The 115343-nt window shown below is 48.6% G+C and carries 104 protein-coding genes (2 of these 104 only partly in view); 38 read left to right on the plus strand and 66 right to left on the minus strand.

All coding sequences use genetic code 11. From position 1 onward, the window contains the following. A protein-coding gene (locus tag WBJ47_RS05050) for an aminoglycoside phosphotransferase family protein (RefSeq protein WP_422245936.1) crosses the window boundary here: on the minus strand, positions 1 to 660 show its 5' portion. It extends 237 nt beyond the left edge of the window; 660 of the gene's 897 nt are visible here — the first part of the coding sequence; it begins with the start codon at positions 658 to 660; its stop codon lies off the left edge, out of view. Beyond that, positions 650 to 1603 carry a sulfotransferase family protein gene (locus WBJ47_RS05055; RefSeq protein ID WP_422245934.1) on the minus strand — a complete coding sequence of 318 codons (954 nt, stop codon included), beginning with the start codon at positions 1601 to 1603 and terminating at the stop codon, positions 650 to 652. Before WBJ47_RS05055 ends, WBJ47_RS05050 begins: the two co-directional genes overlap by 11 nt. Before the next feature lie 289 nt (positions 1604 to 1892). Here WBJ47_RS05055 and WBJ47_RS05060 point away from each other — a divergent pair, with 289 nt between their 5' ends. The 11 genes from WBJ47_RS05060 (at position 1893) to WBJ47_RS05110 (ending at position 11782) form a co-directional block, all read left to right on the plus strand. Continuing rightward, positions 1893 to 2588: a WbqC family protein gene (locus tag WBJ47_RS05060; protein ID WP_422245932.1), complete on the plus strand. Its 696-nt coding sequence runs from the start codon at positions 1893 to 1895 to the stop codon at positions 2586 to 2588. Continuing rightward, positions 2585 to 3520, plus strand: coding sequence for a glycosyltransferase family 2 protein (locus tag WBJ47_RS05065; protein WP_422245930.1), 936 nt, complete (start codon positions 2585 to 2587; stop codon positions 3518 to 3520). The genes WBJ47_RS05060 and WBJ47_RS05065 overlap by 4 nt, the downstream gene beginning before the upstream one ends. A 14-nt stretch (positions 3521 to 3534) precedes the next feature. Then, positions 3535 to 4347, plus strand: coding sequence for a phytanoyl-CoA dioxygenase family protein (locus WBJ47_RS05070; protein ID WP_422245928.1), 813 nt, complete (start codon positions 3535 to 3537; stop codon positions 4345 to 4347). A gap of 60 nt (positions 4348 to 4407) precedes the next feature. Continuing rightward, entirely contained in the window at positions 4408 to 5424 is a 1017-nt protein-coding gene (locus WBJ47_RS05075) for a class I SAM-dependent methyltransferase (RefSeq protein WP_422245927.1), read from the plus strand. A 40-nt stretch (positions 5425 to 5464) separates the two neighbouring features. Beyond that, positions 5465 to 6100: a class I SAM-dependent methyltransferase gene (locus WBJ47_RS05080; RefSeq protein ID WP_424585249.1), complete on the plus strand. Its 636-nt coding sequence runs from the start codon at positions 5465 to 5467 to the stop codon at positions 6098 to 6100. After that, entirely contained in the window at positions 6097 to 6762 is a 666-nt protein-coding gene (locus WBJ47_RS05085) for an acetyltransferase (protein WP_422245924.1), read from the plus strand. The genes WBJ47_RS05080 and WBJ47_RS05085 overlap by 4 nt, the downstream gene beginning before the upstream one ends. Next, the gene (locus WBJ47_RS05090; RefSeq protein ID WP_422245922.1) at positions 6759 to 7679 is read left to right on the plus strand and encodes a hypothetical protein; all 921 of its coding nucleotides are present in this window, start codon (positions 6759 to 6761) and stop codon (positions 7677 to 7679) included. Before WBJ47_RS05085 ends, WBJ47_RS05090 begins: the two co-directional genes overlap by 4 nt. Beyond that, positions 7676 to 8107 (plus strand): GtrA family protein, encoded by a 432-nt coding sequence (locus WBJ47_RS05095; protein WP_422245920.1) that lies wholly within the window; start codon positions 7676 to 7678, stop codon positions 8105 to 8107. The genes WBJ47_RS05090 and WBJ47_RS05095 overlap by 4 nt, the downstream gene beginning before the upstream one ends. Then, positions 8104 to 8976 carry a class I SAM-dependent methyltransferase gene (locus WBJ47_RS05100; RefSeq protein WP_422245918.1) on the plus strand — a complete coding sequence of 291 codons (873 nt, stop codon included), beginning with the start codon at positions 8104 to 8106 and terminating at the stop codon, positions 8974 to 8976. Before WBJ47_RS05095 ends, WBJ47_RS05100 begins: the two co-directional genes overlap by 4 nt. Positions 8977 to 8991: 15 nt before the next feature. Next, positions 8992 to 10137, plus strand: a complete 1146-nt coding sequence (gene rffA / locus WBJ47_RS05105) for a dTDP-4-amino-4,6-dideoxygalactose transaminase (RefSeq protein ID WP_422245916.1) — start codon at positions 8992 to 8994, stop codon at positions 10135 to 10137. Between the two features lie 61 nt (positions 10138 to 10198). Beyond that, the gene (locus WBJ47_RS05110; RefSeq protein ID WP_422245914.1) at positions 10199 to 11782 is read left to right on the plus strand and encodes a hypothetical protein; all 1584 of its coding nucleotides are present in this window, start codon (positions 10199 to 10201) and stop codon (positions 11780 to 11782) included. 37 nt (positions 11783 to 11819) lie between these two features. Here the strand turns inward: WBJ47_RS05110 and WBJ47_RS05115 are convergent, their stop codons facing one another. Beyond that, complete coding sequence (locus WBJ47_RS05115) at positions 11820 to 13619, minus strand: ABC transporter ATP-binding protein (protein WP_422245912.1); 1800 nt, start codon at positions 13617 to 13619, stop codon at positions 11820 to 11822. A gap of 101 nt (positions 13620 to 13720) precedes the next feature. Between WBJ47_RS05115 and WBJ47_RS05120 the strand changes: the two genes are divergently transcribed. The 6 genes from WBJ47_RS05120 (at position 13721) to WBJ47_RS05145 (ending at position 19415) form a co-directional block, all read left to right on the plus strand. Further along, positions 13721 to 14647 carry a hypothetical protein gene (locus WBJ47_RS05120; RefSeq protein WP_422245910.1) on the plus strand — a complete coding sequence of 309 codons (927 nt, stop codon included), beginning with the start codon at positions 13721 to 13723 and terminating at the stop codon, positions 14645 to 14647. A 4-nt stretch (positions 14648 to 14651) separates the two neighbouring features. After that, positions 14652 to 15638 (plus strand): FkbM family methyltransferase, encoded by a 987-nt coding sequence (locus tag WBJ47_RS05125; protein ID WP_422245909.1) that lies wholly within the window; start codon positions 14652 to 14654, stop codon positions 15636 to 15638. 2 nt (positions 15639 to 15640) lie between these two features. After that, complete coding sequence (locus WBJ47_RS05130; RefSeq protein ID WP_422245908.1) at positions 15641 to 16678, plus strand: hypothetical protein; 1038 nt, start codon at positions 15641 to 15643, stop codon at positions 16676 to 16678. Between the two features lie 82 nt (positions 16679 to 16760). After that, positions 16761 to 17510 carry a class I SAM-dependent methyltransferase gene (locus tag WBJ47_RS05135; RefSeq protein WP_422245906.1) on the plus strand — a complete coding sequence of 250 codons (750 nt, stop codon included), beginning with the start codon at positions 16761 to 16763 and terminating at the stop codon, positions 17508 to 17510. Further along, entirely contained in the window at positions 17507 to 18391 is an 885-nt protein-coding gene (locus WBJ47_RS05140; RefSeq protein ID WP_422245904.1) for an alpha-1,2-fucosyltransferase, read from the plus strand. Before WBJ47_RS05135 ends, WBJ47_RS05140 begins: the two co-directional genes overlap by 4 nt. Before the next feature lie 25 nt (positions 18392 to 18416). Next, positions 18417 to 19415: a glycosyltransferase family 2 protein gene (locus tag WBJ47_RS05145; protein ID WP_422245902.1), complete on the plus strand. Its 999-nt coding sequence runs from the start codon at positions 18417 to 18419 to the stop codon at positions 19413 to 19415. Between the two features lie 150 nt (positions 19416 to 19565). Here the strand turns inward: WBJ47_RS05145 and WBJ47_RS05150 are convergent, their stop codons facing one another. The 24 genes from WBJ47_RS05150 to WBJ47_RS05265 form a co-directional block, all read right to left on the minus strand. Then, a complete protein-coding gene (locus WBJ47_RS05150) occupies positions 19566 to 21518 on the minus strand; it encodes a polysaccharide biosynthesis protein (RefSeq protein WP_422245901.1) in 1953 nt (650 codons plus the stop codon). 12 nt (positions 21519 to 21530) lie between these two features. Then, complete coding sequence (locus tag WBJ47_RS05155; protein WP_290241852.1) at positions 21531 to 22091, minus strand: sugar transferase; 561 nt, start codon at positions 22089 to 22091, stop codon at positions 21531 to 21533. Further along, positions 22091 to 23059: a UDP-glucose 4-epimerase family protein gene (locus tag WBJ47_RS05160; RefSeq protein ID WP_290241853.1), complete on the minus strand. Its 969-nt coding sequence runs from the start codon at positions 23057 to 23059 to the stop codon at positions 22091 to 22093. The genes WBJ47_RS05155 and WBJ47_RS05160 overlap by 1 nt, the downstream gene beginning before the upstream one ends. After that, entirely contained in the window at positions 23060 to 24196 is a 1137-nt protein-coding gene (gene wecB, locus WBJ47_RS05165; protein ID WP_290241854.1) for a non-hydrolyzing UDP-N-acetylglucosamine 2-epimerase, read from the minus strand. Next, positions 24189 to 25199, minus strand: a complete 1011-nt coding sequence (locus WBJ47_RS05170; RefSeq protein WP_422245898.1) for a polysaccharide biosynthesis protein — start codon at positions 25197 to 25199, stop codon at positions 24189 to 24191. The genes wecB and WBJ47_RS05170 overlap by 8 nt, the downstream gene beginning before the upstream one ends. A 6-nt stretch (positions 25200 to 25205) precedes the next feature. Continuing rightward, positions 25206 to 26114: a dTDP-4-dehydrorhamnose reductase family protein gene (locus tag WBJ47_RS05175; RefSeq protein WP_290241856.1), complete on the minus strand. Its 909-nt coding sequence runs from the start codon at positions 26112 to 26114 to the stop codon at positions 25206 to 25208. A 21-nt stretch (positions 26115 to 26135) separates the two neighbouring features. Then, positions 26136 to 27356 carry a glycosyltransferase family 4 protein gene (locus tag WBJ47_RS05180; RefSeq protein ID WP_424585250.1) on the minus strand — a complete coding sequence of 407 codons (1221 nt, stop codon included), beginning with the start codon at positions 27354 to 27356 and terminating at the stop codon, positions 26136 to 26138. A gap of 189 nt (positions 27357 to 27545) precedes the next feature. Next, positions 27546 to 29261, minus strand: coding sequence for an O-antigen ligase family protein (locus WBJ47_RS05185; RefSeq protein WP_424585251.1), 1716 nt, complete (start codon positions 29259 to 29261; stop codon positions 27546 to 27548). After that, positions 29261 to 30418: a glycosyltransferase family 4 protein gene (locus WBJ47_RS05190; RefSeq protein WP_290241859.1), complete on the minus strand. Its 1158-nt coding sequence runs from the start codon at positions 30416 to 30418 to the stop codon at positions 29261 to 29263. The genes WBJ47_RS05185 and WBJ47_RS05190 overlap by 1 nt, the downstream gene beginning before the upstream one ends. 15 nt (positions 30419 to 30433) lie before the next feature. Beyond that, positions 30434 to 31672 carry a glycosyltransferase family 9 protein gene (locus WBJ47_RS05195; protein ID WP_424585252.1) on the minus strand — a complete coding sequence of 413 codons (1239 nt, stop codon included), beginning with the start codon at positions 31670 to 31672 and terminating at the stop codon, positions 30434 to 30436. A gap of 6 nt (positions 31673 to 31678) precedes the next feature. Next, positions 31679 to 32440, minus strand: a complete 762-nt coding sequence (locus tag WBJ47_RS05200; protein ID WP_424585253.1) for a glycosyltransferase family 2 protein — start codon at positions 32438 to 32440, stop codon at positions 31679 to 31681. 185 nt (positions 32441 to 32625) lie between these two features. After that, the gene (locus WBJ47_RS05205) at positions 32626 to 33717 is read right to left on the minus strand and encodes a glycosyltransferase (RefSeq protein ID WP_424585254.1); all 1092 of its coding nucleotides are present in this window, start codon (positions 33715 to 33717) and stop codon (positions 32626 to 32628) included. A gap of 3 nt (positions 33718 to 33720) precedes the next feature. Beyond that, positions 33721 to 34857, minus strand: coding sequence for a glycosyltransferase family 4 protein (locus tag WBJ47_RS05210; RefSeq protein ID WP_424585255.1), 1137 nt, complete (start codon positions 34855 to 34857; stop codon positions 33721 to 33723). Then, on the minus strand, positions 34854 to 35780 hold the full coding sequence (locus WBJ47_RS05215) for a glycosyltransferase family 2 protein (protein ID WP_424585256.1): 927 nt from the start codon (positions 35778 to 35780) through the stop codon (positions 34854 to 34856). Before WBJ47_RS05215 ends, WBJ47_RS05210 begins: the two co-directional genes overlap by 4 nt. Positions 35781 to 35794: 14 nt before the next feature. After that, the gene (locus WBJ47_RS05220) at positions 35795 to 37009 is read right to left on the minus strand and encodes a hypothetical protein (RefSeq protein WP_424585257.1); all 1215 of its coding nucleotides are present in this window, start codon (positions 37007 to 37009) and stop codon (positions 35795 to 35797) included. A 17-nt stretch (positions 37010 to 37026) separates the two neighbouring features. Beyond that, the gene (locus tag WBJ47_RS05225; protein ID WP_424585258.1) at positions 37027 to 38301 is read right to left on the minus strand and encodes a glycosyltransferase; all 1275 of its coding nucleotides are present in this window, start codon (positions 38299 to 38301) and stop codon (positions 37027 to 37029) included. Further along, positions 38298 to 39539, minus strand: a complete 1242-nt coding sequence (locus WBJ47_RS05230; RefSeq protein ID WP_422243123.1) for a glycosyltransferase — start codon at positions 39537 to 39539, stop codon at positions 38298 to 38300. Before WBJ47_RS05230 ends, WBJ47_RS05225 begins: the two co-directional genes overlap by 4 nt. A gap of 11 nt (positions 39540 to 39550) precedes the next feature. Then, positions 39551 to 41533 carry an asparagine synthase (glutamine-hydrolyzing) gene (asnB, locus tag WBJ47_RS05235; protein WP_422243124.1) on the minus strand — a complete coding sequence of 661 codons (1983 nt, stop codon included), beginning with the start codon at positions 41531 to 41533 and terminating at the stop codon, positions 39551 to 39553. A 1-nt stretch (position 41534) separates the two neighbouring features. After that, the gene (locus tag WBJ47_RS05240) at positions 41535 to 42500 is read right to left on the minus strand and encodes a glycosyltransferase family 2 protein (protein WP_422243125.1); all 966 of its coding nucleotides are present in this window, start codon (positions 42498 to 42500) and stop codon (positions 41535 to 41537) included. Positions 42501 to 42505: 5 nt separating this feature from the next. After that, entirely contained in the window at positions 42506 to 44350 is a 1845-nt protein-coding gene (locus WBJ47_RS05245) for an ABC transporter ATP-binding protein (RefSeq protein ID WP_422243126.1), read from the minus strand. Between the two features lie 41 nt (positions 44351 to 44391). Further along, the gene (gene fcl, locus WBJ47_RS05250) at positions 44392 to 45360 is read right to left on the minus strand and encodes a GDP-L-fucose synthase (protein WP_422243127.1); all 969 of its coding nucleotides are present in this window, start codon (positions 45358 to 45360) and stop codon (positions 44392 to 44394) included. An 88-nt stretch (positions 45361 to 45448) separates the two neighbouring features. Continuing rightward, complete coding sequence (locus WBJ47_RS05255; protein WP_422243128.1) at positions 45449 to 46423, minus strand: MraY family glycosyltransferase; 975 nt, start codon at positions 46421 to 46423, stop codon at positions 45449 to 45451. Positions 46424 to 46664: 241 nt separating this feature from the next. Beyond that, a complete protein-coding gene (locus tag WBJ47_RS05260) occupies positions 46665 to 47498 on the minus strand; it encodes a DUF5672 family protein (RefSeq protein ID WP_422243129.1) in 834 nt (277 codons plus the stop codon). A 25-nt stretch (positions 47499 to 47523) separates the two neighbouring features. After that, complete coding sequence (locus WBJ47_RS05265) at positions 47524 to 48462, minus strand: glycosyltransferase family 2 protein (protein WP_290241882.1); 939 nt, start codon at positions 48460 to 48462, stop codon at positions 47524 to 47526. A 157-nt stretch (positions 48463 to 48619) separates the two neighbouring features. Between WBJ47_RS05265 and rfbA the strand changes: the two genes are divergently transcribed. From rfbA to WBJ47_RS05280, 3 genes are read left to right on the plus strand one after another with little or no spacing between them, the layout of a single operon-like run. Continuing rightward, positions 48620 to 49504: a glucose-1-phosphate thymidylyltransferase RfbA gene (gene rfbA / locus WBJ47_RS05270; protein WP_422243130.1), complete on the plus strand. Its 885-nt coding sequence runs from the start codon at positions 48620 to 48622 to the stop codon at positions 49502 to 49504. A 26-nt stretch (positions 49505 to 49530) separates the two neighbouring features. Further along, a complete protein-coding gene (gene rfbC, locus WBJ47_RS05275; RefSeq protein WP_422243131.1) occupies positions 49531 to 50082 on the plus strand; it encodes a dTDP-4-dehydrorhamnose 3,5-epimerase in 552 nt (183 codons plus the stop codon). Beyond that, the gene (locus WBJ47_RS05280) at positions 50045 to 52159 is read left to right on the plus strand and encodes an O-antigen ligase family protein (protein ID WP_422243132.1); all 2115 of its coding nucleotides are present in this window, start codon (positions 50045 to 50047) and stop codon (positions 52157 to 52159) included. Before rfbC ends, WBJ47_RS05280 begins: the two co-directional genes overlap by 38 nt. A 37-nt stretch (positions 52160 to 52196) precedes the next feature. On the opposite strand, the gene WBJ47_RS05285 is transcribed toward WBJ47_RS05280, so the two are convergent. The 11 genes from WBJ47_RS05285 to WBJ47_RS05335 all read right to left on the minus strand — a co-directional run bounded on the left by WBJ47_RS05285 (position 52197) and on the right by WBJ47_RS05335 (position 65816). Further along, complete coding sequence (locus WBJ47_RS05285) at positions 52197 to 52793, minus strand: hypothetical protein (protein ID WP_422243133.1); 597 nt, start codon at positions 52791 to 52793, stop codon at positions 52197 to 52199. Then, on the minus strand, positions 52790 to 53206 hold the full coding sequence (locus WBJ47_RS05290; RefSeq protein WP_422243134.1) for a GtrA family protein: 417 nt from the start codon (positions 53204 to 53206) through the stop codon (positions 52790 to 52792). The genes WBJ47_RS05285 and WBJ47_RS05290 overlap by 4 nt, the downstream gene beginning before the upstream one ends. Next, positions 53196 to 54155 (minus strand): glycosyltransferase, encoded by a 960-nt coding sequence (locus WBJ47_RS05295; RefSeq protein ID WP_422243135.1) that lies wholly within the window; start codon positions 54153 to 54155, stop codon positions 53196 to 53198. Before WBJ47_RS05295 ends, WBJ47_RS05290 begins: the two co-directional genes overlap by 11 nt. Then, positions 54152 to 55093, minus strand: a complete 942-nt coding sequence (locus WBJ47_RS05300; protein ID WP_422243136.1) for a UDP-glucuronic acid decarboxylase family protein — start codon at positions 55091 to 55093, stop codon at positions 54152 to 54154. The genes WBJ47_RS05295 and WBJ47_RS05300 overlap by 4 nt, the downstream gene beginning before the upstream one ends. 2 nt (positions 55094 to 55095) lie before the next feature. Then, on the minus strand, positions 55096 to 56448 hold the full coding sequence (locus WBJ47_RS05305; protein ID WP_422243137.1) for a UDP-glucose dehydrogenase family protein: 1353 nt from the start codon (positions 56446 to 56448) through the stop codon (positions 55096 to 55098). Between the two features lie 105 nt (positions 56449 to 56553). Beyond that, complete coding sequence (locus tag WBJ47_RS05310) at positions 56554 to 58293, minus strand: hypothetical protein (RefSeq protein ID WP_422243138.1); 1740 nt, start codon at positions 58291 to 58293, stop codon at positions 56554 to 56556. Positions 58294 to 58610: 317 nt separating this feature from the next. Then, on the minus strand, positions 58611 to 61148 hold the full coding sequence (locus WBJ47_RS05315; RefSeq protein WP_422243139.1) for a glycosyltransferase family 4 protein: 2538 nt from the start codon (positions 61146 to 61148) through the stop codon (positions 58611 to 58613). Beyond that, positions 61148 to 62362, minus strand: coding sequence for a class I SAM-dependent methyltransferase (locus tag WBJ47_RS05320; protein ID WP_422243140.1), 1215 nt, complete (start codon positions 62360 to 62362; stop codon positions 61148 to 61150). Before WBJ47_RS05320 ends, WBJ47_RS05315 begins: the two co-directional genes overlap by 1 nt. A gap of 9 nt (positions 62363 to 62371) precedes the next feature. Beyond that, positions 62372 to 63592 carry an ABC transporter ATP-binding protein gene (locus WBJ47_RS05325; protein ID WP_422243141.1) on the minus strand — a complete coding sequence of 407 codons (1221 nt, stop codon included), beginning with the start codon at positions 63590 to 63592 and terminating at the stop codon, positions 62372 to 62374. Further along, complete coding sequence (locus WBJ47_RS05330) at positions 63592 to 64395, minus strand: ABC transporter permease (protein WP_422243142.1); 804 nt, start codon at positions 64393 to 64395, stop codon at positions 63592 to 63594. Before WBJ47_RS05330 ends, WBJ47_RS05325 begins: the two co-directional genes overlap by 1 nt. A gap of 5 nt (positions 64396 to 64400) precedes the next feature. After that, positions 64401 to 65816: a mannose-1-phosphate guanylyltransferase/mannose-6-phosphate isomerase gene (locus tag WBJ47_RS05335; RefSeq protein WP_422243143.1), complete on the minus strand. Its 1416-nt coding sequence runs from the start codon at positions 65814 to 65816 to the stop codon at positions 64401 to 64403. 259 nt (positions 65817 to 66075) lie between these two features. Between WBJ47_RS05335 and gmd the strand changes: the two genes are divergently transcribed. Genes gmd through WBJ47_RS05350 form a run of 3 tightly spaced genes read left to right on the plus strand, consistent with a single transcriptional unit; the run spans position 66076 to position 69197 of the window. Beyond that, a complete protein-coding gene (gene gmd / locus WBJ47_RS05340) occupies positions 66076 to 67131 on the plus strand; it encodes a GDP-mannose 4,6-dehydratase (protein ID WP_422243144.1) in 1056 nt (351 codons plus the stop codon). Beyond that, the gene (locus tag WBJ47_RS05345) at positions 67132 to 68073 is read left to right on the plus strand and encodes an NAD-dependent epimerase/dehydratase family protein (RefSeq protein ID WP_422243145.1); all 942 of its coding nucleotides are present in this window, start codon (positions 67132 to 67134) and stop codon (positions 68071 to 68073) included. Then, positions 68073 to 69197, plus strand: coding sequence for a glycosyltransferase family 4 protein (locus WBJ47_RS05350; protein WP_422243146.1), 1125 nt, complete (start codon positions 68073 to 68075; stop codon positions 69195 to 69197). The genes WBJ47_RS05345 and WBJ47_RS05350 overlap by 1 nt, the downstream gene beginning before the upstream one ends. Positions 69198 to 69204: 7 nt before the next feature. Here WBJ47_RS05350 and WBJ47_RS05355 read toward each other — a convergent pair whose 3' ends face one another. Beyond that, positions 69205 to 70314, minus strand: coding sequence for a glycosyltransferase (locus WBJ47_RS05355; RefSeq protein WP_422243147.1), 1110 nt, complete (start codon positions 70312 to 70314; stop codon positions 69205 to 69207). A 2-nt stretch (positions 70315 to 70316) separates the two neighbouring features. After that, positions 70317 to 71420 carry an MraY family glycosyltransferase gene (locus WBJ47_RS05360; RefSeq protein WP_422243148.1) on the minus strand — a complete coding sequence of 368 codons (1104 nt, stop codon included), beginning with the start codon at positions 71418 to 71420 and terminating at the stop codon, positions 70317 to 70319. 243 nt (positions 71421 to 71663) lie between these two features. On the opposite strand from WBJ47_RS05360, the gene galE reads away from it, so the two are divergent. From galE to clsB, 6 genes are all read left to right on the plus strand, one after another. Next, positions 71664 to 72683: a UDP-glucose 4-epimerase GalE gene (galE, locus tag WBJ47_RS05365; protein WP_422243149.1), complete on the plus strand. Its 1020-nt coding sequence runs from the start codon at positions 71664 to 71666 to the stop codon at positions 72681 to 72683. Further along, positions 72650 to 74011 (plus strand): O-antigen ligase family protein, encoded by a 1362-nt coding sequence (locus WBJ47_RS05370; RefSeq protein WP_422243150.1) that lies wholly within the window; start codon positions 72650 to 72652, stop codon positions 74009 to 74011. Before galE ends, WBJ47_RS05370 begins: the two co-directional genes overlap by 34 nt. A gap of 81 nt (positions 74012 to 74092) precedes the next feature. Continuing rightward, positions 74093 to 75433, plus strand: coding sequence for an MFS transporter (locus WBJ47_RS05375; RefSeq protein WP_422243186.1), 1341 nt, complete (start codon positions 74093 to 74095; stop codon positions 75431 to 75433). 22 nt (positions 75434 to 75455) lie between these two features. Next, positions 75456 to 76331, plus strand: coding sequence for a DMT family transporter (locus tag WBJ47_RS05380; protein WP_422243151.1), 876 nt, complete (start codon positions 75456 to 75458; stop codon positions 76329 to 76331). 140 nt (positions 76332 to 76471) lie between these two features. Beyond that, positions 76472 to 76669, plus strand: a complete 198-nt coding sequence (locus WBJ47_RS05385; RefSeq protein ID WP_422243152.1) for a hypothetical protein — start codon at positions 76472 to 76474, stop codon at positions 76667 to 76669. A gap of 6 nt (positions 76670 to 76675) precedes the next feature. After that, entirely contained in the window at positions 76676 to 78082 is a 1407-nt protein-coding gene (gene clsB / locus WBJ47_RS05390) for a cardiolipin synthase ClsB (RefSeq protein ID WP_422243153.1), read from the plus strand. Positions 78083 to 78104: 22 nt separating this feature from the next. On the opposite strand, the gene WBJ47_RS05395 is transcribed toward clsB, so the two are convergent. The 7 genes from WBJ47_RS05395 to WBJ47_RS05425 form a co-directional block, all read right to left on the minus strand. Then, positions 78105 to 78980: an endonuclease/exonuclease/phosphatase family protein gene (locus tag WBJ47_RS05395; RefSeq protein WP_422243154.1), complete on the minus strand. Its 876-nt coding sequence runs from the start codon at positions 78978 to 78980 to the stop codon at positions 78105 to 78107. 40 nt (positions 78981 to 79020) lie between these two features. Beyond that, a complete protein-coding gene (gene aspS / locus WBJ47_RS05400; RefSeq protein ID WP_422243155.1) occupies positions 79021 to 80817 on the minus strand; it encodes an aspartate--tRNA ligase in 1797 nt (598 codons plus the stop codon). A 75-nt stretch (positions 80818 to 80892) separates the two neighbouring features. Further along, on the minus strand, positions 80893 to 81513 hold the full coding sequence (locus tag WBJ47_RS05405; protein ID WP_422243156.1) for a DUF502 domain-containing protein: 621 nt from the start codon (positions 81511 to 81513) through the stop codon (positions 80893 to 80895). 48 nt (positions 81514 to 81561) lie between these two features. Continuing rightward, complete coding sequence (locus WBJ47_RS05410; RefSeq protein ID WP_422243157.1) at positions 81562 to 82032, minus strand: FmdB family zinc ribbon protein; 471 nt, start codon at positions 82030 to 82032, stop codon at positions 81562 to 81564. Positions 82033 to 82186: 154 nt separating this feature from the next. Further along, positions 82187 to 83602, minus strand: a complete 1416-nt coding sequence (locus WBJ47_RS05415; protein ID WP_422243158.1) for an amidase — start codon at positions 83600 to 83602, stop codon at positions 82187 to 82189. Positions 83603 to 83687: 85 nt separating this feature from the next. Beyond that, a complete protein-coding gene (locus tag WBJ47_RS05420) occupies positions 83688 to 85337 on the minus strand; it encodes a GMC family oxidoreductase (RefSeq protein WP_422243159.1) in 1650 nt (549 codons plus the stop codon). Beyond that, positions 85334 to 85828, minus strand: coding sequence for a GAF domain-containing protein (locus tag WBJ47_RS05425; protein WP_422243160.1), 495 nt, complete (start codon positions 85826 to 85828; stop codon positions 85334 to 85336). Before WBJ47_RS05425 ends, WBJ47_RS05420 begins: the two co-directional genes overlap by 4 nt. A 125-nt stretch (positions 85829 to 85953) precedes the next feature. Between WBJ47_RS05425 and WBJ47_RS05430 the strand changes: the two genes are divergently transcribed. Then, the gene (locus tag WBJ47_RS05430) at positions 85954 to 86751 is read left to right on the plus strand and encodes an IclR family transcriptional regulator (RefSeq protein ID WP_422243161.1); all 798 of its coding nucleotides are present in this window, start codon (positions 85954 to 85956) and stop codon (positions 86749 to 86751) included. 10 nt (positions 86752 to 86761) lie between these two features. Here the strand turns inward: WBJ47_RS05430 and WBJ47_RS05435 are convergent, their stop codons facing one another. Together WBJ47_RS05435 and WBJ47_RS05440 are read right to left on the minus strand one after the other, a co-directional pair. Further along, the gene (locus WBJ47_RS05435) at positions 86762 to 87997 is read right to left on the minus strand and encodes a TIGR03862 family flavoprotein (protein WP_422243162.1); all 1236 of its coding nucleotides are present in this window, start codon (positions 87995 to 87997) and stop codon (positions 86762 to 86764) included. Positions 87998 to 88024: 27 nt separating this feature from the next. Continuing rightward, entirely contained in the window at positions 88025 to 88378 is a 354-nt protein-coding gene (locus WBJ47_RS05440; RefSeq protein ID WP_422243163.1) for a RidA family protein, read from the minus strand. 97 nt (positions 88379 to 88475) lie between these two features. Between WBJ47_RS05440 and WBJ47_RS05445 the strand changes: the two genes are divergently transcribed. After that, the gene (locus WBJ47_RS05445) at positions 88476 to 90581 is read left to right on the plus strand and encodes an acetate--CoA ligase family protein (protein WP_422243164.1); all 2106 of its coding nucleotides are present in this window, start codon (positions 88476 to 88478) and stop codon (positions 90579 to 90581) included. Positions 90582 to 90636: 55 nt separating this feature from the next. Here WBJ47_RS05445 and WBJ47_RS05450 read toward each other — a convergent pair whose 3' ends face one another. The 7 genes from WBJ47_RS05450 to WBJ47_RS05480 all read right to left on the minus strand — a co-directional run bounded on the left by WBJ47_RS05450 (position 90637) and on the right by WBJ47_RS05480 (position 96188). Further along, positions 90637 to 91092: a hypothetical protein gene (locus WBJ47_RS05450; protein WP_422243165.1), complete on the minus strand. Its 456-nt coding sequence runs from the start codon at positions 91090 to 91092 to the stop codon at positions 90637 to 90639. Beyond that, entirely contained in the window at positions 91089 to 91370 is a 282-nt protein-coding gene (locus tag WBJ47_RS05455) for a nucleotidyltransferase domain-containing protein (protein ID WP_422243166.1), read from the minus strand. Before WBJ47_RS05455 ends, WBJ47_RS05450 begins: the two co-directional genes overlap by 4 nt. Before the next feature lie 57 nt (positions 91371 to 91427). Continuing rightward, positions 91428 to 93194, minus strand: coding sequence for an IlvD/Edd family dehydratase (locus WBJ47_RS05460; protein WP_422243167.1), 1767 nt, complete (start codon positions 93192 to 93194; stop codon positions 91428 to 91430). A gap of 79 nt (positions 93195 to 93273) precedes the next feature. Continuing rightward, positions 93274 to 94053: an SDR family oxidoreductase gene (locus tag WBJ47_RS05465; RefSeq protein WP_422243168.1), complete on the minus strand. Its 780-nt coding sequence runs from the start codon at positions 94051 to 94053 to the stop codon at positions 93274 to 93276. 48 nt (positions 94054 to 94101) lie between these two features. After that, positions 94102 to 94443 carry a hypothetical protein gene (locus tag WBJ47_RS05470; protein ID WP_422243169.1) on the minus strand — a complete coding sequence of 114 codons (342 nt, stop codon included), beginning with the start codon at positions 94441 to 94443 and terminating at the stop codon, positions 94102 to 94104. Between the two features lie 200 nt (positions 94444 to 94643). Continuing rightward, on the minus strand, positions 94644 to 95132 hold the full coding sequence (gene ssb, locus WBJ47_RS05475; RefSeq protein ID WP_422243170.1) for a single-stranded DNA-binding protein: 489 nt from the start codon (positions 95130 to 95132) through the stop codon (positions 94644 to 94646). A 120-nt stretch (positions 95133 to 95252) separates the two neighbouring features. Further along, positions 95253 to 96188 (minus strand): LysR substrate-binding domain-containing protein, encoded by a 936-nt coding sequence (locus WBJ47_RS05480; RefSeq protein WP_422243171.1) that lies wholly within the window; start codon positions 96186 to 96188, stop codon positions 95253 to 95255. 126 nt (positions 96189 to 96314) lie between these two features. Between WBJ47_RS05480 and WBJ47_RS05485 the strand changes: the two genes are divergently transcribed. The 3 genes from WBJ47_RS05485 to WBJ47_RS05495 are packed head-to-tail and all read left to right on the plus strand — an operon-like array spanning position 96315 to position 99392. Continuing rightward, the gene (locus WBJ47_RS05485; RefSeq protein ID WP_422243172.1) at positions 96315 to 97190 is read left to right on the plus strand and encodes a TauD/TfdA dioxygenase family protein; all 876 of its coding nucleotides are present in this window, start codon (positions 96315 to 96317) and stop codon (positions 97188 to 97190) included. Between the two features lie 57 nt (positions 97191 to 97247). Continuing rightward, a complete protein-coding gene (locus WBJ47_RS05490; protein WP_422243173.1) occupies positions 97248 to 98225 on the plus strand; it encodes a Bug family tripartite tricarboxylate transporter substrate binding protein in 978 nt (325 codons plus the stop codon). A gap of 3 nt (positions 98226 to 98228) precedes the next feature. Continuing rightward, positions 98229 to 99392, plus strand: a complete 1164-nt coding sequence (locus WBJ47_RS05495) for an alpha-hydroxy acid oxidase (protein ID WP_422243174.1) — start codon at positions 98229 to 98231, stop codon at positions 99390 to 99392. A gap of 26 nt (positions 99393 to 99418) precedes the next feature. Here WBJ47_RS05495 and WBJ47_RS05500 read toward each other — a convergent pair whose 3' ends face one another. Together WBJ47_RS05500 and WBJ47_RS05505 are read right to left on the minus strand one after the other, a co-directional pair. Continuing rightward, positions 99419 to 100105 carry a response regulator transcription factor gene (locus WBJ47_RS05500; RefSeq protein WP_422243175.1) on the minus strand — a complete coding sequence of 229 codons (687 nt, stop codon included), beginning with the start codon at positions 100103 to 100105 and terminating at the stop codon, positions 99419 to 99421. 32 nt (positions 100106 to 100137) lie between these two features. After that, the gene (locus tag WBJ47_RS05505; protein ID WP_422243176.1) at positions 100138 to 101328 is read right to left on the minus strand and encodes an MFS transporter; all 1191 of its coding nucleotides are present in this window, start codon (positions 101326 to 101328) and stop codon (positions 100138 to 100140) included. Between the two features lie 85 nt (positions 101329 to 101413). Between WBJ47_RS05505 and uvrA the strand changes: the two genes are divergently transcribed. Continuing rightward, the gene (uvrA, locus tag WBJ47_RS05510) at positions 101414 to 104311 is read left to right on the plus strand and encodes an excinuclease ABC subunit UvrA (protein ID WP_422243177.1); all 2898 of its coding nucleotides are present in this window, start codon (positions 101414 to 101416) and stop codon (positions 104309 to 104311) included. Here uvrA and WBJ47_RS05515 read toward each other — a convergent pair. Genes WBJ47_RS05515 through WBJ47_RS05530 form a run of 4 tightly spaced genes read right to left on the minus strand, consistent with a single transcriptional unit; the run spans position 104308 to position 108110 of the window. After that, positions 104308 to 105153, minus strand: coding sequence for a hypothetical protein (locus WBJ47_RS05515; protein WP_422243178.1), 846 nt, complete (start codon positions 105151 to 105153; stop codon positions 104308 to 104310). The two genes, uvrA and WBJ47_RS05515, sit on opposite strands and share 4 nt — an antisense overlap. Positions 105154 to 105169: 16 nt before the next feature. Next, positions 105170 to 106309, minus strand: coding sequence for a deoxyguanosinetriphosphate triphosphohydrolase (locus WBJ47_RS05520; RefSeq protein ID WP_422243179.1), 1140 nt, complete (start codon positions 106307 to 106309; stop codon positions 105170 to 105172). A gap of 5 nt (positions 106310 to 106314) precedes the next feature. Further along, positions 106315 to 107403 (minus strand): 3-dehydroquinate synthase, encoded by a 1089-nt coding sequence (aroB, locus tag WBJ47_RS05525; protein WP_422243180.1) that lies wholly within the window; start codon positions 107401 to 107403, stop codon positions 106315 to 106317. Next, positions 107391 to 108110, minus strand: a complete 720-nt coding sequence (locus WBJ47_RS05530; protein ID WP_422243181.1) for a shikimate kinase — start codon at positions 108108 to 108110, stop codon at positions 107391 to 107393. The genes aroB and WBJ47_RS05530 overlap by 13 nt, the downstream gene beginning before the upstream one ends. A 79-nt stretch (positions 108111 to 108189) precedes the next feature. On the opposite strand from WBJ47_RS05530, the gene WBJ47_RS05535 reads away from it, so the two are divergent. Then, positions 108190 to 110631 (plus strand): penicillin-binding protein 1A, encoded by a 2442-nt coding sequence (locus WBJ47_RS05535; RefSeq protein ID WP_422243182.1) that lies wholly within the window; start codon positions 108190 to 108192, stop codon positions 110629 to 110631. Positions 110632 to 110659: 28 nt separating this feature from the next. On the opposite strand, the gene cyaY is transcribed toward WBJ47_RS05535, so the two are convergent. After that, on the minus strand, positions 110660 to 110989 hold the full coding sequence (gene cyaY / locus WBJ47_RS05540) for an iron donor protein CyaY (RefSeq protein WP_422243183.1): 330 nt from the start codon (positions 110987 to 110989) through the stop codon (positions 110660 to 110662). Between the two features lie 33 nt (positions 110990 to 111022). On the opposite strand from cyaY, the gene lptM reads away from it, so the two are divergent. Both lptM and lysA read left to right on the plus strand, forming a co-directional pair. Further along, the gene (gene lptM / locus WBJ47_RS05545; protein ID WP_422243184.1) at positions 111023 to 111256 is read left to right on the plus strand and encodes an LPS translocon maturation chaperone LptM; all 234 of its coding nucleotides are present in this window, start codon (positions 111023 to 111025) and stop codon (positions 111254 to 111256) included. An 87-nt stretch (positions 111257 to 111343) separates the two neighbouring features. After that, positions 111344 to 112657, plus strand: a complete 1314-nt coding sequence (gene lysA / locus WBJ47_RS05550) for a diaminopimelate decarboxylase (RefSeq protein ID WP_424585260.1) — start codon at positions 111344 to 111346, stop codon at positions 112655 to 112657. A 9-nt stretch (positions 112658 to 112666) separates the two neighbouring features. On the opposite strand, the gene WBJ47_RS05555 is transcribed toward lysA, so the two are convergent. The 3 genes in view from WBJ47_RS05555 to WBJ47_RS05565 are tightly spaced (at most 14 nt apart) and all read right to left on the minus strand, a layout consistent with a single transcriptional unit that may run on beyond the window. Next, a complete protein-coding gene (locus WBJ47_RS05555) occupies positions 112667 to 113689 on the minus strand; it encodes a histone deacetylase family protein (protein WP_422243484.1) in 1023 nt (340 codons plus the stop codon). A 14-nt stretch (positions 113690 to 113703) separates the two neighbouring features. Further along, positions 113704 to 114642: a DMT family transporter gene (locus WBJ47_RS05560; protein ID WP_422243485.1), complete on the minus strand. Its 939-nt coding sequence runs from the start codon at positions 114640 to 114642 to the stop codon at positions 113704 to 113706. Positions 114643 to 114650: 8 nt separating this feature from the next. After that, positions 114651 to 115343, minus strand: the 3' portion of a protein-coding gene (locus tag WBJ47_RS05565) for an MFS transporter (protein WP_422243486.1). Its footprint extends 513 nt past the window's final position; the window shows 693 of its 1206 coding nt (coding positions 514–1206); its start codon lies off the right edge, out of view; its stop codon occupies positions 114651 to 114653.

A 115343-nucleotide genomic window follows, 5' to 3' on the forward strand; every position in this document is an offset into this window, starting at 1 on the left:
TTCCCAGTCGATCACTACGGGCTTTGAATCAGTTTGGCACATAATATTTTCAGGGCCGAGGTCACCATGGCAAAGCGCAACGGGCAAGCCATCAATATGCTCTGAAAGAATCGAAAAATTTTTTTCAACAGCTGCGTGTATCGCCGGACTGATTGCCTGATTCGCGTAGAGTCGAGCGAGTGAAGCAACGCCTTCGGCAAAGAGCGTTGACATGGTGTCTTTAGTCGCAATAACGTCCGGCGTGGCATTACATTTGAATTGCGCCGTATATTGTGCCGTTAAGCTTATGATTTGACTCGGCTCCAACTCATGTTGAGGATATTTAAATTCATCCATCAATAACGCCACCCTAACCAGCTGATCGCTTGTCAACTCTAGCCTACTCATTTCACTTTCGCCTACGTACAGAACGCGCAGTAGTCTTATTTCTTTTTCAATATTTTGGCGGCCCACTGCGCTAAAGTGCGTTTTTAATACCTTGGGTCGCCCATCTATTTGTAGGGAATAGCTCAACCCTAACGTGCCCCCGTTTATTCGCCTAATGCTCGAAGCAAATATGTTGTGCTCTTGCAATAGCAAACTGAGTTGACTCTCGTCTAAATGAGTATCTAACCGCTGCTCTCGCCGATCGTAAGCAAAGTGTCTAAGCTTACTCAGCACGATAGTATTGTTTTAAATAGTCAACTTGATCATATTTAAAGTGTCTTGCTAAAGCGGTCGTACCCGCAACGATTTGGGATTTTTCATTATCACTCAGTTCATTGATAACGCTTTCGTTGTAGGCCTTAGTACTTTTAAGAACGGTGCCCCAGGGCGCAATGCTATCTTTTATTTCAACGCCATTCCAACTTGGATACAGCATAGTGGGCGCATACTGCACGCCGATAAAATTCGCCACATTTTTCATGAACTGTTCTTTGTCTTCTACCAGATCCTCGTATCTAAAAATACGCACGTTATCCGGAAATTGCTTGGCATACATCTCGACTGTTGAATGATAGATATTCCAGGTGATGAGATATTTGCTTAAGGGCTGGGGAAACGGGCGTCGCTTTGTATCGCGATACGCAGAGAACGGGTTACGAACAATATGCATGATTTTTGCATTCGGAAAATCACGAATGATGCGATCTGCGTCAATACCAATAGCCGGCGAATACCCCACATAAGACATCCCGTCTTGAGGGGTCATATAGTAATTTCGCCACGCAGCAAAGGTTGCACGAAAAAACGCTTCGATCACTGCTCTGCGTAAATATGGCCCAGAGCCCAACAAACGCTTGAATTCGCTCAGCCTGTCGGCTTCGTCAAATTGCAGATCTGCATCCTTAAATTTCGAGCCCGTTTTTTTTCTCAGAAAAGTTTTCATCTCTTCATCGATCATTTGCTCGTATAGCTCTTCGGCAGTCAATCCCTCGGGGAACTCTGGGTAGCGATACTGAACGCGCTCGACAGAAGCCAGAAAATCGTTGAAATTACGATTTCCTAACTGTGATTCAAACGGGTATACCAACAATTGTGGGTGGCCATCAAGATGCCGGTGCGTCACGTTGCCACCATGTTCAAAGCCGGCAGAAACCATCACAAAGTTAAAGTTTGACATATACGCAAATTCCGAAGGACAATTTAGGGTCGGTTGGGAGTGTATTGTAGGGGGGTTTACACCTTTTCAAGTACTTTGGAATGTTTTTTCGAATCCCATTTGATTGCGCTGAGTCACGAACGTAATATGAACTTTCGTCAAACACACGTTTTCTTTACTAGAAAAATTCAAGTTCAAGCGGCTGCAACTGACGTAAACCAGCGCTGTTGTCCGCACTCTATAAACTCAAAGCATCGCTTAATTTTGGCTGAAAAATGACAGAGAACTCATACTGCCTTAGATAAAAAAAATGAAAAAAATTGCCATTTCTCAGTCTAATTATATCCCTTGGAAAGGTTACTTCGACCTGATTGCGGCCGTGGATGAGTTCATTCTGTTCGACGACATGCAATACACGCGCCGTGACTGGCGCAATCGAAACCAAATCAAAACACCTCAAGGCGTGCAGTGGCTTACGGTTCCTGTGCAAGTCAAAGGTAAATATGACCAGAAGATCAAAGATACATTGATCGATGGGACTGCCTGGGCCACAGCGCATTGGAAAGCCTTGGTGCAGAATTATCGCCGTGCGCCTCATTTTGATGAAGTGGCGATATGGTTGGAACCGCTCTACGTTGCGGATTCTTACACTCATATCTCACAATTGAATCGCCGCCTCATTGAGGTGGTCTGTCATTACCTGTGTATCAAGACAGTCATTTCTAATTCATGGGACTACACGCTGCTTGCCGGTAAGACCGAGCGTTTAGCCGATCTTTGTAAGCAGGCTGGCGGTGCGGAATACATCTCAGGCCCTGCAGCCAAGGACTACATTGAAGAGCGTACATTCACAGAGTACGGTATCAAGCTGACCTGGTTTGATTACACGGGCTACCCTGAATACCCCCAGCCCTGGGGCGATTTCACCCACGGAGTGACCATTCTCGATTTGTTGTTCAACTGCGGTAAAGATGCGCACCGCTATATGAGGAATGTCAGGCCATGAAGCTATCCATCGTTGCAACGCTTTACCAGTCGGCGACTTATGTGGCCCAATTTCACGAACGCGCTAGCATTGCAGCCCAGCAGTTGGTCGGAGATGATTACGAAATTATCTTAGTCAACGACGGCTCACCCGATAATAGCCTTGATATTGCGGTGCAGTTGACCGAGCACGACCCCCATGTCGCGGTGGTTGACTTGTCGCGGAACTTTGGCCATCACAAAGCCATGATGACCGGCTTGGCTCACGCCACTGGAGAGCGAGTATTTCTAATCGACAGCGATTTGGAAGAAGAGCCCGAGTGGTTGAATGTTTTTTCAGCAAAAATGGTCAGCGAGAATTGCGACGTGGTGTTTGGCGTTCAGATGCAGCGCAAGGGCGGTTTTTTTGAGCAATTGACAGGCAGATTTTTTTACCGCATGTTTCGTATGATGACGGGCATTGCACAGCCCAACAATATTGTTACCGCTAGGTTGATGTCCAAGAGCTATGTCGATTCCCTACTCCAGCACCAAGAGCGCGAGTTGAATATTGGCGGCTTGTGGATCATTACCGGCTATAAGCAATGCCAACAAATAGTGCTAAAGCATGCCACTAGCCCGACCACTTACTCGTTATCACGCAAATTCAGTCACCTTGTGAATGCGGTCACGTCGTTCAGTAGTTCGCCGTTGGTATTTACGTTTTACTCTGGGTTGGCTATCTCGCTCTCCGCCTTAAGTTACATCATGCATCTGACCTTTAGGTATTTGTTTATAGCATCACCTCCAGATGGGTATACATCCATCATTGCATCAATCTGGCTCTTTTCTGGGTTGATCATTTTCTTCGTCGGTATACAAGGCATTTATATTGCCAAGATTTTCTCTGAGGTCAAGCAGCGCCCATACACCATCGTTCGCCACGTATATAAACGTGTGCCAAAACCAACTTAAATAAAGCGACCATCGTGACTACCATTCCAACAGCGTCCTACGGTATTCTCCAGCAGCACCGGTGCGACTTCGCGCTTGATGAAGCCGCTGAGCAGGTCAAAAATCTGGGTTATGCCGTTCTCGACGCAGGCTACACGGCAGATGAACTTCGAGGCATTTCAGAGGAGTTCAACCGCACTCGGGCCAGTTATGTTGAAACACATGGCGAATCCAGACTCAAGAGTCTTAATGAGTTTCACACCATTCGCTCACCGCTGACACATGGCGGCGCAGCATTTTTAAATCTTGCGCTGAATGAAAATTTGCTGTCGATACTGAAAAAGTTGATTGCTGGAAGATTTATTTTGAATCAACAAAACGGCATTATTAACCCACCGCAGGAAGACTATAACCAAGGTGTCTGGCACCGCGACCTGCCATACCAGCATTTTGTATCTTCGCAACCGCTAGCCATCAATGCCTTGTTTTGCGTAGACGATTTCACGTTTGAAAACGGGGCCACCTTTGTGCTGCCCGCATCTCATAAGGCGGAGGCTTTTCCATCGGCCAACTATGTCCAAAGAAGTGCGGTTCAGGTTGCCGCAAAAGCGGGCTCGTTTATCCTGCTTGACTGTATGGTCTTTCATACAGGCGGGTTTAACGCCACGACTAAAGCACGCCGCGCAATCAATCATCTTTACAACATTCCATTTTTTAAGCAACAGATTAATATTCCAATGAATATAAACATCACAAAACTCTCGGATGAGGCAAAGAATATTCTTGGCTTCAACTATATCGAGCATAATTCCGTTGCACAATACTTATCAACACGCTTGGGCAAGTAAGATTCAAATGAAATAGTAAGTCCATATCATTTTTACACCACCCTTGAAGAGTAACTGCAAATGTTGAAAACTCCATATTGTTGCCCTCTAACAAAAGAAAAATTATTTATTGAAGGCACTGAATTAATAAATTCACAAGGCGCACATTATTCCTTTCTTAATGCGCAAACTGCCAACCCAATTCCGGTTTTTATTGATGGAAAATTATTATCTGGTGGCGATCAAATTTCTCAAATAATGTATAAAAAAGATGATGCCGAGTCTTTTTATGAAAATTTTTTAATTTGGCTTTTTGCTACATTTCAAGAAGATGAAACTACCTTCAGAAATTCATTGATAAAAAAATTAAATTTAAAGCAAGGTGATCGTGTACTCGTAACAGGGTGTGGTTTAGGGGATGATCTAAAATGTATTATTCCAATAATTGGGCGAACAGGCGAGATATTTGCGCAGGATATCTCTGACTTAATGATTGCAGCAACGGCTCGAAGACTAGCTAGCAAGGAGGTCGATTCGTTCAATACTGAAAATCTATATCTTTGCGTTTCAAATGCCTCTATGCTCCCATACTCGGATGCGTATTTTGATGCCGTATATCATTTTGGAGGAATAAATTTATTTTCTGATATGAAGTCTGCAATACATGAAATGACTCGGGTTGTTAAGGTAGGTGGAAAAGTATTGTTCGGCGATGAAGGCGTCGCTCCGTGGCTTAAAGAAAGTGAATATGGAAAGGCAGCTATTTGCAACAACAAGCTTTGGGCGTTGGAAGCGCCCCTTGCATTACTGCCTGAAAATGCATCGAACGTGAATTTGACTTGGGTGCTTGGAAATTGTTTTTATGTTGTGGATTTTGAAGTATCTTCGTCAAGTCCACGTATGGATATGGACATACCGCATAAAGGAGCTCGTGGTGGCACGATGCGTAAGCGCTATTTTGGTCAGTTAGAAGGCATAGACCCTAGGCTGAAAAGTGAAGTGGCGCTCGCAGCATCAAAGTCAGGAGAGAGTGTCAGCGCATGGATAGAGAAGGTTGTTTCGAAAGCACTATTAAATAGTAAGATTTATAAAGAATAATTTTTATTCGACAGAATATGAATCGATGGCAGCAAAATATATGCAAAATAATAAGATAGAACTATTAACTGAGGTTGCCGAATATTACACCGCAAAGTTGGCTGAGCATGGCGAAACGGCGCGTGGCGTGGATTGGAATGGCGAAGAAAGCCAAACAACGCGTTTTGCGCAGCTTTGCAAAATCATTGAAGCACCCGATCATTTTTCCATCAACGACCTGGGTTGCGGCTACGGCGCGCTGTATGACTATTTAGCCAAAGACCATGCGCATTTTTCGTATACTGGTGTGGATGTGTCGAACGGCATGGTGCAAGCCGCTACCCAGCGCTACCAAGACAACCCGCGGGCGCGGTTTATTCTGGCTAGCGAGCCGGACCAAGTGGCTGACTATGGTGTAGCCAGTGGCATTTTGAATGTGCGCATGGATCGTTCAGACGCGGAGTGGTGGGGCTATTTGAAAGACACCCTGGACATCCTAGATCGCACCAGTCGCCTTGGGTTTGCGTTTAACTGCCTGACTTCTTATTCCGATGCGGACAAGATGCGCGACTACTTGTATTACGCAGACCCCTGTCTTCTTTTTGACTTCTGTAAACGCCGCTACTCAAGCAATGTGACGCTGTTGCATGACTATAAGCTTTATGAGTTTACAATTCTAGTGAGGAAGTCCATATGAAAAAGCGCTTGGTTATATTCGGTTCGGGTTCCATCGCCCAACTTGCGCACTACTATTTCAGTACCGACTCAGCGTACGAGGTTGTCGCATTCACGGTGGATGCTGCCTATTTGAAAGAAACCAGTTTTTGCGGGCTGCCTGTGGTTGCTTTTGAAGAAGTGACCACGCATTACCCGATTGACCAAGTCAACTTTTTTGTTGCAATCAGCTACGCCAAGCTCAACGCGGTGCGCAAAGACAAGTATTTGGCAGGCAAAGCTTTGGGTTACCGCGTCGCCAGCTACGTCAGTTCTCACGCCACGGTGCTGAATGAGGGTCGAATCGGTGAGAACTGTTTCATTCTTGAAGACAACACCGTCCAGCCCTTTGTCACGATAGGCAACAACGTGACCTTGTGGAGCGGCAACCATATCGGCCATCATTCGACGATCGGGGATCATGTGTTTATTGCCTCGCACGTGGTTGTTTCAGGCAACGTGGACATTGGCGAACAGTGTTTTATTGGCGTCAACGCGACGCTGCGCGACCACATCAATATTGGCGCGAAATGCGTGATTGGCGCGGGTGCTTTGCTATTGGCAGATGTCCTGCCCGAAGGGGCTTACATCGGCAATGCGACTGAACGCTCCAGAGTGCCCAGCACCCGGTTGCGAGGAATATGAGCTCGACATGGCAAAAGCAGGGCCTGCTCTATTGTCCCGCTGACACTGGCCGGCACCCCAAGCTTTTGTCACATGCGGCCAACCCCTTGCCAATTTTGCTGGCAGACGACGTTTACCGCGTCTTCTACAGTGGCAGGGATGCCAATAATCGTTCGTCAGTAGGCGCAGTTGATATTGATATTGTGACCCGCCAGATAGTTCGCGAGCACAGTCAGCCTTTTTTCGAACACGGGCCTGAGGGCAGTTTTTATGCGGATGGGGTAAGCATTGGCAACTGCTACGAATCCAATGGCATACGCCACATGCTCTTCATGGGCTGGCAAAGCCCCAAAGACAAACAGTGGCGAGGTGACATTGGGCGGCTGGTTGTGAAGCCTGACATGACGCTGGAGCTCGCCAGTGAGGCGCCATTCATGGGGTCTGATAGCACCGACCCCTTGAGCTTGTCTTATCCGTGGGTGTTGAAAAATGAAACTGGTTGCTATAGCATGTGGTACACCTCTGTAACGCATTGGGATGCGGGTAATGGCGAAATGTTAGCACCAATCAAATTCGCCTCATCAGTTGATGGAGAGAACTGGGTACGTAAGGGTTTGGCTATTTCTTTTGAGCTTGGCAGAGCGCAAGCTTTTTCAAGACCTACTGTTGTTGGTAATGCGCACAACGGTTACGAGATGTGGTTTTCATACCGCGGCGGTGGTGGTGAAAAGTACAAAATTGGGTACGCGGTGAGTAAAGATGGGCTGGCATGGACCTTGGCACTAGAAGATACGGGTATTGCGGTGTCAGTGGACGGTTGGGATGCCGACATGATTGAGTACCCCTTCGTTTTTGACCATAAAGGCCAGCGCTTCATGCTGTACAACGGCAACGGTTATGGTAAGACGGGTTTCGGTCTGGCGGTTCTTGGCACATGAGTAATTTACCTGTGTCAGAGAAATCCAAAGGCTCAATTGAACAGTTACTCCGTTATGCATTAGTAGGTATTGTGAGCAACTCGGCTTGGTATCAGATTTATTTGCTGGTCACCCATGTTGGGGCGACGCCTAAAATAACCATAACCCTTCTGTACGGTATGGGCGCCACAAGTGGGTATGTTGGGAACCGAAACTTTACTTTTTCGCACACAGGAAGCTTGCTTGGTTCATGCATTCGTTATTTTATAGCTCACTTTTTTGGATATTTTATTAACATCCTTATTCTAGTTGTTTTCGTTGATCACTTTATGTATCCGCACCAATGGGTTCAGGCTGTAGCAATCTTTTTTGTGGCTGGCGTTCCCATCATTGCATTTAAGTTTTTCGTTTTTTCGAATCTGAATGCATTAAACGTAGAAAGATTATGAAACGTTGTCTTTCTTGCGATGCGCGCTATTCATCTTCAATCCAAAACTGTGCGAGCTGTGGTTTCGCCCCCATCCTTGTTGATGGTTTTGATTCCTATGCCCCTAACTTGGCTCTAGAAGGTGGTGGATTCAAGTCAACTTATTTTTCGGAACTTGCTCGGTTGGAGGAGGCTAATTTTTGGTTCCGATCCAGAAATAAGTTGCTCATGTGGGCACTTGAAAAATATTGCCCCAATTTTCAATCCTTGCTTGAAATTGGCTGCGGTACCGGTTATGTTTTGTCCGGCATATCAAATAAATTTCCACTTTCAAGCTTATTTGGCAGCGAAATATTCATAGCCGGCCTAGGTTTTGCTGCCGCACGCTTGCCCTCCGTCAAGTTGATGCAAATGGATGCCAGATGCATTCCTTTTGAAAACGAATTTGACGTGATTGGCGCATTCGACGTTTTAGAGCACATTAAGGAAGATGAAGAAGTCCTCGCCCAGATGCGTAGGGCTCTAAAACTAGAGGGATTGATGTTGCTTACTGTTCCCCAACATGCATGGCTGTGGAGCCGCGCAGATGAGTATGCGTGCCATGAGCGACGCTATGCCGCGCAGGATCTCCACCAAAAAATAGAAGCAGCAGGATTTCGCGTGATCAGAAGCACGTCTTTTGTAACAACACTTCTTCCTGCCATGATGATTTCTAGATTTCTTCAGAAGAAAGTATCTAATGAAAAGTTTGATGCCACAGCAGAACTAAAAATATCACCGTGGCTAAACTCATTATTTTCCCAAATGCTTGGTGCCGAACTGGCACTTATTAAGCGAGGGTTTAATCTTCCATTAGGAGGATCGAGACTTGTTATTGCTAGGAAGATTTGAAAAGGTAATAAGAATATGAAAGAACAACGTATCCCATTTAACTGGCCACATATGACGGGCAAGGAGCTGTACTACATCGCCGAGGCCCACTCTAATGGTCACTTGTCTGGCGATGGTCCGTTTACCAAGCGCTGCCACGAATGGCTCGAAGCGCACTCTGGGTGCGCCAGAGCACTTCTCACTCACTCGTGTACTGCTGCTCTTGAGATGACAGCCCTTCTTCTGGATATCAAGCAGGGTGATGAGGTAATCATGCCCTCTTATACTTTTGTGTCAACAGCAAACGCATTCGTTCTGCGCGGAGCAGTACCGGTATTTGTTGACATACGAGAAGACACGCTAAATCTTGATGAAGAAAAAATTGAAGATGCGATAACACCAAGAACCAAGGCAATTGTCGCCGTTCATTACGCGGGTGTTGCCTGCAATATGGATCGGTTAATGAGTATTGCCCGTAAGCACGGCCTTAAGGTTGTTGAGGACGCAGCCCAGGGGATGATGGCGAGCTATCGAGGCAAACCCCTTGGCTCCATTGGGGACCTCGGCACACTAAGCTTTCACGAAACAAAAAACGTAATCTCTGGTGAGGGTGGTGCACTTATTGTTAACGACAAAAACTTAGCACAGCGGGCTGAGATTATTCGAGAAAAAGGTACCGACCGGGCCCGATTTTTCCGGAGTGAGGTTGATAAGTACACTTGGCAGGACATCGGATCGTCGTTTCTACCGGGTGAGTTGATTGCGGCCTTTTTATGGGCACAACTCGAAGATGCCCAACGAATCACAGACCAAAGGATAGCAAGCTGGCAGCGGTATCATCAACTGCTCGAGCCCCTCGAAGCGGCGGGCCTTTTGCGTCGACCCATTGTGCCTAGTGACTGCATTCACAACGGCCACCTTTACTATGTGCTCTTGCCTTCTGCGCACCAAAGAGAAGCCTTACTAAAGGACTTTAAAATGCAATCTATCAGTGCTGTTTTCCATTACGTCCCGTTACATTCGTCCCCAGCTGGAGTTCGCTACGGAAGAACGCACGGAAGTCTCGACATAACAGACTTACAGTCCGAGCGACTCGTGAGGCTACCTCTCTTTGTCGGCCTAACTGAAGATCAGCAAAGCCACGTTGTTAGCCGCTTAGCAATGAGTGCTAAAACGGCTTAGGCGACCCCACGAACTACCTTTGCGCATCTGAGATAAATTATGCCCCGAGGCGGAGAAAGCTTTGAACCATAAACCCTATCGGCGTTATAGCTTCGCGGCGATTTTAGTTATTTTTTTCTCCGGCATTTTTTCACTTTGGCAGGGGATTTACTCTGTTGACCCTCACCACTGGGGGCTCATGCTAAGCAACACTAAAGACCTGCTTGATGGTCTTGCCCCCTATCGCGATGTTGCAATCGGCTACGGGATTCTCACTCCACTCATTCAGGGCGCACTATTTGAATTAACGTCACAAAGCCTGATTTCGATACAAGTCGTTACGGTCGCTTGTTATGGGTTAGGTTTATGGATTTTATTTCGTTTGGCGGTCAGCCTAACGCAAGACCCAAGACTTTCTTTTTATGTTTTGTGTAGCTGTGTGTTGATACATCCCGTTGTTATTTATCCATGGCCAAACTACATTGCGTTTCCATTTTTGATTGGCGGAGTTTTCTATTTAGTTAAAGATAATCCAACAAAACTCGAAAGTTTCACTAGCGGTTTACTTTTTTCGTTAGCGATGTTGACTCGATCAGAATATGTCGCGGTAGCAATTTTTATTTTATTTGTAGCACCTGGAATTAATCTCTATGCAAACCACGCCACTTGGCGCACCAGCCTTTCACAATTCTTCTTTTCGATGGGTGGTTTGTTTCTTCCTTTGAGTATCTTTGGTATTTATTTGACCGCCAATGATTTAGCTGAATATTGGTTCGGATTATCTTGGACACTACCGTTTGTGGCAACGCCGAAGCTATTTGCGCACATGAATGGGATAAGTATATTTGATAGCTTCATTAGAATAGCTATCTGGGGATTTTCTCAACTAAATTTAAGACTAATCGTTATTTATTTGATGATACTAGTCAACGTAATCTACTGCTTGGTACTTCTCTTTCGACGTTCTAGCCTCTCCAAGCAAGCGGGTTTAGTAAAGACCTCGATCCTTTCACTGGTGTGTGTGGGCCAGATATTACATTTACCCGAAATATTCAGAGTCGCCACAGGCTCTATTATCGGCCTGATCATTGTTTATGTCTTACTTAAAAAAATAAAATTAGATCACGTCTTTTTTATTTTAACGAGTATCATTTTTATATTTGTCTTACCTCCAACAACAGTTGAATCTGGCAATTACTTCGTGCCCTCTAAAGAAACAATATCAAATGCGAAAATGGTGCGTGAGCCTGCTATCTTTAAATACCAACTTTGGCCCGAGCCTGTAACCGAGTACTACACCCAGTTATCAAACGACATGGCGTCGATCAAAAATCTAAATTGTGGTGTGAAATATCACTTCAATTACTCAATCGACGTGTTTCTTCACGTCATCAGTCCATTTAAAAAGTATCAAGTTTTGCCTTTTGACAATCCGCTCATGCACCCAGCGTATGAAATGATTCGCCCCGATATTCTTCCCATTGAAGAAAAGCAAAAAGACCTCGATGTCATGATTTTGCGCTTGTTCCCAAATGAAGAGGTCGAATCATTTGTTGCCCCGGCAGGTTACTTTATTTACAAGAAATATCTAACGCCTTCTATGACATTTATCCCCGTTGACCATACACTGATGTTGATGGTGCCAGAGACGTGTCTTGTTAAGTAGCTCAGGGGGCCATTACTATTGCAACGCACAAATCGACTCAAGTTTTTAAGTGCGACTCAGTGGTTTTGACAATATCGGCATATTTAGTAATCCGTTGCACTCTCCCATTATCGATTTCGATAATTTGAGAACAGTTTTGCAAAGTGGTGATCCGATGTGCAACGCTAATTATTGTTAAGTCCGTTGATAATGCTTCGAGAGCGGACATTACGCTCGCCTCGGTTTCATTATCAAGCGCGCTTGTTGCCTCATCAAAGATGATCACGTCAGCTTTTTTGTAAAGAGCACGGGCAATGCCAATTCTTTGCCGTTGCCCGCCAGAAAGCCTTACACCTCGTTCGCCAACCATCGTGTTGTAACCATCGGGCCACGATTCTATCGAAGTTGCTAATTGTGCCTGCTGGGCACTTAGTCTTACCCGTTCGATATCTATTTGATCTAAAGGAACACCAAACGCGATGTTAGCCGCTACCGAGGTATCCGCCAGAAAAATAACTTGAGGGACATGGGCGATATGGGCTTGCCAAGAACGATAATTTGAGTCCGTAATCGCTTGGTTATCAATACGCAGCTCTCCCTCCGTTGGAATCAGGAGACCCATTAATACATCCAATATGGTGCTCTTTCCGCTTCCTGTCGAACCGATGATACCTACCCTTGCTCCCTTGGGTATAGCGAAACTAATACCTTCTAATACATTTTTATTTTGAGTGGGATAACGAAAAGATACTGTATTGAGCACGATTTGTTTATAAAACTGTAGCGGCTTAGGGGTAATCTCATCCGCATGAGCAGGTAGCGGCTGCTCCAACAGGGTTATCGCATCCTCAAGCAAGGCTTGACCGCCTTTCATGCCAGACCAACTTGAATAAGACTGCTGCAAGATAGGAAGTAGACGCTGCGCACCCAAGGCTAAGGCACCGAGCAAAGGAACTGCACCCGCTACACCCTCAGCCCGACTCGCGAGTGCATAAGCAAGAAAAGCGATCAACACAATGCCAAGTGCTTCAATTGCAAAGCGTGGGCTATTGCTAATAATACTGATATTCGCTTGGGAGGCACGAAAAGACAAATCTGCTTTTTTATAGATATCACAATAAACATTTTGTGTGCCATCAAGTAAGACGTCTCGGATCCCACCCAAACCTTCTTGTAAAGCTTTAATAACCTGGGCAGAAGATTCGTTCAGTCGGTCGCCCTCGCGTTTAAGCCTTTTCTTAACAAAGAAAATGACGCATCCGTAAATAGCACCAAAACCCACAAATGCGGCCAATGCTACAGTGGGTTGTAAAGCGATCAAAGTTGAAATGATCGCAACGAGCATTAAAAACGAGCTTGCTAACACCAAAACAGGCACAATGGCACAATGCACGACATTACTCGCCTTGCCTGAAATGCCTGCAATTAACTCGCTACTATTACGAGAGATTTGTACCATGTAGGGCTGATAGAGGCTGCGGCGGTAAATGCTTATGCTGAGGTCGGCACCCACGCTATGACTAATCCGCGTCTGCGCCCAAAGTAATAACAACCTTAAGCCACCTGAGGTCACTGCAGCGGCAGAAAATAGTATTGTCAAGGGCAACAAAAGACTTTGGGGGTCTGTAATATTTGCATATTGCGCAACTGCGCGAACAAAACCAACTTCAAATAACCTCTCAGGCGCGGTTAGAACAGCCAAAAAGGGCAGTATTGCCCCGATACTGATCATTTCCGCTAACGAGCAAACGATCATTAGTAAAAACAGTACTGAAAACTGCTTTCGCCTTTTGTCAGTAATATGCGGCCACAAGCGCTTTAAAAGGTTTAATAATGACGTGTTGGTAGGATTTAGCATTACATAGTGCCCTAGGTTTAGCGCAGACTCAAGCAAAAAACAATCATTGCTTGATGGGTTTAGTTTAACAGGCGAGTCCCGCCAACGTTATTGGCATCACAATGCAAATAAATTTTTTTACCGTTTCTTTGCCGGAAAACATACCGACGCTAAAAGTATCTCTTGAGCAGATCAATAATTTTTATCAGTCGCCACCCTTTACTATTATCTGCCCTGACGTTTCAGTGCATCAATTTACTGAAAGCCTTGCTAGATTTGATAATGTTCAAATTTTGTGTGAATCTTCGATATTAGACTTAGCGGATTTTAAGATGCTTGTTAGTCAATATCTCACATCGCTTAATTCCCCCATTGAGATAAATAATCGACTCAGTTGGTATTATCAGCAAGCATTAAAACTAGCTTTTGTAATGAGCCAACCACTCGGATGTTTTCCCCTTGTCATGTGGGATGCCGATTCAATCCCAGTAGAAAAGATTAGGTTTTTTAATAATAATCATTCAATCTTGTACGGATCGGCACTTGAGTTTCATCTCCCATACTTTCAAACGATGCAGAAAATATACGGAGCGCTTCCCCAAAGATTTTCGGCTTTCACTATTCAATTTTTCACCTGTACCGATCAAGAATTGCTATGTCTTCGTGAGCGTCTCCAGCAATTCCTGCCCCAACCAGAAAACGCTTCGGTTGCTGAATGGGTGTCCCAAATTATCATTCAAAGTGTTTACAATACTCATCAGACTTTTGAAGGATCTCTTTTCAGCGAGCAAGAACTTGTAGGTCTGTCTCACATGTTAGCGAACGGTGAACGACAGCGCACCCTGACTTACCTTCGTTGGGGATTTAGTGGTCTCGTCAGTTCTAGGCAAATGCGTTTAATAAAACTATTAGGTTTTAAACATATTACCTTTGAAAAGGTAGAAAATATCTTATATAAAAAACAAGGCTGGATCTCTTTATTGATTTTTATTGCCAAACAGATTTATCGACAAAGGTTGCGACCCCTTATCGCGCCAATATCCAGGTAACTACATGCCTCAGACCCGTAATATGTTGTTGACGCGAATTAAGAGTTTCTTAAAAAAAATCCCGTTTCTGATTGCTATTAAACGGCACCTCTGGCTAGGCACGTACAAGTTGGCGAAAATAGTATTTGCCGTCCTCAGGTCAGCGATTTGGGCGCCGCTTTTTCGTACTCACACACTACGTGAATTGGTGTTCGACACAACACCGACTTCGGAGTTGTTGTTGGCGAATACTGGCAAAGAGGTCTTTGTGATTTCAGCACAAGACAGATCCATCAGTAGAATGATCTATTCGCGAGGAGTCAAAGACTTTGAGAGCGTAGAGCGTGTCGTTAAACTACTGGCACCAACACATCAAAAAAAGCTGCTTATTGATATTGGTGCCAATATTGGTACGATTTGCATACCCGCCGTGAAGCGCGATTTTTTTAAATATGCAATCGCAGTCGAGCCAGAGCCGTTCAATTTCTCTTTGCTACAAACCAATATCCACCTCAATGAATTGGCTAAAGAAATTACCACTCACAATATTGCGCTTGGAGAAAGTGCAGATCAAGAAATACTTTTTGAATTGTCAGAGACCAATTTCGGTGATCATCGGATACGAACTTCAGATAAAGCAGGACTCCATGGCGAAAGCACAAGAAAAACAGTTTCAGTAAAGTCTGAACGCTTTGACGATTTATTTCCTGACCTAGACCCAAATGAGACCTTGATTTGGATAGATACCCAAGGGTACGAGGGTTATATCTTAGCGGGGGCAAGTTTGAATTTAGTAAAGAATATTCCCCTTGTTGTCGAGTTTTGGCCTTATGGAATGAATCGAAGCGGCTCGTTTCCAGCATTGAAAGCTTCTTTACTCGGCAAGGGATACACTTCTTTTTATGATCTTGAGACCCAAGACGGTCCGTTGCCTTTGACAGAAGAAAACCTTCAGAATTTGTATACCAAAATTGGTATCACGAGTGGCTTTACTGACCTGTTGATTATTTAATCATGCCACTAACTGACGCTTGCGCGATCGTTAAAGACGCCTCCGCTTTCAGCTTACCTAGCGATAAGACACCACCATTAGTTTTTGTTTGGCTGGGGGATAAGTTTCCTGGCTGGCTTTCTGCTGCCTTAGCCATGAACAGTAAGCTTTGCGGAATCTCGTGCATTTTGATTTCGAGTAAATTGGCAGGACGTCTGCCGTCAGTTGAGCAGCAAATATTTATTGAAGATTTTTATACGCCACCGCGTGAATTGAATGTACAAATGGGAAACGTGAGCCCAAAGTTTCGGGGAGGCTTTTGGATTAAGACAACCGAGCGTTTTTTTGTCCTTGAACAATTTATGGACAAATTCTCTTGCCCAGCCTTGTTTCACGCAGAACTCGACAATCTTATCTTTGATGTGTCGTCGCTGGCACCAAAATTAGACTCTTTCGGGAAAGGGGTCTTTTGTCCTCGCGACGCGTTGGATCGTGGCATTGCTTCACTTGTTTACATCAACGAAGTAGATGCCTTGAGAGATATGCTCTTGCAGCTATCGCAGAACTCTACACTCTTTGCGAACGACATGGAGCTCTTGGGTCACATGCTCCAATATTCAACTAAGTTTTTTTCGCTACCAACTGAGAATGCATTTAATAAAGGAACATGCCCAGGCTGGTCTTCACTAAGCGTTGATAAGCTCGGGGGGATCTTTGATGCTGCTGCATTAGGTCAGTATCTTTTTGGAATTGATCCAAAAAATAGTGGCGTGTTTTTATTTAACTTTTTTGAAAACGAAAATAAGGGTTGCAACTTAAGTCAGCTTAAATTCACCCCAAAGTTTGCAGATCGTGCGTTTTCAATTACGAACCGAGAGCACGATCTTACTTTTAATGTCTACAATCTACACATTCATAGCAAGCAGTTTTTGCAGTTACAAGACTCGGGACGCTTTAATGACGTATTAAAAAAGGCAAACATGGGCGAAAAAAGCCTGATAGCCATTAATATTTTGCAAAATAGACTGTTTAGATCAATCCAATCCAGACTAATGCGATAGGCAACTGGTCGTTTTCACGGTTATTGAGTCAACACTATTTCTTACTTTGAGATTTATTATATTTAAAGGTTTAACTTATTTAATGAACTCAGTTGCCATAAAAATCCTCAGACGTCTCGGTGTTCTTGATATCACAGCGTCACTGTTGCGTGGCAGAGTTTCTATCTCAGGCAGGCTCAAGGCTGACACTTATCCAAACATCAATGCCTTAATCGACGAGCATTTTACAAAGTATTCGACTCCCGATCATCCTTGTAAAGCGACGCTGACCTTGGCACTAGAGCTGTTAAATGAACAACCTGCTTTGATTGCCGAAACGGGCTCATCTGCCTGGGGCACCAACAGCACATTGCTGCTTGATTCTTATTGCAACAGTTTTGGTGGCTCCTGCTACAGCGTCGACATTAGACTTGAACCAATGCTTCAGTTGCAATACATCACATCGAACCGAACACGTATGTACTGTGATGACTCGGTCACATTTTTAAAAAACCTAGCACTGCCCAGCGATAGTGCAAAGATTGATCTTCTTTACCTCGATTCTTGGGACGTAAATTGGGCTGATCCGATGCCCAGTGCCATTCATGGTCTTAATGAGTTTTTAGCCGCAATGCCCAAGCTGAAGCCAGGCTCACTCGTTCTGATTGATGACACGCCCAGGGATCTAGCGAATGCGACAAAAGCCCATCCAGGTGTCGCCAGAGATTTTCAAGCATTTTTCGATAGATTCGGATTCGCACCGGGCAAAGGCGCTCTCGTGAAGCAAATGATCCAATCAACGGGTCGCGGCGAGGTACTAGCCCACGAATATCAACTTTTACTTCGACTATGAAGGTAATTCCTCGTATTCTTGGTGGGCTAGGTAACCAGCTGTTCTCTTATTGCGCAGCGCGGCGCTTAGCTCTCGCAAATAACGCTGAGCTCGTGCTGGATAACGTAAGTGGATTTCGCTACGATCTCGAATATCAGCAGAAGTACCAGCTAGATCACTTTCATATACAGGCCCGTTGTGCCACTGCTTCCGAGCGACTTGAACCGTTCTCACGCATTCGCCGCTATATCAAGAGAAGAGTCAGTCGCAAATCTTCGTTTGAAGAGCGTCATTATATTCAACAAGAAAGTAACAACTTTGAACCTAGACTATTGCAAGTGAAGTTGTCGAATACTGTTTACCTTGAGGGATACTGGCAAAGTGAGGGCTACTTCAAGGATATTGAGCCAATCATTCGATCAGACCTGAAAATTATTTCGCCTAATGACTCTGTCAATTTGTGCATGGCAGCTAAAATACAAAACTGCGTTGCAGTAGCTGTTCACGTCAGATTTTTCGATGCCCCGACCAGTTTGAGCGACAACAACGCACCTCATGAATACTACAACAAAGCAATCTCCATGATTGAGGCGTTTGCACCGAATGCGCATTACTTTTTATTCTCTGACAATCCAACCGCGGCGCGAGCGTTGATCGCGTTGCCCGATACTAAAATCACGCTCGTCGTACATAATCGCGGTGACGCTAACGCATATGCTGACCTATGGTTGATGTCGCTTTGCAAGAATTTCATTATCGCCAACAGCACTTTTAGTTGGTGGGGTGCCTGGCTGGCTGAGCACCAGAATAAAAAGATCTTTGCGCCGAGTTTACAGATTCGTGAGGGTAAAACTGCATGGGGGTTTGATGGACTGTTGCCAGACAGTTGGATAAAAGTCTAGGCCCTCTATCGAGTTACATATCACTATGCCCAGAATCTCGATCATCATGGCGTGTCACAATGCTGAACAATTTGTTGGCGAAGCAATAGAGAGCGTTCTTTCTCAAACCTTTGCCGATTTTGAATTGATATTTATCGATGACTATTCGATAGATCAAAGTTTGGCGATTGCGCGCTCGGTTGCCAAAGGAGACGTTCGGGTAAAAATTCACGCGAACATACAAAACATTGGTGCAAGTGCTACGCGGAACCTGGCGTTAGGTTTAGCTACAGGTGAGTGGTTGGCAGTTTTGGACGCTGACGACGTGTTTATGCCAACAAAGTTAGAAAAACAAATCGCTGCCATCGATAATGGCGATCCCCGACTGGTGTTGCTAGGCACAGGTTGCCACATCATTGATCGAGACAACAAAATCCAATCAAGCCATCTATATCCAACAAGTTCGGCAGTTCTAAAAAATCGCCTGATTGGGCACGTACCTTTTCCACCGCACTCCTCTCTCATGTACCGAGCTTCGACCGTCAAAGCGCTTCATGGATTTAATGTACGGTTCTCACATGCAGAGGACTTAGATCTTTGGCTTCGTTTACGCAATCACGGGACATTTGCATGCCTCAAAGAGCCTCTTATTAAATATCGTATCCATGAAAATAATGCATCAAGCTTTGCTGAAAGGAAAGGTTATATTCATTTAGACTACGCGACGGCGGCTAGCGTATGCGAATTACTCAGAAATCAAGGCCTACCTGATCCGTCTAATTCTAACGATGAAATTATTTGGAATAATTTTTTAGCCTACATCAGCGAGCAGGTTAAGCGTTCAAAAATGATTGAATACAGAGATTGGAAAAAATCATGGCGCTCTGCCGAGTTTGTGTGCAAACCAAAGTCGGTTCAATACCTTAGTGTGCTGAAACAAGCCTTGATTCATCCATCTAAGATGTGGAGACTTCTGCGGGAGCACATCGATGGCAATCAGGTCGCCTCGATCAGTTTCAAAAACTGGGTACGCAAATCCCTGTAATGAGGGTCTTGCTCTTTAGTGAATATTTTGAGCTAACGAGCCTAGAGGTGACCGGCTTTATTTAAAGTATGGCCGAGCTGAGAGTTACTCATCTCCTTAAGATAATTCTACGCCTGGGTCAAATTCGCCTGCAAGAGGATTACCTTTCACTTAATGCCACCTTGGGTCAGTTTGCTCAAGTGTGATCCAGTCAACTATCTTGCCATCAGGAGCATAGCCTGACACCAACTCGACCAATATGGCTCTTAGCGCCACGATATCGTTTTTATCCAAGTCAGATTTCAATAACTCGAGTTTTGTTTCTAACTCTTGCCATGGAAGGTACTCTTCATGAGCCTTCATAATCCTTGGATGTGTCGTTATTTTTGGATTCTCGCCAATCAGAAGCTCTTCATATAGCTTTTCTCCAGGGCGTAAACCTGTGACTTGAATATCAATATCCCCATCGGGGTTGTCAGCACTTCTTAACGTTAGGCCGGAAAGCTCAATCATTCTCTTTGCAAGATCGATAATTTTTACGGGCTCACCCATATCTAAAACAAATAAATCACCACTCTGAGCCATAGCGCCAGCCTGAATAACTAGCTGTGCAGCCTCGGAAATCGTCATGAAGTAACGGGTGATTTCAGGATGGGTAAGAGTAATAGGCCCTCCATCACGGATTTGTTGACGAAATTTTGGGACAACTGAACCAGAGGATCCAAGGACATTGCCAAAACGGACCATCGAAAAAGTAGTGCTTTGAGCAAAAGTATCTAGGCTATTGCAGTTAGACATTTGGGCCATTGCTTGCAATATCATTTCGGCAAGACGTTTACTGGCTCCCATGATGTTCGTGGGGCGGACAGCTTTATCTGTACTAATCAAAACAAAATTAGATACGCCATGAGCTACAGCAGCCTTGGCAACGGTTAATGTGCCTATGACATTATTTTTTATGCCCTCGACAGGATTATGTTCAACGAGCGGAACATGCTTGTATGCGGCAGTGTGATAAACAGTATCCGGCTTCCACGTATGCATGATTTCACTCATACGTACGGTATTTTGAACGGATGAAAGTAAAGGAATTATTTCGACATTTGAATGTGTAGCTGCAGAAACGAGTTCCTGATGAATTGTATAAAGAGAATATTCGTTTTGTTCGATCAATAATAAAACCGAGGGATGGAGTTTAAAAATTTGTCGACAGATTTCACCTCCGATGGATCCACCCGCTCCAGTGACGAGAACAACCTTAGCACTTACGTGAAGATTTAATAAGGCGTCATCAGGTGCGACCATTTCACGACCAAGAAGATCATCAATATCCAACTCAATTAAATCAGATGTACTTACTCTACCTTGCGCTAACTGCGTGACGCTTGGAAGCGTGCGAACAGAAACACGCGCTTTGAGCATCTCGTTGAGGATTTCATTTCGCCTTTTTCGATTAATTGAAGGTAACGCCAGTAAGACATCACTAATGCGTAATGAAACAATTATTCTATTCAAATCGGCTGGGTTATGAATGGGCAGTCCGTTAATGACATGCCCATGAAGTCGCAAATTGTCATCTAAAAAGCCAACGACACGCATTTCTTGACTGTTTGCCATTGCAGCAGCAAGCTGTTGACCAGAAGTGCCGGCACCGTAAATTAAGACTCTCGGCAAGGAAGATCTTTTGAGTAAGTTCTGATACGCACCACCAAGAAAATAACTTGCAATGGCGCGCGATGCACCAATAGCCAAGAGGAGCAGGATAGGCTGTATTAATCCAACTGTTCTAGGAATACCGTCGAAACTAATAGCAGTAAAAATAGTTGCATACACCAACCCATATAATGCAGTGGCTTTTGTGACAGCCTTGAGAGCTGGCCATCCGGAATATCGAAAAATGGCGCGATACAAACCCCAGAACATGAATATTGGCAGCGCCAAAGCGATAGAAAAAATGGCTGCTTTGATTGGAGGTCCGGAAAGAGAAACAAATTCTCCTAAACGTAAATAAAAAGCGAACCAGACTGTTAATACGCAAAGACAAGCATCCACGGCGACAACTACCAGGCGTTTCGCAGCGCGAGGTAATTCAAGAATGGAGGATGTTGCACTTGTGCTGAGCATAAAAATTGCCAATTAGTGAGAGATGCCGTCACGGCGCAAAACTTTTTGCGCCGTTAACGATAGTATTAAGATATCAAAACGCACTGATTTACGTCTAGCATACTCTGCGTCAAGTGCAACTTTTTCAACGATAGGAAGTTCGTCCCGCCCGTTAACTTGTGCCCATCCTGTCAAACCGGGCACTAATTTATGGATGCCATGCTTTGTGCGTAACTCAATCAAATCAGTTTGGTTGAAAAGTGCCGGTCGTGGACCAACAAAGGACATGTCACCAATCAGAATACTCCATAACTGAGGGAGTTCATCAAGACTACTTTTCCTGATAAAAGAACCAACTGGAGTTAAAAAATCTGTTGGATTCTGGAGTAAGTGAGTGGCAACTACCGGTGTATCGATACGCATGCTTCTAAATTTTGGCATGCGAAATAATTTATTACCTTGACCCACGCGCTCGCTAAGATAAATGATAGGCCCTTTAGATGTTAGTTTTACTAGTAAGGCAACTATAAGCATCGGTAACAATAAAACTATCATGCTTAGTAGAGATAGAAATATGTCAAAAAAACGTTTCATTAACTTGCCTTCATAAAAAGGAGCTCCAAACCTTCGCGGGTATTCATGCAAGGTCTCCAATTTAGGCGTTGTGTCGTTTTTGAAATATCCACTTGCAAATTTCCAAGTAGTCTGTCGGTGAGGGATTTTTTTCCAAGGAGACGTGCGAAAAATCTCAACAATATAGGGGGTATGGGTAGTAGCCTTGGTCTCTTACCCATTGCGTTGCTTAATGCAATAAGAAGGGTTGTGGTGGAGATATCTTCTCCGTCACTCACCATAAATATTTCATTTGCGGCAGCAGGATGATCAACACAGCATATAAGAAGATCTACCAAATTATCGAGGGAAACGAAGCTACGGCGATTATGCAAAACAGCGCCTAGTGGTAATGGAATCCCCTTAGATATCAAGCGTATCAAACTTAAAAAATTTGCTTTAACACCGGGTCCATACACAAGTGGTGGTCGAATAATAACCAACTCCATACCCGTTTCATTCGCGATGACTTGTAATCCGTATTCAGCTTCCATTTTTGAAATGCCATAAGCATCTTTTGGATCAGGCGTGTCATCGGGGGAAAAAAAATGATTTGCTGTGGTTAATTCCCCGTTTACTTTTACAGAACTTAAATAAATGAACCGCCTGACACCCTTGGCTGCAGCTTGGCGTGCAAGATTTAGTGTGCCTTCAACATTGATGGCGCGAAACATGCCAAGAGAATCTGCTGATGTTTCATTCATGACATGGACTCTGGCAGCGCAATGAATAATGACTTTTACATCATCTAACGCGGCATCCCATTGGGTCGTTGAAGCGAGTGCAAGATTAAAGTGCCTGCACGGCAGATCATGCATGAAATTTTGATGTGTCGTAACGACAATGTTGGAAGGATCGACAAATGTTAGTAGGCGTGAGGTGAGCGCCTTGCCAATAAAGCCAGAAGCGCCAGTTACTAGGATTCTTGAATTGTGCATAACTGCAGTCATTTAATGTTGCACTTTATGCCAAACCCTGCGGTTAACAAAGTCTGTATAACTTTGTATGATTCTGACGATTTTGTCAGAAACATTGTCGGGCGAATAGTCAGCGACAAGCCTTAACGATCTGTCATCTCCGCGAGACTGTTGTTCGAGAACAGCGAGGCCCTGCATGACACGATCGATATCTAGGCCTACAAACATGACCGCGGCTTCTTCAAAGCCCTCGGGACGCTCATGTACCTCGCGAAGGTTGAGTGCAGGTAGATTTAAAATCGAGGACTCTTCAGTGATTGTCCCACTATCAGACAAAACTGCTCGCGCACCTTGTTGTAGATGAATATAATCCAGAAAACCAAAAGGTTTTTGAAACTTTACAAGCGGTGCGGCAACCAGACCGGCTTCCTCAATGCGTTTACGCGTTCTTGGATGCGTTGAAACAATCACAGGTAAATTGTATTTTTCAACGAGCTTGTCTAACAATAAAAATAATTTACGCAGATTTTCAAGAGAATCAACGTTTTCTTCTCGATGAGCGCTGACTAAAAAATACTGTTGCTCTTGTAAGTTTAACGTCGACAGGACCTGTGATGCGTTGATTTCGGAGCGATAGTATTCAATCACCTCACGTAATGGACTGCCTGTTTTAATAATTTGATCTGCTGGAAGACCTTCGCGAAGGAGGTAGTTTCGCGCAATTTCACTATAGGTAAGATTGATATCCGCGATATGGTCTACGATGCGACGATTAATTTCTTCGGGGACACGAAAATCAAAACAACGGTTACCTGCTTCCATATGAAAAATTGGGACCTTGCGGCGCTTTGCAGAAATAGCTGACAAACTGCTATTGGTGTCGCCCAAAATCAAAATAGCGTCCGGTGAGTATTTTTCAATGAGATTGTCGGTAGCAATAATAATTTGACCTATTGTTTCGGCCGCGGTCTCTCCAGCTGCCTCCATAAAAACATCAGGTTTTCGGATGGCAAGCTCAGAGAAAAAAACTTCATTCAACTCATAATCATAATTTTGACCTGTATGGACAAGAAGATGATCAAAAAACTGATCAAGTTTTGGAATGATTCTTGATAGACGAATGATTTCTGGCCGCGTTCCAACTACTGTCATTACTTTGAGTTTATTCACCGATTGCCTCCTGAATCATCGGCAAGCTTAGTAAAACATCTTTCACTTGTTGAACATTCAGTCGCTGTGTATTGTGCGAGGTGTAATCATCAAAATTAGCAATTTGTGTTTCACCTTCTACAAAATATTTGTCATAGTTCAAATCTCGTGCATCTGCAGGGATTCGATAGTAATTATCAAGATTTTCAGCTCTTGCCATCTCTTCCCGTGATACGAGTGATTCATACAGTTTTTCACCATGTCTTGTACCGATCACTTTAATTTCACTTTTGTTAGGAAATAATGATGTCATGGCATGAGCAAGATCTCCTACCGTTGAAGCAGGCGCCTTTTGAACAAAAATATCGCCTGGACGCGCATGCTCAAAAGCATATAAAACCAGATCGACCGACTCTTCAAGCGACATTAGAAATCGCGTCATATTCGGGTCTGTCACGGTGATTGGCTTTCCTTGTCGTAGTTGATCAAGAAAAAGAGGAATGACTGAACCGCGCGAAGCCATGACATTGCCGTAACGTGTCGCAGACAACACGGTTGTGGCGGGATCACACAACCGAGATTTTGCCACCATGACTTTTTCCATGAGCGCTTTGGATATGCCCATTGCATTAATTGGGTACACAGCTTTATCAGTGCTAAGTAAGACGCAACGGCTCACACCCTGGTCAATTGCAGCTCGCATCACATTTTCAGCGCCCTGAACATTGGTGCGCATGGCCTCCATCGGATAAAACTCACAAGAAGGAACTTGCTTGAGCGCAGCCGCATGGAACACAAAATCTACGCCTCGCAATGCGTCGTAAATACTGTCGTACTCCCGAACATCTCCAATATAAAATTTTAATTTGTCATTTTTCTGATGGAGACGCATATCCTCTTGTTTTTTTTCGTCACGACTAAAAACGCGAATTTCGGCGAGGTCAGAATTGAGAAGTCGACTAAGTACGGCATTTCCAAATGATCCGGTACCGCCAGTGATTAAAAGAATTTTGTCTTTAAACATTTGTTTCTAGCCCGTAGGATCATTTAAATGGAATGCATGCTGGCGACGAATTAACTCTGCCCAGGAAGGTGGTTTGTAACCGGTCAGATTTCGGAACCTACTTGAATCAAGAGAGCGATCAATGACAAGATTTTCATCGGGCTCTATCACGATAGATTTTTGATAGATTTCAGCAATTAGACTGAGAAGATCAAATTTATTGATTGGGGATGCAGAAACGTGAAAGACGCCATGCAATTCAGGACGTGGAATAACATAGTCTCTGATGACTGTTGCTAATTCAACTGTGGGTAGTCCCGAGAATAAGGCGCGTTTGTAACCTTTTACAGAACCTGATTGTGATAAAAACCATCCGACCAAACCATGAGCACTTTGCATTTCGTGACCAATAATTGAGGTTCGGAGGGTGATAGCGTTTGAATAATCTACTTCACCAAGTAATTTGCTACGGCCATATAAATCTTGTGCATCAGGATTATCATTTTCTGAGTACATGCCACGCGAACCGTCAAAAACGCAGTCGGTACTGATATGAATGAGTTTTGCATCGACGAGTTTGCAAAGTCTCGCAAGCCTATGGGGAAACAAAGCATTAATTGAAATGCTACTAAAGGGATCATTTGCTTCCTTTAGTTGTTTGACTAACCCAATACAGTTAATCACAATGTCAGGTGTTGTTCTCGCGAGTAGTTGAGTAAGAGCATCAATGTTTTCTACATCGATCCCCCAAACTATATTTTGTTGCAACTCCTTAGGCAGGTAGCTTTTGACGCGATCAGATCTAGCCATTCCTGAGAGAGTAAATTTTTGCGTGTCTTGAGAAAAGACACGAAAGATTGCACTACCAAGCATCCCCGATACACCTAAAACAAGGATTTTCGTTTTTAAGTTTGTCCCGACGGATTTGGAATGCATAATCAATATGAGGCTATTTAGTTATTTATTAGTTAAAACTAATTCAAAATGTTTTTTTAGGTTTTCAGCTAGCGTGTTGGGCTCAAAGTGAGACTCGTAAAATTTGAGACCTGCATTGCCCATTTCCTTTAGTGTTTCTTTTGGTAATTGGTATAAAGTCAGGATACGTTGAGCAAGTTCAGGGGCATTTTCGGCCTCGCATGCTAAACCTGCGCCTGCTTGCTCAATGATTCTTGCACCTTCGCCATCTAGGCAGGCGATGATAGGCTTACCGGTTGCGAGATATACCTGAATTTTACTAGGTACTGTTTGACTCATGATCGGATTTTTTGACAAGCTCACCAGAAGTGCGGAGGCCTGATTCAATATGCCAGGCATTGCTTCAACGGGAAATCTTCCGGGCATAACAACGTTACTAATGTTTCTTCGCTGAATTTCTGATGCGAGCCATGCGCTCAAACTTCCGCTACCAACTAAAATAATTTTAATTTCAGGATAGGACAATAGAATTTGAGCGGCGCTGATGACTGTATCGAGCGCCTGCACTGTTCCGAGATTTCCTGCAAAGACGACGTTGAAGCCATCGTCTAGATGCAAGGCAACAGTCTGAGAGTTGTCAAAGCTAGCAAAAGCAATTTCACCTGGGTTTGGATGATAGCGGACTGGCGTTGTTCCGGCCATTTTTTGTACCGAAGGACTAAATGCCTGCGACTGGACAAGTAACAAATCACTTTTACGGTAAATCCACCTCACAACACTAGAAACGGATGCTAAAAGAAATTTATTTTTAACAAAGCCAGTTGCTTCAAGACTTTGAGGCCAAAGATCCTGAATCCAAACAACTACTTTAGCCTTTTTAATTTTGCCTATTAATAGGGCACCAATTGCTTGGATGATGGGAGACGGCGCATAAACAAAAATAATGTCAAATTGCTGGCCTTTCAGTAGCATTGGGCCAATGAGCGATGTGCTGAAAACAAATGACAGATAGTTAGCAATTAATCCAAATGCTCCGGCCTTACCGCGAGCAGCAAGGGGCACACGCACAATCTTGTAGCCAGTTTTGTGCAACTCTGATCCAAAACCAAAGGCTCGATATCCTTTGAAAACCTTGCCTTGTGGATAGTTCGGTTGTCCAGTCAATACAGTGACTTGGCATCCAACGGCAATTAATGACTCCACAACTTCGTTTATACGAAATGATTCGGGCCAAAAATATTGAGTTAAAACTAAAACCTTCATGTTTGACACTGTTTTGCGTATGTATTCGGTGAATTAAGATGTTTAATATCAAGATCGATATTAAGGATGTGCATAAGAATATTTTTATGACTACGTCTCAAGACAGACTGATGCCACTTGATTTCCATCGTTACACTCCCTGGTAAGACGCAACATACTGTGAAGGTTAAAAAATTTCCTAACTAATTTTTATTTATACGATCCATAAATAAAAGGAAGTTTTCCAAAGGAGTGTATAACCTCGTTAACAACACCTAATAGGGTTAATATGAAAGCAATACCAAAAAAAATTATTATTAAATGTTGTCTTTCTATCGTCTGGGAGTAAAAAAACATACTTCTTTTTTGCTTCCATGCATAAGAATAAAGTAATCCCACAAATACACTTAGCAGTATTAGATTTTCTCGAAGCAAAAACGAGTGTGAATAGAGATTCCCAAGAAATAAAGAAAATATCCCATAAGTGACGGGAATAAGAACGACTCTTTTTTTAACATTGAAAAATGGCCATAGGAAAACAATCATAAAGCTCAATATTCCTACAATCCCAACTTCTGCTAGGGTTTGCAAAAAATAGTTATGTGCATTCTCACCTCCCGCTCGCACCATGGCGAGGGAGTTACTAAACTCAAGCACAGACGAAAGCCTAAAAAACTCACCGTTCCCCACACCAAACCAAGGGTACTGACTGGACATGCGTATTGCCGCCGAGTGAAACTCTAATCTCCATCTAGAAAGCTCATTAAACGCTTCAAAACCATTTAAATCGGGATTAGTGATCGCACTATACAGTTCCTTTATCCATAAATAATGACCTGAATAAAAAATAATGATCAGTACAGAAGCGATTAATACTAAAAAATAAATTCCATTCTTGTATAAATTTTCTCGCTTTTCTTTTAACCTATATATAAATATAATAAATATTGTTATACAGGCTAAGAAAAGTGAAGCCCTTGATTTACTTAAAACAATGGCGATCCAACTCAATACAATTGCACTAATCGTGATGTACCGCCAATATTTGTGATCGGCCCGAACAAGAAATCCAATGAGTCCTACCGCACCAAGTAACATATGCGCAGCAAATGAGTGAATATCTGACTGAAAACCAACCGCGCCATAGCCAATGCTTTCGGGACGATATGCAATTGTTGCGGCAGGCAATCCTATCTTTGAAAATGCTTGAAATATCCCATAACTGGCAGAGACTATTACTGCGACTACTACCGGTTTAAAAACAATTGCATCTCTATCCCTATTATTACGTAGTGCCTCTGAAATAATAATGACGACCAAACCTGCAAAACTGTAGACAATCATATCTGCTACGGGTGCAAAGTCATTGCTTTTGCTAAGCAGCTTAAAATGCAAAAGACTTAAAATTAATTCTTGCCAATTAAAGGATGATGCAGATTGCCAAAAATTTCTAGAAATAGCGACTGCAGTTGAACACACGAGTATGATCAATAACAGCCCCAGCGGCCAAGGTGGCGCTATTTTGGAAATTGAAAATTTCCTATATTGAAATATTTCTCTTAAAAAACCACCCACAGTGAAGCCAGCGATAATATCTATACTGGGATAAGCAACAAAGTATGGAACAGCTGGTTTGTAAAAATGTTGAATTTGTTCATGGAAGGCCGTTGCAAGTGGTAATGAAAAAATCACAAAAAAAATTGACCACTTCCTTGATACAACAGCAATCAGTAAAGCTAAATTAAAGTAAGTGAGCGTCGGCCATCTCACAGGCTGAAAGAGTGAAAACACATAACTACTTAGCACTACAGCGAGTGATAAACCCGTTATGAGCAAGGCACTCCAAGATAAATAGATGCCTATTTGTTGGCAAATACGCACTGGATAAGTTAAACGATTGGCAGAATGGCCTGCGGTATTAAACATTATTTAACTTGTCCATTAACTGTTTTTTTATAAACTTCAACGATGTACTGCCACGTTTGTTTTGCACAGATTGGCCAGGTATATGCCTCTGAGAGCGCTCTCGCTTTAACTGATAAATTTTTTCTTAACTCTGAATTAGAAATTAACGTTCCAACAGCTTCTGCTATTGACGTGTCCTCTGTAGGATCAAAATAAACACCCCCATCTTGCAATACTTCGGGCAAACTGCTCCGATCTGAGCATGCAATCGGCAATCCGGACGCCATCGCTTCTAATAAGGTGATGCCAAAAGTTTCACAACTAGAAGCAAAAATAAAAAGATCAGCTTGAGCAAAAAAATCTGGGATTCTGTCGGGGGGCAAGAACTCCAGGACTTCAACAAACTCATTATCTGGATCTGAAATTGATATTTGTTTTTCGAGTATTTTTTTAGCGCGTTGTCCCCCACCGCCTACAAGAGTCAGTTGTAAGTTATGACCCTGATCCCGCAATCGCTTGATAGCGCTAACAACAACCCATTGATGTTTATATTCAAACACGGGTGAGATATACAAACATCGAATCGGATGATCGGAGCTCTTTGGCCAGATTCTTGGCACGACATCCCTTCTGAAAACGTCGCTCACCCCATGCGGGATAACCCTTGTCTCAGAAAGTTTTCCCGTCACATCTTGTACACAGCTCGCAGCATAGCGTGTAAGAAAAATATTTCCATCCGCATAGCGAAATGCTCTTTTCTGTACTAAACGAATAAATTCCTGGCGAAATCTATTCATACTCAAACCAAATAAACGTAAAGTACCTTTTTCAAATGGTAATAAGTTCTGACTTAGGACAACCATTGGTTTGAATTGGCATACAGTACTTGCCTCCGCTGTAAATAATACTTGGCAATCTTGAGCCTTGATTTCTAAACTTAACTTCTTAGATTGCCAATACAGTTGATGAGCAATGGACATCTCTGTTTCAGGAGGATGATGTTTGATGAGCCACGGCTTATTTGGCACAGAATCTAATAGCTTTTGATATGCCCACAAGTGTATGAATTTAATTCCATAAATATCGATTCTCTCTAAATCAAGTATTCCAACTAAATGGGCAATGCCGCCGCCCGAGCGAACGCGCGAAGCATCAACAGCAACATTTATTGCCCGCATGAATGACTCCTGTTTTCATGACTGATTGATGTGGATTTCATGTCGCTGAGCCATACCACATGCATCGATAACTTGTTTTGTACCGACATGAGCGATGCACGGCACCGCACCCAGCTCGTCCAGCGGGTAATGACAGCGCCATCTACAACCAAAACATTCCATTGAACTGAACACGGATATTGGCTTGGGTCGGTTAATGTCCTCCGCCTCAGGATTGTATGGAAGAAATCTACCAAAATGCCCGCCTCCCAATATACAAACTGACGGAACTGCTACAGCCGCCGCAATATGAATGGCAGACGACTCATTTGCAATAACCAATTGTGCGTGACGAATAACTTCTATCATCTGAAGTAATGTTGTTTTACCCGCAATATTCATCACCTTGATCTCGGCTTGAGCCGCGATTTGTTTACAAAGCGCTTGCTCTGAGTCTGTTCCGCACAATACCGTAGTGAGTCCTTGTTTCTGTAAATACAGAATAATTTCGACGAAATTTTCAATGGGCCACATTCTTGGTGCCCAAGACGCACCTGGCACAATGACACTATAGCGTTCGGGTAAATCTAATGCATGGGGAAATTCATCAAACGCCGGAATCACAGGAATGTGACTTCGGAAGTTAATATTGCCTAGCTTCCTAATCAGTTCAGCATTTGTATTTAGCTCGATTGGAGGAGAAGTGCCACATGGCACCAGTGTTGTGTACCAAGTATCAGTAATCATTTTGTGACTAGCTGAAATGTTGTTTAAATCCCCTAGGTGTCCAATTCGATTCGAAGCGCCAGATGCGCGAACAATGAGATCAACAACATATTCTCTCGAATAGGTTGGATGTATGACTGTCGTGAAGCCCAGCCTTCGCGTGGCACATAATAATTTGAGTCGATATGACTCGTCTGTTCTTAACCGCGGTACATCCACTGCGACAACTTCATCCCAGTATGGCACGCGTGTTGCAAGTACTGACCAAGTTTTATTTGCATATAAAACAAGTCGCTTATTTGGATACAAATTCTTAAGTTCTTTCGCTGCATCAAGCCAAATAACAAAATCACCAATCAAGTCAAGTCTAACAAGCAGAACAGTTTCACAAACGGCTTTCTTTTTTGGCAAATAATCAATTAACCAGTATTGCTCAGTCAATATCAAAGCAATACGATGATAAAACGATACAAAAAACATACGTTGTATTTTATGAAGTCGTGACGGTACTTTTTTTAATTTGATCAATACATTGGCTACGATCCGCATAGATTTTTAAGAGACCTGTATGAATCGTTTCAAAATTTGACGTTTCGTTCTGAGATAAATTGTGAGTATTTTGTCAAAGTAACTTCGCTTCCTGCCAAGAGCTCCTAAGAAAATTTCATCAAGTTCCTGAAAATATCGCTTTTTCAATCGGCCAGATCCTGATATCGAATCTGCATAAAGCCTAAAAACAGCAAGTTCATTTTTATCAATAAAATGCTCTGATCCATGCTGTAGAAAATTTAAAAATAATTCATAGTCCCAGCATGTACGATTTAGAGTGTTGATACCTCCAACCTTCTCATACAACGACGCAGGGAAAAATGTGGATTGTTGAAACACGATAGCCGAACGATGTAGCATTTCTCGGGCAGATAAGACACTTGGAGCAATCGGTGTTCTTATGCCAAACGCATCTTCTGAATAGCCTTGTCCTGTCATGAAACAATTTGTGTTGCGACAATCGAAGAATTCTTTAACTTTGCTTAGTGCATTTGGCAAGTAATAGTCATCAGAATTGATAAATCCATATATATCGCCTGTTGCGTGACTAAAACCTTTGTGTAATCCATCGGCAGGTCCACTGTCCGAGTCAAAAACTTTCACTATCCGATCACCGTAAGATTCGATCAACTCCCTACTTCCATCCGTGCTCCCAGGATCGACCACAATATACTCAACCTCACACTCCTTTTGTTCGAGGACTGAGTCAATACATTCCCTAAGATATTTCTTCTGATTAAAAGAAATAGTGACAATTGAGATTTTCATCTTGAGTGAGTGATTGCGACTTTATTTATATGACCGTGAAAAGCTAATTTATTTTTTGAGAATGATTAGATAAAAAACTTTATACGCGAATTAAAATGAACGCGTTTGCCTCTGCAAGATCAACCGATGTTGTATACCAATGTTATCGTTATCTTTCTTCGCAAAAGCTATGCGTATTTATATCGTTAATACCTCATTTCTCTAGTTTTTACTGACATCAAACTAGCCGTCGTGATTTCAGGTGTGATTTGGCTTGCTAAATGCGCACTCATATGACCCATCTGTATGAGCTTTGTGACATTATGGCTCGACATCAAATGCATTTGGTAAGCAAGGTCTTGGGGTGAGTCATTATAAAAGGTATAACCATTTAAATGATCAATCAAAAACTGGGGCCTCGCACCCACTCTCTCTGAAAATATAAGAGGTAATCCAGCCGTTGAAAACTCGTGGGCGACAACACCCCACGGCTCATAGCGACTAGGCAATATAAAAGCGCCTGCATTTTTCGCACGCGTGACGAGGTCTGATTGAGACAAAAATGACTCTACAGTAATACCGTCATGCCGTTTGGCAGCACTTATTAAATCGTCATGCAGTGGACCATTTCCGATACAGTTTAGTTTCCAAGTCCCTTTGTATTTTTCTTTATACAGATCAAAGGCCTGAATCAAGATATCGATACCTTTTGCCTTCGCAAAGCGACCGACATACAGAAAAGTCTCAGGATAATTGTTCAGTTTTTCCTGATCTAGTGCTGCAGCTGCCAGGCTAAACAAATCGGAATTTCCGCTCAGCAAATTACAAATGATTTCTGTTTTTTTAAAGCCAATACGTCTTGCATACTCGTACTGTAAAGGGCCAGGTACCCACACATAGTTATAAAAGAGTTTTTTATAAACCCAGCGAATTAATAAAGCGCCTATTTGTTGCCGCACAGATCCCGTCCACTGACTATCCAAACCCGCAACGATCGTCACTCCCTTTGACTTTAACTTGCGCAAGGCTGGGAAATAGCCACGATCCATCCAACCCGTCACGTAAACCAGATCAGGTGAAAGCTCAGTGACGAAATCAACGATTGCTTTGGGAGTGAAAGCAGATCGATCATGAAATGTAATTTTTGTACTGTCTGTATTCGCGCTTGGTACAAATGGAGTTAGCTTATTTTGACTCCAGTGAATAACGTCAACCGTCGCGCCGTAGTCATTCACTAGTTTTTCAAAAATCGGCAGGTTATAGCCGAGCAGTTCTGTATACAAGTAGAGAACTTTCATGATCTATTGAACCACGGGTGCTAATGCACGATAAACGCCGAGAGTTTCTTGTGCACATCGCTCCCAAGTGAAATGTTTTTTTCTAGCTAATCCTATATTTATAAGTTCTTGCGTTCGTGATGAGGACAACACAACGGCTTCAATCGCAGCAGTCATATTCTCAGTTGAACGAGGGTCAAAATATTCCCCCGCTTGAGCGATAACTTCAGGCATAGCACTAGTGTTACTGCTAATGACTGGGCACTGGTGCGACATTGCCTCTAGTGGCGGCAAACCAAAGCCTTCGTAAATGGACGGGTATACAAGTGCTGCAGCTTTTTTGTACAAGTTATTTAATACCTCATCTTCACCACCGAGTTGCTTAACTTGGCCTACGCTGAAGCCTAACTCTTTAATTAAATTCTGTTCCTCGGCATTAAAATTCCCGCCGCCAAAGGCAACTAAATCAAACTCTTTCATTATTTTCTGTGATGACGATATTGCACGCAATAATCCAGTAAAGTTTTTATAGCCCTCGCGCAACCCAACGTATAAGAGATAGGGACGTTGATTTGATTCTTTAGAGATGCAAGCCTCTTCATTCTCTGGAGGATCACAAGCCAGATAGACAACAGAAGCTTTTTCAGAAGAAATCTCAAATATATCCATAAGATCTTTCTTAGTACTGTGTGAAATACAAATCACATGGTCTGCACGCATCACAGACTTATATTTTTCAGTAGTTTTCAATTCGGAATTTGAATAGCCTTTAGCAAGCAAATCTAACTCACTAATCATATCGAAAACTGTCAACACTACTGGGCAGGCAGGCGGAGCGATTATCTTTGATGAATAATATGTCTCATGAACAATATCAGGCTGCCAGTTTTTAATTGATTTTCTTGCGAGCAAACGATTAGCTGTCACACAAACCGTAGCTGTTTTAAGTGGGTAATCAGTAATCGCATAGCCATGAACGATCGACTGCGGGAGTTTTCGTAGATATTGATTTCTATATAGCGGAGCAAAAATACCAACATCTACATTACAAACACCTGAGTCATTTGAGTCACTTAAGTGATCTGCCAGCCGACAAAAATACCGTGAAATTCCACCCGTTTTTTGTAAGGTAAACGCTTGATGATCAAAAGCAATTTTCATTTAATTAACCGTGAAAATTGTTTATTAATTTTGCGAAGCTGTCTTTTTATAAATGATGGAGCAATCTGATCCTCAGAGATAAAGCGATCACCTTCAGGGTCTTGCAACACGAAATTTGGATGAACAAGTGGAAAGGCGATCGGCTGCGTCGGCATATTTGCATGAATACCGACCTCATGAGTATGAGTAGCCTCTGGCCCAAAACCAATATTCGAAATTAAATTTACGTTAGGCACAATTTGGAGCATGCCTTTTAGTAAAGCAGTGAACGTCCAAGAGCAATCCCACGTATCAAGTGATCCGTTGTAGACCATTTCGAATGAATTGCGCCAGTATTCTTGCTCACCCTTGTTGGGGAACAGTGATTCTATCCAGCCCTCGTCTCGGAATTGAGGCCACTGCTTAATGTCTCTATCGTAGTGCTGCCATGCCCTCCGCCAGGATGCCCATCCCCATATGTGGGTGTAGCGAGAAAAATAATAGCTACCCAATCCGCGCTGTCGGCCGAACTGAAGATTTCCACCAGAAATCATACTGACACGATCATTATTTCTGTACCGCTCAAGCATTTCTTCGCAAAATTGAAAAAAACTGGGCTCTGGCAAACAGTCATCCTCAAGAATAATGGCTTCTTCAACCTGTTCAAAAATCCAGTCAATCCCACTTGCGACTCGTAATTTACAGCCCATATTGTTTTCAGAAAAATTTGTGATGACCTCGCAGTCCCAATCAACTTTCTGAATAATTGCGCGTGTTTGCTGACATTTCTCGTATTCTCCCGCTCTATTCGCACGCGGTCCGTCAGCGACAACCAATAGCTTGGGTGGCTTAGCCTTTGCAATCTCTCTGAATACACGCTCGGTTGTATCAGGACGATTAAAGATTAATAAAGCGACAGGTGTCGTGAGCTGAAAATCAGCCATAGTGCCTTATGTGTTTAACTTTTTAAACTTGCGTGAATAAACTCAGAGAGCTTGTTTTGGACTGCAAGCGCATTGAAATCGACCCGATAATGATGAAAGTTATCCTTAATTCCATCAAGATTCAAGAGAGATTTTAAACCTCTATACATACTGGTGGAATCGTTTGGATCGACCTCTAGTCCGATCTTGTAGCGTCGAACACGTTGCCCCATCAAGCAGTTTTCAGCAACTAGTATGGGCTTTTCAAAATACGCCGCCTTTGAAAGCATATTGCTACTGCGTGCAAAATCACGGTACACAGCAAAAATCACATCCGAAATTGAGATGATTTCATTGAAAACCCGTTCGTCTTTCACATACTCTGGATAAGTAAACAGATTCTCTAGTGGATTGTCCTGTATTTTTTTTAGTGCGGATTCATCCTCAAGTGTCAGATTGTTTGTATTAATCCGACCCATTTGAACAAAAAACCACTGACTTTGATCACAATGACCGATCAAATCATACCAACGGGCCAAGTTCTTTTGTTTGCCAATCGATCCGCCCATAAAAACGATTTTTCTACCTGCAGCGAATGAAAGAATTTCGTTTGCCAATGCACTTCGTTGTTTAGGAAGGGCAATTTCAGTGATATCTGGTAAAAATTCAAAAATGCGCCCTGGCATTTCCTGCTGATAGGTCTTACAAATAGCCTCATCAAGCAAGCACGTTCCCTTGTATGTTTGCAGGGCATAGTACCCTTCAGAAGGGTGGGCACCTGGAGTAATACAAAGCCCTACCCACGGCAAACTATTTAAAAAACTCAGGTTTTTCCAATACTGAGGATCTGAAGGATAGGCATCAACATACATATTAAAAACAAGACGGATTTGTCCCGTATACCTATCGATCAGCTGATTAACGCGATCAAAGAATAAAACGGGATCGAGAGATGTTTTACGTTGGCGAAACATCAACCTGCCATACAAAGCATTACCCCTATGCCAAAACTTTTTAAGTAATGAATGAGGGCCTGTCGTTCGATCCGTTGCATCTAAAACGACCAGATGATCTGACTCATAGATGCCCTTGTGCTTGAGCTTTAAGCGCAAGCCCTCAGGATCATTGCAAACAGCAATCACTCCAAAACCGGATTTCGATACTAACTCAATAAACAGTACATGCCAGGAGTCAAGATGGCCTTCATTTGAAATCGGGTTATAGAGCAGGATGTATCCGTTTTTATTCATACGTTTTAAGATCCCGCTTAATTTTCCCTATGTGACGATCTGACCAGTGCGTGCTCGTAAGTACGCAAATACTGTTCGACAACGACAGTAGGTGTGAAACGGGCCTCGGCTATTTTTCGAGCCGTATGGGAAAGGTGTTTCCATCTCACGGGATCACTTAGTACCCAAAGCATCCCTTTTGCAAGGCTATCGATGTCAAAGGCAGGCGCTAACCAACCGCTCTGCTCGTGATCAACGATATCGGGCAGACCACCGATATTGAAAGCAACAACAGGAACACCACAGGCGTGGGCCTCAATTCCAGTATTGGGTAAATTATCGACTCTCGATGGGACCGTCATCACATCTGCTGCAGAGTAAATCAATGTCATGACATGGTCATCGCGAACAGGACCAAGCCAATGTACTTTGCAAGGCCAATCATGATGAGTGACAGGTTGATACTGACCGAAAATCAACAACTCAATGTTGTCAGGTTCACTTGCAACCACCTTGACCATCGCTTGCTTGAGGAGATCCTCGCCTTTGAGGTGAGGCATTCCTCCCGCAGAGCCTGACAAAACATATTTCTTGCTTTGATCCAATCCCAACACACGCCGTGCAAAGTCTTTTGGGATCGGTCGCCAAAGATGCTCCATCTCGATTGGATTAGGAATGACTGTGATCGAAGCATCTCGAAACAGCACGCTGTCTTTTGCACAACCCGCCATCCAGTGCCCAGGCGTCACGATATTAAATGCCTGATCTACCCAGCATTTTTTCTTGGACTCCCAGGTCTGACGATTGAGGTCCGGGCCGGACTCACCTGCAGGCCTGTTATCGGGCAGGTACCCAACCCTAAACCTGGAGACATTGTCATCATCCGCGACGTGCTCTCCACCACAAAAAGCCCACATATCATGTAGGGTCCAAACAATAGGCTTACGAATGTTCCCAATATCCTCGATCGAAAGCAGATTAACGATCCAGTGCAGATTCACCACATCCGCATCGCAACGATTAATCTCCTCAACAATCCCTGCGCTCTCCAGACCAAACGAGTGCATGATCAAGTTATCTGTTTTCCAGTTACGCTCGGTGAAGGCTCGTAGTTTTTTCTGAATACGACCTTTTACTTTTTCAATAAAAGTGCGTGGACCTCGGCCTGCGATAACCTTGTCATTCGCCGTCTGATGCGACAGTACGCGCATGGTGCTATCGATACCATGTTGCAACAGCGCAGTATGTAAACGATATGCGGCTCTCGAGGCTCCACCACTAAAGTCGTCCGTTGAAAGGTGAAGGATCTTCATACGTTTGACATGCACTTTTTAAGAAAGCCGATCAGATGCTGGCCCAATGCCTGAAGACTAAAATCACGCCGATAATGTTCAAACTGATTTCCCATAGATCCTGCTGTTTGAACGAGGGTAGTCATGGCAGTCAACATCGCGTCAACGTCATGCTCAGGGACTGTCAAGCCAATGCCATACTGTGAAACGCGCTCGCCCATTAAATATCCTTCAGCGACAAGGATGGGCTTACTAAAAGCGGCCGCTTTACCAGGCATATTGCTACTGATTTTAAAGTTTCGATAGACAGCAAAAATGATATCGCTTGTCTGGATGACCTCGTTAAACATTGCCTCATCAGGCAAGTACTCAAGTTTGATGTAGAGATTTTCTGGGCATTGTCTTTTGATTTTTGCCAACTCACGCACATCTTCACTTGTTAAGGTGTCCTCAAACATTTCTCCAATCTGTACAAAATAAAACTCTCGTGCATCTGCCTGATGAATCAGCTGATACCAGCATGCAAGATTTTTATTGCCTCCGATCGTGCCGCCCATAAATACGATTTTGCGGCCTCGTGCTTTATCCTTGATCTCACGAACCAGGGCACTTTCAGTTGAGGGCAACGCGTTTTCAGTGATATCAGGCAAGTAACCAAAGACTTTGCGAGGCATTGCGAGCTGAGCCTGCTCGCAAACGCTCTCGTCTAGGAAACACATCCCCTTGAGAGCAGATTGACTGTAATAAATTTCCGAGTGCTCAGGTGTCGGTACAAATCGAATACCCGCCCATGGCAGTTTATTTAACCTTTCAAACTGCAACCATCTCGCCCCGTCACTTGGATACATATCCATGTACATGTTGAACACAAACGTAGGTGGCCATTTACATTTTTTGATCGAAGCGTTGATACGACGTCCGAATTCCACAGGATCCAGAAATCTGGGATCTAAATCTTTTGTATCGTGTTGATCGCGAGATTGGAGACCGATCATTCTCTGTAAACGGCCTAATACGCGTTGAGCAAAACTTGGGCGTAACACATTCCAGTCCAACACACACAGTCTTTCTAAGAATACTTGGTTTTTAGACTTGAGCCGCCGTGTTAAATCCTGTGCGTCTGGTGTCATCGCATTGACGCGCCATCCTGCATCCAGCAAGATCGAGACAAACATCGCATTCCACGAGTCCAGATGGCCATGACCTGAGATGGGGTTGTAAAGGAGAATGCTTGGCAACCCTGATATTGGCTGGTTCATGGATAGAGGATTCATCTAGCCACCACCCTTTGGTACCACATCTCCAACAGCAACAGCTTGTAGGTAAAGAACAACCCAGTCCAATTGCGTTTGGCGATGTTTTCAAGCAAATGTGCGACTTTATCTGCAGCCAGCACACCTGATTGAACGAGTTGCCCGTTGCTCAGCATCTCTCCATAACGGCCAACCACTCCGGAAAGCCACTCATGTAAAGGAGGCTGAAAACCTGCTTTGGATCGACTGAGCACCTCATCAGGCAAAACGCCCTTTAATGCAGCACGCAGCCAGGCTTTTTGACCGAGTGCATGATCAGGATTGTTTGCCCTGAGTTGCATCACGAGCTCAATTAACTTTGCATCTAAAAACGGCATCCGAGTTTCAACCCCAACCGCCATCCCAACGCGATCACCTAGCGACAAACAGTTTGAAGTCAACCAGGTATCAAACAGCATGCGGATGACTGCAGCGGGGATTTTTTCTCTCGAGCGCAAACCAATGGCGGTCGGCTTGAAAAGCGAATCCGGGCCAAGCGAGTGCATCGCAGACCCATACACCTCCGCTTTAAGCGCAAAAGGACCATCAAAATCCGGATGGAGCATGTAATACATCAACTGCTCAGAGGGGTTGTGTGTATCACCTACTTTTTGCAGGATAGCTGCCCATTTCTTGATCGTTGGATGGGCATGCGGATAGTGTGCGACTTTATTCAAAAACAGCTGTGCGCTGCTCGAACCCAGCCACTGCGCTGCAAACTTGATCGAAGGGTGATCCAGCAACTGCTGATTTAACTCAACAGACTGTGTCACATAGGGATAGCCCCAAAAAACCTCATCACCACCAATCCCTGACAATAAAACCTTGATACCCTGATCAGCTGCAGCGCGCGGGACAGAATAATGGCCAAAGGCAGCAGGATCCGCAATTGGTTCATCCATCACCGTGACGAGCTCTGGAAAAAAATCAACAAAGCTATCTACCGGCAACTCGACCTCATGAACAATCATGCCCAAAGACTCTGCTAACGTGCGAGCCTGCGCACGCTCATCATAGGCAGGTCGGCCGGGATAGCCAACACAAAATGCGTGCATGGGCTCTGGGTAGTTTTTTTGTGCCAGCGCAGCGATCATGCCTGAGTCAATACCACCAGATAGAGCAACCCCTACCGGGACATCAGACCGCAAGGTCATTTTGACCGCATCCTCCAGAGCATCTCGAATGGCCGGGAGAATCAATTTGGAATCTGTTGAACTTGGGATGTGATCGATCACGTTCTCTACAGACCAATATGCTTGGGGATCGAACGTCCACTGCTTCACATGGAGGGAAACTGAATGACCTGCAGCGAGTTTATGCACACCCTGCAATAAGGTGTAGGGTTCAGGAACATATTGATAATGTAGATACATATCTACAACGGATGAATCTAGCTCCGGTCGTTTATCCAGCAATGGAATCAGCGCTTTGAGCTCAGAAGCAAAAATCAAAGACTGTTGATCGAAATGATAGAACAGCGGCTTTTCACCGCAACGATCTCTTGCTAAATAAACAAGCTTTTCTTGCCTATCCCAAATGGCAAAAGCAAACATGCCACGAAAGCGCTTCACGCAATTGTTGCCCCAGACTTTATAGGCAACCAATAAAACTTCTGTATCTGAATGGCTGATAAACGTTTCACCCAGCGACTCTAGCTCTGAGCGAAGCTCTAGGTGGTTGTAGATCTCACCGTTATACGTCACTACATATCTGCCATCCTGGCTCAGCATCGGCTGGTGACCAGCGTCACTTAGGTCAATGATCGATAGCCTTGCATGACCAAATTGAATATGCTCATCTGAATACTGCCCTATCCCATCAGGTCCACGATGTGACAGTCTGAGAATATCTTTCTCAGGTAATGCTGGCCAATGTGACGTGTGCGATGTATGGACGTCATCTGATGCATTGCTTGATGCATCAAATGATCTTTTATGAATGCGTCCAATGATTCCGCACATGCTAAGCCTGCCGATTGAAAACTTGACGGAATTTTTTCACTATCCATTGTGGAGAGCGCAGGAACTGGTCTCGTCTCTTTTTGAGACGATTCATGAATCGATCTGGATGATTCAGCCCACCAAAATTATGGTTAAACACATGACGGTCTGCCGATACGTTTTGTTTAACCTTTTGGGGATGTATCAGTTCGCCCAAAGGATAGATTGGCAAACCTTCTTCATCCCCTGATGTCACCGTATGTGTGGCATCAGGTCCAAAGCCAATATTGGTGACAAGATTAACGTTGGGCGTAGCGGTCAGCCCTCCGTGATACCAGACGCAAGCTGTCCACTGGTAGTCCCAAGTATCAATTTCACCGCGCTTGACTCTATCCAGCAATCCTGACCAGACTGTCCGCTCGACGGGGTCAGGGAGTTTTCTACGCCAGTCTGCTGTCGATCCCCACTCTGGCCAAAAGGGAATATCTACGCGGTAATGTTTCCATGCCCTTCGCCAGGTCGCCCAACCCCAGCAATGATTGAATTTTGAAAAATAGTACGACGCATCGCCTTGTTTTTTTCCATGCTGAAAATTGTTTCCGGTGATGACCCATACACGAGAATCATTTTCATAGCGGTCTAATAAGGCATCGCAGTACGAGAAAAAATCTTCGTGTGGAATGCAATCATCTTCAAGGATGATTGCACGCTCAACTTGGCTAAATACCCAATCCAGACCAGAGCTGACACGTAATTTACAGCCCATATTATCATCAGAATAATGACGTAAAACTTCGCAGGGCCAATCAATGTTTGCCACAACTTCTCTAGTCTCACGGCAGCGATCAAAGTCTGTTGGATGCCCCGGCCTTGGACCGTCAGCAATAATGAGAAGCTTAGAGGGGCGCTGGGCGCGTATCGCCTCAAAGCTTTGCCTCGTATGACGAGGGCGGTTGAATATGATGAAGGCAATCGGTGCATTCAGCATCACATTTACTCTTGAGCGTGAAGCGTCGTGGAGGGTTGTTCCGCAGCCTGACCGGCCAATTGCTTAAACGCAGCAGAGGAACGCATCAATTCATCATAAGTACCATCTGCAACAACTCGACCTGCCTCTAGCATCACAATTCGATGACATGCCTGCACAGTCCTTAAGCGGTGAGCAATCAGAATCATTGTCCGCTCTGCACTCAAGCTCTGTACTGCCTGCATCACGGCATCTTCGGTCATGCCATCCAGTGCGCTCGTCGCCTCGTCAAAGACGAGAACATCGGGATTGTGATAAAGCGCACGAGCGATACCGAGTCGCTGACGCTGGCCCCCCGATAACTTCACGCCGCGTTCGCCCACCATGGTGTCATAACCATTAGGAAGCTGTGAAATGAATTCCTCTGCCTGCGCCATTTGCGCCGCAAGTTTGACCGCAGCGTGATCAATTTGGCCCTCTGCTATACCAAGTGCAATATTGCGTGCAACAGAAGCATTGGTGAGAAATACGTTCTGCGGAACGTATCCGACCCGTTTGCGCCAGGCACGTTCATTGGACTCCACCAGACTCACCCCATCCACTGAGATGGTTCCACTGGCAGGGGGATAAAGACCTAGTATCACATCCGCGAGCGTTGTTTTTCCCGACCCCGTTCTACCCACTAACCCGATACTTTGATTTTGCGGGATCGTCAGCGAGACTTGATTTAATGCAGGTCTATTCGCAGAGGGATACTGGAACGTCAGATTTTCAAGCATGATCTCCTTTTTAAACACAAGGGTCTGGTCTTGTTCAATGAAGTTTCGACTTGTGCTGTTTCGAACAACCGCCAGATCCGCCTCCAGCGATTCGACTGCCCGCGTGTGATACTTGATCGTAATGGCCGATGCAAAAAACTGCTGGAATATGGGAACCAATCTATTTCCGGCTAATGCATAGAGTGCTAGTGAAGGAATCGCTGCAGTCCCCTCGCCCTTTAAAACAAAAGCAAGTGTGACCGCCACGATACCTGCATACGCAAACACTTCGATGACATATCTTGGCAAGGCAGAGGCCAACTGATTCGATGCTTGTGTCTCTGTGAGCGCTGAAAATGACTGCTTGAATTCTGCAGTTGAGGCAGACTCTCGCCCCAATACGCGCAGTTCTTTAACACCGTGCAAACCTTCTAATGTCGTGCGCCCAACGGTCAAGCTCGCTTCGATCATTTTTGCGCCAAGCCGCACCTGCCTGGCGCGAATCAATCGATAAACAAACATATAACCACAACCAAGTACCAAAACCGTTCCAAGAGCGACAGTCGGATCAACAAAAATAATGAGGCTGATCAGGACAAGACCGCTGAGTCCTTTTGAAACGACAGCCAATAGAGAGGCTAAAAAGCCGCCCAAAGCGGATTCCACATCGCCACCGATGACTCTGCTCAAGGACGTAGTGTCTCTTTGCACATGAAATGAATACGGGAGATATAGATAACCTGTGAATAACTCTGAAGAGAGTTCTTTGCGTGCAAGCGCCAAATAATGAGTCTGCACCCAAAGGTTCGCAGCGGTCACCATGTTACCGATTGCAAGCACTGTCACTGTCAAAACACCTGCGCCAATGACTGCGCCTTGTTGCGTCTGTATATTTAAGAGCTTCAGTGATTGGTCTAGCCACTGATACTTTGACAAAATGCTAGGATCCATCACGATCGCCATAAATGGCAAGATTGATGCAACACTCGCGGTCTCAAAGATGGCAGCAATCAAACTAACAAAAACGACAAATGGCAAACCTCTCTTGCTGGACTGAGGCAAGATTTTGTAGAGTTGCTTAAATGGTAGAACGACGCCTGAAACAATATTCACTATTGACCTAAATGATTGCCTGCGTAATTAGCTCCAGCCAATTACTCAAGCACTTTTTTTAAATAGTCTTGGTAAGCAATGCTCAACCCTTCTTCGATATCTATACTCGGATTCCAGCCTAAGGTTTTTAGCAAGGTGCTATTCATCAGTTTTCGTGGTGCGCCATCTGGCTTGGTTGAGTCAAAGTCTATTTGCCCCGTATATCCGATGACCTTCCCTACCGTCTGCGCAAGTTGCGCAATGGTGATGTCTGACCCATAACCCACATTAATATGGCTTTGCATTGGCTTTGTATGCTCTTCGTACTGAGCTTTAGGCAAGTTCATCACATATACACTTGCGGAGGCCATATCATCCACAAACAAAAACTCACGGTAGGGCTTGCCAGATCCCCAGATCGTGACAGTGGGTGTTTTATTCACTTTTGCCTCGTGAAATCGGCGAATGAGCGCAGGAATGACGTGCGAGTTTTCAGGATGATAGTTATCGCCAGGGCCGTACAGGTTTGTAGGCATCACCGAGCGATAGTCCACACCGTGTTCGGTGCCGTACTGACGGTTGTAGCTTTCGCAAATCTTGATGCCGGCGATCTTGGCAACGGCATAAGGCTCGTTTGTTGGCTCTAAAAAACCTGTCAACAGTGCATTTTCCGACATTGGCTGTGGTGCCAACTTTGGATAAATACAGCTACTACCTAAAAATAATAATTTTTTGACGCCATTTCTAAAGGCTGCATCGATGACGTTTGCCTGCACCATCAAATTGTCGTAGATGAATTCAGCAGGGTAGGTATTGTTGGCATGTATACCGCCGACTCTCGCAGCAGCCAAATAAACCTGATCTGGCTTTTCAATCGCGAAAAATTGTCTGACTGCGGCTTGATCAGTCAGATCTAGCTCTGCATGCGTGCGTCCAATGATCCGACTCGGGTCATGTCCTTTTGCAATCAAATTACGTACGATGGCCGAGCCAACCATTCCACGGTGTCCCGCAACATATATCTTTGGCATTGCTTGTTGTATCGCCATGATCGTAGGTATTTTTAATTTGGTTCGTAATAATTAATAGTTAATGCTCGAAGTACATAAATAATTTGCATTAACCCGAAACTTTTCTTAGTTCAAGCGAGGGCATCGTCCAGCGAAAGTGCACTAACCGAGCATAGATGAGCGCATAAATAAATACGCACACAAAAAAACTAATAATTAGCATCGTCGCACTTTTGCGAAACACAATCGACATGGCGGCAGGAATCAGTGCATACAGCAACATAATGGGTAAAACCGCTGCATTTTGAACAATGGGAGAACGCCCAGCAAGCCACTTGCGAGTGACGCGCGCCCAGATCAAGCTATGGAGATGCAACCTATCCGGATGGCCTAATTTTAACGCGCGCGCCCTACGTCGCGCCATAGAAAACAACACCTCAATGATCGGATACCCGCAGGCCAACAAAGGTGCCCAAGGGGATACCGAGGGGTTTCTCATTGCGACCATCACCGCAACCCAACCCAATAAGAACCCTAGCAAGTAAGCTCCGCCATCCCCCATAAAAATCTTGCCATAAGGATAGTTAATCAGCAGGAAACCAAACGTTGCACCACCCAATATAAAACATATCTTAGCCATTTCGGCGTCGCCTGCCAAAAAGGCGATCAGACCGAGCGTAGACATACACAGCAAAACAATCCCGCTCGCCAAACCATTTAACCCGTCAATAATATTGATGGCATTGGCCACTCCGCCTACTGCAAAAGCAGTAAACAAAACAGATACGGGTGTAATCGCCAATAACCAATCCACACCGCCTATGCCAATGCGTGTCAGGCTATCGCCTGTTAACCACCAAGCTAAGACGCCACTCGCAAAGGTTGCAAGCAATCGTTCTGTGACACGACCGCGCTTGAAAACATCCTCTATCACACCGGCCAGAAAGGCTGGTAATGAAGCAAGCAAAATTGGACCTAAAACAACGGCCACCTCGGGCGGAGCAAAAAAAAAGCCGACCACTAAACCGATCAAGATCGCTAATCCACCGATCCGAGGGGTAGGTTCCTCATGTATTTTTTGCACGCCCGACTCAGAGTCCAGAGTGTGTGCACCATGCAAGTGCTTTGTCCAGATAATGGCCAAGCATATTGCGAAGGAGGTCAAGCCCGCTGTAGTGAGCGCAAGATGAGGTATGGCAAAAAGCACTATTTTTGAGCCTTTAAGGGATCAATGTGCACTCAAAAACGTGCATTAGATTAGCCTTGAATCATAACACGACAACTATTCTTTATAACGATGAAAAATCGTCGCTAGGCTATTGATTTTATTGAGATTTCATTAAATCTTGTATGAGCCCATTTTTCTCAAACATACGTTGCCAAAATTCAGGATTATAACGCTGCCAGGCGTGGCATCCAAAGGGAAGCTGGTGCTGATTCAGTTCAAACAAATACTCGGGGTGTGCTTCAAAGGCAAATGCGATGGCCTCGACTGCTTTAGGGACAGTAAAAAACGCGCATCGCGGCGCGACAAAGAGACTCCAAAACAAGTCCTCATTGACATCAATATTGATCTGGAAGTTTTTATACACAAAAGAATGGTAATCCTTGAGGTAGCGATAAGTATTTGAGATCCAACTACCGGGCCAGGACTCCATGAGTGTGTTTTTAAATAGCCTAGGGCGCTCGAGAACCCTAAGGAAATCCGGGATGCTCCTCAATGAAAATCCACCATTTCCAACGCAATCTAACTGCAAGGGTTTGGTCGGCTGCGTGTATCCCACAAACCAGGGGGCACCAATATAAGAGAAGCCCTTAGCTGCCCAAGCATCGAGTTCGTCCCTAAATACTAAAGAATCTGTCTGTGCAATCAAAACGTACTGATAATCGATAAAAATCCGATAAAACATGCTGGACATCATCAGGCGGTTGTAGCCATCAATGCCAGCAAAGTAATGATCTGGAAAAGTTTTATAGCCAATCGATCTACCAAACTGGGCTGAAAGGCCTGCTAGAAATACTTCAAGTTTTTCAGGACCGACAAAATATAAATCGTGTTTAGCTAAAACACGCGCAGCATTACTGATAGAAAACATTTCCTCAGGACTTAAGGACGTCTGATAAATCGGAATGACGACCGCATTTTTTTTGAGTGGCATATTGACCGATCGCATTGTCATCCGGCTAAGGCTGACCTTTCCACATTCTGATGAGTTTATTTTTCACGCGAATTGGAAATTTCAATAAGGTACGAGGAAATTTCATGTACAAGCCACCCAACAGATGATCAAACACATACTGATCCGCTTTTAGATGTTGCGTGACCTCAGGTGGATGCGTGATTGGACCCAGCGGCTTAACAGGCACACCTGGTTGATCCTCATCCGCCAATGTGTGCGTGCTATCAGGACCCACACCGATATTGGTCACAAGATTGACACGCGGTGTAGCGGTCAGCCCCCCGTGATACCAGAGGCAAGTCATCCAGGGGTACGCCCAAGAATCAATTTTTTTAAGATAAATACGATCAAATATATCAATCCAATACGCTTGCTCATAAGGGTCAGGGACCTTGTTACGCCAATCCTGAGAAAGTTTCCACTCAGGCCAAAACGTGATGTCACCGTCATATTGTGCCCACGCTCGTCGCCAGGTCGCCCAGCCCCAGCAATGACCATATTTTGAAAAATAATAGGCGTCATTGCTTCTTTTTTTACCATTCTGGTTGTTATTACCGGTAATGGTCCAGACGCGATCATCGTCTTTATAACGCTCAAGCAAGTCTTGGCAGAAAGGGAAAAAATCGGGATGTGGCAGACAATCATCCTCCAGAATGATTGCGCTCTCAACCTGACTAAATACCCAGTCTAGTCCGCTAGATACGCGTTTTTTTAATCCTAAATTTTGATCCGCATAATTTCGCTGTACCTCACAGGGCCAGTCGATCTGAGAAACGACTTCACGCACAGCCAGACACCGCTCCTCATCCGTGGGATGCCCTGGACGAGGACCATCAGCGATAATAAATAAACGCGCCGGACGGGCGGCACGAATAGCCTGAAAGGTTTCTCTCGTGTGGCGGGGACGATTAAAAACGATATAAGCGATTGAAATATCTGTCATGACTAGATTGTATCTGTTCGATTGTCAGGGACCTTGAGTTTGACGGGATCAGTAAAAACATTAAACGCCCTGCCTTTAAAGATCGATTTACCCCTTGTCATGTGAATACAATAGCGAAACTCGACTTCATTCGCATCGTCTAACAATTTAGAAAAATATGCACACATCACGTAAAGGTCTAATTTTAGCCGGTGGCTCGGGTACTCGACTCTATCCAGCAACGCAATCTATATCAAAACAGTTATTACCGGTTTACGACAAACCGATGATTTATTACCCGCTTTCAACCTTGATGTTGACGGGAATAAAAGAGGTATTGATTATTTCAACACCTAAGGATACGCCACGATTTGCTGAGCTACTCGGCGATGGGTCGCAATGGGGAATGCAAATCGAGTATGCCGTTCAGCCGAGTCCTGACGGGCTTGCACAGGCATTCATTATCGGCCGACACTTTATTAATCATCATCCTAGCACTCTTGTTCTAGGAGACAACATATTTTATGGACATGACTTAGTTCGTAAACTAAAACATGCAGATCAAACAGCAGATCAAGCTACAGTATTTGCTTATCACGTCCCAGATCCTCAGCGTTACGGTGTCGTGGACTTTGATGCAGCTCAAAAAGCACTCAGCATTGAAGAGAAACCCGCACAGCCTAAAAGTAACTACGCCGTCACAGGGCTTTACTTTTACGACAATCAAGTCTGCGACATTGCTGCAACTGTGAAACCCAGTGCACGTGGCGAACTAGAGATCACCGATGTCAATCAACGCTATCTTGAGTTGGAGATGCTCAATGTTGAGATCATGGGAAGAGGATTTGCCTGGTTGGACACAGGCACCCACGATAGTTTGTTGGAGGCGTCGAGCTTCATCGCAACCTTACAAAAAAGACAAGGCTTACAAGTCGCATGTCCTGAAGAAATCGCATTTGCACAAAAGTGGATTGATGAAGAACAATTAGAAAATTTGGCGCAGCCATTTATAAAGACAAACTATGGTCAATATTTGATGCGGCTCCTTAAATCACGAGCCTAAATTCCTTCACGTTTTCGGAGTCCAGATTGCCTTATCACGTCACACCTACTTCTTTATCTGGTGTTCTCATCCTTGAACCCAAAGTGATCAAGGATGACAGAGGATTCTTTTATGAAAGCTTTAACCAGCAAGATTTTGTGACTGCTACAGGATTAAATCCGACATTCGTTCAGGACAATCACAGCCAGAGTAAAAAAGGGGTGCTTCGGGGGTTGCATTATCAAATACAACACGCCCAAGGAAAGTTAGTGCGCGTCGTGAAGGGTGAGGTCTATGACGTGACCGTTAATCTGCAGCGCCACCATCCAGAGTTTGGAAAATGGACGGGGGTGCACCTAAGTGATCAAAATCATCGTCAGCTCTGGATACCACCGGGATTTGCGCACGGTTTTTTGGTGCTGAGTGATGAAGCAGATTTTTTGTATAAAACGACGGACTATTATTCACACCCAGATGAGCGCTGCCTGCTATGGAATGATCCGGCAATATCCATTCAGTGGCCCGAGGAGAACGAGCCCATTCTGACGGACAAAGATCGTCGTGGCTCTCGATTGGCGGATGCAGATGTCTATGAGTAAGGGATACATACTTAAAAAGTCTTGCGCAAACCTAGGCTTTGCAATCTCGTTACTCGTCTCTTTCATTATTGTTTTCAATCAGTTTGAGTCATTAAAGGGCTTAGATCCCTTTTACCGCATCACGATACCAGCTCTGTGTTTGGCCTTTTCGTTCATCGTGTCGACGATCAATCTTCGATGGGGAATCATTGCTTGCGTCTTCGCGCTTCCGCTACTCCCGAATCTTGCATGGCAAATTCAGCAGCATTTTGGTTACGGTCGAATTCTCTCTTTGCATAATAGTGGCTTAGATTTAGTGGCTGGCCTTTTTCTAGGTGGGCTTGTCAATCAGTGGTTAACAAATAAAAAAATAAGCGTTAAATCCTCTTTCCCATGGCAGTTAGGTCTTTTGATGCTCGTTTTAACGGCATCCGTTTTCTTAGCAATCGCGCGCAATCTTCACCAAACTGCCTCACCGTTTCAGCTCTCTAGTTTGCTCTATAACGTACTGCATTTAAGGTCCATCGGCTGGCATGATGATTACAGACCTTTAGTGGATTGGGTGGTGTTTGGCTGCGCAGCCTCACTCATTTATATTGTCATCACTGCGCTGACATCATTACATAACCGTAATGAATACATTTTCAAGCCCCTGATCATAAGTTTGCTGATCGCTGCATATGTAGGCTTTAAACAGTCGAAATACGGGATGGGCTTATCACTCGATCAGATCAACTTTCGCGTTGATCGCTTTGGGTATATGGCATTAGGCTTTCAACACGACATTCATGCATTTGCCGGCCAAATGCTGATTGGAGCGATCGGACTGTGGGGGTATTTGTATTACGCCAAAAGCATCCAATCCAAGTTATTTATTTTGTCCTGCATTCCCGTATTTTGGATTGCTTTATTTTTGAGTAAATCGAAATCAAATTTTACGGTCGCTGTTATTTCTCTAGTTTTTATTTTTTCTATCTGGATGTTTAGACGTTCACGTTTACTGTTGCCCGTTCTCAAACCCGCAGTTTTCTTCTTTGTAGTAGTGATTTTAAGTGTAGTTTTTTTCCACGATGCATGGGTTTCTAGCCTAGCGAAACTCACTCGTTATTTTGAACTACCGGATCTTGATGCTATTAATTTTAAATTGTCATATCGTCCAGAAGTGTATCTGGCCGCACTTAAGTTTTTTGCACTTTATCCAATCCTAGGTCTCGGTCAAAGTGAGTTTTATCGCCAGTCCGCCGATCATGCTTTGACAAATTCTTATTATTTAAGCATCAACCAAAATGGTGAAAATGCACATAATTATTTTCTGCAAACACTCGCGGAAACAGGCCTTGTTGGTATAGCGGTCTATGCTCTTCTGATTTTTTATCCTCTCTTTCGCATTGAAAATAGACGGCTGCTCATCCCGGCAGGCGTAGCACTTGGGGCACTTTTTTTAGGTAATATTTTTGCGCACTCCATGCTTGTACGTGACAACCTTTTTATAGCCGCTTGCTTTATCGGTCTGATGTACGCATGCCTAAAAGGCGAACAAACTTCAGCAAGGTCAGCCGACTTTTACTCTAATAACAAAGAGCCGAAGTTCTCGGCAAGCTCAGCTAAAGTAAAACTCCTCAAGCATCCCTATCTGATTGCTATATTCACTATTTTTGTAATGATTTCGGCTTTTCGAGAAATTTATACTTCATTCCGATCCGTACCTTTCCTGAAAGACGTGCAATGTTTCAAAGAACGCAAGCTAGACGCCGACGGCTGGACCTCTGGTGTATTCAACGTTGCAATTCCTCAAGGTGCGAGAGGCATCACACTCAACATCAAAGGGACACAGCCCTACGTAACAAAACGACCCTTAGCAGCTGACCTAAATATCATGCATGGTCAATCGCGACGCATTCAGTCATCCCAAATACTATTTAATAAGGATGGCCCTTATCAAATATCAATTAATTTTGATCGAGGTGCTGTTGCTGACGATGAGGAATATCGGGCTGAACTCCGCCTGGAGAGATGCTTTATCCCCAGAAATTTAAATATCAATGCGGACGGCCGAAGACTTGGCATCCAAATTGAGTCCGCTACAGTAAACCATTAATTTTTTAACGACATATTTGACGCGTTGAATAACCAAGCTACTGACAGATATAGTCGACTTTGGCAGGACTGTTTCTAAAGGGATCCGTCAAATCATCAGAGTAAGTACCCATCAACAAACGCTGTTTGGGTAAAAAGTGATTTCTAAAAAAACGACTACTCGTCGCCAGTGTTTGCCCCCAATCAGTCAATTTCACGCAGCCGTCTTTAATGATAATAGTTCCTGACTGTTGTTGCTCTGTCAGACGAACGTCCACTAATCGGTGCTCTTTAACGTATTCCTGCGTAAAGACCTGATCAAAATCCGCAAGCTTGATCCCGCCCCCGCGCTGCTGCATCTTTTCTAAAATATAAAAAGACAAAGATCGATCAATGACCGTTGGAACGGAAATAGCAAAAGAATATCCCAACAAAAGCCAGATCAACAGAAGTTGTAATTTTTCAAATGATGTAAAACCTCTAAACCACTTCAAGCTATTAACAATAATTAAAGCCAGAATAGATGCAATCACCGCATCAAATAGCGCGCTATAAAAAACAACGCCCACCTTAAAAAATCTAACATGGATGTAATAAGTGACTAACAGCAATAAGCCAAAACAAAATGTACTGCAAAGAAGTTTGATGTATTTCATACTTTAAACACCAGCACTTTATTTCCAATATAGCTGCATGCTACTTGCATTGCCGTTGCAATCACGAAACCAATCATGTAGTTTTGCAAGTAAAGATCCACCCACACATACATAAGTAGCCCATGCAAAATTGCGATCGCTGCATACAAAATCATGAACCGATAAAGTTGTTTGACTAAAGGTTCTAGCGAGCCATTAAAAACATAATATCTGCTGCCAATGAACGATACGGAAATACCAAAGATAGCAGCAATGAAATTTGCAACACCTGCAGAATTCCATTCGAGTACTTTTAAATTGAACGTTAAAACCAGAAAATGAATGACTGTCGCAACTAGTCCATTAATAATGTATCGTGTTAGTTGACTATTTAGCCTGGCCGTCAACGTATAAGAGGGATGACTATTTGGCATGTTTGATGTCTTCAATGAATGCGCGATAGTCAATCTGATTAGGTGCCCCCGAGCGAACAACCCCCGTCAGCATGAGCGTCATCAAGGTCAAGGCACCTGTTTGTAAAAACACTAGCAGCAAGATGCCTAGCGCAACTGAAAACCAACCAGGCGTTGCAAAGCCTGCTAATTTGAGCCCAATGGCTATCGCACTCGCCAAAACTGTTGCAACTGCAACTAAGGCGCAAATTATTCCGACTCTGACCAATACATCTTCTGCAAAAACCATCAGCGCCCTAAATCCATGCAGCGCTAAACCTACAAAATTCATTTTGCTTTTACCTGCATACCTTGGTCCACGATCAACAGGTAATGTTTGAACGCGCAGTTTTGATGTCAGCACACAACTCGCTACATGCATCCACAGTTCTTGCATTGCCGCGAGTCGTTTAAGTGCGGCAGGCTTGAGCGCCATAAAATTACCGAAGCTGATTTTCCGCCCGGTTAAAAACTGAAACAATAATTTATAAATCAGATAAAAGGCCTTGAAACGAAACGTTTCGACACGACTTTTGCGCTGCGCCACGACCACATCGATATTTGGCGACTGCATGGGAGTGACTAATTCACGAATGGATTGAGGTGTATCTTCGCCATCTGAATCCATCACGACCGTACATGGCATGTCGGGGAAGTGGTCTGCCACATAATTAATACCGATCGCGATCGCGCGCTGATGACCCACATTTCGCTTTAATTGAATCACAACGCCATTCAAACCATTACTTTGAAGCGCTTCAATATGAACCGGCTGATGGATCGATCCATCATCCACTGCCACCACATAGACACGATCTCCATACTCTGCGAAAAGCTCTCTAAAGAGCCTGGTGGATGCCTCTTGATCTTCGTAGATCGGCATCACGACCGCAAAGCGCGAATCCGTCATATTGGCAGCGGTGAGTGTCATTGCGTGACAACCTTTCTAAAATAAGCGATTGTGCGCTCAAGGCCTTGCTCTAGAGCAATGGTAGGCTCCCAGTTCAACAATTGCTTGGCCTTGGTGATGTCCGGACGACGCTGCTTGGGATCATCTTGTGGCAAAGGCATATGAATCAACTTGCTTGCCGAGCCTGTCAAACGCAGCACTTTCTCTGCCAACTCGATCATGGTGAATTCGCCTGGATTGCCCATATTGATTGGACCCACGACCTCATCGCTTGCATTCATCAAGCGCATAAAACCTGAAACCAGATCGTCGGCGTAGCAAAAACTGCGTGTCTGCGAACCATCACCATAAACGGTCAAGCCCTGACCTTTTAGTGCTTGTACGATGAAGTTACTCACGACACGACCATCATCCGCGGCCATACGAGGACCGTAGGTATTGAATATTCGGACAACTTTGATTTTGACGCCATGCACGCGCTGGTAATCAAAAAATAGCGTTTCGGCCGCACGCTTACCTTCGTCGTAACAGCTACGAATACCTATCGTGTTGACATTACCCCAGTACTCTTCGGGTTGAGGATGAACGGACGGATCGCCATAGACCTCAGAGGTCGATGCCTGAAAGACTTTTGCGCCGGTTTTTCTGGCAAGCTCGAGCACATTCAGCGCACCCATCACCGAGGTTTTCATCGTGTGGATGGGGTCAAACTGATAATGCACCGGAGAAGCCGGACAGGCCAGGTTGTAGATCTCGTCAACGTTTTCGATATTGATAGGATCAACCACATCTTGTTTGATGAAGGTGAAGTTGGGGTGTTTAAGCAACCCTTCTATGTTTTTTTGACTTCCTGTAAACAAACTATCCAAGCATATGACTTGGTGACCTTGCTCGATCAGGCGATCGCATAAATGCGATCCTAAAAATCCAGCGCCACCGGTCACTAATATCTTTTTCATGATCAAGCGCGCCCCACACCGGAATACGTAAAGCCAAGGGCTTTTAAGGCAGCCGGATCCAGATGGTTACGGCCATCAAAAATCACAGGCTGACGCACGGCTTGTTTAACTTGCTTGAAATCAATCTTTTTGTATTGCGCCCACTCAGTGACCAAGACAACAGCGTCGGCGTTTTGTGCGGCCTGCACTTCATCATCTACCAGCACCAACTTTGAGTTGCGCAACAAATCAGCAAAGACATGCTCTGCGACCTCTTTCGCCACAGGATCATGCGCGGTCACGGTGGCCCCTGCGGCGCACAGTGCACGAATCAAGTCGATCGAAGAGGCTTCACGCATATCGTCTGTGTCGGGTTTGAATGCAAGCCCCCAGACGCAGATATGGCGACCGTCGAGATCTTTACCCATCTTGGCCGTGATCTGCTCAAACAAATACTGTTTTTGCTTTTTATTACGTGCCTCAACACCATTTAAGACGATGGGATCGACACCCACGCTCTGGGCAATACGCACCAACGCCTGTACATCTTTAGGGAAGCACGAACCGCCATAACCACAGCCTGGACGCAAAAAGGCGGGGCCAATCCGTGAGTCGGTGCCCATGCCCATGCGGACGTCTTCTACGTTAATACCAAAACGATCACATACGTTCGCGATTTCGTTCATGAACGAAATGCGCGTGGCGAGCATGGCATTGGAGGCATACTTGATCAGCTCTGCCTCTTTTACGCCAACGGTGAGTAACTGACTCTCCTGCTTGACATAGGGTTTGTAGAGTTTGAGCATTTGCTCGCGTGTTTTTTCGGACTCAGTACCGATCACAATACGATCCGGGTTAAAGAAGTCATCAATCGCAGCGCCTTCTTTCAGAAACTCAGGATTGCTCGCGACATCGAACTCGATGAAACACTTGCGCTGGAACAATTGCCAAGCGACTTCACCTTTCACGAGGTCGGCCGTACCGACCGGAACTGTTGATTTATTGATGATGATGGCAGGACCCGTCAATGCTTGACCGATTTCTTTTGCCGCGGCCAACACATAGCGCAAGTCGGCGGAGCCATCCTCGCCCTGCGGGGTACCCACAGCGATAAAAACCAGCGTTGGCACGTTAGCATCCGAACCCAGACGAGCAAAGCCTGCTTTGATGCCTTCTGCAAATTTCAAGCGTTCGCTGGCGATCGATGCATCAACCACTTCTTTCAGACCGGGCTCATAGATCGGAATGACGCCTTTTTCAAGACGTGCAATCTTTGAAGGGTCTGTGTCAACGCAGACGACTGTATTGTCTTTACTGGAAAGACACGCTGCGGTCACTAGACCGACATAACCAGCACCAACGACTAAAATTTTCATAAGAATCTACTTTTAACCAATAATCGGTCAACCCTGTCAGCCTCAGCAGCGTTGAAAAAATGAATGTCCCAACATTTCAATATTATAGATACCTAGCGAATAGGTTCATCGAGATACCTCCACCAAATGTTTTGGGACAGCCATATCTAAATCATGAAACCAGGCCACTCCATCCTGAACCATACTCACTTCTAACTGGTATCGACCGGCCTGAGTCGGCAAAGCAATTTTGAGTGCTTCTATCTCTTTTTGTCCAGGCCTAAGCGCAAAATTCAGACCTTTACGCTCGATCCATTCTGGATTTTCCTTGCGCTGGCCCTCTGTATCAATTGGAATCAAACGCCAAGACAGTCTGATGGGTCCTTTGGTAGACAAGGTACTCAAAATTTCGTCAGAAGCATTTTCTATCGTGACAGTAATCAGCAAATCTGGAGTTTTAACCTCGGCGTGTATGCTGAGTCTAATTTTTGATGCTAACTCCGCATTAATCGTTTTATTTGTTGCCAAGGTAAAAGCACCCGCGCAAGGAAAGAGAGGCACTACGACGACACGGTTAGCTAACGAATCATTGTTCAGATTTGATTGTTTAAACAAATCAAAATAACTATTCAACCGATTTTGAAAACTGATGCATGGCAAGGGGTCTAGATAGCCGGGTGGAACATTGCCAGAATAACCATTCAGCGTAGGCAGATGTCTATCTTGTGCAAAAATCATTCCATCCAACTCAACCGCCTGAATGTGTGGATCATTTGGATTGCCCGTGACAAAGATAATAGGATCTTTCAAATCGTATGCGGGTAAGCGTGCTTTGAGATCATTTTGTCGATCCACCCATTTACTGATGCCTGTGCTGTACGGTTGATAAAAAATCGGCTCGACAATAACCATTAACACAAGGGCAACCAGCATCGCCCATCGTGTTTGCCATGTTTGAAATCTTTGCTGCACACCATCTATTGCGATTGCGGCAATAATACCTAGCGGCAACAACATGATTAAGACAATTCTAGATAAGGCTCGAACAGAGCCCACGCCCGGCAAATACAGCAGCACTCTATAAATAGAGTATCCATTGATAGAAAACGTCAAAACAATCAAGCCAAAAAGTATCCATGCTGAAATTCGACCTAATTGCTGATGCACGGTCCCTACATATATGTAATAGATACCGAGCATTCCCACTAGCGAAATTCCAAGGCCAATAAACATTTGATGTTCATGCCGCATTGGAACGTGAGCAAATGATTGGCCGATCCATTTAGTTAAAAGGGAACCGTCAGCAATCAAGTAACTCGATAGCGTTGGGATCATTGACTTTATTTCGCCCACTGAGCGATTAAAGCCATACTCCAATGAGACGATTTGATATTGATACAGCAAGGAAAAAATTGCACTGCATAAAAGAAATATATAAATGCATGAAATACCAATTGCCGTTTTTGAATACGATTGACCTGTTTGCCAATTGCTAAATAAAAATTCCTTTTTAGTCAAAATCCATACCAGCGTCATGATTCCTAATAGATAAATTAGAAATACTCCGAGGTAAATCGAACACAAAAACTGAATCAATAGCCAAAAGACAACTCTGACAAAAACAAAAATATTTTTGCTCTGTAAAAATTGATACATAGCTAAAAAAGCAAGTGGTACTGCAAAACGATAGGTCAGCTGAGCATGTGCTTCTTTTGGTAATGCGGGCAATGCAAACGTGAATACAAAGGCGCCAACGCCCGCGGCAAGAATTGAAAATCCAAGCCGTCTAAAAACGTAGTATGTCACCCAAAAGTTAAGTAGATTTCCAGCAATGAACCAAGCTAGATAAGCGTATTCGCGCTGCAATCCCGCAAACCTGAATAAAATATAGGACCAGCCAGACCCAAAGTGATTATCACTGAATGCGAGCACATTCTCGAAGGGATAAAAAAAGGCGGGGCTCCAAAGACTAGGCGCCTCGCCCTTTACCCATTGAAATAGGTGCTCGAGGATGACACTGTTAAATCTTGCATCGAACAAGTCGCCGGGAATCGCTCTGAGCCAATCGGTTGTATGCATGAGATAACCAAAAAAACCAGCAGAAAAAATCGCAGCAAGCAATCCAATTTGCAGCAAGCATTCAACTGATTTTTTTGAATATCGAAACATCTAAGCCTTTTGACTCACGTCATCCAATGATCTTCAAAGATGACTTTCTTTAATTGATTGGCGCTTTGTTCCCACGTTAGCCAAGGCATGTCTGCCACTTCTGGTGTCTGACCTGACGCATTTTTGGCTAACCAAGTCTTAACAGCAACCACAATCGCGTCCGGAGAATCTCCCGAGAAGTACTGGGCACAATTGCCTGCCACTTCTCTGAAAACGGGAATGTCGCGTGCAATGATTGGCAAACCGTGCTGGGCCGATTCGATCAGGGGTAAACCAAAGCCTTCGCCTACACTGGCGGTCACCAAACAGGTTGCAGCATCGTAAATTTTTTCAAGATACTCGTCGCTGACGCCTGACAACCAGAAAAAGCGCTTATTGCGTTCTGGATGATGTTCAAGGCGCTTGATAAAGTCATCCATTAACCAGCCAGCTTTTCCTACCAAGACAAGATTGACGTCCTGACCTTGCGCCCACAGTTGATCAAACGCATCCAGAACTTGGTGATGTGCCTTGCGTGGCTCAATCGTACCGACCGATAAAAAGGTCGGTCTTGCGGCCATCTTGGCTAAAACCGACATGCCATCCTCTGGCAAGCCTTTAGAGGGCACACTACTATCAATATCGGCGCCGAGATGAAACCAGCCAATCCTGAACGGACGTGCGCGCGGCGCAACGTGTTGCGCGGCCCAATGCTTAAACTCATTGGCAACAGCACGGGAAATACAAATTGCACCATCAAATCTGGATAACACTTGCAACCATTCTGTATGGACTGCAAACATCGATGGCCAAAACTGCGGAAACTGGACAGGCAGCAAATCGTATATAACAAAGTAAATAGATACACCGCGGGCGCGTAGTGCGCTCAAATACGGCGACTGATAGCGCGTGACCTGATGCTGCAAATCCAGGCCGAGGAAAATATCCCCAGGGATGGTTTCAATTAAATCATCCGGCCGGTCATCGGCCTGGCCTGTGAACTTGGCAATAAATTGCCGTGCGTAATGGTAGCCAAGCTCGTTCGTTGTCGCATACACCGGCGTGACCGTATAGCCTTCTGGTGCGCGTTGCAACAATTGATGCAGAATGCTTCGCGTGACGCGCTGAACGCCTGTTGCGGCATCGCGCCGAACGAGTTCCGAAATATCAACGAGTAAGTGGCGGGAGCGTTGTACGGGTTGATTCAACGCGATCATCGAAGCGCAACGATGAAACTCTGCGTCAGTGAAGGCGGGTTTAAGCTTGATGATGGATTGAATCAAAGCAGAATGATCAGGCAGTGCCGCTGAAACAGGATGGCGGTCTGGGGCATGGGATCCGTGTTGCGGGTGTACTGCGGCCACTTGCTCACACAACTTCAATGCTTTTTGTGCGCAAGATTGCCAGGAAAATTGAGCCACATTTTTATTTCCGTGCTCGATCAGAGTCTGACGAAAATCTTCATCCTGAAGCACACGCAAAAGTTTAGCGGCGATATCGTCTTCACTCAGCGGGTCAAATAAAGCGTCAGCCATGCCAACGACTTCAGGCAGACTGCTATTGTTAGAAGCAATCACCGGCGCACCGCAAGACATCGCTTCGAGCACAGGCAAACCAAAGCCTTCGTGCAAAGAAGGAAATACATAGGCGTGACAGAGGTTGTACAACTGGCACAACTCGACGTCAGACACATTACCAGTGAAAATCAGGCATTGCTCTGGCACACCATGTGTTCGGCTAAGGTTGCGTAAACCTTGAATCAAGGCTTCAGGAATCTTGCCTGCAATCACCAAGGGATATTGCTTAATAAGCTCGGCTGGCAAACTTGCATAGGCTCGGATCAGACGATCCAGATTTTTTCTGACGTCCCCTCCGCCCGAATACATGACAAACGACTCAGGGATTGAAAACCGCTGCGCCAAGGCAGCCTTATCCTCTGGCTGAAGCGGGATCACTTTAAAGATTGGATCGCAAGCGCCAGAAATATTCACAAGGCGGTCGATTGGTAGCGCGAGGTGTTGCCGCGCTTCAGCTAAGGAACTTTCGGAAATGGTCAACCATGCCGTTGCTTTTTTAAGTTGTGCCAGTTTGGACTGGTAAAAGCTTTCGTAACCTGGATTGGGCTTGAGATACTGCTCTGACTGAACGAGCGGAATCAGGTCATACAACATTGAGACGACAGGAAACGTGACCGGCAATTCACCAATACTGAGTACAGCATCGTCGAGATAGCCTTCAAACAGACTGGTAATTAACACCACATCTGGTTCAAGCCCTGCGATGAAAGACTCGCGCATCAACGCTGCGATGTGGACCCGAGACTGGTTGGCGGAATCGGCGGCTTTCACTGGCCCCGGCGCAAACCAGACACGAATATTCTCTTGAGGAAGAGTGCCATCCAGTGCTGCGCGAATGCCTTCAATCGTCTCTGGAAACATGCCGTTCAAGGCAACGAGCACCTCGTGCTCACCGCGCAACGCAGCAATCGTCTGAGTCAGTGACAGACTGTAGCGCCCAATCCCGCGAAAACGACTCTCTGTTTGCGCACCCTGCAAATCAATAACGATCCGCATTATTGACGTCCTTTATTTTTTTCTAGCTCGGCGATCATGTCTGCATATACTTGCTGTGCATGAGGCGTTGATTGGGTCATCGTCAGAATGGGTGCATAAGGAGACTCGCCTGACTGCAAGGAACTAGACGAGCCTTCTTCGGGAGAGATCCGCAAATACATAGAGCTCAGCTTGTCGTACAAGCCTTTTTTGCCGCTCACGCCGCTATGACGCGCACGCAAGCTTGGACGTGCATCGAAAAACGAAATCGCAACAGCAAGAATGGGGCGAAGCGCTTTTTTAATCAACGCCTTTACGCGCCCCATGACCCCATCACGTCGCAATAACGAAACTTGATCACCCAACCAGCGAAGGGGTCGTGTTACACGCCAAGAGCTACTCGCATAAATCGCATCCAAAGCTGCCTCGGCATACACGGCCTTCGTCATCGCTTGCTGGGCGAGATCCGCAGTCTGTTGCAAGCGAACTTCAATTTGTTGATCGTAAACACTAGACAATTGACCAAGTGTGACACCGTACTCTTGCTCAAAAGCCAGACTGACTGCGCGAAGCACTTCCTCTGGCGCGGCCTTTTGCGCCACGATCGCATAGTCCGGACTCACACCGCCTAACACGTCATGCATATTCAGCTTTCGGCCAGCACTCAAGTCAACCGGCGCTTGCAAACGAATCACTTTGACGCGCGCAAAACCGCAATACTCGGCAAGAAACGACAACAGCAATGGAGGAATCGGCTGACGATGCGTGGGATCGAGATAAAAGTTTGCCGTACCTACTACGATGTTTTCAGGATTGGGCGTTTCAAGAATCAGCAAGCCCGCGGGCTTGAGCGCTCGCAAAGATTCTGACATCAAGCTTTGTAACGCTTCAAACGGAATGTGTTCTGCCAAATGAAAACCGGAGACAACAGCCAAGCTTGCATCGGACTGCTCCTGTAGACCGGTTACGGCATCTTTAGTCTGAACATCCAAACCGCGCTCACGACAAACGGCAAGCATGCCATCATCCAGATCAACCCCGCTGGCTTTAAAGCCACTTTCAGTCAACAGCTCTAGCCATTCTCCACGGCCACAACCGAGATCGAGTGCGGATGCATCGGGATAGAGTGATTGAAGCGGCTCGATAAAAGGGAGATATGCACGCTGACGTGTTTTGATCAACTCGCGCGAACCGCGATGCTGATCTTCAAACGCCCGATAGAAACCATCACTCATATATTTGCCTTAGCGATCACACTTCAATGTCGTGGGCAACCAGGCGGCGCCGACGAAGGGATCTTTATCAATGTTGATGACGTTAAACACAATGGCGCGATCACGCCATTCAAAATTCTGACCTACATGCGTATCCGCGGTATGCAGTGCGAGCGCCACGCTATAAGAACCCACACCCAGATTGGCGTCAAAATCAAACACGTACTCAAGATGTTCGCCCTGACGCACATGCTCGGTTGGTTGACGCAAATGGTGACTGTTGGTACCAAAAACAGGCTGACCCAACCGGTCTTTAATCATGTAGCCCAGCACCAGTTCTGGCAGGTCTACATGGGCATTGACTCTGACACGGATACGTACCGTCTGACCCACCCCAATCACCTCGACCGCTTCATTCTGCGCGTTGAGCAGCTCAGCCGACTCGATAGTTGCTTCGCCTGTGCCTGAAGTGGTTTTGATCCTTCCGTCCTGATCCACTTCCTGACGGACTGTCAGTCTGCCTCGTTCGGCCAACATTGCGTTGTAATAATCCATCACCGCTTCAGGATCGCCTTCCATCGCTAACCGACCTGCATTCAGCAAAATCGCACGATCGCAAATACCTTGGACCGCGCCCTTGTCATGCGACACGATCAAGAGCGTGGTGCCTTGTTGACTGTAATCACGGATGCGATCAAAACTTTTATGCTGAAAGTAACTATCGCCAACCGAAAGTGCTTCATCCACGATCAAAATATCTGGTCGCTGAGCGGTTGCGACGCTAAAGGCCAGACGCATCTGCATACCGCTTGAATAGACGCGAACGGGCTGATCGATGTAATCGCCGATTTCAGCAAATGCTTCGATCTCAGGCATCAGTTGATTCAGTGCCTCAACCGATAAGCCTAGCAATTGGCCCGCCATGATTGCATTTTGACGTCCAGTGAAATCAGGATGAAACCCCATCCCCAGTTCGAGTAATGCGGCAACGCGTCCCGTAACTTCAACGTTGCCTACTGTCGCCTGCGTTGTGCCGGTAATCATTTTCAACAAGGTGCTTTTGCCCGCACCGTTGATCCCGACAATCCCCACCGCTTCGCCAGCCTGGATGGTGAAATTTAAATCTTGCAGCACCCACTTCATCTTGTGACGCGGCTTGCTGAACGGAATCATCCACTCTGCCAGACGCGACCAGCGACTTGGGTACTGTTTATAGGCCTTGCCCAGATTGCGAACAGAAATGGTTCCCATCAGAGCTCATCCACCATTTCGCCAGCGTGTTTACGAAACAGGGTCATGCCCCAAAAACATAAGAACACGCCAAGCATTGTCACCGGCCACAGGGACTCCCAGATGGGCCACTGGCCGTTGACGAGAATGCGTTGATAAGAATCGATGATACTTGTCATGGGGTTATAGCGAATCAGATTCTGTGCAAACTCAGGCAAGATATTGATGGGATACACAACTGGCGTCAGCCAAAACCAAAACTGAATCACGACGCCAAACAATTGCCCAACGTCCCTGAAAAAAACATTTAGTACGCCTAAGGTCATACCAAGACCCACCGCAAAAAGCACCTGTAGACACAGCACCGGAAAAATAGCGAGATAGGGCAATCCGGGAAAGGAACCTGAAATCACTAAAAAGAGTGTGAACAAGCTAAAAATAATGGCAAAGTTCAGACTGGCATTGGCCACCACAATCACCGGCAAACACAATCGAGGAAAACTGATCTTCTTGATCAGGTTTGCATTTTCTAAAAACACATTTTGTGCGCGCGTGACAGTCTCTGAGAAAAACGCCCAGGTCAGCACGCCGGCGCAGAGGTAAATGCTGTAAGCAAACGGACCACTAGCACCACCCGCCACTTCGGGAAGTTTTGCGCGCATGATTTGCGAAAACACGAGTGTATAGACGGCAATCATGGCCAGTGGATTAATCACTGTCCATGCAGCACCTAGCAGCGAATTGCTATATTTGGCCTGAAATTCTCGCTTGACGCTGCCGAGGATAAAACCGCGGTATCCCCAGAGAGCTAAAAGCATCTGCATCCGTCTTACACTCGACCGTAGTGATCTTCGAATCTGACGATGTCATCTTCGCCCAAATAACTTCCGCTTTGTACTTCAATCAACACCAGATCGATCTTGCCTGGATTTTCGAGTCGGTGTTTGTGTCCGGCGGGGATAAAGGTCGACTCGTTTGTGGCGATGAGCAAATCTTGTTCACCGTTGACGACTTTAGCCATGCCATCCACCACAATCCAGTGCTCACTGCGGTGATGGTGCATTTGCAATGACAGCGAGGCGCCTGGTTTAACGACGATACGCTTCATCTTGAAGTTCGAACCTTCTTCGAGCACCGTGTAGGTGCCCCAGGGACGATGAACCGTGCGATGCAAGCGATAGGCCTCATGGCCGATTTTCTTTAACTGGCCCACAATCTGTTTGACGTCTTGCGAGCGATTTTTATCCGCAATCAACAGGGCATCCGGTGTATCGATCACGATCAGGTTTTCGACGCCTACCGCTGCCACGATGCGATCATCTGCTTGGATGTAGCAGTTTTTGACATCATGCAGAAAGGCTTCGCCTTCAATGCTGTTGCCTTGCGCATCCGGCGGAACGAGGTCACCCAGCGCATTCCAGGAGCCGATGTCACTCCACCCAATCGAACAGGAGACGACCGCGGCCTGTTTTGTTTTTTCCATCAAGGCGAAATCGATCGAGATGCTTTCGGCCTGGGCGAAAGTCTTCGCATCTAGCTCAATCTGATACTGGCCTTTGCCTTCTACCCGACGCGAAACGTCCAAACTGTTGGACACCGCTTGAAGCACTTCAGGCGCGTATTTTTTCAGTTCCGCCATGGCCGTCTCTGCGGTCATGCAAAACATGCCTGAATTCCAGAGATATTTGCCGCTATCAACGTAGGCTTGAGCGGTTTCTAGATTCGGTTTTTCAACAAAGCGGCGCACGCTATTGCCATCCGCCTCAATGTATCCATAGCCTGTCTCGGGCGCTTCTGGCTGAATACCGAAGGTGGTGATTTTGCCCGCCTCTGCGAGCTTGACGGCTTGCTGAACTGCGCTCGTAAAAGCAGGGACGTCGCTAATTAGATGATCCGCCGTCAAGAACAACATGATGGCCTTGGGACCATAGGTTTTGCTAATAGTCAGTGCGGCAGCGGCAATTGCGGGCGCCGTGTTGCGGCCCTCTGACTCGAGAATGAAGCCAAGCGGCATGGGTATGTCACCGGTTTCGCGATACTCATCTGCGGTCTTGAAAAACAAATCTCGGTTTGTGACGGTGAGGACCTCGGCAACCCCTGGCAAGCCCTTGGCGCGTAAAAACGACTTTTGCAACAGGCTTTGCCCGTCTGCAAGTCTGATAAAGGGTTTGGGGTGTAACTCGCGCGATACAGGCCACAGGCGCGTACCGGCACCACCTGAAAGAATCACGGGGATTAATTGCATGATCAACCGTCAAAAAATGTTGGACCGCTTGCCGACTAGAATCCAGAACCAATAATCTTTATTTTGACAACAATTTAAGGTTATTTGAGCTTTGGCGTAAAGTCGGCACTTTTTTGCTAATAGTCGCATCATAACAAGGACAGGGACATTTTCTGGCTTTTAAGCGATCGCCTTCGTATAGGATATTGGGCTAAGCACAAGTATTTTGGGTCGCTCTCCAAGTATAATAGGGGTTTTACTTAGTGCGATGGGGCTAGACGTGGCAAATGGCGTAACAAATTCAAAAGTAGCTGTGGTAACAGGCATCACCGGACAAGACGGTGCCTACCTGTCAGAACTTCTACTGTCTAAGGGTTACACGGTCTTCGGCACCTATCGCCGCACGAGTTCGGTCAATTTTTGGCGTATCGAAGAACTCGGGGTTGAAAAACACCCCAATCTCCATCTGGTCGAATATGACCTGACGGATCTGTCTTCTAGCATCCGCCTGCTGCAAACCACACAAGCGACGGAGGTGTACAACCTTGCCGCCCAAAGCTTCGTTGGCGTGTCGTTCGACCAGCCTCTGACCACCGCAGACATTACCGGGATCGGCCCGGTCAACCTGCTCGAGGCCATCCGTATCGTCAACCCAAAAATCCGCTTCTACCAGGCGAGTACTTCCGAGATGTTTGGCAAGGTACAAGCCATTCCACAGATTGAAAGCACCCCTTTTTATCCACGTAGCCCCTATGGCGTCGCCAAGCTGTATGCGCACTGGATGACCATCAATTACCGTGAAAGTTATGGCATTTTCGGTACGAGCGGCATTCTGTTCAATCACGAATCGCCTTTGCGCGGTCGTGAGTTTGTGACCCGCAAAATTACAGACTCGGTTGCAAAGATCAAACAGGGCAAGCTAGATGTGCTTGAACTGGGCAACATGGATGCCAAGCGTGATTGGGGTTTTGCCAAGGATTACGTCGAAGGTATGTGGCGCATGCTGCAGGCTGACGAACCTGATACCTTTGTGCTGGCAACCAATCGCACCGAAACCGTCCGCGATTTCGTCACGATGGCTTTTAAAGCTGCAGACATCATGATCGACTGGAAAGGGCACGCAGAAGCCGAACAAGGCATCGACACCAAGACGGGTAAAGCCTTGGTCAAGATCAATCCAAAGTTTTACCGCCCTGCAGAGGTCGAGCTACTGATTGGCAACCCCGAAAAAGCCAAAGACAAACTCGGCTGGGTACCACATACCACGCTCGAAGAACTTTGCCGCATGATGGTCGTCGCGGATCTGGCCCGCAATGAGCGTGGATTCTCTTTCTAAATGTCAGCTGCATCACCCGCGCCGAGCGCCAAACAACCTCCGCGCGTACTCATCACCGGCTTGCAAGGCTTTACCGGTCGCCACATGGCGACCGAGCTTGAACAAAACGGTTATGAGGTTTGGGGGATCGGCAGCCCTTCTCCCGATGAACCTCGCACATTGCAGGCAGACCTGACTGATTCCGCATCGCTCCTTGCGGCTGTTCAGATCATCCAACCACAATATGTCATCCATCTTGCGGGCATAGCCTTTGTTGGTCACGGTCAACCTAAAGCTTTCTACGATATCAATCTAGTTGGTACGCGTAATTTGCTTGAGGCACTAGAACCTGTTGCCGACAAGCTCAAGTGTGTGTTGCTTGCGAGCAGCGCAAACGTTTATGGCAACCTGCAAGGTGGTTTGCTAAGCGAATTCAACCCGACCAATCCTGCCAATGATTACGCCGTCAGCAAACTAGCGATGGAGTTCATGGCCAAGCTCTGGGCTCCGCGCATTCCGGTTGTCATCGCTCGCCCTTTTAACTACACCGGCGTGGGTCAATCCGATAGTTTTTTGATCCCTAAGATTGTTTCTCATTTTGTGCACAAGCGCGACACGATCGAACTGGGCAATATGGATGTCTGGCGTGAATTCAATGATGTACGTGATGTCGTGCACGCGTATCGAAAGCTCATCGAAGCGGCTCCAGTAGGTCAAACTGTGAATGTCTGCTCAAGTAATCTTGTCTCTCTACGCGATGCCTTGGCTTTAGCGTCTGAATTGACGGGCCATCAGCTTCACGCGTGCGTCAATCCGCTTTTTGTTCGTGCCAACGAAGTGCTCAAGCTTGGGGGCGATACCACGCTGCTTAAAACTTTTGTTCCAGATTGGCAGCCGCGTCCTTTGCGCGAAACACTCGCGTGGATGATCGCTGCCGAAACAAACGTCAACAAGGCTTCGTAATGCGTATTGGCTTTGGAGTCACCGCCCTGTGCAATGGTTTATCGGGCGGCGGACTGGATGGCATTGGCAACTACACGCGCGAAATCATGTCGCGCATTGTCTCTGCACCTCAGGTTGAACTGGTACCGTTTTCGTTTCGTGCCACGATCCCCTCAGATATGGGCCAGGGCGTCCAGCTCAGTCGCTACTCTGTCAATACGGCTTGGTCCGTTGCAACGGGCGCTAATTTCTTTGGCATGGGCGATCTAGTCAATCGTGTAGATTTGATTCACGCAACAGATCACTATGTGCCACGCTGCAAACCCGCCCCCATGGTTGCGACCCTAATGGATGCGATCCCTCTTTCGCATCCTCAATGGTTACGGAGTGAGTTTCGCGACATCAAAAACTTTTTGTGGAAGCGGGCGGCCAACTGGGCGGATGAAGTCATTACGATTTCGGATTATTCCAAAATTGAATTATCTAAATGGACCGGCATTGCACTCAACAAAATCACGGTCATCCCTTTAGCCGTTGATGAGCGCTGGTTTAGAAGTGTGAGCAGTGAGGAGTTTGCTCGGGTTCGACAGTTGTACCAATTACCTGAAACTTTTTTTATCTCCGTCGGCACGCTACAGCCCCGCAAAAACGTTGAAAGCACAATCTGGGCGCACCGCGCGTTGAGCCCTGCCGAGCGTGTTCGCACTCCACTAATCATCATTGGTCGCGCAGGCTGGAAATGCGAAGAGGTCATGCGGCTCATCGAGGAAGATTCTGCTTCAGGTGCGGTGCGTTGGCTAAAACATGTTCCTGATAAAGATTTATTACCCGTACTGAAACTGGCCTCTGCGCTTGTCTTTCCTTCGCTTGGCGAGGGCTTTGGTTTGCCTGTGCTCGAAGCCTTTGCTGCAAGCGTGCCAGTGATTACATCTAACACCACTTCTTTACCGGAAGTGGCAGGGGATGCGGCAATTTCGCTTAATCCTCTGGATATCGATGCGATTTCAAAAGCAATGCGACAGGTGCTAGAGGATCAGAGCCTTGTCCTGATGCTTAAGGAACGAGGTCTCGCACGCGCAAAGGAATTTACCTGGCAGGCTTGTGCTGATGCCACACTGCAGGTCTATCGAAAAATGCTTGATTAATTAGCCATTAAGAAAGCAAATCCCGATACGCCCCCATATACCTCTGCGCCATCGTTTCTGCCTTAAAGTGTTCTTCAAACCTGGCCAGTGCATGACGTCCCCACTGCGCAACCTGATCGGGTTGCTGCCAAAACGTATCTAGCGCCTGACCAAAACTCACGGAGTCCGATGGCGGGACAACCAACCCAGTCTGATTTGCCAGGTTGACGTAACTCGTCCCTGTACCGATCTCGCAGGTAATCATCGGTGTACCTTGCTGAGCGGCCTCGGCCAAAACAATACCAAAGGCCTCTGAAGGCATATGAGAAGGGAAAACAAAACCGTAGGCGGCACGCATAATCGTGCGCTTTTCTTCATTGGTGACTTCTGGCACAAAATGCAGGTTCGTGAGCCCCAATTGTTTAGCCTGCGCTTGTAAAGCATCATGCTGATCGCCACGCCCGACAATTACCGTCGGATAATCACGGGGTTTTAGCGCATCCAGCAAAACATGCAGGCCTTTGTAATAACGCAAAGCGCCCAGAAACAAAAAGAAGCGTGGGCCAAACTTGTCCTGCCACGCCTGCACGTCAGGATTCTCTGCAGGCAACTGAGCAAAATGCTCAATGCCATAAGTAATCAATCTCGTCTTGTTTTTAAACTTTTGCAGCACCGGACTTGATTGCATAATCCCTGGCGAGGCTGCGTAGATTTTGTCCATCTTGGCAAAATAACGATCGCGTAACGGGGCATACAACTTGTTCAGTTGAACCTGATTGACAACGTCTGAGTGATAGCTAAGCAGGCTTGGCTTGTTAATACCCGACAACAGGTAGCTAAGATCCGCATAAGGCCAAGGGAAATGCATGTGCATCACATCCGCCCAGGCCGCTTCTTTTTTAAAGTTCGCCAGAAAGCTGAGCGAAAATCCTGTCGAAGCAATGTAAAGATCACGCTTATAGCGAATCACCTCGTATCCAGCAGGCTGAATATCCCTGCGAGGATTTCCGGGTGTGAGCACTAACACACGGTTTTCAATACCCAACGGTTGCGTGTGGCTTGCAAGCGTGTGAACCACTTGCTCGATGCCACCATACGTGTCGGGAAAAAACGTTTTCAGTACATGTAAAACCCGCATCTTTACCGACGCCGCTTTTTTTGCAACACCAGCCAGCGAGGCATGCGAAACAACACCAAGCGCCGGTAGAGAACGACATAACTAATCGAGAAAAGGGCAACGAAAAACATCAGAACATATTCGTATTGCCAAAAAAGAACCGCAGGGATGGTACCCATCGAGGACAAAACCCACAGATACGGCGAGGTCATCGCGTTACGCTGAGTGATCAGGCGAGCTTCGCTTGAGCCGACCGCCCAACGAACCAGACGCTTGTAAACCAACATATGCAAATGCACGCCATCTGGCGCGCCGGGTGATTTACCTCGCACCAGCTTTTTCCGGTAAATCGAGAACAAAGTTTCAAAGACAGGGTAGATACACAGCAGGAGCGGAAACCAGGGTGATAAGTTCGGGTGGCGCGCCAGTAACAAGATGGAGAGTGCACCGATGATGAAGCCAATAAAGTATGCACCTCCATCACCCAGAAAAATCAGACCTCGGGGGTAATTCCAAATCAGAAATCCACCAATTGCACCGAGCATACCCACGGCCGCGACCAAGACAAGGCGGTCACCCAGATAGAACGCAACATAAGCCATCCCAGCAAAAATCATGGCTGAAACGACGGAAGCCAATCCGTTGTATCCGTCAATGATATTAATTGCATTAGCAGCCCCTGCCATCGCAAAGATTGAAACCAGGAATGAAACGGCTGCAAACTGCAAAAGCCAATCCAGACCAATAATGCCCAGGTGGGTGACGCCTGCTCCGACCAAAAAATATGCCAAGCCGCCGCTGCATAAGGCAAGGCTTAAACGGACACGTGCACGTACCTTTTTCGTGATGTCTTCAGTTAATCCACCCAAAAACACCGGCAAGCTTGCCGCGATAAGTAGTGTCAAGCTACTCACGATCTCCGGATCTCGGAATGCAGCGATCGCGCAGGGTACAAGCATCGAAAGCACAAGTGCAATCCCGCCAACCCGCGGGACGGCAAGAGCATGAAACTTTTGCACGCCTAAAAGATCATTATCGGCCGTGTAGGCAGCGTGAAGTCGGCGGTATTTCACCAACAGCAGCGTCACAACCAGCGAAACGATAAAAGCGCCTAAAACGTAGGCCATTTTTGGATTATCAAGTTAGTTACATTGGTTATTTTACCTGTCAGACTCCCTATAAAAAGTCATATTTAAAATTAATTGAGTTTTTCTAAATAAATTTGCACTTTGAACCTAAAACCGCCCAATAAATTAATGACCCTCTCATGAACTATGATTTACGCGTTAACACTACAATATGAGCATTATTCAGATATAACTAGATGGCCATTTTCTGGCAGGCTCCCTATTGGGTATTAATTCTTAAATATGAGACATAAAATTCTTGTAACAGGGGGAGCAGGTTACATAGGTTCGCACACTGCGTTGGCTCTACTCCAAGCTGGTTACGATGTCATCGTGATAGATAACTTGTCTAACAGTTCTAAAGTTTCTCTTGAGCGCGTAGGCGAAATCGCCGGTCGAAATCCTCTGTTTATTGAGGGTGACCTCAGAGATGCAGCGTTGGTCAATCAAATATTCAATGACCATCCAATCGAGTCTGTTCTTCATTTTGCTGCGCTAAAGTCTGTCGAAGAGAGCGTGAGAGAACCTCTCCGATACTTCGAAAACAATTTAGTCAGTACGATGACGCTTTGCCAGGCAATGGCAAATGCGAATGTTTTCAATTTAGTATTTAGTTCATCGGCTGTCGTGTACGGGGCTCCCTCTATTGTTCCGATTGCGGAGCATCATCCCACGGGGCAAACCACGAACCCCTATGGACGATCAAAATTTATGATCGAACAAATGCTCGCGGACCTGGCGGAGGCCGATCCGCGCTGGAAAATAGCAATTTTGCGCTATTTCAATCCAGTCGGTGCACATCCGAACGGACTGATTGGTGAAGACCCGAACGGCATGCCTAACAATTTGGTCCCTTACATCTGTCGTGTAGCCGTCGGCACTCTGGCTGAATTAAAAATCTTCGGAAACGACTACCCTACAGCCGATGGAACGGGTGTACGCGACTATATTCATGTGCTTGATTTGGCCGATGGGCATTTAAGCGCGCTAGATGCCATCAGAAAAAGTGGCGGCACCCACATCTGGAATTTAGGAACCGGTCAGGGCAATAGTGTGCTTGAAGTGCTAAGAGAATTTGAGGATATATCAGGCCGTCCCATTCCCTATAAAATCGCCCCACGTCGACCTGGCGACATCGCGACATGTTTTGCTGACGTATCCAAAGCAGAACGCGAGCTCGGCTGGAAGGCAAAATATACTTTAAATGAAATGCTGCGCGATGCGTGGAAATGGCAGTCAACCAACCCCTTGGGCTACAAATAAGGAGACGTTCATCTCTCGTATTCTTAAAAATTTATTTTCAAAATCGTAGGGATTTGGTTTTAAATATGCCTCGTCAAGTTTCTATCACTCAAAGCTTTGCCTTACTGATTGCCCTTTTACCGATCATGGTATTGAGTGAAATTGGACGCACAAGTGCTGCTTTTATTTTATTGATGTGTCTGAGTAGTTATATTTGCATCTTTAAATTTGATCGAAACAAAGCCATTTATTATTTTGCAAACTACCGCTATTTGTTAGTCGCGCTTTTTTTAAACGCAGCCGTCATTTTGGTTTCTAGCGCCTATCATGGAAAGTTTAGCGGCTCTGACTTTGAAAGAGCTATTCGCTTAGCGGCAGGTGTTGCACTGTTTCTCGGAGCGAGTTTAAATCTAAATGTAAATGTATTAAAACAAGCCGTATGGGGCTTTCTTATCGCTGTATGGGTATCAACCTATTACGTAGTGATGTCTGCATTAGTCAGCTTTCCTGAACGACCAGATCTTGACTTCATTCATAATGCAGTGACCTACGGAAATTTGTTGCTGCTCGTGACAGCCATCTCAGCTTTTTCAATTGGCTGGAGATTAACGCCCTATAAAAAAGTAGAGCTTGTTTTTAAATTTCTGACGGTAATGGTTGGTCTGATTGGTTTGGTGCTCACACAAACCCGAGGGGCTTGGCTAGCTATTCCTATTTTTATAATAATCGGCAGTCTAATTTTTTATAGAACTGTTGGTTGGCAAAAATTAATTGTGTCCTTAGGACTTGCAGTACTTGTCTTACTCGGAACTTTTACAGCAAGTTCTTCACTGCGTGATCGCATTGCGACTGGTTTCCATGAGACCAAAGAGTGCCTGTCCACGAATACTTTAGCCTTTTCTTCTATGTGCAACCGCATCCAACTCTGGCATGCTTCGCTATCAATTTTCAAGCAAAATCCGCTTCTAGGTAGCGGCTCTACCTCCAATTTTTCTAAAGCCCTACCTTCATTTGTAGAACAAAAAATTGTTTCTCAACAAGTCGCAAATGAATTTGGTGAGCCGCATAGTGAGTTCTTCCAACAGCTCTCAGCCTTTGGGCTCTTCGGTTTTATTGCACTGTTAATGGTGTACGTTGCACCGGGCTTTATTTTTCTGCGCAGAATAATATCCCCAAAAGGTGATCTGTCATCAAAAATAGGTGCGGGTATAGGGCTCTGCGTTTGTACTGGATTTTTTATCTTTGGTCTGACCGAATTGATGTTTAGAACAATGCATATGGTGAGCCTATATGCAGTGATGGTGGGTTGGGCGCTCGCTCTTTCTGAACCTGAATCAATAGCGTCATAAGACCTAGCTGTTAACGTACCGAAGTCGGAAGCTTTATTGAAAACAACTTTCCCCACTTCTACAAAAGAATTCTTCTTAGCAATGGTTGGCATTGCCTCCTCAGCCATTGTCGTTGCATTTGACGCAACAATAGTCAGCACGTCATTACCTCAAGTCGTGGCCGCCTTAGGCGGCATGGATCTCTATGCTTGGGCAGGTACGGGCTACTTTCTCGCCTCTGCAATCACCATCCTGATTTTTGGTCGCTTGGGTGATCTGTATGGTCGTAAACCATTGATGCTCATTTCGATGGTGCTAGTGGTGCTTGGCTCTGTATTGGGCGGACTCTCCCAGTCAATGGAGCAGTTGATCGCCTTTCGTGTGCTCCAAGGCCTGGGCGGGGGGATGATGATTGCCACCACGTTTGCAGCGCCTGCTGACCTGTTCCCGGATCCCCGCCGTCGAGTCAGGTGGTTGCTATTGATTTCTTTAACGTTTGCGACGGCCAGTGGCTTAGGTCCGGTTTTGGGCGGATGGATCACTCAGTCGCTCGGGTGGCGATCCGCTTTTTTTGTGACGCCCGTTGCGGCTTTAATCGGAATTGTGACGACTTGGCGATATTTTCCTTGGATTAAACCGATGCGGGATGCCAAGTTGCGTCTGGATTGGTTGGGGTCTTTACTGTTGACGCTGGCAGTGGGAGCACCTCTTGCGGGGCTTGAACTATTGACTGGGCTAGGTGAGTCAACCTATCGGCTCTGGGGCATTGCTTTGATTGTAGTGGGAGTGGGTGCAGCCGCTCTGCTTGTCCCGGTCGAGCGACGCGCGCAAACACCTATCTTCCCATTGAGGGTGCTACGGACCTCAGAGTCACAATTGATTAATCTGGCCGGGTTACTGTCAGGTGCGGTGATGTTTATTTTAATTTTTTACATACCGTTATTGCTGCAGGACGTCTTTGGCTACAGCCCCTCGCACGCAGGTTTGTTAATGACTCCCTTAGTGGCAGGGACGTCTGTGGGCAGCATCATCAACGGACGATTATTTCCTCGACAAAACGAGCCAGGGCGATTGATGGTGTTTGGGAGTGGGCTGTTAGCCTTGGGCTGTGTGTTTACTCTGACCTTTTCCGCGAGTAGTCCAGGATGGTGGATTTTGTTCACGATGTCTTTATGCGGAATGGGGCTTGGGTTTCTATTACCAAACTTCACTTTGTTTATGCAAATGTTGGCCGAGCAACGCGATGTCGGTGTAGCCTCGGCACTGGTCCAGACAACACGTGCACTAGGGAGTGCGTTTGGAACAGCAATTGTGGGGATTGCGGTAGCAAGGATCTCTATCACCGTGGGCGTCAAGGCCGGGTTGGTGTGTTGTATTGTGATGTCGCTGGTAATTGGTTGGGTATGCTCTCGCATTCATATGAAAAACTTCAGTAAAACCTAGAACAATCTTATAAACCTAGCCCATGCGCCGTGTTGATGTCATCGATTTGTTGTTACTCGCCGCGATCTGGGGAAGCTCATTTCTGTTTATTCGCTTGTCCGTCGGTGACTTTGGTCCGATCGCGCTGTCTGGGATGCGCACGCTGATTGCTGGTGCGACTTTATTACCGATCTTGTTCCTGAGTAAAAAGATCGCTGTGATTCGCACCTATTGGCGGTCCATCATCATCGTGGGGCTATTTAACTCGGCGCTGCCATTCATCTTTTTTAATTTTGCCACCATGACGCTGCCTGCGGGCACGATGTCCATCATCAACGCGCTCACACCCCTCTGGGGCGCGGCGATCGCCTGGGTCTGGCTCAAGGACAAACTCCCACCTCTGCGGATGCTGGGACTGATGGTGGGCTTTGCCGGGATCTTGGTGCTGGTGTGGGACAAGCTCTCGTTTAACGACACCGCTTCTATCTATGCCGTGATTGCCGGGGTGGCCGCACCGATCTTTTACGGCATCGCTGCTAGCTACACCAAGAAATACCTCATGGATGCCGACCCCATTGCGACTGCTGCAGGCTCACTCGTCGCAGCCGGTCTCATGCTGCTGCCTTTTACGCTTTACACCTGGCCAGCGACTCCGATCACCGGCGGCGCTTGGGCGGCACTCATCGGACTGGGCTTACTCTGTACGGCGGTAGCGTATGTCCTGTACTACCGACTGTTGATCCGCGTCGGACCCCCGCGCGCAATGACTGTGACATTTTTAATTCCGGTATTTGGTGTGCTGTGGGGTTGGCTGTTTTTAGGTGAAAGTATCACCTTGAGGATCGTGATGGGCGGCGGGGTGATTTTGCTGGGAACGGCACTCGCAACGGGGTTTGTGGGCGGCAAAAAGAAAGTCTAAGTGCTATAAGTGTCAATAGGCTAGCAACATCCGGTTGCAATTCTTGTACTGTGGTGTTTACGTACGTAACTGTCCGCAGGGATTGAATCTGAGTGATTGTTAGCTCAGACTGAGAGGCATCATTTATATAAGGAAAACCTGTGACTTCGCCCGTCCTGACAAAAACCGATCTGGCCAATGCGACAGCGAAATTAGAAAAAGCCATCCTTGAATCAACCATGGAGCTTAGGTCTGACTGTCGGATTTTCAAATGGTGCTTTGGCATCATGTTGCCAGGGATCATTACGCTTCTTTTGCCCGTCTTGCATAGCGCCTATCAACAGATACTCGGTCCCTAGATCGCCATGCGACTCGCTCATCCTCATCTGCGTTGGAAAGCTGAAAACGACGTCTCCCTTTTGGAAAACGGTGTTCAGCTCTTTCCTGCACTCTGCGCAGCCTTTGATACCGCGACGACAAGTATTCATGTCGAGATGTATATTTTTCGTCTGGATATCGCGGGCAAACAACTGCTCCATCATTTAATGTTGGCGGCCAAGCGTGGCCTAAAGGTCAGAGTCGTGATTGATGGCTTTGGCTGTGCAGCTGAGGACGAGACGATTGTGCGCGCCTTGCGCTCAGCTGGTGGGCAATGCAAGGTGTATCGACCTGAGCCTAAAAGCCTGACACTCAAGTCTTTTGATTTCATGCGCCTGCGCAGGCTGCACCGCAAAATCGTGGTGATCGACGGAACGATCGGGTTTGTGGGTGGAATCAATTTTGAAGACGACTACTCCATTGCCGGTTCGGATGTTCGCACTACAGATGCGCGTTTCGACTATGCGGTACGCGTGACGGGTCCAATTGTGCTGGATCTCATCGAGGCCTTAGATCTGCTGTGGCTGCGGACACAAAAATATAGCAAATCCGCTATTGGCATGAGTCCCTCGGACGACAGCGCGACGCATGACAAGAAAAAGACGGCCCGCAGCTGGCGACATTTACACCTCAAACATCTCCGTGTGCGGCTGAGGTACTTTAAAAGAAACAGGGCATATTCTCGCGCTTCTTCGACATCGACCTCCAGCGCTTCTTCGATCGTATCTTCAAGCACGTCGTCGCATTCATCATCGAACGCAGAATCCAATACGCCGTTTATTGCGTCCTTGGGCTCTCCCTCGATCACTCCGCCCAACATGCGCGCGGCTGTCATCCTGCGTGACAACCTGCGCTACCGCCATACGATCGAATCCGCCTATCTGTTTCACATCGCTTCTGCGAAAAATGAAATCATCATCGCGAACGCGTATTTTCTGCCAGGCGGCAAACTACGTCGTGCACTGATCGACGCCGCCCATCGTGGGGTCAAGGTACGTTTGCTCTTGCAAGGCAAGATCGAATATCAAATGCAATATCACGCAACACGCTGGATCTACGACTTGTTCTTGCGTGAGGACATCGAAATCTATGAATACCTCCCGAGCTTTCTGCATGCAAAGGTTGCCGTGATCGACGGTGTGTCGATCGTGGGCTCGTCGAATCTCGATCCCTTTAGCTTGCTGCTCGCGCGTGAGGCGAATGTGCTGATTGATGATGTAGGCTTTACGGCTCAACTGCGCCAATCACTCGAAAACGCCATGACACGCGGCAGCCGAATTGTTGAGCTGACGCTCTATGGTCGTCGACCATTTCTTGGGCGTATTGCAGATGGGCTGTGCTATTTGCTGCTACGTATTGGTGTGACACTCTCTGGCAAGAGTGAACATTATTGATGAAGCAATCGGCCCAACTCACTCAAGGCAACTCGAGCTCCGCCAAAATAGGCGAATGATCTGACAGCTGTGACCAGGGCTTGCCCCTGAGCACGCGCGCGCTCCGTACCGCAAAGCCGCGCTGATAAATACGATCCAGCCTCAACATCGGAAACGCGGATGGAAAGGTCCTGGGAGGCGGCAACATACTCTGCTGGCCCGGCATCATGAGTTGATTCTGACGCTCTAATTGACGGCCGACAACGCCTGCTTTGATTTCCTCCAGACTCTCTCCGCGCCACACACCTTTCAAATGATGCATGGACTCTTTGAGCCTGGGCGCAATGCCGTGCGTACGGGGTGAGTTTGCAAACACCTCGTACACACCGAGCTGTTCGACAAAGAACGGCGCGAGCGTATCTTTCCAGTCGTTAAAGTCACCGGCAATCAAGATCGGCGCGCCCTCGGGCACCATGCGATTGATGCGCTCGGCCATCACTTCGATTTGTCGTCGACGTCCGTTTGCAAACAATCCCAAGTGCACGACAAAGCAATGCACCTCTCGCCCCCCAACCTTAATCACGCCATGTAACAGACCACGCTGCTCGAGTCGATGATCCGAGATATCTTGATTTTCAAAATTGAGAATGGGGTGACGCGACAACAAGGCGTTGCCATGGTCGGTCAGGCTGCGAATGGCGTTACAGCCATACGCACACTCCATATGCAAGGCAGCGGCGAGGGATTCATGCTGAGCGTGCAGGCGCAAGTGTTTATCGTTACGGCCCTGCACTTCTTGCAAAAACATCACATCGGGTCGCAGCCCATGCAAGCCGAGTCGCAGCTCCCCCATCGAGTCGCGCCCTGAGAGGGAGCGACCTTTGTGGATGTTGTAACTGACGACGCGGAGCAGTGACATGATATTTGGCGCCTACCCGCAGGCGGGCGCCTCCGGGGCGTTAACCCTGTTTGACTTCTGGCTGACGCAAACGAATATGCAATTCGCGTAATTGCTTTTCGTCGACGGGCGAGGGGGCTTGTGTGAGCAAGCACTGTGCACGCTGCGTCTTGGGGAAAGCAATCACGTCGCGAATCGATTCGGCACCGGTCATCATGGTGACAATACGGTCCAGACCAAAGGCGATACCACCGTGCGGAGGCGCGCCATACTGCAACGCGTCGAGCAAGAAACCAAACTTGAGCTGTGCTTCTTCTGCATCGATCTTCAGGGCACGGAACACCTTGCTCTGAACTTCTTCGCGGTGAATACGCACGGAGCCGCCACCGATTTCCCAACCATTGAGCACCATGTCGTAGGCTTTTGCGATCGCCTTGGATGGGTCAGTTGTGAGGAGATCTTCGTGACCATCTTTGGGGCTGGTAAACGGATGGTGGGCCGCCACATAGCGATCGGCTTCTTCGTCATATTCAAACATCGGAAAGTCCACGACCCACAGTGGCTTCCAGACGTTTTCAAACAAGCCGTTGGCTTTGCCAAACTCGCTGTGACCAATTTTGACGCGCAAAGCACCGATCGCATCGTTGACAACTTTGGCACGATCCGCGCCAAAGAAAATCAGGTCGCCATTTTGTGCGCCCGTGCGCTTGATCATTTCTGCCAGCGCAGCATCATGGAGGTTTTTGACGATGGGTGACTGTAGGCCATCGCGACCGGTCGTGATGTCATTGACCTTGATCCAGGCCAAACCTTTGGCACCGTAGATGGCGACAAACTTGGTGTAGTTGTCGATTTCGCTACGCGAGATCGCACCACCGCCGGGTACGCGCAAAGCCACAACACGGCTGCCCTCTGCGGTCGCGGCTTGTGCAAACACTTTAAAGTCCACGTCCTGCATCACGTCTGTGAGGTCAGTGAACTCAAGCTTGACGCGCAGGTCAGGCTTGTCCGAACCATACAGGCGCATGGCCTCGCTGTAAGGCATGATGGGGAAGGTTGCGGCCAGCTCCACGTTTTGCACAGCTTTAAAGACGTGACGAATCATCTCTTCAAAAATGGCACGGATTTCTGTCTCGTTCAAAAACGAAGTTTCGCAATCGATCTGGGTAAATTCTGGCTGGCGATCCGCACGAAGATCTTCGTCACGGAAACACTTGGTGATCTGGTAGTAGCGGTCAAAACCTGACACCATCAGCATCTGTTTAAAGAGCTGGGGCGACTGGGGCAAGGCAAAGAATTCGCCAGCATTCACGCGTGAAGGCACGAGATAGTCACGCGCACCTTCGGGTGTGCTCTTGGTGAGCATCGGCGTTTCGATATCGATAAAGCCGAGCTGGTCAAGAAACTTGCGCACCTCAATGGACACGCGATAACGCAGCATCATGTTGCGTTGCATCTGACCGCGACGCAAATCCAGCACGCGATGTGTCAGGCGTGTTGTCTCGGAGAGATTTTCATCATCGAGCTGGAACGGTGGCGTCACAGACGGATTGAGGATCTCGACCTCGCGGCACAGAATCTCGATTTCGCCAGAGGCGAGATCGGAGTTGGTCGTGCCAGCGGGACGCTCGCGCACCAGGCCGGTGATGCGAATACAAAACTCATTACGCAGGCGCTCGGCCGTGGCAAAGCCTTCGGCATTGTCAGGATCAAACACGATCTGGGCCAGTCCTGCGCGATCGCGCAAGTCAATAAAAATCACGCCACCATGATCGCGGCGACGATGCACCCAACCAAAAAGGGTGACAGTTTGACCAAGGTGGTCACGACAAACCTGACCGGTGTAGCAGGTACGCATGCAAACTCCAAAAGATCGTACAAATAGATCTGACAATAATTAATCGGTTAATGCGGATTCGGTACAACCTAGATATTACTCATTCGGCGTGGATTTCTTGGTGGCACTCGCTGCGGGTGCCACAACACCCATAGAAACAATATATTTCAACGCTGCGTCCACCGACATATTGAGCGGCAACACCTCGCTACGCGGCATCATCAAAAAGAAGCCCGAAGTCGGATTGGGCGTTGTGGGTATGTAAACACTCACATGCTCGCCAGGCAGCAAACTCGCGACCTCTCCGCTTGGCGCCCCCGTCAACAAACCAATCGTCCAGCTGCCTGAGCGCGGATACTGCACCAGCACTGCTTGGCGAAAAGCCTGACCATTTGGCGCAAGCAGCGTATCGCTGACTTGCTTGACGGACTGATAGATCGAACGGACCAGCGGAATGCGACCGAGGACATTTTCCCAAAGCCGCACAATACCGCGACCAAGGAAGTTGGCTGCAAGAATGCCTGTCACTAAAACCACTGCAATGACGACGGCGACTCTAAAGCCTGGGATATCGCGTCCAAACAAAGCTTGTGGGGATAAAAAAGTCGGCACCACACTCTCGAGCGTATTGACGGCTAGGCCCAGCACCCACACGGTGATGACCAGCGGCACCCAAATCAGCAAACCTGTAATGAAGTATTTTTTAAAGGATCGCATGATATGTGTGGGCTGTGATGGGCGCGTGGCGGGAATAGTCAGCAGCGCTTAAGCCGCTGAGCCACCCGAAGCAGGCTTGCTCGTCGACGTGGACGAAGAAGCTGGGGTTGACGCGCTGGCGGAGCTACCCGAACTCGTCGAGGGCGTGGAGGCTGAGTTACCTGAAGAACCTGCGGTCTCTGAAGAACTCTTGGACGCGCGCTCACCGGAGCTGCCCGAAGTGCTTCCCGTAGTGCTGCCTGAAGAACTGCCCGAAGTACCGCCCGCAGCACTATCCGCTGCAGTCACAGCCGGTGCGGGCTCGCTTGTCTTGGAACCACCCTTGTCGCCACCACCGTTATTACGGAAGTCAGTGACATACCAGCCGGAGCCTTTGAGTTGAAAGCCGGCCGCGGTGACCTGCTTGGCGTAGGTCTCCTGATGGCACTCGGGACAGACGGTTAAGGTCTTGTCAGAAATCTTTTGCAGCACGTCTTGGGCATGACCACAGGCAGTGCATTTATAGGCGTAGATTGGCACGATGAAACTCTTGGACGCGAAAACGGTGGAAAGCTTTGTATTTTAACGGCTTTTAGCCGAAACACTCAGCAAATACACCTCAAATACTGATCTCACGCCTGCTTCATCGTGCAATCCTGCACAAACACCCCTCAAATGCTGGTTTTTAGGTCGTTTACAGACCCAGAGCCGACAAATCAGGTCGTTTGAGGTGCCATTGTGTTGCCGCCTGGAAGGCCATGCCGATGGTCACCAACGTACCATCGTCAAAAGGCTTGCCCAGCAACTGTGCACCAAGCGGCATGCCATTATCCGCAAAACCGGCTGGCAGGGACATGCCGGAGCAGCCCATGTAGTTGCCGGCACGCGTAAAGGCGGCCATCGGGGTCTTGGACTCATCGACTTCGGTCAAGGGGCAAGCACCAATCGGCGCGCTCGGTGACAACAGTGCGTCAACATTGCTCATCCAGTCAGTCCAGGCCGCAATCGTGCGACGGTGGTCGGCAATCGCATCAATGTAATCCGCGCCAGAAATATTGCGGCCAGACTGCACGCGTTTGCGCACAAACTCGCCAAACGGACGCGAAGCATCGTCAATGTAGGCACGATGCAGCGCATAGGCCTCAGACGCAATAATCTGTCCGTTGCGCAGCATCATGTCGTTGAAATCAAAGGGGAACGGCTTTTCAATGACTTGAGCACCGAGGTCCACTAATACGCGGCGCGTGTCATCCAGCATTTTGATGACATCTTTGCCCAGTGCAATCGGATAGTGCTCAGCAGGAAACATCGCAATGCGGAAACCTGCCAGAGGCTTCGGGCCGGCAGCTGGCGCTTTCCAATGAAACATCGGACGGTTGCAGCTCGTGGGATCCAAAGGATCCTCTCCAGCCATCAGGGCTGTCAAGATCGCAGAGTCCTGCACGTCACGGGTCATTGGGCCGATCGAGTCCAGGGTGCCGGACAAGGCCAGCGCGCCATGCAAACTAATCAAGCCACGCGTGGTTTTTTGACCTGTGATGCCGTTGAGTGCTGCAGGAATACGGACCGATCCACCTGTATCTGAGCCCAGCGCTGCAGGTGCCAGCGCAGCCGCAACGGCGACACCAGAACCGCTCGAAGAACCACCCGGAACGCGATGCGTCTTGAGGTCCCAGGGATTCCAAGGCGTACCCATCACGGGGTTTGTTCCCCAGCCGCCAAACGCAAACTCGACCATGTGCACCTTGCCCAGTGTCACCATGCCGGCGCGCATCAGGCGCTCGACGGCGGTACACGTGGTCGGGCTGCGACGATTGATCCAGTCTTGCGAGCCGCCAGTCGTGATCTGTCCCTCGATATCGCACAAGTCCTTGACTGCTAGCGGCAAACCATCAACCGGGCTCAATGTGTAGCCGGAAGCACGACGCAAGTCCGCTGCGCGCGCTTGCTGCAGCGCGCTTTCTTCGTTGACGCTCACATAAGCGTGCAACTTGGCGTTCGCTTTTTGAATCCGCGTCAGATACTCGCGCGTGAGTTCTTCGGAGCTGTATTTCTTTTGCTGCAAACCCTGCGCAAGCTGGGTGAGGGTCGAAAAAGCGAGATCGGACATAAAGCCTCCGTGAAAGGAATGGTCATCAATTGTGATGAAAGGGTCATGCTTAGAACGATTCTGTACCGAGACTGAGGTTTTGTAATCAGGTATTTTGTAAAAGAATGAGTCTGGCGGCTTTTTCCGCAATCATCATAGTGGGAGAGTTTGTATTTCCAGAAGTAATCGTCGGCATCACTGAAGCATCGGCCACGCGCAAACCAGTCAAACCATGCACGCGCAGCGTGTCATCTACGACCGCCATCGCATCAGGGCCCATTTTGCAAGTCCCAACCGGATGAAAAATCGTTGTGCCAATTTCACCTGCTGCCCGGGCTAGCGCTTCTTCAGTATCGCCATCCGGCATGTCAGTCATCAAACCCGGCTTGATTTCTACCGGCTTAAAGCGCGCCAGCGCCGACTGCCCGACAATGCGGCGCGTCAACCTAATGCTATCGGCGGCGACATGCCTATCCTCAGCAGTCGACAAGTAATTACACAAAATCTCAGGCGCCTGTGCGGTGTCAGGCGAAACAATATTGACATGGCCACGGCTAGTCGGTCGCACATTACAAATTGACGCGGTAAACGCCGGAAAATCATGCAGCGGCTCACCAAAACGCTCAAGCGACAAAGGCTGCACGTGATACTCCACGTTGGCCCGCGTCTGCTCAGGACCGGATTTGGCAAACACCCCTAACTGCGAGGGGGCCATGCTCATCGGACCGCGGCGTGTCAGCAAATACTCCAGTCCAATCCGCGCCTTACCAAGCCAAGAGTTGGCCAAGGTGTTGAGCGTGCGCGTGCCCTCCACGCGATAAATCATGCGCAACTGCAAGTGGTCTTGCAGATTTTGTCCGACCCCTGGCAAGTCATGCACAACCGGAATACCCAGTGGGCCGAGTACGCTAGCAGGTCCAATGCCAGAAGCTTGCAAAATTTGAGGCGTCCCAATCGCACCGGCCGCCATCACGACCTCTCGCTGCGCGCGGGCAACATGGACTTGACCCTCGCGGATAAATTCGACACCTGTGACGCGCTTGCCTTCTAGACATAACCGCGTGGTGCGTGCACCGGTCAACACCGTCAGGTTACGGCGATGTTTGATCGGCCGCAAAAAAGCCTTGGACGCGTTCCAGCGAAACCCTGAACGCTGGTTGACCTCAAAATAGCTACTGCCTTCGTTATCACCACGGTTGAAATCTGGCGTTGGCGCAATCCCGGCCTGAGCCGCAGCATCGCGAAACGCATCCAAAATTTCCCAGGACAGACGCGCGGGCTCCACCCGCCACTCACCGCCCGCACCATGAAAAGGACTCGCGCCTGCGTGGTGGTCTTCCATGCCTTTGAAAAGCGGCAGCACATCACTCCAACCCCAACCTTTATTTCCCTGCGCAGCCCAGCTGTCGTAGTCCGCGCTCTGGCCGCGCATATAAATCATGCCGTTAATGGACGAACAACCGCCCAACACACGACCGCGGGGATAGCCCAACTCGCGACCATTGAGCCCTGGATCCGCCTTGGTGCGATAGCACCAGTCCGTGCGCGGATTTCCGATGCAATACAAATACCCGACGGGGATATGAATCCAGTGCCAATTGTCCGGACCGCCCGCCTCGAGCAACAGCACTCGGTTGTTTGGATCGGCGGAGAGACGATTGGCCAGCAAGCAGCCGGCAGAACCGGCGCCAACAATGACGTAATCAAACTCGAGTTGAGAATCTGTTTTTATATTTGTTGTTTGTGTTGTGCTCATCGAATACCAAATACCGAATCGAGATAAATTTGGCACAGCGTCTCCATGCCGCTTTGATCTTTTACATCAAAGCGCGCGGGAATGGGGCTGTCAACGTCCCAAACGCCAATCAAGCGTCCCTCTCGTATCAGCGGCACCACGATTTCCGAACGCGACGCTGCATCGCAAGCGATATGCCCCGGAAAGGCATGCACATCCGGCACCAGCTGAGTCTGACGCGACGTCGCCGCCGCACCGCACACGCCACGCTCAAGCTGAATACGCAAACACGCAGGCTTGCCCTGAAATGGTCCCAGCACCAACTCGGTCCCATCATAAAAATAAAAGCCAGCCCAATTCAAGTCCGGCAAGGCATGCATCACGAGCGCTGACAGATTGGCCGCATTGGCAATCCGGTCCGTTTCCCCCACCATTAACACCCGCGCCTGCTCAGCAAGCTGTTGATATTGCTCGGCTTTAGGTAGATGCGTCAGAGACAAAGTATCGAACATGATGGCGTCGCAAAAGAATAAATAGTGACTTGATTTTAGCCAGCTTGAATGTGTAGACAGTCAAGACACCTCACGCCATAATGTGGAACACTTGGTCATATGTTGAACTGTGAGCCTTACACGTCATGAACACTGCTACACCGGCTATCAAATCAGGCACTCAAGTCGTTCAGCGCGTCGCGGCGCTCATGCGTGGCGTGACTTCGCGCAATCGGGTCGGTGCCAGACTCATTGACCTCTGCACAGAAATCAATATCGAGCGTCCAACCGCACACCGAATCTTGCAGGGCTTGGTGTCCGAAGGACTGATTCGTCAAGACGAGTCCACCAAGCGGTACTTTCTGGGTAATGTGGTCTACGAGATGGGGCTGGCTGCCAGTCCACGCACCAACATGCGTGATCTCTGTCACTCACACCTCCAGCAAATCGCTCAATGCACGGGTGACACAGTCTTTTTAACCATCCGGGCGGGCTTTGATGGCGTATGTATTGATCGCGCCGAGGGTGCCTTTCCCATCAAGGTCTTTGTTCTCGAGGTCGGGCGTCGTCGTCCCATCAACATCGGCGGCGGCGCACTCGCCATCTTGAGCTTTCTCGATGACAACGAAATCGAGCGCATTCTCAAAATCAATAAAGAACGCTGCCTGGAAAAGTTTCCCAACTATTCCGAAGCTGAAGTCCGCAAAAACATCGCACGCGCCCGTGGCCGTAGTCACGTCATCAGCGATGTGGTCGAGCTTCCGGGTGTACGCACCATCGCTGTTCCGATCTTCGACAAAAACAACCACCCCGTCGCCGCCATCAGCGTTGCGACTCTGAGCACCCGTCTAGACAAAGACCGCACAGAACTCGTCCTCGACTGCATCAATAAAGCGATCGAACAGATCCAACCCAACTTGTTAAATATTGAAACAGAGAATTAAAAGCTCTGGATTAAGAGCGACTCGCTAACCAACTTAATACCCCTTTAGCAGTCGCGTGCCCGGAAGCCATCACGCCGTTTAACAAGTAACCCCCTGTCGGCGCCTCCCAGTCGAGCATTTCACCGGCACAAAACACGCCAGGTAGATTTTTCAACATCCCGTGTTCTGTCATGCCTTCAAACTGAACACCACCCGCCGTGCTGATCGCCTCGTCGATTGGACGACACGCACTCAGCACGATCGGAAGGTTTTTAATGCCAAACGCGAGTTTTTGTGGATCGTTGAACACCTCGACCGAAAGTCGCTCGCGCAACAGTGCGGCACGCACACCTTGCAAGCCAAGGCGTGAACGTAAATGCGAAGACATTGAGCGTGTCCCGCGTCCGCGCGACACTTCGTCCAAGACGCGTTGAGGACTATGGTCTGGCAACAGATCCAGCAACAAGGTCACCTTGCCGCGCGTCAAAATCCGATCGCGTAGTGCGGCCGATAACGCATAAATTGCACCACCCTCGAGGCCGTGCTGCGTCACCATGCATTCGCCACGTAAAGGCGCGGCTTTGCTGCCCTCAATCCGAAACTGTGCCGGCTTAATCGGCTCACCCGCACACTTTTCCAAAAAGTGCGCAGTCCACTTTGTCTCAAAACCACCGTTGCTCGGTAACAAAGGGCTCAACGGCACGCCTTGCTCTTTGAGCCAGGGCCACCAGGCACCATCGGAACCAAGCTTGGCCCAGCTTCCGCCCCCAAGCGCCAAGACTGTCGCATCAGGCGCTGTCGTGATCTCGCCCTTGGGCGTCTCGAAACGCAACTGTTGCGTATCGTCCCAACCTAGCCAACGATGGCGCATCAAGAAATGCACACCCTCGGCACGCAGGCGATGCATCCAGGCACGCAACAACGGCGCAGCTTTCATTTCGTGGGGAAACACACGCCCCGACGAACCCACAAAGGTTTCTATTCCAAGAGTATGCACCCAAGCGCGTAGCGCCTCGGCATCAAACTGCTCGAGCATGCGTCCGATTTCAGGTGCGCGGGCACCATAACGTGCGACAAATTTCTCAGTCGGTTCGGAGTGGGTAATGTTGAGCCCACCCCGTCCCGCCATCAGGAACTTGCGACCAACCGAAGGCTTTGCCTCGTAGACCTGCACCGTCACTCCCTGACGGATCAACGTTTCCGCGGCCATTAAACCTGCGGGACCTGCTCCGATGACGGCGACGACAAAGCGATTTTCAGACGACAAGTGATTTCCTAATGGATATTGATGCGATTACTTTTTAGCCGCAGAGACGATGACCTCGACCAACAAGTCAGGCGCAGCCAGTTTGACCTCGCCCGTGGCCCGTGTCGGTAACGCATTTTTAGGCGCCCACTCGGCCCACACCGAATTCATCCCCTCAAAATCCTTGGTGATGTCCTTCAACCAAATCTGTACGGTCAACAGATGATTTTTATCAGTGCCTGCGCTGGCCAGATGTCCGTCAATTTTTGCAAACACGTCACGGGTCTGGGCCACGATATCGCCCTTGACGCTGGAGGTAATGCCTGCGACGTATACGGTGTCGCCATGGACCACGACACGGCTCAGACGCTCGTTTGAATCAATGCGAGTAATTGCACCCATGGTTATTCTCCTGATTGAATAAAAAAATAAAGGCAAAGTAAAAGCTAAAAGTCAGTGTAGCTGTAATATTTACGCAAATATAAAAACTGAGACAACTATGCGCCCGAACGATCCTGCCCGTATCGCCAAACTCCTCAATCCACAATCCGTTGCCGTGATCGGCGCCTCGGACGATCCCACCCGAATTGGCGGGCGACCCATTGCCTATATGCGCGGCCAAGGCTATCAGGGGAAAATTTTTCCCGTGAATCCAAACCGCGCGACCGTTCAAGGCCTCACCGCCTATCCCAATGTCGCAGCACTGCCCGAAACACCCGATGTCGCCATCGTGATCGTGCCCGCCTCCGCGGCACTCGAGTCGGTGACAGCACTGGCCGAACGCGGTTGCGCAGCAGCGATTTTGTTTACCGCTGGTTTTGCTGAAATCGGTCCAGAGGGTGCACTTGAACAGCAAAAATTAGTCGACGCCGCGCACAAGCACGGCATGCGCCTCCTTGGTCCCAACTCACTGGGTCTGATCAATCCGTGCACACATTTTTATGGCACGTTTGCGACGGGCTGCGAATTGGGTTTTCCAAAAGCAGGTAATGTGGCGATCATTAGTCAGTCTGGTGCGTATGGCGCGCACTTGATGGCCGTCTCGACTGCCAACAATATCGGACTCTCAGCCGTCATTTTGACCGGCAACGAAGCCGATCTGACAGTCGGTGACATGTTGCAAATGGTGGTCCAGGATCCTGCCACCCAAGTCATCATGCTGTACTCCGAAGGCATCAGAGAGTCTGCGGGCCTGCTTGCCGGCCTCGACGCCGCCCGTCGCGCCCGTAAACCGGTCCTCATGATGAAAGTCGGCCGCAGCGCCGTGGGCAGCGCCGCCGCCCAATCCCATACCGCTTCGATCGCGGGAGACGATCGTGTCACCGATGCGGTGTTAAAAGAATTTGGTGTCGTACGGGTTCAAACGACCGAGCAAATGCTCGACATCGCCCGTCTCGCGACACGCGGCATTTACCCCGCCAACAATACGCTCGGCGTGATCACCGTCAGCGGTGGCGCAGGGGTCATCATCTCGGATGCGGCCGATGCGATTGGTTTGCCCATGCCTGAAATGCCTCTTGCCTCTCAAGAACGTTTGCTCAAGCTGCTGCCCTTTGCCGCCCCCCGGAATCCCGTGGATGTCACGGCACAATATCTCAACGAGATGTCTTTGATCAGCACCTTTACCGATGCACTGATCGCCGAGGGCAAGTACAGCTCCATCCTCGGGTTCTTTACCTACACCGGTGGTGTGGCAAGCGTCGCACCACGCCTGCGCGAACAGCTCAAAATCGCGCGCAGCAAACACCCCGACTGTATCTTTGTGTTGTCGCTCATGGCCTCACGTGATCAGATTCGCGAATACGAAAGCGATGGCTTTATTGTGTTTGAGGACCCTTCGCGCGCCGTCGTGGCGATCGAAGCGATGGGACAGTTTGGTCGCGCCTTTGCCAAGCCGCCTGGCTTGCACGCACCTAAGCTCGCACCCATTACCCTGCCAGCGCACAACCCCTCGGAAGCGCAAGCTAAACAACTCCTCGCGCAAGCCGGCATCGCCTCCGCCCCCGAAGAGGTATGCGTTGAAACCGAAGCTGCGGTGAGTGCTGCTAAAAAGATCGGCTTTCCAGTTGTCATGAAAATCGTCTCGCCCGATATCCTGCACAAATCAGAAATCGGCGGCGTACTGCTCGACGTCAATGATGAAGCAGGTGTGCGTGAAGGTTTTGCTTTGTTGATGCAGCGTGGAAAATCGGCGGCGCCTCATGCGCGTTTAGACGGCGTCCTCGTGGCCAAGCAACTCAAAGGGGGCGTCGAGTGCATCTTGGGTATCCATCAAGACCCGGTGTTTGGTCCTGTTGCCATGTTTGGGCTCGGAGGGATTTTTGTTGAGATCCTGCAAGACGTGGTGCTGCATCGCTGTCCGTTCGGGCCGGATGTCGCGGAGGAAATGATTCGCTCGATTAAAGGTGCGCCTTTGCTGTTGGGCGCGCGTGGACGCCCCGTCGCAGATATCAAAGCACTCGCCGAAATGCTCTCGCAACTCTCAGCGTTTGCCGTTGCTGCAGGCCCACGTCTGCAGTCGATCGACCTCAACCCCGTCCTTGCAATGCCGCAAGGACAGGGCGCCTATGCCGTAGATGCCGTGATTGAAGTGACACCTGGTTGATTGATTGATTTTAGATTGGCACGGGCGAGATTCTATTAATCTCGTCCGCGTAAAGTTAATTAGAATATTTTTTTATTAACGCGTATGCGTCATGAGTGACTTTTGGTACGACCATCAAAAGTTCTGTTGCCAATTGATAAACAACAGAATAGATCTCCAGCATTTTTTCGGCAGCATATTCGTGCGCGATCATATTTCTCAGCTCACGAATTTTTACTAATTGGCTAGCATCTGCCCATCCGCGCTTTTCAGCGCGCTCAATACGATCTCGGACAGTGCCAACACTAACCAACTCAATTTCGTCGACTAAACGAAAAATCCGTTGAATCAATAAGTCAGCTAGTCTCGCAAAACGGCTAGTGAGAGACTCTAAACGCTCGAGCTTTTCTGGAGGCAAATCCGCTTGACCAATAAGCTCGGCGCATCGCTCAAGGGAATACTCAAGATGCTTGGCCGCTAATGACAAGCCAACGAGCTCTTCTTTAAGGAATTCGACGTTTGCCTCGCTCACAACCGAATGCCTTTTTCAAGAGCGATCTTTGCAAATGGTCTATTGGCATCAGGAAAAACTGCTAAATCAATTTTTCGCTCACCGAGTTTGTCATGCAGCTGCGCCAAAATCTCAAGCTTTTTCATCAACCCTATCCGCTTGGATAAAACAAGCAGGTCAATATCTCCACCACGCGCAGTGTCATCTGTTCGGGAGCCAAACAGATAGACCTCGGCATCGACGTCAGCCTGATGAATGGCATCATGAATCGCAACTTGTTCTAGTAAAGCTAAGCGCATATCAATCCTCCTATTCTCAGTGCTGACAATCAAAATTCACAACGGAACGTTCTAATTTTACTTCGCCTTAGGCACTTTACCCGTCATTGGTGGCATCAAAAAGTCAAAATCGACGCCCTTGTCTGCCTGGGTCACGCTTTCGAGGAACAGCTTGCGATAGCCACGCTGCGCAGTCGGGATCACGACTGGCTTGGCTGCGCGCCGCTTGGCGAGCTCTTCATCACTGACCAACAACGTCAACTCGCGATTTTCAACGCTCAGTCGGATACGGTCGTTATTTTGCACATAGGCCAGAGGTCCACCAATCGCAGACTCCGGTGTTACGTGCAACACGATCGTGCCAAAAGCTGTGCCGCTCATGCGGCCATCGGAGATCCGCACGATGTCCTTCACACCTGCCATAGCAAGCTTTTTAGGAATCGGCATGTATCCTGCCTCGGGCATCGTCGCTCCCTTGGGTCCGATATGCTTGAGCACGAGGATGTCTTCTGCGGTCACATCCAGATCAGGCGAGTCGATACGGTTGGCCATGTCTTCGAGGTTTTCAAATACAACCGCGCGGCCCTCATGCTCCATCAGCTTGGGGTGTGCTGCCGACTGCTTGATAATCGCACCGCCTGGTGCGAGATTGCCCTGCAACACCGCAATGCCACCTTGTGGGTAAATCGGATTGCTCGCGGTACGCACCACGTCTTGCTTAAAGCCAGGACCTGCGGCCTCGATTTCCTCACCGAGCGTGCGACCGGTCACGGTCATCGCATCCAGGTGCAGCAAAGGCTTGAGCTCACGTAGCAAGGTCGCCATGCCGCCGGCATGGTGGAAGTCTTCCATGTAATGCTGACCCGAGGGCTTGAGGTCCAACAACACTGGCGTGTCGCGACCCATGCGATCAAGCGCCTTGAGATCCATTTCAAATCCCATACGACCCGCAATCGCCGTCAAGTGCACGATGCCATTGGTGGAGCCGCCGATGGCGAGCAACACGCGCATCGCGTTTTCAAAGGCTTTTTCTGTCAGGACCTTGTCGATCGTCAGGCGCTTGCGTGCGATCTCAACCGCCAACGCACCACTGCGTTCGGCCACACGAATACGATCGGCTGTTACAGCTGGTGGCGAAGCACCACCTGGCACGGTCATACCCAGCGCCTCAGCGATACAGGCCATCGTACTGGCCGTACCCATCACCGAACAGGTTCCCACGCTCGCCACGAGCTGGCTGTTCACATCCGCGATTTCTTCGGCATCAATTTCTTCGGCACGGAACTTACCCCAATAGCGACGGCAGTCTGTACAGGCACCTACGCGCTCGCTACGATGCGAACCCGTCAACATCGAGCCCGTGATCAACTGCACCGCAGGCAAGCCTGCAGAGGCGGCACCCATCAACTGCGCAGGAACTGTTTTGTCACAGCCACCGATCAACACCACCGCATCCATCGGCTGAGCCCGCAACAACTCTTCGGTGTCCATGGACATCAAGTTGCGCAGATACATACTCGTAGGATTTGAAAAGCTCTCGTGAATCGAGATCGTCGGAAAATCCATCGGCAAACCGCCAGCCAGCATCACACCGCGCTTGACGGCCTCAATCAGCTGAGGCGCGTTGCCATGGCAGGGGTTATACGCGCTACCCGTATTGGTGATGCCGATCACCGGACGCTCAAGCGCGGAGTCTGTGTAGCCTGCACCTTTAATGAAGGCCTTGCGCAAGAACAAGGAAAAACCACGATCACCATAATTGGCCAAGCCCTTGGACATTCCCTCGCTGCTGGCAGCGGGATTAAGCGAGTGGCCTTTGTTTTCTTTGTTCTTATCGTCTGACATGGATCACACCTAAAATGAAATGGATGAAATGACTGAATCAAATTGACTGCATTAAATTGACTGCACCGAATAAATTAAATCAAAGTGTACCGGGATAAATACCACCATCCAGCACAAGGTTTTGACCCGTCATAAACCCGGAGCTCGCGCTGCACAAGAACGCGCAAGCCTGACCGAACTCGGCCGGCGTCCCAAAACGCTTGGCAGGAACCGCCGCCATGCGTGCCGTCAAAATATCATCGACGGCCTGTCCTGTCTCGCGCGAGCGCACCTGCGCATTTTGCAAAATACGATCCGTCGCAAATGGACCAGGCAATAGATTGTTGATCGTCACATTGTGCGAAATAATCTGACGTGCCAGCCCCGCAACAAAACCCGTCAAACCAGCACGTGCGCCATTGGACATACCAAGGCTTTCGATCGGATGCTTGACCGAGGCAGAGGTAATGTTGACGATACGGCCAAACTTGCGTGCGATCATCTTGTCGACTGTCGCACGAATGAGCTCAATCGGGGTCAGCATATTGGCATCTACTGCGGCGATCCAGTCCTCACGGCTCCAGTCTCGAAAATCGCCTGGTTTGGGTCCGCCCGCATTGGTCACGAGAATATCGGGGTCCGGGCAGATCGCCAACACTTTTGCTCGCCCTTCAGGCGTTGTAATGTCAGTCGCAACCGTTGTCACCTTGACGCCTGTTTCAGCACGAATCGCCGCAGCAGCGGCCTCAAGCGCCTCTTGGCCTCGCGCGAGCATCACAAGCTCGACACCCTCGCGCGCGAGTTGTTGAGCACAGCCCAAACCCAAACCCTTGCTTGAAGCGCACACAATTGCACGACGACCACGAATGCCTAAGTCCATGTCTGTCTCCTGAATTTTTATTTTATTTAAGTGATACAGCAGCTTAATTCAAAAGAGATGTGCGAGCTTGGCCATTGCGCTAATGATTGCAATTAAAGCGGCGATTTGTGTGCCCATCATCCAGATAAACTTTCTGTCTACATCACGACGCAGTGATCCGAGGTCGCTATGTATTAATGACATTGCGCTATGCATCTCGGTACGAAGTCCGCTGATTGAACTATTGACCTCATTTCGCAATCCAGAAAGAGAGTGGTGCATTTCATTACGCAAGTCCGCAACAGAATGATGCATCTCAGACCGTAAGTCAGCAACGGACCTTTCAAGATGATCCATTGACTTACACGTCTGGTTAGCGGTGACTTCTAATGTGGTGATTCGTTTTTCCATGATGTGATGGTAATGGAGTCGCTTTGTGCATTCAATCGTAAAACTCCGTATTTAAACGATTCTCTACTCTCTTTTTTGTAAGTAATTATTTCTATGGCTAGAGCAACATGAACGGCGCATAAAAAGGGCGATGCAACCCTGAAGTTGCACCGCCGCATCCATACTATTTATCACTTTAAAACATAGACTGACGAAACCTTTTAGAAAGGAATGTCATCATCCATATCCGTCAGGTTTGCACCACTCGCGGCCGGAGCGGCCGGACGCTGCGCCTGAGGTGCGCGGGCTGGACGTGGTGCGCTTTCTCTTTCGCCACCACCACCGCCGCCGCCCATTGAGCCGCCGTCGCCACCATCGCGACCGCCGAGCATTTGCATCTGATCGGCGACGACTTCAGTCGTGTACTGATCGACGCCTTCTTTGTTTTGCCACTTGCGTGTTTTTAAACGGCCTTCGATGTACAAGGGGCGACCCTTTTTCATGTACTCACCGACGACCTCAGCCAGGCGGTTGTAAAACACCACGCGGTGCCATTCCGTTTCTTCGCGACGCTCGCCAGTCGCTTTGTCTTTCCAGCTGCTGGTGGTTGCAATCGACACGTTACAAATAGCGCCGCCATCTGGGCTGTAACGAACCTCGGGATCACGCCCAAGATTGCCAACCAAAATTACTTTATTGACCGATGCCATGCCGATCTCCGTTTTAAAAATTGTCGTGATTCATCAATGCCCGTTGGGGCGCGTTCTAATCGTCATCATTGCCTAACTGGCCTTTAATTGCCAGACGCAAAACTACGCATTGCAGACAGTTTACGGCACGTTTTGGTAGGCGTGCCAGTCTGCGGCTGCAAACCATTGACGTAAAAAGTCTAAAAATGTCCGCACGCGGACGGGCATATTTTTACGGCTGGGGAAAACAGCATAAATATCAACGCCCACAGGACGAAACTGGGGCAAAACACTGACTAGCCGGCCCTCTTGGATATCTTGCATCACCATATAGGTGGGATGCATCGAAATCCCATGACCCAGCATTGCCGCATGACGCAGGGGATCGCCATAATTGGCGCGAATCGTCCCATGCACGCGGACCGTCGTTTTACCGCTGATTTCTGAGCCCTGCGCATCGCCCATAAAGGTCCAGATGTTTGTCGGTGATTTCAGCGCATGCACCATGCATTCATGCCCTGCCAAGTCCGCGATCGTCTGGGGGGTCCCCCGGCGCCGTAAATAATCGGGCGAAGCGACGAGCAACTGCGGGACGACGGCAAGTCGTTGCGCCACCTGAGACGTATCCTTGAGAGAGGTGGCGATCCGCACTGACATGTCCAGCCCTTCGGCTACTAGATCCGTGCGCCCATCGTCCAGATACAGCACGACCTGAATATCAGGGTGCGCCGAGGAAAACGCGGTAATGATGGGCACCAAATGAAACGCCCCGAACGAGGGCGGCGCCCCCAGCCTGAGCATGCCCTTGGGCTCTTTGACGGATTGACGGACCGCCGCATCGATACTATCGACACGGTCGAGTAACTCCCGACCGTTTTCGAGCAAAGACAATCCAGACTCAGTCAGGCTCACGCTTTTGGTTGTGCGGGTCAGGAGCTGGACGCCCAGGGATTGTTCGAGCCAGGCGATATGCTTGGTGACGTTGCCTTTGGCCATGCCGAGTCTCTGGGCTGCGCCCGAAAAGCTGAGCCCTTGTGCCACCTCGATAAAAACCTCGATCGCTTTGAGTTTGTCCATGATCTTTAAGATTGTACGATGACTGTTTCCATTTCGAGAACACTAATTTCACAATTCGACGCTATTCTGATCATCACGAAACCGCTAGACTCACGCATCTTAAAGACATAAAAATGGGGAGCCATCATGCAAGTGACACCTAGCGGACAAGGTCTCGGCGCGCGCGTTGAGGGGTTTGACATCTCAGTACCCCTTTCGCACGAGGACTATAAAAAAATTGAAGGCTTGTTGGGTCAATTCGGTGTGTTGTGTTTCAAAAAACAGAACCTGACTGGACAACAACTCAAAGAATTCAGCAGCAAGTTTGGCACCCTCGAAGTGAACGTTGCCAATATGTACCAGGAGCCCGGTCACCCTGAAGTCATGATCCTGTCCAACAAAAAAGTGGACGGTAAGCCAATCGGGCTGGGTGATGCCGGACAAGACTGGCACACAGACATGTCCTATAGCAAGATGATTGCCTTTACCAATGTGTTGTACGGCATTGAAATTCCGCATCGCGCTGGCGTACCACTGGGCAGCACAGAATTCTCTAATATGCGCGCCGCTTATCTCGCCTTGCCAGAAGACCTCAAGAAAAAGCTCGAAGGCATGACGGTGCTGCATGATTTCAATAAGTTTTGGGAAAATATGCGCAAACAACCGGGCTGCACCCGTCCTCCGCTGACAGAGGCGCAACTCAAAGCCAAGCCGCCTGTTTCGCACCCAATCTTTTTGACGCATCCCATTACAGGCGACAAGATTTTGTATGCCAACCCGGGTTATTCGATTCAGATTAATGAGTTGCCAAAACAAAAGAGCGACGAGATTCTGGAGTTTTTATTCGCGCACCAGTTGCAACCACAGTTTCGATATCAGCACCGCTGGACGGCGGGGGACGTGCTGATGTGGGACAACATGGGCACGATCCACAATGCTGTCGCCGATTACGGTCCTGACGAGCACCGCTTTATCAAGCGTTGCCAAGTCATGGCGGATCGGTATTTTCCCTTGGCAGCGTAGCCCGACGGGTGGGCAGACTGTTAAGCTCATCCCACTATTTTTATAAATGGAAGACAAATGAAAAAAATAATTTTTGGTGCCTGTCTGGCGCTCACCACGGTCCTGCCTCTGACAAGCGTGGCTCAGACTGCAGCCTACCCCACCCAGCCCGTCAAAATGCTGATTGGTTTTGCTGCAGGTGGTCCAACGGACGTGATTGGTCGCATTCTTGCCCAACATATGTCGACGGACTTGGGTCAGTCTGTGGTGGTTGAAAACCGCACCGGCGCCAACTCGCTCATCGCGACTCGCGAAGTCGCGAAAGCCAAGCCCGATGGCTACACTGTGTTGTTCGCTTCGCTTTCACATAACGTGAACAAACTGTTGTTAGGCGAGAAATCTGAATACGATCCGATCAAAAGTTTTGCTCCCGTTTCGCTGGTCGCAAACCTCCCACTGGTCATCGTCACAGCGTATGACTCCCCATATAAAACACTAAAAGACCTGCTCGATAAAGCCAAGAGCGCACCAGATGCGATCAGTTATGGTTCGGCCGGCAATGGCGGTTCAGCCCACCTTGCGGCAGCCATGATGGGCACGATGGCCGATGCAAAAATGGTTCACGTCCCCTTTCGCGGTAACGCACCTGCCTTGACTGAAGTCATGTCTGGTCGCGTGTCCTTTATGTTCTATCCAATGATCGGCATCGCTGGTCACGTTGAAAACAAGCGCATCCGCGTCTTGGCGGTTGGTTCGTCACAACCCATGCCTGAGTTCCCAGGCGTGCCCACCATGAATGCCTCAGGCTTTCCTGGGTTCGAGCAAACAGCACCTTGGATCGGCATGTTGGCACCTGCTGGCACCCCACCCGCGATTGTCGACAAGCTCAATGCTTCGATCAAAAAAGCCATGGCGAATCCTGAAGTCATCAAACGCATGAAAGACCTCGGTGCTCAGCCTGTTGGTGATACGCCTGCCGAGTTTCGCAAGTTTCTGGTCAGCGACATGGAGCGCTGGGATCGTGTGATCAAAGCCTCTGGCATCAAAGCTGATTAAATCGTGAATCTAGACCGCACAGCAGCAAGTGCGTTTAGTGTGGAAGATCTGCGCGCGGTGGCAAAACGCCGTTTACCGCGCGCAATCTTTGAGTTTTTTGACGGCGGCGCCGAAGAAGAAGTCACGCTACGCGACAACATCGACGCCTTTCGTCAGATTCGCATCGTTCCCAAAGCACTCAACGATGTGTCTAAAGTCGACACAACCACTGAACTAGTCGGTGGACCTTCGGCGATGCCACTGGCGATTGCACCCACAGGGGCTGCCGCCTTTGGTCGACATGGTGCCGATATTGCGATTGCGCGGGCTGCAGCCGCGATGGGAATTCCCTACTCACTCTCCACCTCAGCGACCGCTTCGATCGAACAGATTGCCGATGCCGCACCCGGTCGCCTTTGGTTTCAAGCCTACATCCTGTCAAACAAAGAAAAGCTCGCCTCTTTGATTCAGCGTGCACATGCTGCGGACTATGAAGGTCTGATGATCACAGTGGACTTGCCGGTTGGCGGCAAAAGAGAACGTGATTTCCGCAATCATCTCGTGTTTCCCTTTAAATACACGCCGCGCAATGTGCTGGACTTTGCTTTGCATCCGGGCTGGTCGCTACCGATGCTGCTCAAGGGCGCACCGGAAATGGAAAACATCAAAGAGCTCAAGCGTGACAATCAGGGCGGTAAAAAACTCGCCTCGTCTGTCGGCAAAAATTATGACCCCGCCTTCGACTGGCAACAGTTACAAATCATGCGCGACAACTGGTCTCGCAAATTGATCGTCAAAGGCATCATGCGTCCCAGCGATGCCGAGCGTTTAGTCAAGATGGGGATTGACGCAATCGTAGTTTCCAATCACGGCGGTCGTCAGCTCGATAGCGCGCCTGCAACGATCAATGCGCTTCCCGCTGTGGTCGCCGCTGTGGCGGGTCGTGTGCCCGTACTTGTCGATGGCGGTGTGAGACGGGGGGTGGATATATTGAAAGCCCGCGCACTCGGTGCTCAAGGCGTACTGACGGGTCGGGCAACGCTCTTTGGCGCGGCGGCCGCAGGTCAGCCAGGGGCGGCGCGTGCGTTAGATATCTTAAAAGACGAATTCTCCCGCGCAATGCAGCTGAGCGGTGTGAGCAAAGTCTCTGAGATTGATCAGGAACTTATTTTTAACGGACGCTCTTAAAACGGGCGCAGTGTGAGCGGATACATTTAACGCACCCGCAAGGTCTCGTTAAACACCAAGCCCACACCATAAACTGTTTGCAGGGGAAACTTTTCGATGCCTGCGTCTTCGAGTTTTTTCCTCAGCCGACGCAACATCACCTCGAGCCGGCGCGCGTCGTACACTTTAGGATTAAAGCCTAGTCCCGTGATGATTTGATCTCGGTTGACGACAATACCCGGCTTGTCGACAAAGCAGCTCATCAGTGCAAACTCGCTTCGCGTTAATTCCATCTCCTGCTGGTCTGGCGTGATGATTTGCCAACGAACAATATTTAATAGCCACTCCGCGGACGAAGCAGGTGCAGAGGATTCCAGTCGACGCACAATCCGATTCAAAATCGCGAGCAATTCGTTAAATTGAACCGGCTTAACCAAGTAGTAGTCCGCATCGGCATTCAGCCCCAAAATGCGGTCTTCGGGCTGACCTTCACAACTCAGAATGACCGAGCCCGCCCCCTTGAGCAACTGATGGTTTTTTAAAATATCCACACCATCACCGTCAGGCAAGTTTCGGTCGAGGATCAGGATGTCATAGGTGTGCTGCGTGACCCAGGTGTGATATTCACTCAGCGTACCGACCCCTGCCGCCTCAAAGCCCTTGAGCGTGAGTAGCTCAATGAGACCTTCACGAAAATCGTGTTCGTCTTCGACAATGAGTATTTTGGCTGACATGCGTGTTTGGCTATTGATGGAGTGTTTGGCTGTTAGTGTTTAGGGCCGAGTGGCTTCATGCCCCACGTGACCACCAGCCACAACGCCGACAAGCCACAGGCCGTCCAAAACACGGCGCTCGCTCCACCCAGCACGGCAATGGTTCCGCCCAACATTCCGCCCAAAAACAAACCAGCCGCCTGCGAGGTGTTGTACAGGCCAAGCGCCAGACCCTTTAAGTCGGACGGGGCGACTCGAGATACCAGCGAGGGTTGCAAGGCCTCTAGGACGTTAAACATCACAAAAAATCCAGTGAGACCAAAAGCCAACAGGTAAAAATTATGGCTGGCCCAAGGCAAGAAAGCACAAACCAACACCAACCCCGCTACCGATAAGCGCAACATCGCGCGATGGGCACGGCGCTTTTCTGCAACAAAAATAGCCGGCACCATAAACACAAACGAACCAAAGATGACAGGCAAGTAGACCTTCCAGAGCGCAGCAGCATCGAGATCACCCAGCCTCAACAAAAGCGGAGGGATCACCACAAACATCGCAATCTGGATAAAGTGCAGACAAAACACACCAAAATTAAGTCTCAGCAAATCAGTGTGAGTAAGCACTTGCATGGGCCGTGCAGGCTGCAAAGGCTTGGGAGTGGGCGGCACTATCGGCACGACAAAACGCGCGACCGCCAAACACACCACACCTAGCAGCGCAATCGTCCAAAATAGACCCGCCAAGCCAGTCGAGCCCACGATCAGGGGAGCAATCACCAGGGATAAGGCAAAAGACAACCCTATCGATCCCCCTACCATCGCCATCGCACGGGTTCTGACCTCGGGACGGGTCGCATCCGCCAGCCATGCCGTCACGGCCGCAGAAATCGCGCCAGAGCCTTGAATCGCTCGACCAATCGTGACCCAAAAAATGTCATCCGACAAGGCACAGACCACACTCCCGGCGACAAACAGGCTCAAGCCTGCCAGCACAACAGGACGTCGGCCCCAGCGGTCAGAAGCTAAACCAAAGGGAATCTGCATAAAAGCCTGTGTCAGACCGTACATTCCCAGCGCCACACCCACCCACAAAGGGTCGTGGCCGCCCTTGAGCCCCTGAGCAGCTACGGCGAACACCGGCAATAACAGGAACAAGCCAAGCATGCGGGCGGCAAACAAACCAGCCAAGGCTACGCTGGCACGGCGTTCGGTCGGGGTCAGAGATAAAGGCGTATGTTCGGACATCAAGGACTTAATTCAGAGTGAAGGGCTATCAGACGATTTACGCGTCAGCACGGTATAGTACCAAGTTGGCTTTCAAAAACGTGTCATGGACGAAATCCGAATCCGGGGTGCCCGCACCCACAATCTCAAAAACGTGTCTCTGGACCTGCCCAGGCACAAGCTCGTGGTCGTCACGGGACTGTCCGGCTCGGGCAAATCCTCGCTCGCCTTCGACACCTTGTACGCCGAAGGACAGCGCCGCTACGTCGAAAGTCTCTCGGCGTATGCCAGGCAGTTTTTGCAGCTGATGGACAAACCGGATGTCGACCTGATTGAGGGTCTGTCTCCGGCGATTTCAATCGAACAAAAGGCCGCGGGCCACAATCCGCGCTCCACCGTCGGCACGATTACCGAGATTCATGACTACCTGCGACTGTTGTATGCCCGGGTAGGCACCCCGTATTGCCCCTCACACGGACTACCGCTGGCCGCACAAAGCGTGAGCCAAATGGTCGATAGCGTGCTGACTTGGCCCGCCGAACGCAGGCTGGCGATCCTCGCGCCGATCGCTCGCACTCGCAAAGGCAGCTTTGATGATGAATGCGCGAGTCTGCAGGCACAAGGTTTTGTGCGCGTGCGCGTCGACGGAGAAATGGTCGACCTCGACAGCATGCCTGAGCTCAACAAAAACGAAAAACACGATATCGATGTCGTAATTGATCGCCTGCGCATCAAACCAGAGAGCAAGCAACGTCTGGCAGAGAGCTTTGAGACGGCGCTGACGCTCGCGCAAGGGCGAGTCGTCGCACTCGACATGGACACTAACGAAGAGCACCTATTCTCGAGTCGCTACGCGTGTCCAGTTTGCAGCCATAGTCTGCCCGAACTCGAACCACGTTTGTTTAGCTTTAATAACCCTGTTGGTGCCTGCCCAAGCTGTGATGGTTTGGGACACATGGGATTTTTTGATCCTAAACGCGTTGTGGCCTTTCCCGAGCTCAGTCTCGGCTCGGGCGCCATTCGCGGTTGGGATAAACGCAATGCGTTTACCTTTTCGATGTTGTCTAGCCTGTCGACACACTACGAATTCGATATCGAGGCCACCTGGGAAAGTCTTTCCGAGGAAATCCGTCAGATTGTGTTGTACGGCTCCGGAACAGTTGAGATTCCATTTTTCTACTTGAATGAAAATGGTCGCAGTACCGTCAAGCGCCACACCTTTGAGGGGGTCATCCCTAACCTCGAACGTCGCTGGAAAGAAACCGACTCCTCGGCCGTGCGCGAAGAGCTCGGTAAATATCGCGCTGTCCAAACCTGCCCGGTTTGTCATGGTTCGCGTCTGCGTGCAGAAGCACGCCATGTCCGCATTGGTGACGAGCGCATTGCGCCTCCTGCACAGTTGCTCGACACGCCCGAAGGAAGCAACTGGCAAGAGCAGGGCCTGGCGATTTATGAAGTCGAGGCACAACCGCTCTCGACTTGTCTGAAATGGTTTCAAGACCTCAAGCTGACGGGTGCGCGCGCAGAAATCGCGCAGCGTATCGTCCGAGAAATCGAAGCACGCCTGAGCTTTCTGAATAACGTCGGTCTGAACTATCTGTCCCTGGATCGGAGTGCCGACACAATCTCCGGTGGCGAAGCACAACGCATTCGCTTGGCCAGCCAGATCGGCTCCGGCTTGACCGGTGTGATGTATGTTCTGGACGAACCCTCGATTGGTCTGCATCAGCGTGACAATGATCGTTTGATCGCCACCTTGCATCACCTGCGCGATCTGGGCAATAGTGTCATCGTTGTCGAGCACGATGAAGACATGATTCGCGAAGCCGACTGGGTCGTGGATATGGGTCCCGGTGCAGGTGAGCACGGTGGTCAAATCGTCGCGCAAGGCACCCCTGCACAAATCGAGCAAAACCCCGACTCACTCACGGGTCAGTACATGAGCGGCGCGCAAGAGATCGCGGTCCCTAAACGACGTCCTCTGGATGAAGAGCAAAAGTGGCTCGAGCTGACGGGTTGTACGGGCAACAATCTCAAGTCAGTGGATCTAAGGATTCCAGAAGGAAAATTTGTCTGTATCTCAGGCGTTTCCGGTTCGGGTAAATCCACGCTGATCAACGACACACTCGCCATCGTGATGTCTCGTGCCTTACATCATGCGCAAGCCGAGCCTGCCCCCTATACCGGCTTGAACGGTCTAGAGCATTTCGACAAAATCATTAGTGTCGACCAAAGTCCAATCGGTCGCACGCCCCGCAGCAACCCGGCAACCTACACGGGCATGTTCACTCCGATTCGCGAATTGTTTGCCGGCGTACCTGAATCGCGCACGCGTGGTTACGATCCGGGGCGCTTTAGTTTTAACGTCAAAGGTGGTCGTTGCGAAGCCTGTCAGGGCGATGGCGTGGTCAAGGTTGAAATGCATTTCTTGCCGGACATGTACGTCCCTTGTGACGTCTGCTCGGGTAAGCGTTACAACCGCGAAACCCTCGAAATCCGCTATCGCGGTCGCAATATCCATGAAGTGCTCGACCTCACCGTCGAGCAAGCGCTCACATATTTTGAAGCAGTCCCTGCTATAGCGCGCAAGTTACAAACACTCATGGATGTCGGTTTGTCCTATTTGCGCCTGGGTCAGAGCGCCACCACACTTTCTGGTGGCGAAGCGCAACGCGTTAAGCTTTCTCTTGAGCTATCCAAACGGAGCACGGGGCAAACGTTCTACATTCTGGATGAACCCACTACAGGTCTGCACTTTCACGATATTGCCTTATTGTTGCGCGTGCTCAATCAGCTTGTCGAAGCAGGCAATACGGTGGTGGTGATTGAACACAATCTCGATGTGATCAAAACCGCCGACTGGGTGATTGATATGGGGCCTGAGGGCGGCAATGGTGGTGGACAAATTGTTGCGCAAGGCACGCCCGAAATCATCGCAGCAAGTGCTGCGAGTCATACGGGGCATTACCTTGGCAAGGTGTTGTCTCGCAAAAAATCTGCTTAAGGCAAGCCGAGCAAGCGCAACGGTACTGCTGCGCTAGAAGGACACACGCCTGACTCGACGATGGGTAGCGCCGAATTGCATATGTGCGCATCGGCGAAACGATCTGCAGGATAAGGACGTCCGACATCAGCCTCTGTTCCCGGCATTTGTTTGCCATCCCAATAACCCCAGGCGACTTGGACAGAGGTGGACTGGCGGCAACCACCTTGTGTCTGTGCATCGCAAGCATTGAACAAAGCCGTCAAGGCATTGCCGGCAGAAGGATGCCCGCAGACCGCCGCCTGGGTCTGTAACACACCGCCCCCTTGGACAGTACCTTGCGATGACACCACTGTGGCTAGCCAGCCTGCTGAACAATGATTGTCAAAAGAGACCTTGGGCGCCAGACTGGCACTGGTGGACAAATAATAGGCTTGAACTTGACTGGTCACCTCACGGCCTGCGCGTGTGTCAGCAAAGCCCATTGAGCACTGGTTTCGCACACCCATCGCGTTGGCTTGGCAAACCTGCACCAGCGCCAAAAGATGCTCACCTTCTTGCGCCTGTCCTCCCGTCATCACTGCAGCCGCCGTGGTCGGGGCTTGGGAAGGCGCGGCGGTCCATGCAGGAGGCGTGGGGTCTGGGGCAGCCGAAAAATCTACCTGTCCAGGCATCGGGGGAGTATTGGCGGCTGTCGGGTCAAAATTGGACGTTGGTGGTGCCACAGGAATTGCAACAGGCGCTGTAGGCGCACCTGCGCGCTCAACCGTTCGAATCGGTGCAGCAGACTGTTGCGCGCACGCAGACAATAAAGCGACACTTGCAACACTCAAGGTTAAAAAAAGCTTGCGCGTGGATGTCATAGCGATCTCCCTAGTACTAGTCAAACTGATTGCCCATCCGAAACAACCGGTGGTGCTCGCGAATCGCATAGCGATCCGTCATCCCTGCAATGTAGTCGGCAATCGCACGCGCCTGTGCAGCCGCATCCTCATGCCGATAATCAGGTGGCAACAAACGCGGCTCATGTACAAAAGCATCAAAGAGCTCCCGTACGATGCGTCGCGCTTTATTGGTCATTCTCATCACCTTGTAGTGACGATACAAATTTTCAAATAAAAACTTTTTCAACGCATCGGCCTCGGCTCGCAAGGCTGGAGAAAACGCCACAAGTGGACCGCAAAGCCGTGCCGCGTCAGCACTCACAGGCGCGGCAGCGAGCAAATTAGCCTGCGTCGTCTGCGTGACATCAGTGATCAGCGTATTGATCATGCTCCGAATCGTTTCAGCAACAACCCGCCGCTCATTAAGTGTAGGCCACTTCTGAACCATCGCCGCATAGTGACGCTCAAAAATTGGCACGGCTTGCAATTGATCAATCGTCAGCAAACCGGACCGTAAACCATCATCAATGTCGTGATTGTTGTAGGCAATCTCGTCGGCCAAGTTGGCAAGCTGCGCTTCCAACGACGGTTGCGTTCGATCAATAAAACGTTGTCCCACATCGCCCAGCAATCTGGCGTGTGAAAGTGAACAGTGTTTGAGGACGCCTTCACGTGTTTCAAAACACAAGTTCAACCCATTGAAAGCCGCATAGCGTTCCTCGAGCGCATCGATCACGCGCAAGCTTTGCAAATTGTGTTCAAACCCCCCAGCCTCGGGCGCAAACTCACGCATGCAGGCGTTGAGTTCATCCTGACCTGCATGACCAAAAGGGGTGTGACCTAAATCATGCGCAAGCGCGATCGCTTCGGTGAGATCTTCGTTGAGACGCAAACTACGGGCGAGCACACGGGCAATTTGTGCAACCTCAAGTGAGTGTGTCAGTCGGGTGCGAAACAAATCGCCTTCGTGGTTGATGAAGACCTGTGTTTTGTACTCTAGCCTTCTGAATGCACCTGCATGGACAATGCGATCACGGTCGCGTTGAAACTCGCTCCGATTGGTGGGCGCAGGCTCTGCGTGTCGACGACCACGACTCTGTTCGGAACGTGAGGCGTAGGCAGCGAGTTCCGTCATATCGATCAAACCGTATTACGCAGAATCACGCGCTCGACTAACTCAGCCGGCGCGCCACATCGAATCGCTTCACCTATCTTGGGCATCAAGACAAAGTTGATTTCACCGGCACGGGTTTTCTTGTCACCTCGCATTAGCGAGAGCCACTGTTCCACGCCCCCAAGACGCGGACCAACCGTCGGACATCCAATGGCCTCGACCAGTTTGCGCACACGCTCTACGTCCGCAACGGGAAATCCTAATAGCTCTGCGGACAAATCCGCCGCCATGATCATGCCCGTTCCAACCGCCTCACCGTGCAGCAAGACGCCATAGCCGGAACCCGCCTCAATCGCATGCCCAAAGGTGTGACCAAGATTCAAAATCTCTCGCAAGCCGCTTTCGCGTTCGTCTTGGGAGACGACCCAGGCCTTGAACTCGCACGAGCGTCGGATCGCGATCGCCAACAAGTCCGGTTCGCGCGCGCGCAGACCGGCTGCATTGTTCTCGCACCACTCAAAAAAGGGTGCATCTAAAATCAATCCGTACTTGATGACCTCCGCCAAGCCCGCGGACATTTCACGGTCGGGGAGTGTTTTCAAGACATCGGTATCAATCTCAACGGCGATGGGCTGATAGAACGCACCAATCATATTTTTACCGAGCGGGTGATTGACTGCGGTCTTGCCTCCCACCGAAGAATCCACCTGAGACAATAAAGTCGTGGGCACCTGCACGAAGCGCACGCCTCGCATATAAACAGCAGCGGCAAAACCTGCCATATCGCCAATCACACCACCACCGAGCGCCACAATGACGGTTCGCCGATCCAGCTGTGCACCCAACATGGCATCAAAAATCTGATTGAGTGTTTCCCAGGTTTTGTGGGCCTCCCCGTCGGGCAAGATCACCGGCACAATACGCTTGCCAGTCTGAGCCAGCACCTGCATGACCTCATCACCTAGCAACGCATGAACAACAGGGTTCGTAATCAGTGCAATGGACGTGGCGTCCGCTGGAATCGAAGCGGCCAAGGTGGCCAAGCGACCCGGCGCGATATTGATCGGATAATGACCACCCGGAGTGGCCACCTGGACAGTTTCTACGGTGTGCATGGCTTATTCTCTTCTGTGTGACTGGCGGCAAAATCGGCACGCATGCTTGCTGAGGAGTTGCCTGGGCGGCTTTGGGCGCTTCGATCAATCGCTTTATCGACCTGCCTGAGTTGCTCAATAATGTGGGCGACGAGATGATGAACAGGTGTTGTCCCAGTGTCGACCACGACATCCGCCACAGACGCATAAAGCGGCTCGCGCATCTCCAGCAAGCTACGCAAGGTTGCCTTGGGGTCTGGCGTGGCGAGCAGGGGGCGATTGCGGTCCCTGCTCGTGCGGCGAAATAGCTCCTCGACACTGGCGCGCAAATAAATCACTATTCCTCGGCTCTGCAAAGCGCGACGATTTTCCTCAGCCAACACTGCGCCACCGCCCGTCGCCATCACCAAATTGGGCCGGACCGTGCAATCATCGAGCACTTGGCATTCACGTTTACGGAACCCTTGCTCACCTTCGATCTCAAAGATCACAGGGATCCGAACTCCACAACGCGCCTCAAGCTCATGATCAAGATCGATAAACTCTCTGTGCAAGACTCTGGCAAGCGCCTTTCCAATGGTGGTCTTGCCCGCCCCCATCATTCCGACCAGAAAAATCGGACTGTCATGGTCCAGCGGACCTGCACTTTGGGGCAGATCCTGGAGATCGGAGGAGGGGTTCGAGTCGCCAGAGGGGTTCGGTTCGGGCGCAAGCGCTTCATTATTCATGCCGACATTATCCCATTGACAGCCCCGAGTCCCAAACTGATCCGGGCAAACCCTCTCAAAACCTTTAAAATGTCCGTCAATGAGCAAATATAACCACCCCCTCGACGATGAAGACCAGACCGAAGACAAGCCGAAAAGCTCGTTTCTCGTCAGGTTTTTACTAAAACTCACCATCCTGTCAGCAGGATTGACCTTGTGCGGCGCCTTGCTGCTTGGGATGGCGCTTGCGTTGGCCTGGCCCAACCTGCCAGACCTCAACGCGATGACCGACTATCGGCCACGTGTGCCGCTTCGCGTCTACACAGCAGATAAAGTGCTGATTGGTGAGTTTGGCGAAGAACGTCGCAATGTCCTGCGCTTTGATGAAATCCCAGATGTCATGAAATCCGCGGTCCTTTCCGCAGAGGACGATCGTTTTTATCAGCACGGCGGGATTGACTGGATTGGCGTTGTTCGCGCAGGACTCACTAACCTGATTTCGATGCAGAAAAGCCAGGGCGCCAGCACGATCACCATGCAGGTGGCACGAAACTTCTACTTGTCTTCCGAAAAAACGTGGTCCCGCAAGTTCTACGAGCTATTACTCACCTTCAAAATCGAAGCCAGCCTTTCAAAAGACCAGATTCTCGAGCTGTACCTCAACCAGATTTATCTCGGACACAGAGCGTACGGCTTTGCTGCCGCCTCCCGCGCCTATTTAGGGAAAGAGCTTTCAGAAATTACCCCAGCTGATGCGGCATTGCTGGCGGGCATTCCTAAAGCACCCTCGCGCTTTAACCCCATTGCCAACAAACCACGGGCCGTTTTACGCCAGCGCTATGTATTGGGTCGCATGCATTCACTCGGCTATCTGACCGACGCAGAATACAAAGCGGCCTTGGCGCAACCCGTCGTCATCAAACCTTCGCAGGGCACCCCTGCAGGCGGCTATGCCGTACACGGTGAATACGCAGCTGAGCTTGCACGCCAGCTCATGATCAGTATTTATCCTGACAATGTCTACACACGCGGATTGAACGTCTACACCACCATTCACTCCAAAGACCAAAAATGGGCCTATGACTCCTTGCGCGAGGGTGTGCTGGACTACACCCGCCGCGCGCCTTATCCTGGCCCAGAGGCACAACTCACCGTCCCAGCGGGTCTCGAGGATGACGCCGCCAAGCTGGATGAGTTTTTGGACGGTGTGTTTGACAAACATCCAGACCGCACAGACATGCTCACCGGTGTCGTGCTCTCAGTCAAACCCACTGAGGTCCGTGTCGCTCGCAGCTCAACCGACATCGTTGTGATCAATGACAAAAAAGCGATCGGGATCATCGCGCGTGCGCTTAACCCCAAAGCACCTGCCGCTCTGCGGCTGCAACGCGGTTCGGTCGTGTATTTGCACAAAACCCCCGCTTACTGGGAAATCCTGAATCTCCCAAGCGTACAGGCGGCTTTTGTAGCAATGATTCCCCAAGATGGATCACTGAGAGCGATGGTGGGAGGATTTGACTTTTTTCACGGCAATTTCAACCGCGTCACTCAGGCCTGGCGTCAACCAGGCTCTGCCTTCAAGCCGTTTATTTATGCAGCGTCTCTTGAGCGAGGCTTAACGCCCGGTACGATGATTTCGGATCAGCCTTTTGAACTCACTGCAGAGCAAACGGGCTCAGGCAAAGCGTGGACGCCTAAAAACTACGGTGGCGAATACGGTGAAATGATGTCGATGCGCGAGGCAATTGCCCGCTCCAAAAACATGGTTTCCATTCGCATCCTTCAGTCTATTGGTCCTCAATACGCGCAAGAGTTCATTGCCCGCTTCGGCTTTGACAAGTCCAAACATCCTGCCGTCTTACCAATGGCGCTTGGCTCAGGCGCAGTCACCCCCATGCAGCTAGCGGCAGGTTTTTCCGTATTTGCCAACGGCGGCTATCGCGTCACACCTTATCTGATTGATCACGTCACCGACGCAAGCGGTCAGGTGCTAATGCGCGCCAAACCCATTGTGGCGGGAGACTCAGCAGCACGTGCGATTGACGCACGCACCGCTTATGTCATGGACGATATGCTGCGCGGCGTGGCAACGTCGGGCACAGCTGCGCGCTCAAGACAGGTGCTCAAGCGTGGCGATCTCGCGGGTAAAACAGGCACCACCAACGATTCAGTCGACGCGTGGTTTGCAGGCTATACCCCTCAGCTAGTGGGTGTGGCCTGGCTCGGCTACGACCAGCCTAAATCACTCGGCTCGCGTGAAACAGGCGGAGGCGCCTCCTTGCCTGTATGGCTCGGTTACATGCAAAATGCACTGAAAGAGTTTCCAGAGCAAAAGCGCGGCCCGCCACCTGAAGGCTTGATTATCGAAGGGGGAAACATGTATTTCAAAGAGTTTCCACCCAAGGAATCCGTGAAAAGCCTGGGTGATCCTAAGCAGGATTCGTTGGGTGACTTGCTCGATAGCTTAGGCGGCGACAGCAATGGCAATGACCGTGGTAGCCGTAACAACAGTAGCAACCGCCGCGAACCTATCGGAAACTAATTCATGACCAGACCACCAGGCAGTGTGCTTACAGAGTGACTGTGAGCGTCTGCCCGGTTTCGTCTGAGCAGATTTGAGACAGCAGCAAATGCAGATCGCTTCCGCCGCGCGTATCTTTCCAGTGCTGACCATCAAATTTATAATGGAAACCGCCTGAACGCGCCGCGAGCCACATCTCATGAAGAGGCGCCTGGCTATTAATGACCACCTGGTGACCGCTTTCAAAAATGAGGTTTAGCACGTTGCCGTTTCGCTTGGTTTCAACATCCAGATCAAGTTGTTCAAACCAATGATCGGCTTGAGCCTCTATTGCATCTAGAATGGCGGTTGCCCGTGTGTGAAATTCAGTATCGTTCATAATCCTTGGTCCTCAATATTGAGGGAGTGTGCAGTGATTCACAACATCCATCGTCGCAGTTTTGCAAGCATTGTAGCGATGCTCGCCCTCACAGGGTGGCTCGCTGGCTGTGGCTTCAAAGGACCACTGTATCTGCCGCCACCTAAACCAGGGGCGTCCAAACCGGCTGACGCACCACAAACCGCGGTCAGCCAAACGACTCCCAACCCTGGTGCACAGGATCCAAATATCAATTCAACTGTCACGCAGACCAACAATAAACCTTGATCGGCGTGGTCAAGTGACGCAGCCTCTGGCACCTGTTGTATTGTGCTTGAGTGCGTCCGCTAAACCCTGAATACCCACAGCCCTAACATGACCGCTTCAATCACTGCTTCCCACTTTATGACAACCGCTGCCACACCTGCTGGATTTCCCCACTTTCACTATCAAAATGGTGAACTCTTCGCCGAGGGCGTCGCGCTGTCGACTCTCGCGCAACAGCTCGGAACCCCTCTTTACGTATACTCGCGCGCAGCCTTAGCGACGGCATGGTCCTCTTATCAAGAGGCCATCGGCGCGCACCGCGTCTTGGTGTGCTTTGGCATGAAAGCCAATTCAAATCTCGCCGTTTTAAAAGAGTTTGCACGCTTGGGTAGCGGCTTTGACATCGTCTCTGGTGGCGAGCTCGCCCGCGTTCTCGCGGCTGGCGCCAACCCCGCCAAAGTCGTATTTTCGGGTGTCGGCAAACAAGACTGGGAAATGCAGGCCGCACTCGAAGCTGGCGTAAAGTGCTTTAACGTTGAGTCGCTCCCTGAGCTCAAGCGCCTGTCAGCCGTAGCGACACGTATGGGCAAAGTCGCCTCCGTATCGCTTCGTGTCAATCCCGATGTCGATGCGCAAACGCATCCTTATATTTCTACCGGTCTCAAAGAAAATAAATTCGGCATTGCGATCGAAGAAGCACCCGCTGCCTATCAACTGGCCACCACTTTGCCAGGCATTCAAGTGGTGGGCGTTGATTGTCACATCGGCTCGCAGATTACCGAGGTCAGCCCCTATCTGGACGCGCTCGACAAGCTTCTCAAGCTCATTGAGCAACTCGTGAGCCTAGGCATCACCCTCAAACATCTGGATTTGGGTGGCGGTTTGGGTATTCGTTATGACGACGAAACCCCGCTTGCACCCAAGCTCTTGCTGGACAAAGTATTTGCGCAACTCAAAGCGCGCGGCTTTGACCATCTCGAACTGGTGCTCGAACCCGGTCGCTCACTCGTCGGCAATGCTGGCGTACTCTTGACCTCCGTGCAGTTTCTCAAGCACACCGAAGCGCGAAATTTTGCGATTGTGGATGCAGCGATGAACGACCTGATGCGTCCCGCCCTGTACGAGGCGTGGCATGGCGTGCTGCCACTCAAGCCACGCACCAGCGAGCAAACACTCTATGACGTCGTGGGCCCAGTATGCGAGAGTGCAGACTGGTTAGCACGTGCGCGAAAGCTCGCCCTTCATGAGGGCGATGTCCTTGCGATTGAGTCTGCGGGCGCCTACGGTTTTGTGATGGCGGGCAACTACAACAGTCGCCCACGTCCCGCTGAAGTGATGGTCGATGGCGAGCACTTTTATGTCATTCGCCAACGTGAAACCTTTGCCGACCTAATCCGCGGCGAAAGCTGTCTGCCAGATTAATGCCGCAGACTAAGCGCGGGAAAGAAAGCCGTTAAAAAAGCTCACGGTGTTGGTCGCAAGTGTCTCAAGGTGATAACCACCTTCTTGCACCACCAGCGTGGGCAATCCCAATGCAGCCACTTGCTTGCCCAAGCGATTAAAACCCTCGGTTGTCACGGCAACCTTGGTCTGCGGATCATCCTTGTACACATCAAAGCCCAAACACAATACCAACGCCTCTGGCTTGAACGCTTCGATCGCCTTCAGTGCTTGTGCGACACGTTCAAAAAATACTACTTCGCTTGAGCCATGCGCCATCGGCAAGTTGAGGTTGTATCCCGCGCCTGTGTCGGCGCCAGTCTCATCTTCAAAGCCTGCTGTCACAGGGTAGAAATTCGTTGGATCACCATGTACGGATACATACAACACATCGTCGCGGTTATAAAAAATCTCCTGCACACCCTGACCGTGATGCACGTCGGTATCCAAAATCACCACGCGTTTAAATTTTTCCCGTAATAACTCGGCAGCAATCGCTGCATTATTGAGATAACAAAAACCACCTGCTGCATCTTTGCGCGTGTGATGGCCTGGGGGGCGACACAAGGCATAGGCCTTGTCATCACCTTGCAAAAGCGCATTCGCGCCCGCAATGGCGGACTGCGCGCCCCAATAGACGGTAGTCCACGTATGTTCACCCACCGGGCAACTTCCGTCCGCCAGATACTTGCCCGCCTTGGCCAAAATACCCCGAAGCGCGTTGGGTTCGCGCACATACACGTTGGAAATCACCTCATCACCCCAGTCCGGACCGACTTGCTTCCACTCCGCGTGTGCGTGTTGCAGGAACGACAAATACGCCGCATCGTGCACGCGCAACAAAGGCGCCATGCCAAAGTCACTGGGTTCATACACGGGCAGCTTGAGTTCAGCGAGACCTTTTAAAATTTGCTCGGCACGCTCAGGAATCTCTTGAGGCACACGCATCTTGCCCCGCGACAAATACGTTTGTGGATGATGCAACTTTTGCTTGGGGTGAAAAAAGCTCTTCATCGAGTCTCCTGGTTTTAACGCGTGCGCCGAAGTGATCGGGTCTTCAAGGATGAAATTAACATGGGCAACGTAAGCGCCAACCCCGCCGCCACAATCAATGCAATACCCGCGAAAGACTGCAGGCTAGGACGTTGCGCAAAAAATAGTTCGCCCCACATCACCGCCAAGGCCAACTGAAAGTAGTTGAGGGGTGCGAGTGTCGATGCGGGCACGCGTTTAAAGGCCAAGATCAACAAGTACTGTCCCACGCCCCCACAAACGCCCATCAAGAGCATTTCAACCATATCGCGACCGGTTGGCCATACCTGAGGCCAAAATACGGCAATGACGCCCAGGCCCATGAACCAACATGTGCTTGCCGCATAAATAAACATCTGTTCACTTTCCACACGCTTAGTCAGCTTACGCGTGAGCAGCTGCACCATCGCGTACGCACACGCGGAAGTAAACATCAGTGCACTACCGATTAAGGAAAGCTCTCCACCAGGATTAACGATCAGCAACATACCTGCCATGCCAACCAAGACCGCTGCATACTGTTTCCATCCCACCCGCTCACCGAGCACAAAAGGGGCCAGGATCACCACAATTAGCGGCGCGACAAAATAAATCGCCGTTCCCTCTGCAAGTGGTAAATATTGAATGGCGGGCATAAAGCAAATACCCACCACGCCTAGCATCGCACCGCGGAGTATCAACAGCAGTCGAGCATCTTTAGGCGCGTGGACAGAAACGCCTTTCGCGCGCAATACAGCAAAGGCCAGCACCACAATCACGGAATAACGCGCCATGTTGACGAGAGGAGCCGAGTAGCGGTGCACCAAATCTTTTGCCAATGCGTCCAGCAGTGAGAAGCAGGTGAGGGCACATAAAAAAATCCCGCAACCCACTAGCCACTGACGCTGTTGAGATGGCGCAGTCGACTCTGGCAGGCTTTTGGCTGGAAGAGTCATATCAACAATTAAGTCGCACTTGCGGTAGGGCGACGATAAAGCGGAATCAGCAACATCAAAATCAAAATACCCAATATCGACAGCACGCCATAACTCAGACCGTAACTGCTCAGCATGCTGGCCAATACGCCAAACAAAGGTGGTCCCACCATCACACCTAAAAAGGTGATGCACAGCGTGCCGCCGGTAGCGACACCCGCCTGACCCTTGGGGGCCTGTCTGGCGATTTCAGCCAGAAAGACACCATTCCAACCAATCGCTGAAGAACCAAAAATCACCAACACTGGGAACAGGAACCAAGGCGATGATGCAGGACCGAGCAACGCTGTGCCTACCGCGCCGATCACTAAGAGCACCGCGATCACAATCAGCATCATCGTGGCACCAAGCCAGCGATCTGACACGTAGCCCCACAACATGCGACCCAAGACCCCACCTGCTTGAGCGACTGTCAAGGCACCACCTGCGGCCACAAGACTCCAGCCCAAGTCCTCGTAAAGAAACGTCACCAAATATCCCATCAACGCCATCTGCGCAATCGAAAACATAAACGACATATAGGAAAGCTTGCGCAACGTGCGGTGACTAAAAATCAGCTTGAGAGGCAACACAAAACTCGTCGCCAAAGAAGGTTTGACGGTTGGATCGCGGTCATCATCCAAACCCTCTCGCAACGGCTGGACCGCCCAGGCGCAAATCGC

Origin of the sequence: Zwartia sp. (assembly GCF_049655405.1) — a bacterium.
Classification (GTDB): Bacteria; Pseudomonadota; Gammaproteobacteria; order Burkholderiales; family Burkholderiaceae_B; genus Zwartia.

Coding starts and splice junctions, on each gene's coding strand:
- WBJ47_RS05145 (WP_422245902.1), top strand. CDS start 18,417: ATGCCCAGAATCTCGATCATCATGGCGTGTCACAATGCTGAACAATTT.
- WBJ47_RS05090 (WP_422245922.1), top strand. CDS start 6,759: ATGAGCTCGACATGGCAAAAGCAGGGCCTGCTCTATTGTCCCGCTGAC.
- WBJ47_RS05505 (WP_422243176.1), bottom strand. CDS start 101,328: ATGTCCGAACATACGCCTTTATCTCTGACCCCGACCGAACGCCGTGCC.
- WBJ47_RS05325 (WP_422243141.1), bottom strand. CDS start 63,592: ATGGGAACCATTTCTGTTCGCAATCTGGGCAAGGCCTATAAACAGTAC.
- WBJ47_RS05190 (WP_290241859.1), bottom strand. CDS start 30,418: ATGCGGGCAATAAATGTTGCTGTTGATGCTTCGCGCGTTCGCTCGGGC.
- WBJ47_RS05520 (WP_422243179.1), bottom strand. CDS start 106,309: ATGACGGAACTCGCTGCCTACGCCTCACGTTCCGAACAGAGTCGTGGT.
- WBJ47_RS05465 (WP_422243168.1), bottom strand. CDS start 94,053: ATGGACTTAGGCATTCGTGGTCGTCGTGCAATTGTGTGCGCTTCAAGC.
- WBJ47_RS05500 (WP_422243175.1), bottom strand. CDS start 100,105: ATGTCAGCCAAAATACTCATTGTCGAAGACGAACACGATTTTCGTGAA.
- asnB (WP_422243124.1), bottom strand. CDS start 41,533: ATGTGCGGAATCATTGGACGCATTCATAAAAGATCATTTGATGCATCA.
- ssb (WP_422243170.1), bottom strand. CDS start 95,132: ATGGCATCGGTCAATAAAGTAATTTTGGTTGGCAATCTTGGGCGTGAT.
- uvrA (WP_422243177.1), top strand. CDS start 101,414: ATGGACGAAATCCGAATCCGGGGTGCCCGCACCCACAATCTCAAAAAC.
- WBJ47_RS05285 (WP_422243133.1), bottom strand. CDS start 52,793: ATGAAATACATCAAACTTCTTTGCAGTACATTTTGTTTTGGCTTATTG.
- WBJ47_RS05375 (WP_422243186.1), top strand. CDS start 74,093: ATGGTTGGCATTGCCTCCTCAGCCATTGTCGTTGCATTTGACGCAACA.
- WBJ47_RS05170 (WP_422245898.1), bottom strand. CDS start 25,199: ATGTTTAAAGACAAAATTCTTTTAATCACTGGCGGTACCGGATCATTT.
- galE (WP_422243149.1), top strand. CDS start 71,664: ATGAGACATAAAATTCTTGTAACAGGGGGAGCAGGTTACATAGGTTCG.
- WBJ47_RS05060 (WP_422245932.1), top strand. CDS start 1,893: ATGAAAAAAATTGCCATTTCTCAGTCTAATTATATCCCTTGGAAAGGT.
- WBJ47_RS05125 (WP_422245909.1), top strand. CDS start 14,652: ATGCCTCAGACCCGTAATATGTTGTTGACGCGAATTAAGAGTTTCTTA.
- WBJ47_RS05300 (WP_422243136.1), bottom strand. CDS start 55,093: ATGAAAAAGATATTAGTGACCGGTGGCGCTGGATTTTTAGGATCGCAT.
- WBJ47_RS05405 (WP_422243156.1), bottom strand. CDS start 81,513: ATGCGATCCTTTAAAAAATACTTCATTACAGGTTTGCTGATTTGGGTG.
- WBJ47_RS05205 (WP_424585254.1), bottom strand. CDS start 33,717: ATGAAAGTTCTCTACTTGTATACAGAACTGCTCGGCTATAACCTGCCG.
- WBJ47_RS05515 (WP_422243178.1), bottom strand. CDS start 105,153: ATGACATCCACGCGCAAGCTTTTTTTAACCTTGAGTGTTGCAAGTGTC.
- WBJ47_RS05195 (WP_424585252.1), bottom strand. CDS start 31,672: ATGCGGATCGTAGCCAATGTATTGATCAAATTAAAAAAAGTACCGTCA.
- WBJ47_RS05155 (WP_290241852.1), bottom strand. CDS start 22,091: ATGAAACGTTTTTTTGACATATTTCTATCTCTACTAAGCATGATAGTT.
- WBJ47_RS05440 (WP_422243163.1), bottom strand. CDS start 88,378: ATGGGTGCAATTACTCGCATTGATTCAAACGAGCGTCTGAGCCGTGTC.
- WBJ47_RS05485 (WP_422243172.1), top strand. CDS start 96,315: ATGCAAGTGACACCTAGCGGACAAGGTCTCGGCGCGCGCGTTGAGGGG.
- WBJ47_RS05240 (WP_422243125.1), bottom strand. CDS start 42,500: ATGCTGAATGCACCGATTGCCTTCATCATATTCAACCGCCCTCGTCAT.
- WBJ47_RS05320 (WP_422243140.1), bottom strand. CDS start 62,362: ATGAGTGATGGTTTCTATCGGGCGTTTGAAGATCAGCATCGCGGTTCG.
- WBJ47_RS05150 (WP_422245901.1), bottom strand. CDS start 21,518: ATGCTCAGCACAAGTGCAACATCCTCCATTCTTGAATTACCTCGCGCT.
- WBJ47_RS05345 (WP_422243145.1), top strand. CDS start 67,132: ATGTCAGCTGCATCACCCGCGCCGAGCGCCAAACAACCTCCGCGCGTA.
- WBJ47_RS05360 (WP_422243148.1), bottom strand. CDS start 71,420: ATGGCCTACGTTTTAGGCGCTTTTATCGTTTCGCTGGTTGTGACGCTG.
- rfbA (WP_422243130.1), top strand. CDS start 48,620: ATGCACACATCACGTAAAGGTCTAATTTTAGCCGGTGGCTCGGGTACT.
- WBJ47_RS05380 (WP_422243151.1), top strand. CDS start 75,456: ATGCGCCGTGTTGATGTCATCGATTTGTTGTTACTCGCCGCGATCTGG.
- WBJ47_RS05335 (WP_422243143.1), bottom strand. CDS start 65,816: ATGCAATTAATCCCCGTGATTCTTTCAGGTGGTGCCGGTACGCGCCTG.
- WBJ47_RS05555 (WP_422243484.1), bottom strand. CDS start 113,689: ATGAAGAGCTTTTTTCACCCCAAGCAAAAGTTGCATCATCCACAAACG.
- WBJ47_RS05535 (WP_422243182.1), top strand. CDS start 108,190: ATGAGCAAATATAACCACCCCCTCGACGATGAAGACCAGACCGAAGAC.
- WBJ47_RS05470 (WP_422243169.1), bottom strand. CDS start 94,443: ATGGAAAAACGAATCACCACATTAGAAGTCACCGCTAACCAGACGTGT.
- WBJ47_RS05430 (WP_422243161.1), top strand. CDS start 85,954: ATGAACACTGCTACACCGGCTATCAAATCAGGCACTCAAGTCGTTCAG.
- fcl (WP_422243127.1), bottom strand. CDS start 45,360: ATGCCAAAGATATATGTTGCGGGACACCGTGGAATGGTTGGCTCGGCC.
- WBJ47_RS05480 (WP_422243171.1), bottom strand. CDS start 96,188: ATGGACAAACTCAAAGCGATCGAGGTTTTTATCGAGGTGGCACAAGGG.
- WBJ47_RS05305 (WP_422243137.1), bottom strand. CDS start 56,448: ATGAAAATTTTAGTCGTTGGTGCTGGTTATGTCGGTCTAGTGACCGCA.
- clsB (WP_422243153.1), top strand. CDS start 76,676: ATGCGACTCGCTCATCCTCATCTGCGTTGGAAAGCTGAAAACGACGTC.
- WBJ47_RS05425 (WP_422243160.1), bottom strand. CDS start 85,828: ATGTTCGATACTTTGTCTCTGACGCATCTACCTAAAGCCGAGCAATAT.
- WBJ47_RS05130 (WP_422245908.1), top strand. CDS start 15,641: ATGCCACTAACTGACGCTTGCGCGATCGTTAAAGACGCCTCCGCTTTC.
- WBJ47_RS05215 (WP_424585256.1), bottom strand. CDS start 35,780: ATGGCTGATTTTCAGCTCACGACACCTGTCGCTTTATTAATCTTTAAT.
- WBJ47_RS05315 (WP_422243139.1), bottom strand. CDS start 61,148: ATGCGGATCGTTATTGATTTGCAGGGTGCGCAAACAGAGAGTCGTTTT.
- WBJ47_RS05080 (WP_424585249.1), top strand. CDS start 5,465: ATGCAAAATAATAAGATAGAACTATTAACTGAGGTTGCCGAATATTAC.
- WBJ47_RS05075 (WP_422245927.1), top strand. CDS start 4,408: ATGTTGAAAACTCCATATTGTTGCCCTCTAACAAAAGAAAAATTATTT.
- WBJ47_RS05370 (WP_422243150.1), top strand. CDS start 72,650: ATGGCAGTCAACCAACCCCTTGGGCTACAAATAAGGAGACGTTCATCT.
- WBJ47_RS05350 (WP_422243146.1), top strand. CDS start 68,073: ATGCGTATTGGCTTTGGAGTCACCGCCCTGTGCAATGGTTTATCGGGC.
- WBJ47_RS05065 (WP_422245930.1), top strand. CDS start 2,585: ATGAAGCTATCCATCGTTGCAACGCTTTACCAGTCGGCGACTTATGTG.
- WBJ47_RS05210 (WP_424585255.1), bottom strand. CDS start 34,857: ATGAAAATTGCTTTTGATCATCAAGCGTTTACCTTACAAAAAACGGGT.
- WBJ47_RS05460 (WP_422243167.1), bottom strand. CDS start 93,194: ATGTCAGACGATAAGAACAAAGAAAACAAAGGCCACTCGCTTAATCCC.
- WBJ47_RS05355 (WP_422243147.1), bottom strand. CDS start 70,314: ATGCGGGTTTTACATGTACTGAAAACGTTTTTTCCCGACACGTATGGT.
- WBJ47_RS05560 (WP_422243485.1), bottom strand. CDS start 114,642: ATGACTCTTCCAGCCAAAAGCCTGCCAGAGTCGACTGCGCCATCTCAA.
- WBJ47_RS05135 (WP_422245906.1), top strand. CDS start 16,761: ATGAACTCAGTTGCCATAAAAATCCTCAGACGTCTCGGTGTTCTTGAT.
- WBJ47_RS05330 (WP_422243142.1), bottom strand. CDS start 64,395: ATGCAGATGCTTTTAGCTCTCTGGGGATACCGCGGTTTTATCCTCGGC.
- WBJ47_RS05290 (WP_422243134.1), bottom strand. CDS start 53,206: ATGCCAAATAGTCATCCCTCTTATACGTTGACGGCCAGGCTAAATAGT.
- WBJ47_RS05295 (WP_422243135.1), bottom strand. CDS start 54,155: ATGACACTCACCGCTGCCAATATGACGGATTCGCGCTTTGCGGTCGTG.
- WBJ47_RS05225 (WP_424585258.1), bottom strand. CDS start 38,301: ATGAAGATCCTTCACCTTTCAACGGACGACTTTAGTGGTGGAGCCTCG.
- cyaY (WP_422243183.1), bottom strand. CDS start 110,989: ATGAACGATACTGAATTTCACACACGGGCAACCGCCATTCTAGATGCA.
- WBJ47_RS05175 (WP_290241856.1), bottom strand. CDS start 26,114: ATGCATTCCAAATCCGTCGGGACAAACTTAAAAACGAAAATCCTTGTT.
- WBJ47_RS05530 (WP_422243181.1), bottom strand. CDS start 108,110: ATGAATAATGAAGCGCTTGCGCCCGAACCGAACCCCTCTGGCGACTCG.
- WBJ47_RS05220 (WP_424585257.1), bottom strand. CDS start 37,009: ATGAATAAAAACGGATACATCCTGCTCTATAACCCGATTTCAAATGAA.
- WBJ47_RS05120 (WP_422245910.1), top strand. CDS start 13,721: ATGCAAATAAATTTTTTTACCGTTTCTTTGCCGGAAAACATACCGACG.
- aroB (WP_422243180.1), bottom strand. CDS start 107,403: ATGCACACCGTAGAAACTGTCCAGGTGGCCACTCCGGGTGGTCATTAT.
- aspS (WP_422243155.1), bottom strand. CDS start 80,817: ATGCGTACCTGCTACACCGGTCAGGTTTGTCGTGACCACCTTGGTCAA.
- WBJ47_RS05200 (WP_424585253.1), bottom strand. CDS start 32,440: ATGAAAATCTCAATTGTCACTATTTCTTTTAATCAGAAGAAATATCTT.
- WBJ47_RS05055 (WP_422245934.1), bottom strand. CDS start 1,603: ATGTCAAACTTTAACTTTGTGATGGTTTCTGCCGGCTTTGAACATGGT.
- WBJ47_RS05395 (WP_422243154.1), bottom strand. CDS start 78,980: ATGTCACTGCTCCGCGTCGTCAGTTACAACATCCACAAAGGTCGCTCC.
- WBJ47_RS05100 (WP_422245918.1), top strand. CDS start 8,104: ATGAAACGTTGTCTTTCTTGCGATGCGCGCTATTCATCTTCAATCCAA.
- WBJ47_RS05180 (WP_424585250.1), bottom strand. CDS start 27,356: ATGAAGGTTTTAGTTTTAACTCAATATTTTTGGCCCGAATCATTTCGT.
- rffA (WP_422245916.1), top strand. CDS start 8,992: ATGAAAGAACAACGTATCCCATTTAACTGGCCACATATGACGGGCAAG.
- WBJ47_RS05160 (WP_290241853.1), bottom strand. CDS start 23,059: ATGACTGCAGTTATGCACAATTCAAGAATCCTAGTAACTGGCGCTTCT.
- WBJ47_RS05260 (WP_422243129.1), bottom strand. CDS start 47,498: ATGCCACTCAAAAAAAATGCGGTCGTCATTCCGATTTATCAGACGTCC.
- WBJ47_RS05415 (WP_422243158.1), bottom strand. CDS start 83,602: ATGTCCGATCTCGCTTTTTCGACCCTCACCCAGCTTGCGCAGGGTTTG.
- WBJ47_RS05085 (WP_422245924.1), top strand. CDS start 6,097: ATGAAAAAGCGCTTGGTTATATTCGGTTCGGGTTCCATCGCCCAACTT.
- WBJ47_RS05115 (WP_422245912.1), bottom strand. CDS start 13,619: ATGCTAAATCCTACCAACACGTCATTATTAAACCTTTTAAAGCGCTTG.
- WBJ47_RS05445 (WP_422243164.1), top strand. CDS start 88,476: ATGCGCCCGAACGATCCTGCCCGTATCGCCAAACTCCTCAATCCACAA.
- WBJ47_RS05185 (WP_424585251.1), bottom strand. CDS start 29,261: ATGTTTAATACCGCAGGCCATTCTGCCAATCGTTTAACTTATCCAGTG.
- WBJ47_RS05265 (WP_290241882.1), bottom strand. CDS start 48,462: ATGACAGATATTTCAATCGCTTATATCGTTTTTAATCGTCCCCGCCAC.
- WBJ47_RS05455 (WP_422243166.1), bottom strand. CDS start 91,370: ATGCGCTTAGCTTTACTAGAACAAGTTGCGATTCATGATGCCATTCAT.
- WBJ47_RS05230 (WP_422243123.1), bottom strand. CDS start 39,539: ATGAACCAGCCAATATCAGGGTTGCCAAGCATTCTCCTTTACAACCCC.
- WBJ47_RS05490 (WP_422243173.1), top strand. CDS start 97,248: ATGAAAAAAATAATTTTTGGTGCCTGTCTGGCGCTCACCACGGTCCTG.
- WBJ47_RS05420 (WP_422243159.1), bottom strand. CDS start 85,337: ATGAGCACAACACAAACAACAAATATAAAAACAGATTCTCAACTCGAG.
- lysA (WP_424585260.1), top strand. CDS start 111,344: ATGACCGCTTCAATCACTGCTTCCCACTTTATGACAACCGCTGCCACA.
- WBJ47_RS05095 (WP_422245920.1), top strand. CDS start 7,676: ATGAGTAATTTACCTGTGTCAGAGAAATCCAAAGGCTCAATTGAACAG.
- WBJ47_RS05140 (WP_422245904.1), top strand. CDS start 17,507: ATGAAGGTAATTCCTCGTATTCTTGGTGGGCTAGGTAACCAGCTGTTC.